Raw genomic sequence first — 98,271 nt, forward strand, 5'->3', positions numbered from 1 at the left:
TCAGGCTCCCCATTCGCTGAAATACACTCAGCATAAACGCAAAAACCCCACCCAACTCGGTGGGGTTTTTGCGTTTACGGTTCGCCTGTATAAGTGAGAGAGGTCGAAATGCGGCATCTGTTGTAAGCTTGACAAAGCACACGGCTTGCCTCACAATCGTCAGTTCTCTGCGGAGGGGTGCCCGAGTGGCTAAAGGGGGCAGACTGTAAATCTGTTGGCTTACGCCTACGTTGGTTCGAATCCAACCTCCTCCACCAGAACAAGTAGCAAGCGTCGGGAATCGTTAGACCCAAGCGGGTGTAGCTCAATGGTAGAGCAGAAGCCTTCCAAGCTTATGACGAGGGTTCGATTCCCTTCACCCGCTCCAGCATCAAGGTCCGCCCATGTGGCTCAGTGGTAGAGCACTCCCTTGGTAAGGGAGAGGTCAGCAGTTCGATCCTGCTCATGGGCACCAGTAACATCGTCCACACTGTTTGCGCGCGGCGCAAGGTACGGAAAAATTCCTGTTAGGAGTCGAAAATGGCAAAAGGTAAATTCGAACGGACCAAGCCGCACGTCAATGTAGGCACGATTGGTCACGTCGACCACGGCAAGACCACGCTGACGGCAGCGATCGCGACGGTGTTGTCGAAGAAGTTCGGCGGCGAAGCGAAGGCATATGACCAGATCGACGCGGCGCCGGAAGAAAAGGCACGTGGTATCACGATCAACACAGCGCACGTCGAGTACGAAACGCAGAACCGTCACTACGCGCACGTTGACTGCCCGGGTCACGCCGACTATGTGAAGAACATGATTACAGGTGCAGCGCAGATGGACGGCGCAATCCTGGTGTGTTCGGCCGCGGACGGCCCGATGCCGCAAACGCGTGAGCACATCCTGTTGGCCCGTCAGGTTGGCGTGCCGTACATCATCGTGTTCCTGAACAAGTGCGACATGGTTGACGACGCCGAGTTGCTGGAACTGGTGGAAATGGAAGTGCGCGAGCTTCTGTCGAAGTACGACTTCCCGGGCGACGACACGCCGATCATCAAGGGTTCGGCCAAGCTGGCGCTGGAAGGCGACACGGGCGAGCTGGGTGAAGTGGCGATTCTGAACCTGGCCAACGCGCTGGACACGTACATCCCGACGCCGGAGCGCGCAGTTGACGGTACGTTCCTGATGCCGGTGGAAGACGTGTTCTCGATCTCGGGTCGCGGCACGGTGGTGACGGGCCGTATCGAGCGTGGCGTGGTGAAGGTGGGCGAGGAAATCGAAATCATCGGTATCAAGCCGACGGTGAAGACGACGTGCACGGGCGTGGAAATGTTCCGCAAGCTGCTGGACCAAGGTCAGGCGGGCGACAACGTGGGTATTCTGTTGCGCGGCACGAAGCGTGAAGACGTGGAGCGTGGTCAAGTGCTGGCCAAGCCGGGTTCGATCACGCCGCACACGCACTTCACGGCTGAAGTGTATGTGTTGAGCAAGGACGAAGGCGGCCGTCATACGCCGTTCTTCAACAACTATCGCCCGCAGTTCTACTTCCGTACCACGGACGTGACGGGATCGATCGAGTTGCCGAAGGACAAGGAAATGGTGATGCCGGGCGACAACGTGTCGATCACGGTGAAGCTGATTGCACCGATCGCCATGGAAGAAGGCCTGCGCTTCGCTATCCGTGAAGGCGGTCGTACCGTCGGCGCCGGTGTCGTGGCCAAGGTTCTCGAGTAAGTCGAGCAACGCCAGAAATTGCTCGATAGTCTGTAGTTTTCGGGGTTAGCGAAATTGCTGACCCCAACTGGTTTAGGGGTATAGCTCAACTGGCAGAGCGTCGGTCTCCAAAACCGAAGGTTGGGGGTTCGATTCCCTCTGCCCCTGCCACAATCTTGCGTCTCCGGGCGCTGTTTAAGGTGTTATGGCGAATCCTTCCGTCGAAACTGTAAATACTTCCGGCGACAAGTTGATGTTGACCGCGGGCGTATTGTTGGTCTTGGCCGGGTTCGTAGGTTTCTTCTGGCTGAGTGGCCAGGAGTGGTACGTTCGCGGCGCCGCGCTTGCTGTCGGCTTGATCGCGGGTGTCGCGGTCGGTCTTCTCTCCGCACCGGGAAAAGGTTTTATCGCCTTTGCCAAAGATTCGTACAAAGAAGTCCGCAAGGTGGTGTGGCCGACGCGCAAGGAAGCCACGCAAACCACATTGGTGGTCTTTGCGTTTGTACTCGTCATGGCAATCTTCTTGTGGCTTAGCGATAAGTCGATCGAGTGGGTGATATTCTCGGTAATTCTGGGTTGGAGATGATATGAGCGAAGCACCGGCATCACCTAGCGGAAAACGTTGGTACGTCGTGCACGCCTACTCCGGCATGGAGAAAAGCGTGCAACGCGCGCTTCAAGAGCGCATCGACCGCGCCGGCATGCAGGATCAATTTGGTCAAATTCTCGTTCCGACCGAAGAAGTTGTAGAAGTGAAAGGTGGTCATAAATCTGTGACTGAGCGTCGTTTTTTTCCGGGCTATGTGCTCGTGGAAATGGAAATGACGGACGAAACCTGGCACTTGGTAAAAAATACGGCTAAAGTGACGGGTTTTGTCGGCGGGGCGCGTAATCGTCCGAGCCCGATCTCTCCGCGTGAAGTGGAAAAGATCATGTCGCAGATGCAAGAAGGCGTGGAAAAGCCGCGCCCGAAGACCCTGTTCGAAGTAGGCGAGATGGTGCGGGTCAAGGAAGGCCCGTTCACGGACTTCAACGGCAACGTCGAAGAAGTGAACTACGAAAAATCGCGGGTTCGTGTATCCGTAACGATTTTCGGACGTTCAACCCCCGTAGAGCTTGAGTTCGGTCAGGTAGAAAAGGTTTAACGAGTATTCGTAGTTCGCCGCGCTCGAAGTGTGAACTTCGTAGCGCGGTTCGCGCTTACAGTCCGCATATGACTGTTGAGGAGCGTCAGTAGCCATTTTGGCGAGCGCGCGTTATCACTCACCGAACGCTAACGCGTTCTGCAGAGGTTTTCAACATGGCAAAGAAAATCATCGGCTTTATCAAACTGCAGATTCCTGCAGGTAAAGCCAATCCGTCACCGCCGGTTGGTCCGGCACTGGGCCAGCGCGGCCTGAACATCATGGAGTTCTGCAAGGCGTTTAACGCGCAGACTCAAGCGATGGAGCCGGGTCTGCCCGTGCCGGTGGTTATTACGGCATTCGCGGACAAGAGCTTCACGTTCATCATGAAGACGCCGCCGGCTACCGTTCTGATCAAGAAGGCTGCGGCCATCCAGAAGGGTTCGCCGAAGCCGCACGTCGACAAGGTCGGCAATATCACGCGCGCGCAAGCTGAAGAAATCGCAAAGACCAAGATGCCTGACCTTACGGCAGCGGATCTGGATGCAGCGGTCCGTACGATCGCAGGCAGCGCCCGTTCAATGGGCATCACCGTGGAGGGCGTGTAAATGGCTAAGCTTTCTAAGCGCCTGCAAGCGCTCGCTACCAAGGTAGACCGGATGAAGCTGTACCCGATCGACGACGCTCTGTCGATCGTGAAGGAATGCGCAAGCGCCAAGTTCGATGAATCCATCGACGTGGCTGTGCAACTCGGCATCGACGCGAAAAAGTCGGATCAAGTGGTTCGCGGTTCGGTCGTGTTGCCTGCTGGTACCGGCAAGTCGGTTCGCGTTGCTGTGTTTGCGCAAGGCGAAAAGGCTGAGCAAGCTCGTGCAGCGGGTGCAGAAGTGGTGGGTATGGAAGACCTGGCTGAACAAGTCAAGGCTGGTAATCTGAATTTCGACGTTGTGATCGCTTCGCCGGACACGATGCGCGTTGTCGGTACGCTCGGCCAGATTCTCGGCCCACGCGGCCTGATGCCGAATCCGAAAGTCGGTACTGTGACCGCCGACGTTGCTCAAGCAGTGCGCAACGCAAAGGCTGGTCAAGTTCAGTTCCGCGTCGACAAAGGCGGGATCATCCACGCAACCATCGGCCGTGCATCGTTTGAGCCGGCGTCGTTGCGTCAGAATTTGTCGGCACTGGTGGAAGCCTTGCAAAAGGCCAAGCCGGCGACCAGCAAGGGCGTTTATCTGCGCAAGATCGCATTGTCGAGCACCATGGGTGTTGGTGTGCGTGTCGATCACGCAACGCTCTCGCAGTAAAGAATCATGCATGGGTTCACGCATTAAAGTGTGAACCCATGTTAAGGGCTTTGGGCGGTTGCAAGCTGCAGTTGAGCGCGCAACCGGTTGTCAAAGACCGTTGGCGGAAGCGCAGCAGTTGGGCGTGACCTTAATGCAAGCCAACGCAGATGGCGAACCCGTAACAGTTTTGGTGTGGTTGAAATCGGTTGTCGCGTGTTGTGAGATGCGCACTGGCTGATCGAAATACTCCTGACAGGTCGGACGCCGTTGTTGAACGCGATGCGCTAAGTTGGCGTGTCGAATCTGGAGGTTTAACCGTGCCACTGAACAAAGAAGACAAGCAGGCAGTTGTCGCTGAAGTCGCCGCGCAAGTCGCGAAGGCCCAGACGATGGTGCTCGCTGAGTATCGTGGAATTGCGGTTGGCGATCTGACCAAGCTGCGCGCAAAGGCTCGCGAGCAACAAGTGTATCTCCGCGTGTTGAAAAACACGTTGGCGCGCCGCGCCGTGGAAGGTACGCCGTTCGCTCCGCTGGCCGAGCAGATGACTGGTCCTCTGATCTACGGCATCTCTGAAGATGCAATTGCGGCTGCCAAGGTTGTAAACGACTTCGGCAAAACCAATGACAAGTTGATCATCAAGGCCGGTTCCTACGAAGGCAATGTGATGGACAAGGCGGCTGTGCAAGCACTCGCCAACATCCCGAGCCGCGAAGAACTGCTCTCCAAGTTGTTGTACGTCATGCAAGCTCCTGTTTCTGGCTTCGCGCGCGCCTTGGCCGCGCTTGCCGAGAAGAAGGGCGGCGGCGCAGAAGCTCCGGCTGAAGCGCAACCGGAAGTTGCTGCTTAACGTATCGCGCTTGGTTGCCTGGTTAGGCTTACAAGATCGCTGGCTGTATCCGAATTCAATTTAGGAGTATTTCAAATGGCAATCGCAAAAGATGACATCCTCGAAGCAGTAAGCTCGATGTCGGTTCTGGAATTGAACGAGCTGGTCAAGGCGTTCGAAGAAAAGTTTGGCGTGTCGGCTGCTGCTGTCGCTGTTGCTGGCCCCGCTGGTGCTGGCGCCGCTGCTGCTGAAGAGCAAACCGAGTTCACCGTGAACCTGGTTGAAGTGGGCGCGAACAAGGTATCGGTCATTAAGGCAGTTCGTGAACTGACGGGTCTCGGCCTGAAGGAAGCGAAGGACCTGGTTGACGGCGCACCGAAGGCTGTTAAGGAATCGGTACCGAAAGCTGCTGCTGAAGAAGCGAAGAAGAAGCTGGAAGAAGCAGGCGCGAAGGCTGAAATCAAGTAAGTTCGGCTGCGCTTTGCTAAGGCTGGCGGTCTATGACCGCCGGCCTTTTTCTGCTTTGTGGGGACTATGTTTTGAGTCGTTGGTTTCGGCAACAATGACCACATAGAAGCCAAAGAAAAATATCGGCTGGAGTGATTTTGCCGATTCTTTTCTTTGTCTTCTGAAGCGACTGCAGAAGGCAAGTTTGGTCGGGTAGCGGGAAACATAGGCATCCGCTGCCGTCAGCCAGCGGTTGGTAGCGGCCAACCACCAAGCTTCTAGGCTCGTTCGTCCCTCCCCGGACGTATGACGAGTCTCAGTCGGTGAACACCGGGTCGTGTCATCGAGGTATCCCGCCTCGGCAACGCCCGCCGTGATTCGGAGATCGTATGCAATATTCCTTCACCGAGAAGAAGCGTATTCGCAAGAGTTTCGCGAAACGCCCCATCGTTCACCAGGTTCCCTTTCTGCTGGCCACCCAGCTTGAATCATTCAGCACCTTTCTGCAAGAGACCACCAGCGCAACACAGCGTAAAGCGGAAGGGTTGCAAGCAGCGTTTTCGTCGGTGTTTCCGATCGTTTCGCACAACGGGTTCGCGCGTCTCGAGTTCGTAAGCTACATGCTCTCGCCGCCGGCATTCAACATCAAGGAATGTCAGCAGCGCGGTTTGACGTACTGCTCCGCCTTGCGCGCGAAGGTGCGCCTGGTGCTGCTCGACAAGGAATCGCCGAGCAAGCCGGTCGTCAAGGAAGTGAAGGAGCAGGAAGTCTACATGGGCGAAATGCCGCTCATGACGCCGACCGGTTCGTTCGTCATCAACGGCACGGAACGCGTGATCGTGTCCCAGTTGCATCGTTCGCCTGGCGTGTTTTTCGAGCACGACAAGGGCAAGACGCACAGCTCGGGCAAGCTGCTTTTCTCGGCTCGTATCATTCCTTACCGCGGTTCGTGGCTCGACTTCGAATTCGATCCGAAGGACGTGCTGTATTTCCGCGTCGACCGTCGCCGGAAAATGCCGGTGACAATCCTGCTGAAGGCCATCGGCCTGACGCCGGAACAGATCCTCGCGAACTTCTTCGTATTCGATAACTTCGCGCTGATGGCCGAAGGCGCGCAAATGGAATTCGTGCCGGAGCGTCTGCGCGGTGAAGTTGCGCGCTTCGACATCCAGGATCGCGAAGGCAACGTCATCGTCCAGAAGGACAAGCGGATCAACGCAAAGCACATTCGCGACCTCGAAGCCGCGAAGACGAAGTTCATCTCGGTTCCCGAAGACTATTTGCTTGGCCGCGTGCTGGCAAAGAACGTCGTGGACGGCGAGACGGGCGAAGTGATCGCGAACGCCAACGACGAAATCACCGAAACCGTGCTCGAAAAGCTGCGCGAGTCGAAGGTCAAGGACATACAGACGCTCTACACGAACGATCTGGATCAAGGTCCGTACATCTCGTCGACGCTGCGTATCGACGAAACGGCTGACCGCATGGCCGCGCGTATCGCGATTTACCGCATGATGCGTCCGGGCGAACCGCCGACGGAAGAAGCCGTCGAGGCGCTCTTCAACCGCCTGTTCTATAGCGAAGACGCGTACGACCTGTCGAAGGTGGGTCGTATGAAGTTCAATCGCCGGGTGGGCCGTGACGAAATCGTCGGTCCGATGACGCTGCAGGACGAGGACATCCTCGCGACCATCAAGATTCTGGTCGAGCTGCGTAACGGCAAGGGCGAAGTCGATGACATCGATCACTTGGGCAATCGCCGTGTGCGTTGCGTCGGTGAATTGGCTGAGAACCAGTTCCGCGCCGGCCTAGTGCGCGTGGAACGGGCTGTGAAGGAACGTCTGGGTCAGGCTGAAAGCGAAAACCTGATGCCGCACGACCTGATCAATTCGAAGCCGATTTCGTCTGCCATCCGCGAGTTCTTTGGTTCGTCGCAGTTGTCGCAGTTTATGGACCAGACGAATCCGCTGTCGGAAATCACGCACAAGCGCCGTGTTTCGGCTCTTGGACCGGGCGGTTTGACGCGTGAACGCGCAGGCTTTGAAGTCCGCGACGTGCACCCGACTCACTACGGCCGCGTGTGCCCGATTGAAACGCCGGAAGGTCCGAACATCGGGCTGATCAACTCGCTCGCGCTGTACGCGCACTTGAACGAGTACGGTTTCCTCGAGACGCCGTATCGGAAAGTGGTGGACGGCAAGGTAACCGATCAGATCGATTACCTGTCGGCAATCGAAGAGGGTCGTTACGTGATCGCTCAGGCGAACGCGTCGCTGGGCGAAGGCGGCACGCTGACCGACGAACTGGTTTCGTCGCGTGAAGCGGGCGAAACGCTGATGGTGACGCCTGACCGCATCCAGTACATGGACGTGGCGCCGTCGCAGATCGTGTCGGTGGCGGCTTCGCTGATTCCGTTCCTTGAACACGATGACGCGAACCGCGCATTGATGGGCTCGAACATGCAGCGTCAGGCAGTGCCTTGCCTGCGTCCGGAAAAGGCTGTGGTCGGTACGGGTATTGAACGTACCGTGGCGGTCGACTCGGGTACGACGGTTCAGGCGTTCCGCGGCGGTATCGTGGATTACGTCGATGCCGGCCGTATCGTGATTCGGGTGAACGACGACGAAGCGGTCGCCGGCGAAGTCGGTGTGGACATCTACAACCTGATCAAGTACACGCGTTCGAACCAGAACACGAACATCAACCAGCGTCCGATCGTGAAGGTCGGCGACAAGGTTGGCCGTGGCGACGTGGTGGCTGACGGTGCATCGACCGATCTGGGCGAGCTCGCGCTTGGCCAGAACATGCTCGTCGCGTTCATGCCATGGAACGGCTACAACTTCGAGGATTCGATCCTGATCTCGGAGAAGGTCGTGGCGGAAGACCGCTACACGTCGATCCACATTGAAGAACTGAATGTGGTCGCGCGCGACACGAAGCTCGGACCGGAAGAAATCACGCGCGACATCTCGAACCTGGCTGAAGTGCAACTCGGCCGTCTCGATGAGTCGGGCATTGTGTACATCGGCGCTGAAGTCGAAGCGGGCGACGTGCTGGTCGGCAAGGTCACGCCGAAGGGCGAAACCCAGTTGACGCCGGAAGAAAAGCTGCTGCGCGCAATTTTCGGCGAGAAGGCGTCGGACGTGAAGGATACGTCGCTGCGCGTGCCCTCGGGCATGAGCGGAACGGTGATCGACGTGCAGGTGTTCACGCGCGAAGGTATTACGCGTGACAAGCGTGCACAGCAGATCATCGATGACGAACTGAAGCGTTATCGCCTGGACTTGAACGATCAGCTGCGCATTGTGGAAGGCGACGCGTTCTCGCGTCTCGCCCGCATGCTCAACGGCAAGATCGCGAACGGCGGACCGAAGAAGCTGGCGAAGGGCACGGCGATCGATCTGCCGTATCTGGAAGATCTGGATCACTATCACTGGTTCGACATCCGTCTGGCCGACGAAGAAGCTGCTGCGCAACTGGAAGCCATCAAGGATTCCATCGAACAGAAGCGTCACCAGTTCGACCTGGCGTTCGAAGAAAAGCGCAAGAAGCTGACGCAAGGCGACGAACTGCCGCCGGGCGTGCTGAAGATGGTCAAGGTGTATCTGGCCGTCAAGCGTCGCCTGCAGCCGGGCGACAAGATGGCCGGCCGTCACGGCAACAAGGGTGTCGTGTCGAAGATCGTGCCGATCGAAGACATGCCGTACATGGCCGACGGCCGTCCGGCCGACGTCGTGCTGAATCCGCTGGGCGTGCCTTCACGGATGAACGTGGGTCAGATTCTCGAAGTGCATCTGGGCTGGGCCGCGAAGGGTCTGGGCTGGCGTATTGGCGAGATGCTGCAGCATCAGGCGAAGGTTGAAGAGCTCCGTGCATTCCTGACGAAGATCTACAACGAGTCGGGCCGTGCCGAAGAGCTGGAAAGCTTCAGCGACGACGAAATCGTCGAACTGGCGAAGAACCTGCGCGAAGGCGTTCCTTTTGCAACGCCGGTGTTCGACGGCGCGACGGAAGGCGAAATGGAACGTGCGCTGGATCTGGCGTTCCCGGACGACATCGCGAAACAGCTTGGCATGACGAAGTCGAAGAATCAGGTGCAGTTGAGCGACGGCCGCACGGGTGAACCGTTCGAACGGACGGTCACGGTGGGCTACATGCACTACCTGAAACTGCATCACCTGGTCGACGACAAGATGCACGCCCGTTCGACCGGACCGTACTCGCTCGTCACACAGCAGCCGCTGGGTGGTAAGGCGCAGTTCGGTGGCCAGCGTTTCGGTGAGATGGAAGTGTGGGCGCTCGAGGCATATGGCGCTTCGTACGTGCTGCAGGAAATGCTGACTGTCAAGTCGGATGACGTGGCCGGTCGTACCAAGGTGTATGAAAACCTGGTCAAGGGTGACCACGTGATCGACGCCGGCATGCCTGAGTCGTTCAATGTGTTGGTGAAGGAAATCCGGTCGCTCGGTATCGACATCGACCTGGACCGGAACTAATCGGACTACTGGAGAGACGCAATGAAAGCTCTGCTCGATCTATTCAAGCAAGTCCAACAACCTGAAGTTTTTGACGCGATCAAGATCGGTCTGGCCTCGCCGGACAAGATCCGTTCGTGGTCCTTCGGCGAAGTGAAGAAGCCTGAAACCATCAACTACCGGACATTCAAGCCGGAACGCGATGGCCTGTTCTGCGCCAAGATTTTTGGCCCGATCAAGGACTACGAGTGCCTGTGCGGCAAGTACAAGCGCCTGAAGCATCGCGGCGTGATCTGCGAGAAGTGCGGCGTTGAAGTCACGCTCGCCAAGGTGCGCCGCGAACGGATGGGCCACATTGAACTGGCCTCGCCGGTTGCGCACATCTGGTTTTTGAAGTCGTTGCCGTCGCGTCTGGGCATGGTGCTCGACATGACGCTGCGCGACATCGAACGCGTGCTGTATTTCGAAGCGTACGTGGTGATCGAACCGGGCATGACGCCGCTGAAAGCGCGGCAGATCATGACGGAAGAGGATTACTACAACAAGGTCGAGGAATACGGCGACGAATTCCGTGCCGAAATGGGCGCGGAAGGCGTGCGGGAATTGCTGCGCGCGATCAACATCGACGAACAGGTCGAGTTGTTGCGCACCGAACTCAAGAACACGGGTTCGGAAGCGAAGATCAAGAAGTACGCGAAGCGCCTGAAAGTGCTCGAGGCATTCCAGCGTTCGGGCATCAAGCCGGACTGGATGGTGCTGGAGGTGCTGCCGGTGCTGCCGCCGGAACTGCGTCCGCTCGTGCCGCTCGACGGCGGCCGTTTCGCGACGTCGGACCTGAACGACCTGTATCGCCGCGTGATCAACCGTAACAACCGGTTGAAGCGTCTGCTCGAACTGAAGGCGCCTGAAATCATCGTCCGCAACGAAAAGCGGATGCTGCAGGAAGCCGTCGATTCGCTGCTCGACAACGGTCGCCGCGGTAAAGCAATGACCGGCGCGAACAAGCGTCCGCTGAAGTCGCTCGCCGACATGATCAAGGGTAAGGGCGGTCGTTTCCGTCAGAACTTGCTCGGTAAGCGCGTTGACTATTCCGGCCGTTCGGTGATCGTGGTTGGCCCGACGCTCAAGCTGCATCAGTGCGGCCTGCCGAAGCTGATGGCGCTCGAACTGTTCAAGCCTTTCATCTTCAACAAGCTGGAAGTGATGGGCGTGGCGACGACCATCAAGGCCGCGAAGAAGGAAGTCGAGAATCAGACCGCCGTGGTGTGGGACATTCTGGAAGAAGTGATCCGCGAACATCCGGTCATGCTGAACCGCGCGCCTACGCTTCACCGTCTTGGCATTCAGGCGTTCGAGCCGGTGCTGATCGAAGGCAAGGCGATTCAACTGCATCCGCTCGTTTGCGCGGCGTTCAACGCCGACTTCGACGGTGACCAGATGGCCGTTCACGTGCCGCTGTCGCTCGAAGCGCAGATGGAAGCGCGCACGCTGATGCTGGCGTCGAACAACGTCCTGTTCCCGGCCAACGGCGATCCGTCGATCGTGCCGTCGCAGGATATTGTGCTGGGTCTTTACTACGCATCGCGTGAAGCGGTGAATGGCAAGGGCGAAGGCATGACGTTCACGGGCGTGTCGGAAGCGATTCGCGCGTACGAAAACAAGGAAGTCGAGCTTGCGTCGCGCGTGAATGTCCGGATCACGGAAATGATCCACAACCCGGATCAGAGCGAAGGCGCACCGAAGTTCGTGCCGAAGGTCACGCTGTACGCAACGACCATTGGCCGTTCGATTCTTTCGGAAATTCTGCCGCCGGGACTGCCGTTCTCGGTGCTGAACCGGCCGTTGAAGAAGAAGGAAATTTCGCGCCTGATCAACACGGCATTCCGCAAGTGCGGTCTGCGCGAAACGGTGATCTTTGCTGACCAATTGATGCAGATGGGTTTCCGTCTGGCAACGCGCGCCGGTATTTCGATTTGCGTCGACGACATGCTCGTGCCGCCGCAAAAGGAACAGATCGTCGGCGACGCAGCCAAGAAGGTGAAGGAATACGACCGTCAGTACATGTCGGGTCTCGTCACCTCGCAAGAGCGCTACAACAACGTGGTCGACATCTGGTCGGCAACGTCGGAATCGGTCGGCAAGGCGATGATGGAGCAGTTGGCTACGGAACCCGTGGTCGACCGCGACGGTAATCAGACGAAGCAGGAATCGTTCAACTCGATCTACATGATGGCCGACTCGGGCGCACGTGGATCGGCGGTTCAGATTCGTCAGTTGGCCGGTATGCGTGGCCTGATGGCGAAGCCGGACGGCTCGATTATCGAGACGCCTATCACGGCGAACTTCCGTGAAGGCCTGAACGTGTTGCAGTACTTCATCTCGACGCACGGTGCACGTAAAGGCCTGGCGGATACGGCGTTGAAGACGGCGAACTCGGGTTACCTGACGCGTCGTCTCGTTGACGTGACGCAGGATCTGGTCGTGGTCGAAGACGATTGCGGCACGACCAACGGCGTTGCCATGAAGGCGCTGGTTGAAGGCGGTGAAGTTGTCGAAGCTCTGCGTGACCGGATTCTGGGTCGCGTGGCGGTGGCTGACGTCGTCAACCCGGAAACGCAGGAAACGCTGTTTGAATCGGGTTCGCTGCTTGACGAAGATGCGGTCGATGAAATCGAACGCCTGGGTATCGACGAAGTGCGCGTGCGCACGCCGTTGACCTGCGAAACGCGTTACGGCCTGTGCGCTTCGTGCTATGGCCGCGACCTGGGCCGTGGTTCGCGCGTGAACGTCGGCGAAGCGGTTGGCGTGATCGCTGCGCAGTCGATCGGCGAGCCGGGCACGCAGTTGACCATGCGTACGTTCCACATCGGTGGTGCGGCGTCGCGTGCGGCGATTGCTTCGTCGGTGGAAGCCAAGTCGAACGGCACGGTGCGTTTCACGGCAACCATGCGTTACGTCACGAATGCGAAGGGCGAGCAGATCGTCATCTCGCGTTCGGGCGAGGCGATCATTGCCGACGACCTCGGTCGTGAGCGTGAACGTCACAAAATCCCGTACGGCGCAACGTTGCTGCAACTCGACGGTGTGCAGATCAAGGCTGGTGCACAACTGGCTCAATGGGATCCGCTGACGCGTCCGATCATCACCGAGTGGGGCGGTACGGTGAAGTTCGAAAACGTCGAGGAAGGCGTGACGGTCGCGAAGCAGATCGACGATGTGACGGGGCTTTCCACGCTCGTCGTGATCGACGTGAAGCGTCGTGGTTCGCAAGCGTCGAAGAGCGTTCGTCCGCAAGTGAAGCTGCTCGATGCGCAAGGCGAAGAAGTCAAGATCCCGAACACCGAGCATTCGGTGCAGATCGGCTTCCAGGTTGGCGCACTGATCACCGTGAAGGACGGTCAGCAAGTGCAGGTTGGTGAAGTGCTTGCACGTATCCCGGTTGAAGCGCAGAAGACGCGTGACATTACCGGCGGTCTGCCGCGCGTGGCCGAACTGTTCGAAGCGCGCTCGCCGAAGGACGCCGGCATTCTGGCGGAAGTCACGGGTACGACGTCGTTCGGTAAGGACACGAAGGGCAAGCAGCGTCTCGTCATTACCGACGTGGAAGGGGAACAGCATGAGTTCCTGATCACTAAGGAAAAGCAGGTGCTGGTGCACGATGGTCAGGTCGTCAACAAGGGCGAAATGATCGTTGACGGTCCGGCCGATCCGCACGACATCCTGCGTTTGCAGGGTATCGAGGCGCTGGCGCGTTACATCGTGGACGAAGTGCAGGACGTGTACCGTCTGCAAGGCGTGAAGATCAACGACAAGCACATTGAAGTAATCGTGCGTCAGATGTTGCGTCGTGTGCAGATCGTCGACAACGGCGATACGCGTTTCATCATGGGCGAACAGGTCGAGCGTTCGGACATGCTGGACGAGAACGACCGGATGGCTGCGGAAGGCAAGATCCCCGCGACCTATGAGAACGTGCTGCTGGGTATCACGAAGGCATCGCTCTCGACCGATTCGTTCATCTCGGCGGCTTCGTTCCAGGAAACGACGCGCGTGTTGACCGAAGCGGCAATCATGGGCAAGCGCGACGATTTGCGCGGTCTGAAGGAAAACGTGATCGTGGGCCGTCTGATTCCGGCCGGCACGGGTCTCGCGTTCCACAAGGCACGCAAGAGCCGCGAGTTGTCCGATCGTCAACGTTTCGACCAGATTGCAGCGGAAGAATCGTTCGATTTCGGCACGCCCGAAGCTGCGCCTGTCGCACCTGCAGAACAGCAACATCCGGCGGAATAAGTTTGGGGTCGGGCCTTTATGGCTCGGTCTTAAGCGACCTTCTGCTGTTACCAAAACCGCCCGGTTCATACCGGGCGGTTTTTTTTGCTCTGCCGATTGGCTAACGTCAGGCCGATGCCCGTTTAAGCACGCTCTACGTTGGTAAAATCAGAGCACTCACGCTTCCGACGCATTCCGTCTCCCCAATGTCCCGTTCGCTCGAAATTCTCAAGGAAGTATTTGGCTATCCGGCTTTTCGCGGGCAGCAGGGCGATATTGTCGAACATGTGGCGGCCGGCGGAGACTCGCTCGTGCTCATGCCAACCGGCGGAGGGAAGTCGTTGTGTTACCAGATTCCCGCCTTATTAAGACGTGAAGCGGGATTCGGTGCGGGGATTGTCGTTTCGCCACTGATTGCGTTGATGCAGGATCAGGTTGCGGCTCTTAGCGAAGTTGGCGTGCGCGCCGCTTGCCTGAATTCCACGCTGACTGGCGCCGAAGCCGCAGCCACTGAGCGTGCGCTTCGCAACGGCGAGATCGACTTGTTGTATGTCGCGCCCGAACGCTTGATGACGCCGCGCTTTCTCGACCTGATCGAAAACGTGCGCATTGGCCTGTTTGCTATCGACGAAGCGCATTGCGTGTCGCAGTGGGGTCACGATTTCCGGCCCGAATATATTCAGTTGTCGGTGCTGCATGAGCGGTTTCCGTCGGTGCCGCGAATTGCCCTGACAGCCACGGCAGACGCCATTACGCGCGATGAAATCGTTCACCGACTCGCTCTGGACGACGCCCGAATTTTCGTCTCGAGCTTCGACCGGCCGAACATCCGGTATCGGATCGTGGAGAAAGACAACGCGCGTGCGCAGTTGCTCGACTTCATCCGCGCCGAGCATACGAACCCTGACAAGACTACCGACGCCGGGGTGATCTATTGCCTGTCGCGGCGCAAGGTGGAAGAAACCGCGGACTGGCTGAAGAGCCAGGGTGTGCGCGCGTTGCCTTACCACGCGGGCATGGAGTACGAAACGCGCCAGCGGCATCAGGAAATGTTCAAGCGCGAAGAGGGCATCGTCATGTGCGCGACGATTGCTTTCGGCATGGGTATCGACAAGCCGGATGTGCGTTTTGTCGCGCATCTCGATCTGCCCAAGAGCGTGGAAGGCTATTACCAGGAAACGGGCCGTGCGGGCCGCGACGGCATGCCGGCGAACGCCTGGATGGCTTACGGCCTGGGCGACGTTGTCCAGCAGCGCAAGATGATCGACGAATCGGATGCGGACGACACCCATAAGCGTGTGCAGGGCGGCAAGCTCGACGCGCTGCTCGGGCTGTGCGAAGCGGCGTCCTGCCGGCGCGTGCGCCTGCTTGGCTACTTCGGCGAGGCCAGCCAGCCATGCGGTAATTGCGACACGTGCCTTGATCCGCCCGAATCGTGGGATGCAACGCGCGAGGCGCAGATGGCGCTGTCTTGTGTGTATCGCGCGTATAAGGCAAGCGGCTTTCATTTCGGTGCGGGACATTTGATCGATATCCTGCGCGGCAGCCGCTCCGAGAAACTGCTTCAGCGTGGTCACGAGAAGCTTTCTACTTTCGGTCTCGGCGCCGCGTTGTCGGAGCAGGAGTGGCGCGCGGTGTTTCGTCAACTGGTCGCGTTTGGCTACCTCGCGGTCGACCACGACGGCTTTGGTGCACTGATCCTCACCGAGGCGAGCAAGGCCGTGCTCAAGGGCGAGCAGAACGTGACGCTGCGCAAGTACGTCAAGCCGACCCGCACGCGTCAGTCGTCCAGCCGGACGGGCGAACGCGCCGATCCGACCACGGGCATGTCGCCGCGCGTCAAAGCCCGCTGGGAAAGGCTGCGGGCGTGGCGAGCGAGCATGGCGAAAAGCGACGGCGTGCCGGCTTATGTCATTTTCCACGATGCAACGCTGGCCGAAATCGCCCGCAACGAGCCGGATTCCATCGATGACCTGCGGCAGATTCCTGGAATTGGCGCGCGCAAGCTGGACCGTTTCGGCGACGAATTGCTGGAAGTAGTCGGCGCAGACTAGCTTTTTACGCGCCGAAGGCACGGTCGGGCATCCAAGATATTGACTGCATTGGGAATTTCAGATTATGATGCTAGGTTCTCGTTCTTGGATCTGCTAACAAGGTTTTCCTTGCAAGCACGAACATGAAGGGAAAGTTCGATGCGCAGGCCGTTTTGCTTTGCCCGAAACGGCGGCGTCGATTTTGATCAATTTAGGAATAGACAATGCCAACCATCAATCAATTGGTTCGCAAAGGCCGCGCTTCAGAAACAGTGAAGAGCAAGTCGCCGGCTTTGCAGGACTGCCCGCAGCGTCGCGGCGTGTGCACTCGCGTGTACACGACGACGCCGAAGAAGCCGAACTCGGCACTTCGTAAAGTTGCCAAGGTTCGTTTGACGAACGGCTTCGAAGTCATTTCGTACATCGGTGGTGAAGGCCACAACCTGCAGGAACACTCGGTCGTGCTAATTCGCGGCGGCCGTGTGAAAGACTTGCCGGGTGTACGCTATCACATGGTTCGCGGCTCGCTGGATACCCAGGGCGTCAAGGATCGCAAGCAAGCTCGCTCGAAGTACGGTGCGAAGCGCGCCAAGGCTGGCAAGTAAGTTTTTGCCGGTTGAGCTGTACAGGTTGCCCGTAAAAGGGCGTTCAAGCGGTGGTGCCGGAAGTGCCGGTGCTGTCGAGTAAGTGGTCACCCGGCCAAGCTGGTTAGTCAATAGATGGATCGGGTTAGTTGGTGACCGCGGGGCCAATATGGCTCCAACTGAAAAATCAAAGGAAGAAACATGCCGCGTCGTCGCGAAGTCCCCAAGCGGGACATTTTGCCGGATCCGAAATTCGGCAACGTAGATGTAGCCAAGTTCATGAACGTGATCATGCTGTCGGGCAAGAAGTCGGTTGCCGAGCGTATTGTTTATGGTGCTTTTGAACAGATCCAGACCAAGGGTGGCAAGGACCCGCTGGAAGTGTTCACGGGTGCGCTCAACAACGTGAAGCCGGTGGTGGAAGTGAAGAGCCGCCGCGTTGGTGGTGCGAACTATCAAGTTCCAGTGGAAGTGCGTCCGTCGCGTCGTATGGCATTGGCGATGCGTTGGTTGCGCGAAGCTGCGAAAAAGCGCAGCGAGAAGTCGATGGCCCTGCGTCTCGCAGGTGAGCTTTCGGAAGCCGCGGAAGGCCGCGGCGGCGCGATGAAGAAGCGCGACGAGGTTCACCGGATGGCAGAAGCCAACAAGGCGTTCTCGCACTTCCGCTTCTAAGGCTGCTTTTAGGCCTCCCGACCTGGGACGAACGGAAAACCTCCGGGCGGGTGCGCTTACCAAGCGCCTCGCCCGTTTGTGTTAGGGCGTGACTGGCATGGGCTGGTCGCGTCGACCCAATTAAGGATTCAAAGTGGCTCGCAAGACACCTATCGAGCGCTACCGTAATATCGGTATTAGCGCTCACATCGATGCCGGCAAGACGACGACGACCGAACGCATCCTATTTTACACGGGCGTGAACCACAAGATCGGTGAAGTTCACGACGGCGCAGCAACCATGGACTGGATGGAGCAGGAGCAGGAGCGCGGCATCACCATTACGTCGGCAGCAACGACGGCCTTCTGGAAAGGCATGGCCGGCGACCGCCCCGAGCACCGCATCAACATCATCGACACCCCCGGACACGTCGACTTCACGATTGAAGTTGAACGTTCCATGCGCGTGCTCGACGGTGCGTGCATGGTTTATTGCGCTGTGGGCGGCGTTCAGCCCCAGTCGGAAACCGTGTGGCGCCAGGCCAACAAGTACAAGGTTCCTCGTCTCGCGTTCATTAACAAGATGGACCGTACTGGTGCGAACTTCTTCAAGGTCTACGACCAGCTCAAGCTGCGTCTGAAGGCGAACCCGGTTCCGGTCGTCGTGCCTATTGGCGCGGAAGACACGTTCACGGGTGTTGTCGACCTGATCAAGATGAAGGCGATCATTTGGGACGAAGCGTCCCAGGGCACCAAGTTCTCGTACGAGGACATTCCGGCAGCGTTGCAGGCGACGTGTGAAGAATGGCGCGGAAAGATGGTTGAAGCCGCTGCTGAAGCCAACGAAGAGATGATGAACAAGTACCTCGAAACGGGCGAATTGTCCGAAGAGGAAATCGTGAAGGGTCTGCGTGACCGCACGATCGCTTGTGAAATCCAGCCTATGCTGTGCGGAACCGCGTTCAAGAACAAGGGCGTGCAGCGCATGCTGGACGCTGTGCTGGACTTCCTGCCGTCGCCTATCGATATTCCGCCGGTTCTGGGCGAGCTGGAAGATGGCGAACGCGCTGAACGCCGCGCCGCTGACGACGAAAAGTTCTCGGCACTCGCATTCAAGATCATGACCGACCCGTTCGTCGGCCAGTTGATCTTCTTCCGCGTTTATTCGGGTACGACCAAGTCGGGCGACACGTTGCTGAACGCGACCAAGGACAAGAAAGAGCGTCTCGGTCGTATTTTGCTGATGCACGCAAACCAGCGCGAAGAAATCAAGGAAGTGCACGCGGGGGATATCGCTGCTGCTGTTGGGCTGAAAGAAGCCACGACGGGCGACACGTTGTGCGATCCGCAACACCCGATCGTCCTGGAACGCATGATTTTCCCGGAACCGGTGATTTCGCAGGCCGTGGAACCGAAGACGAAGGTTGACCAGGAAAAGATGGGCCTCGCGCTCAACCGCCTAGCTCAGGAAGATCCGTCGTTCCGCGTTCAAACCGACGAAGAATCCGGCCAGACCATCATTTCGGGCATGGGCGAGCTTCACCTCGAAATTCTGGTCGACCGCATGAAGCGCGAATTTGGCGTTGAGGCAACGGTTGGCAAGCCGCAAGTTGCGTATCGCGAAACGATTCGCAGCAAGGCTGAGGACGTTGATGGCAAGTTCGTGAAGCAGTCGGGCGGTCGTGGTCAGTACGGACACGCTGTCATTACGCTCGAGCCGAATGAACAAGGCAAGGGCTACGAGTTCCTGGACGAGATCAAGGGCGGCGTGATTCCGCGCGAGTACATCCCGGCCGTGGACAAGGGTATTCAGGAAACGCTGAAGGCTGGCGTGCTGGCAGGCTTCCCGGTCGTCGACGTCAAGGTTCACCTGACGTTCGGTTCGTACCATGATGTCGACTCGAACGAAAATGCGTTCCGCATGGCCGGTTCGATGGCGTTCAAGGAAGCAATGCGCCGTGCAAGCCCGGTTATCCTCGAGCCGATGATGGCTGTGGAAGTGGAAACGCCGGAAGACTACATGGGCAACGTGATGGGCGATCTTTCGAGCCGTCGCGGTATTGTTCAGGGTATGGAAGATATGATTGGCGGCGGCAAGATCGTGCGCGCTGAAGTCCCCTTGTCGGAAATGTTCGGCTATTCGACGTCGCTGCGTTCAGCGACACAAGGTCGCGCAACGTACACGATGGAGTTCAAGCACTATTCGGAAGCTCCGCGTAACGTCTCCGAAGCGATCATCAACGCGAAATCCAAGTAATTCGGCAAGCTACAAGTCTTTAACCGATCAACATTTTTGAAAGAAGGCAATCATGGCAAAAGGTAAATTCGAACGGACCAAGCCGCACGTCAACGTAGGCACGATTGGTCACGTCGACCACGGCAAGACCACGCTGACGGCAGCGATCGCGACGGTGTTGTCGAAGAAGTTCGGCGGCGAAGCGAAGGCATATGACCAGATCGACGCGGCGCCGGAAGAAAAGGCACGTGGTATCACGATCAACACGGCGCACGTCGAGTACGAAACACAGAACCGCCACTACGCGCACGTTGACTGCCCGGGTCACGCCGACTATGTGAAGAACATGATTACGGGTGCAGCGCAGATGGACGGCGCAATCCTGGTGTGTTCGGCTGCGGACGGCCCGATGCCGCAAACGCGTGAGCACATCCTGTTGGCCCGTCAGGTTGGCGTGCCGTACATTATCGTGTTCCTGAACAAGTGCGACATGGTTGACGACGCCGAGTTGCTGGAACTGGTGGAAATGGAAGTGCGCGAGCTTCTGTCGAAGTACGACTTCCCGGGCGACGACACGCCGATCATCAAGGGTTCGGCCAAGCTGGCGCTGGAAGGCGACACGGGCGAGCTGGGTGAAGTGGCAATTCTGAACCTGGCCAACGCGCTGGACACGTACATCCCGACGCCGGAGCGTGCAGTTGACGGTACGTTCCTGATGCCGGTGGAAGACGTGTTCTCGATCTCGGGTCGCGGCACGGTGGTGACGGGCCGTATCGAGCGTGGCGTGGTGAAGGTGGGCGAAGAAATCGAAATCATCGGTATCAAGCCGACGGTGAAGACGACGTGCACGGGCGTGGAAATGTTCCGCAAGCTGCTGGATCAAGGTCAGGCGGGCGACAACGTGGGTATTCTGTTGCGCGGCACGAAGCGTGAAGACGTGGAGCGTGGTCAAGTGCTGGCCAAGCCGGGTTCGATCACGCCGCACACGCACTTCACGGCTGAAGTGTATGTGTTGAGCAAGGACGAAGGCGGCCGTCATACGCCGTTCTTCAACAACTATCGCCCGCAGTTCTACTTCCGTACCACGGACGTGACGGGTTCGATCGAGTTGCCGAAGGACAAGGAAATGGTGATGCCGGGCGACAACGTGTCGATTACGGTGAAGCTGATTGCACCGATCGCCATGGAAGAGGGCTTGCGCTTCGCCATCCGTGAAGGCGGTCGTACCGTCGGCGCCGGTGTCGTGGCCAAGGTTCTCGAGTAAAATCCTGAGCTTGTTTTAAAAGCTTGTAGTTTGTAGTCGTGCCCGGAGCCGGGCGCACGTGCCCAACGCGTACCCGGCTCCTTGCTCTTTTACCAAATCGACGGTGCAACACCGTCTCGCTCTTTCAAGGAATTGTCATGGCAAACCAGAAAATCCGCATTCGCCTGAAGGCTTTCGACTATCGTCTGATCGATCAATCGGCTGCCGAAATCGTCGATACCGCGAAGCGGACTGGCGCAATCGTACGTGGCCCGGTGCCGCTGCCGACCCGTATCCAACGTTTTGACATTTTGCGTTCGCCGCACGTCAACAAGGCGTCGCGCGATCAGCTTGAAATCCGTACCCACCAGCGCCTGATGGACATCGTCGACCCGACGGACAAGACCGTTGACGCGTTGATGAAGCTCGACTTGCCGGCTGGCGTCGACGTCGAAATCAAGTTGCAGTAAGTTTCACCCGTGCGGCTCTCACGAGGAGCCGCGCTAAGTCTTTGATTGCTTGCGGAAAACGAAAAGCCTTGTTATACTCCAAGGCTTTTCGCGCATTTGCGCAAAAAAGTCGGCTTTTCTCGAGATGAGTTCTCAGGAATTGGCCGGCATTTTGTAAATCAGCCCCGACCAATCGCAGTTGGGAATGGAGAAAACGATGAGCCTTGGACTCGTAGGTCGCAAGGTTGGCATGACCCGTATCTTTACGCCTGAAGGGGATTCGATTCCCGTCACCGTACTGGACGTGTCGGACAACCGAGTGACGCAGATCAAGTCTGTAGAAACGGATGGTTACATCGCCGTTCAAGTTGCATTCGGCACTCGCCGCGCATCGCGCGTGACGAAGCCGCTGGCAGGTCACCTTGCCAAAGCCGGCGTTCAAGCTGGTGAAGTTCTCAAAGAATTCCAGATCGATTCCACGAAGGCTGCCGAGTTGTCGAACGGTACCGTGATCGGTACGGACATCTTCGAAGTGGGCCAGAAAGTCGACGTGCAAGGCGTGTCGATCGGTAAGGGCTACGCCGGTACCATCAAACGTCACAACTTTGCTTCGGGTCGCGCATCGCACGGTAACTCGCGTTCGCACAACGTTCCTGGTTCGATCGGTATGGCGCAGGATCCGGGTCGTGTTTTCCCGGGTAAGCGCATGACGGGTCACATGGGCGACGAAACGGTTACGGTGCAGAATCTCGTGATCGCTCGCATTGACGCTGACCGCAATCTGTTGCTGGTTCGCGGCGCTGTTCCTGGCGCCAAGGGCGGTAAGGTCTTCGTGACGCCGGCAGTCAAGGCGCGCGCTGTGAAAGGAGCGAAATAATGGAACTTAAGCTCCTGAACGCCAATGGTCAGGAAGGCACGGGTGTGAACGCATCGGACGTCGTGTTCGGTCGCGATTACAACGAAGCGCTGATCCATCAGGTCGTCACGGCCTATCAAGCCAACGCACGTAGCGGTAACCGCGCGCAGAAGGATCGTGAGCAAGTCAAGCACACGACCAAGAAGCCGTGGCGCCAAAAGGGTACGGGCCGCGCTCGTGCCGGTATGTCGTCGAGCCCGTTGTGGCGCGGCGGTGGCCGTATCTTCCCGAATTCGCCGGAAGAAAACTTTTCGCACAAGGTCAACAAGAAGATGCATCGCGCAGGTCTCTGCTCGATCTTCTCGCAGCTCGCCCGCGAAGGCCGTATTTCGGTAGTTGACGAGCTCACGCTCGAAGCGCCGAAGACGAAGCTGCTGGCCGAAAAATTCAAGGCAATGGGTCTGGAATCGGTCCTGGTCATTACTGACACGGTCGACGAAAACCTGTACCTCGCGTCGCGCAATCTGGCCCACGTGGCCGTTGTCGAGCCGCGTTACGCCGACCCGCTCTCGTTGATCTACTTCAAGAAGATCCTGATTACGAAGGCTGCGGTCGCCCAGATCGAGGAGTTGCTGTCATGAGCGAGATTCGCAAGAACGATCATCGTTTGATGCAGGTCCTGCTCGCGCCGGTAGTCTCCGAAAAGGCGACGCTGGTGGCCGACAAGAACGAGCAAGTCGTGTTCGAAGTCGCGCCCGATGCCACGAAGCAGGAAGTGAAGGCCGCTGTCGAGCTGCTGTTCAAGGTGGAAGTCAATTCCGTCAACGTGCTGGTCACGAAGGGTAAAGCCAAGCGCTTTGGCCGCTTCATGGGCAAGCGCAAAGACGTGAAGAAGGCGTATGTCTGCCTGAAGCCCGGCCAGGAAATCAACTTTGAAGCGGAGGCCAAGTAATCATGGCAATCGTAAAAGTTAAGCCGACTTCGCCGGGTCGCCGCGCGATGGTCAAGGTGGTCAACAAGGATCTGTACAAGGGCAAGCCGCACGCAGCGCTGCTCGACTCGCAGTCCGTGACCGCCGGCCGGAACAACTCCGGTCGCATCACGACGCGTCACAAGGGTGGCGGTCATAAGCAGCACTACCGTATGGTCGATTTCCGTCGCAACAAGGACGGCATTCCGGCAAAGATCGAACGTCTTGAATACGATCCGAACCGTAGCGCGAACATTGCGCTGGTTCTGTACGCAGACGGCGAGCGCAAGTACATCATCGCTCCGAAGGGCGCGACGGTGGGTCAGTCGTTGATGTCGGGTTCGGAAGCGCCGATCCGCTCGGGTAATACCCTGCCGATCCGCAACATTCCGGTCGGTACGACGATTCACTGCATCGAAATGCTGCCGGGCAAGGGCGCGCAAATGGCGCGTTCGGCTGGCACGTCCGCAATGCTGCTGGCTCGCGAAGGCACGTACGCTCAGGTTCGCCTGCGTTCGGGTGAAATTCGCCGTGTGCACGTTGAGTGCCGCGCGACGATTGGTGAAGTTGGCAACGAAGAGCACAGCCTCCGTCAAATCGGTAAGGCCGGTGCTAACCGCTGGCGCGGTATCCGCCCGACGGTGCGTGGCGTTGCAATGAACCCGGTCGATCACCCGCACGGTGGTGGTGAAGGTAAGACGGCAGCAGGTCGCGATCCGGTCAGCCCGTGGGGAACCCCGGCCAAGGGTTATCGCACCCGCAGCAACAAGCGCACGACGACGATGATCGTTCAGCGCCGTCACAAGCGCTAAGGAGTAAGCAATGGCACGTTCTGTTAAAAAAGGTCCGTTCTGCGACGCTCATTTGCTGAAGAAGGTTGAGGCTGCCGCAGCTGCGCGTGACAAGAAACCGATCAAGACCTGGTCGCGTCGTTCGACGATCCTGCCGGACTTTATCGGTCTGACGATCGCCGTGCATAACGGCCGTCAACACGTCCCGGTTTATGTTTCGGAAAACATGGTCGGCCACAAACTTGGCGAGTTCGCATTGACCCGTACGTTCAAGGGTCATGCAGCCGACAAGAAGGCCAAGAAATAAGGGGCTATCAAGATGGAAGTAAAAGCTATTCATCGCGGTGCCCGCATCTCGGCGCAGAAAACGCGTCTTGTGGCTGACCAGATCCGTGGTTTGCCGGTCGACAAGGCGCTGAACGTTCTGACGTTCTCGCCGAAGAAGGCGGCGGGTATTGTCAAGAAGGTCGTGTTGTCTGCGATCGCGAATGCGGAACACAACGAAGGCGCCGACATCGACGAGCTCAAGGTAACGAGCATCATGGTCGACAAGGCCGCTTCCCTGAAGCGTTTTACCGCGCGTGCAAAAGGCCGCGGTAACCGCATCGAGAAGCAATCCTGTCACATCACTGTGACGGTCGGGAATTAAGGAGCCATACGATGGGACAAAAAATTCATCCGACAGGCTTCCGTCTGGCTGTCAGCCGAAATTGGGCGTCGCGTTGGTACGCGAACAACACCAATTTCGCGTCGATGCTGCAGGAAGACATCGGTGTTCGTGAGTACCTGAAGAAGAAGCTGAAAAACGCTTCGGTTGGTCGGGTGGTCATCGAGCGTCCGGCAAAGAACGCACGTATCACGATTTACAGCTCGCGTCCGGGCGTTGTGATCGGCAAGAAGGGCGAGGATATCGAACTGTTGAAGTCGGAGCTGCAACGCCGCATGGGCGTTCCGGTCCACGTCAACATCGAAGAAATCCGCAAGCCGGAAACCGATGCACAGTTGATCGCTGATTCGATCACGCAGCAACTCGAGCGCCGGATCATGTTCCGCCGCGCGATGAAGCGTGCGATGCAAAACGCCATGCGTCTGGGTGCCCAGGGCATCAAGATCATGAGCGCGGGCCGTCTCAACGGTATCGAAATCGCTCGTACGGAGTGGTATCGCGAAGGTCGCGTTCCGCTTCACACGCTGCGTGCCGATATTGACTACGCAACCTCGGAAGCGAAGACGACCTACGGCATCATCGGCGTGAAAGTGTGGGTCTACAAGGGCGACACGCTGGGCCGCAATGATGCTCCGGTGGTCGAAGAAGTAGCCGAAGACAAGCGTCCGCGCCGCAACGCACGTCCGGGTGGCGATCGCCGTCCGCGTCGTGACGGTGAAGGTGGTGGCCCGGCAAACGCAGGTGCGCGCCGTGGCGCTCCCCGTCGTGCTGGCGGTGCCGGCGGCGACGGGAAGACTGGAGAATAACGATGCTGCAACCGAAACGCAGAAAGTATCGCAAAGAGCAAAAGGGTCGTAACACCGGCAAGGCGACGCGCGGCAACGCAGTGTCGTTCGGTGAATATGGCCTGAAGGCTATCGGTCGCGGCCGTTTGACCGCGCGCCAAATCGAAGCGGCGCGTCGTGCAATGACGCGTCACATTAAACGTGGCGGCCGTATCTGGATCCGCATTTTCCCGGACAAGCCGATCTCGCAAAAGCCGGCTGAAGTACGGATGGGTAACGGTAAAGGTAACCCTGAGTACTACGTCGCAGAGATTCAACCGGGCAAGATGTTGTATGAAATGGACGGTGTTACTGAAGAGTTGGCACGTGAAGCGTTCCGTCTGGCTGCAGCGAAGCTGCCGCTGAAGACGTACTTCGTTTCGCGCCAGCTCGGCGCCTAAGGAGCAATGATGAAGGCTTCCGAACTTCACCAGAAAGACCAGGCCGCTCTCAATCAAGAGCTGACGGACCTGCTGAAGGCGCAATTCGGCCTGCGCATGCAACTCGCGACCCAGCAATTGACGAATAACAGTCAATTGAAGAAGGTTCGTCGCGACATCGCTCGTGTGCGGACCGTCCTGACTGAGAAGGCGAACCAGAAATGAACGATAGCGTAAAAACCTCGCTCAAGCGGACGCTGGTCGGCAAGGTCGTCAGCAACAAGATGGAAAAGACGGTCACCGTGCTGGTCGAGCATCGCGTAAAGCACCCGATCTACGGCAAGTACGTCGTACGGTCGAAGAAGTACCACGCTCACGACGACGCGAACACGTATAACGAAGGCGATCTCGTCGAGATCCAGGAAACCCGTCCTATTTCCAAGACGAAAGCCTGGGTTGTGTCGAAATTGCTGGAAGCTGCACGCGTTATTTAAGCGGTAAATTGCTACAAAGAAGTGTCGCAGTAACTTTCGCTTGCAAGACCGAAATTATGCGTTATAATCTCGGTCTTCCCTCTTTGTGGGAGCCCCATCGCGGGCGAAGTAGGTGGGGGAAGCCGGTGCGAACGCCAGTTCGTGCTGACAGATTCACCGGATTGCGATGGCGGGTTTCGTCTGCCCTCGCTGCCTGTTCTAACCCAAGCAGCCACCAGGCTGACGGGACCAAGACTGACCGGGTGCGCCATGGTGGCGTAGCTGGATTAAGTTGGGAAAGATAAACCATGATTCAGACCGAAACTCGGCTTGAAGTTGCCGACAACACGGGTGCACGTGAAGTGATGTGCATCAAGGTGCTCGGCGGCTCGAAGCGTCGTTACGCTAGCATTGGCGACATCATCAAGGTGACCGTCAAGGAAGCAACGCCGCGCGGACGCGTGAAGAAGGGCGAAATCTACAACGCCGTGGTCGTTCGTACGGCCAAGGGCGTGCGCCGCCAGGACGGCTCGCTGATCAAGTTCGACGGCAATGCCGCCGTACTTTTGAATGCCAAGCTCGAGCCTATCGGTACGCGTATTTTCGGACCGGTTACGCGTGAATTGCGTAGTGAACGATTTATGAAGATCGTTTCGCTCGCGCCGGAAGTGCTGTAAGGAGTCGCGATGAATAAGATTCGCAAAGGTGACGAAGTTATCGTTACCGCTGGCAAAGATAAAGGCAAGCGCGGCGTCGTGCTGTCCGTTGGTGAAGAGCGTGTGACGGTCGAGGGTATCAATCTCGTCAAGAAGCATGTCAAGCCGAACCCGATGAAGGGTACGACGGGCGGCGTGGAAGCCAAGACGATGCCGCTGCATATTTCGAACGTCGCATTGGTCGACGCGAATGGCAAGGCGTCACGTGTGGGCATCAAGGTCGAAGGCGACAAGAAGGTTCGCTTCTTGAAGTCGACCGGTGCCACGCTTAGCGTCTGACGCGGAGTAAAAAATGGCACGTCTGCAAGAATTTTATAAAGAGAAGGTTGTACCCGGCCTCGTTGAGAAGTTCGGCTACAAGTCCATCATGGAAGTGCCGCGCATCACCAAGATCACCCTGAACATGGGTCTTGGCGAAGCCGTCGCCGACAAGAAGATCATCGAAAACGCCGTTGGCGACCTGACGAAGATTGCTGGCCAGAAGCCGGTTATCACGAAGGCACGCAAGGCTATCGCTGGCTTCAAGATTCGTCAGGGCTACCCGATCGGCGCGATGGTTACGCTGCGCGGCCAGGCCATGTACGAATTTCTCGATCGTTTCGTGACGGTTGCGCTCCCCCGGGTTCGCGACTTCCGCGGTGTATCGGGTCGTGCGTTCGACGGTCGCGGCAACTACAACATCGGTGTGAAAGAGCAGATCATTTTCCCCGAGATCGACTACGACAAGATCGACGCGCTTCGTGGGCTGAACATCAGCATCACGACGACCGCGAAGACTGACGATGAAGCGAAGGCACTGCTCGCCAGCTTCAAGTTCCCGTTCAGAAACTGAGGTTACCGTGGCTAAACTGGCACTGATCGAACGTGAAAAGAAGCGTGCTCGCCTCGCTGCAAAGTACGCTCCCAAGCGTACGGCGCTCAAGGCAGTCATCGATGACGCGAGCAAGTCGGACGAAGAGCGTTACGCCGCTCGTCTCGAACTGCAACAACTGCCCCGCAACTCGAACCCCACTCGCAAGCGTAACCGCTGCGCGATCACGGGTCGTCCGCGTGGCACGTTCCGCAAATTCGGATTGGCACGCAGCAAGATTCGCGAAATCGCTTTCCGCGGCGAAATCCCTGGCCTGACCAAGGCGAGCTGGTAATAGGAGATACGTAAATGAGCATGAGTGATCCTATCGCCGATATGCTGACTCGCATCCGCAATGCGCAGATGGTTGAGAAAGTGTCGGTGACAATGCCCTCGTCGAAAGTCAAGGTTGCGATTGCGCAGGTTTTGAAGGACGAAGGTTATATCGACGATTTCGCAGTGAAGTCTGAAGGTGCGAAGTCGGAATTGAATATCGCGTTGAAGTACTACGCTGGCCGTCCGGTTATCGAGCGCATTGAACGCGTCTCGAAGCCTGGTCTGCGTGTGTATCGCGGTCGTAACGACATTCCGGTTGTGATGAACGGTCTTGGCGTTGCAATCGTGTCGACGCCCCAGGGTGTGATGACCGACCGCAAGGCGCGCCAGACCGGCGTCGGCGGCGAAGTCCTCTGCTACGTCGCTTAAGCCGAAAAGGAGAAGAAACATGTCTCGAGTAGGTAAAAGCCCGATTACGCTGCCGCAAGGCGCGGAAGTGGCCTTTAGCGGCGAAGTGATCACCGTCAAGGGCCCGCTGGGTACGATTACGCAAGCGGCCAACCCGCTTGTTACGGTAGCAAACGACAACGGCACGCTCAACTTCGCCCCGGCTGATGAAAGCCGTGAAGCGAATGCGATGTCGGGCACGATGCGCGCTCTTGTGGCGAACATGGTGAATGGCGTTACGAAGGGTTTCGAGCGCAAGCTGACGCTGGTTGGCGTTGGTTATCGCGCGCAGGCGCAGGGCGACAAGCTGAATCTGTCGCTGGGTTTCTCGCACCCCGTGGTGCACGCGATGCCGGAAGGCGTCAAAGTTGAAACCCCGACGCAAACCGAAATCGTGATCAAGGGGATCGACAAGCAGAAAGTTGGCCAGGTCGCTGCGGAAGTTCGTGGCTACCGTCCGCCGGAGCCTTATAAGGGCAAGGGCGTGCGCTACTTCGGCGAAGTCGTCATCCTCAAAGAAACGAAGAAGAAGTAAGGGTGCGCAATCATGGATAAGACTCAATCTCGCCTGCGCCGCGCTAAACAGACGCGCGTCAAGATCGCTGAGCTGCAGGTCGCACGTCTGGCTGTGCATCGCACGAACACGCATATCTATGCGCAAGTGTTCTCGCCGTGCGGCACCAAGGTGCTGGCAAGCGCGTCGACGCTCGAAGCTGAAGTGCGTGCCGAACTGGCCGACAAGACCGGTAAGGGCGGCAACGTCAACGCTGCGATCGCTGTCGGTAAGCGTATTGCTGAAAAAGCCAAGGCAGCCGGCGTCGAATCCGTCGCCTTCGACCGTTCAGGTTTCCGTTACCACGGCCGCGTGAAAGCGCTGGCTGATGCGGCACGCGAAGCCGGACTCAAGTTCTAAGGGAAGAATTCGTCATGGCAAAGATGCAAGCGAATGTGAAGGCTGAAGAACGCGACGACGGCCTCCGTGAAAAGATGATCGCGGTCAATCGCGTGACCAAGGTTGTGAAGGGCGGCCGGATTCTCGGTTTTGCCGCACTGACCGTGGTTGGCGATGGCGACGGCCGCATCGGCATGGGCAAGGGCAAAGCGAAAGAAGTTCCGGTTGCTGTTCAAAAGGCAATGGAACAAGCACGCCGCAACATGTTCAAGGTGCCGTTGAAGAACGGTACGCTGCAACACGAAGTGCACGGTAAGCATGGCGCATCCGCTGTTCTTTTGGCTCCGGCCAAGGACGGTACGGGTGTTATCGCCGGCGGCCCGATGCGCGCAGTGTTCGACGTGATGGGCGTTCAAAACGTTGTGGCGAAGAGCCACGGTTCGACGAATCCGTACAACCTCGTTCGTGCAACGCTCGACGGTCTGCGCAAGCAGTCCACGCCGGGCGACATCGCGGCGAAGCGCGGCAAGTCCGTCGAAGATATTTTGGGCTAAGCCAGGTGGTCACCATGTCTGAAAAAACTGTCAAGGTTCAGCTCGTGAAGAGCCTGATTGGGACCCGTGAAACGCATCGTGCAACGGTGCGTGGTCTGGGCCTGCGCCGACTCAACTCGGTCAGCGAACTGCAGGACACGCCGGCAGTGCGCGGGATGATCAACAAGGTTTCGTACCTTGTCAAAGTCCTCAGCTAAGCGGCTGACCAGGGATCAAGGAGTTGAATATGGATTTGAATAACCTCAAGCCGGCAGAAGGCGCGAAGCACGCAAAGCGTCGCGTTGGCCGCGGTATCGGTTCCGGCCTCGGCAAGACCGCGGGTCGCGGTCACAAGGGTCAGAAATCGCGTTCGGGCGGCTTTCATAAAGTCGGCTTCGAAGGCGGTCAGATGCCTTTGCAACGTCGTCTGCCGAAGCGCGGCTTTAGCTCGCTGACGCGTGAGTTCGTTGGTGAAGTGCGTCTGTCGGATCTCGAAAAGCTGCCGGTCGACGAAGTTGATTTGTTGGCGTTGAAGCAAGCTGGTCTGGTCGGCGTGCTCATTACGAGCGCAAAGATCATCAAGACGGGCGAACTGACGCGCAAGATCACGGTTAAGGGCCTCAGCGCTACAAAGGGTGCCCGTGCTGCGATCGAAGCCGCCGGCGGCTCGTTCGCCGAGTAACGTGCGCGTGTTGTCGTTGTTAGCGAAAGCATCGGAGAAGGTTCTTGGCTAATAGCCCGAGTCTCGCAAAATCCGGTCGAAGCGCTGCGAAGTTCGGCGATCTGCGTCGGCGTGCAATGTTCTTGCTGCTGGCGCTGATCGTCTACCGTATCGGTGCGCATATTCCGGTGCCGGGTATCGACCCGGATCAACTGGCGAAGCTTTTCCAGAGCCAGTCAGGCGGCATCCTGGGCATGTTCAACATGTTCTCGGGTGGTGCGCTGTCCAGGTTCACGATCTTCGCGCTTGGGATCATGCCGTACATCTCGGCGTCGATCATCATGCAGTTGCTGTCGATCGTTTCGCCGCAAATGGAAGCGCTGAAGAAAGAAGGGCAGGCAGGGCAACGGAAGATCACGCAGTACACGCGTTACTTCACGGTTGTTCTGGCAACGTTCCAGGCCTTCGGCATTGCGGTGGCGCTTGAAAATCAAGCCGGGCTCGTTATTGATCCTGGCATGGTGTTCCGGCTGACGACGGTAGTGACGTTGGTGACCGGCACGATGTTCCTGATGTGGCTGGGCGAGCAGATCACGGAACGCGGATTGGGCAACGGCATCTCGATCATCATTTTCGGTGGTATTGCGGCGGGTTTCCCGAACGCAATCGGTGGTCTCTTTGAACTGGTTCGTACCGGTTCCATGAGCATCATTTCGGCGATCATCATTGTCGTGCTGATTGCGGCGGTAACGTTTCTGGTGGTTTTCATCGAACGCGGCCAGCGCAAGATCCTGGTGAACTATGCCAAGCGTCAGGTCGGAAACAAGATTTACGGCGGTCAGTCTTCGCATTTGCCGCTGAAGTTGAACATGTCGGGTGTGATTCCGCCGATCTTCGCGTCGTCGATCATCCTCTTCCCGGCAACTATCCTGAACTGGTTCAGTTCGGGTACGCGGACCGGCTGGTTTGCGAACACGCTGCACAACGTTGCCGAGGCGCTCAAACCCGGTCAACCGGTGTACGTGTTGCTGTACGCGATGGCGATCGTTTTCTTCTGTTTCTTCTACACCGCACTGGTGTTCAACAGCAGAGAGACGGCCGACAACCTGAAGAAGAGTGGTGCCTTCGTACCGGGGATTCGTCCGGGTGACCAGACGGCACGGTATATCGACCGGATTCTCACGCGTTTGACGCTGGCCGGTGCGATCTACATCGTGTTTGTTTGCTTGCTGCCAGAGTTTCTGGTGTTGCGTTGGAACGTGCCGTTTTACTTCGGTGGAACGTCGCTGCTGATCATTGTCGTGGTCACGATGGATTTCATGGCGCAGGTTCAGTCCTACGTTATGTCGCAGCAGTATGAATCGCTGCTCAAGAAGGCGAACTTCAAGGGTAGCAACGTCCCGATGCGCTAGGCAGGACGGTGGCCAAAGGCGGCGGAAGGTGACTCTCCCGCTTGCTGGCCACCCTGGCGACAAGGTAACGGTTGAGTTGACCCCTTACGATCTGTCTCGTACACGGATCGTGTTACGGGCGAAGTGATTTGAAAAAAGGGTAATATCATGAAAGTGATGGCATCGGTTAAGCGCATTTGCCGCAATTGCAAGATCATCAAGCGCAAGGGCGTTGTGCGCGTGATTTGCAGCTCTGATCCGCGCCACAAACAGCGTCAAGGCTGAACGCCGCGCTTTTGCTTGCGCTTTTTGTTTGAGGAAAAACAATGGCTCGTATCGCAGGGGTTAACATCCCGAATCACCAGCATACTGAAATCGGCCTCACGGCAATTTTCGGTGTAGGCCGCACGCGCGCTCGCAACATTTGCGTGGCGTCTGGTGTGGAGTTTTCGAAGAAGGTCAAAGACCTCACTGACGCAGACCTCGAAAAGCTGCGAGAAGAAGTGGGTAAGTTCATCGTAGAAGGCGACCTGCGTCGCGAAGTGACGATGAATATCAAGCGCCTGATGGACTTGGGCTGCTACCGTGGCGTTCGCCATCGCAAGGGCTTGCCCATGCGTGGACAGCGCACGCGTACGAATGCCCGTACCCGCAAGGGTCCGCGTCGTGCAGCGCAATCGCTGAAGAAGTAAGCGGAATATAGTTACAGGAAAACGTAATGGCTAAGGCTTCGAACAACTCCGCGGCGCAACGCGTTCGCAAGAAGGTCAAGAAGAACGTCGCCGAGGGCGTGGTTCACGTTCACGCGTCGTTCAACAACACCATCATCACGATCACCGATCGCCAGGGCAATGCACTCGCCTGGGCAACGTCGGGTGGCCAGGGCTTCAAGGGTTCGCGTAAATCGACCCCGTTTGCAGCTCAGGTCGCAGCCGAGTCGGCTGGCCGCGTGGCAATGGAATACGGCGTGAAGAACCTCGAAGTGCGGATCAAGGGCCCTGGTCCTGGCCGTGAATCGGCGGTGCGTGCGCTGCATGGTCTTGGTATCAAGATCACCGCAATCTCCGACGTAACACCGGTCCCGCACAACGGTTGCCGTCCGCCGAAGCGTCGTCGTATCTAAGGCGTCGCGTAGCGCTTTGACCTGTTGACGCTCGCGCGTCGACAGGTTGCTTGCGTTATGAAATCAGCGTTAAGAATACTGACTAAGCCCACCGTTCGATCCACCGAGTTCGAACTAGCGCGAACGTACTTCGCGTGATCAATTATTAAGGATGCAAAGTGGCACGTTATACCGGTCCTAAAGCCAAGCTGTCCCGCCGTGAAGGTACTGATCTTTTCCTGAAGAGCGCACGCCGTTCGCTCGCCGACAAGTGCAAGCTCGACAGCAAGCCGGGTCAGCACGGTCGTACGTCGGGCGCTCGTACGTCCGACTACGGCACGCAATTGCGTGAAAAGCAAAAAGTGAAGCGTATTTATGGCGTGCTCGAACGCCAGTTCCGCCGTTACTTCGCTGAAGCTGATCGCCGCAAAGGTCCGACGGGCGAAAACCTGCTGCAATTGCTTGAGTCGCGTCTCGACAACGTGGTGTATCGCATGGGCTTCGGCTCCACGCGCGCTGAAGCGCGTCAGTTGGTCGGCCACAAGTCGATCACGGTGAACGGCGTAGTGAACAACATCCCGTCGATGCAAGTTAAGGCAGGCGACGTGGTTGCGGTTCGCGAACAGTCGCGCAAGCAAGTGCGGATTCTGGAAGCATTGAACCTGGCTGAGCAAGGCGGAATGCCGAGCTGGGTCACGGTCGATGCCAAGAAGTTCGAAGGCACGTTCAAGGGCATGCCGGATCGCGCTGATATTGCTGGCGATATCAACGAAAGCCTGATCGTCGAATTGTATTCGCGTTAATCGGATTAGCGGCCGGGGCACCCTGATTGCGGAAGGCAAGGGGTTGCCTCGGCTGTTTATTTTCGGGTTGTCACCGGTCAGCCTTATCGGCGTAACGAGCCGAGGGTATTGAAAAGGAAAACCTATGCAAACCAGTTTGTTGAAGCCCAAGATTATTGCAGTCGAATCGCTTGGCGACAGCCACGCGAAAGTGGTCATGGAGCCGTTCGAACGGGGCTATGGTCACACCTTGGGCAACGCGCTTCGGCGCGTGCTGCTGTCGTCGATGATTGGTTATGCGCCGACCGAAGTGACGATTGCAGGCGTCGTGCACGAATATTCTACGCTCGACGGCGTGCAAGAAGATGTGGTCAACCTGCTGCTGAATTTGAAGGGCGTCGTTTTCAAGCTGCATAACCGCGACGAAGTCACGGTTACGCTGCGCAAGGAAGGCGAAGGCGTTGTTACGGCTGGGGATATCGAACTCGCGCACGATTGCGAAGTCATCAATCCCGGTCACGTGATCGCGCATCTTTCGAAGGGCGGCAAGCTCGACGTTCAGATCAAGATTGAAAAGGGCCGCGGCTATGTGCCGGGCAACGTGCGTCGCTATGGTGAAGATTCGGCGAAGATCATTGGCCGTATCGTGCTGGACGCGTCGTTTTCGCCGGTTTTGCGCGTGAGTTATGCTGTTGAAAGCGCTCGCGTTGAACAGCGTACTGACCTCGACAAGCTCGTGATGAACATCGAAACCAACGGCGTGATTTCGCCTGAGGAGGCGATTCGTCAGTCAGCCCGTATCCTGGTCGATCAGCTGTCGGTATTCGCGGCACTGGAAGGCACGGAAGCAGCGGCGGAAGCACCGTCGCGCGCACCGCAGATCGATCCGATCCTGCTGCGTCCGGTCGATGATCTCGAACTTACGGTTCGTTCCGCGAACTGCCTGAAGGCCGAGAACATCTATTACATCGGCGATTTGATCCAGCGCACGGAAAACGAATTGCTGAAGACGCCTAATCTCGGCCGGAAGTCGCTGAACGAGATCAAGGAAGTCTTGGCGTCGCGTGGCCTGACGCTCGGTATGAAGCTCGAAAACTGGCCGCCGGCCGGTCTCGACAAGTAAGGATCAAGCTGCACGCTTGACTGGCAAAGATGCGGATTTTCCTTTAGAATCCGCATCTCGCTTTTTCTACGACCGGCCCGTGCGCTCAAGAGTTTTCTCAAGAGACGTAATAGAAGAGCTGGATCTAAACTCGATTAATCTGGAAATTCAAAATGCGCCATAAACATGGTTTGCGGAAACTGAACCGCACGAGCAGCCACCGTCTGGCTATGCTCCGTAATATGTCGAACTCGCTGATCGCGCACGAAGTCATCAAGACAACGCTGCCGAAAGCCAAAGAACTCCGTAAAGTTGTTGAGCCGCTGATCACGCTCGGCAAGAAGCCGTCGCTGGCAAATCGTCGTCTGGCCTTCAACCGCCTGCGCGATCGTGATTCCGTTGCGAAGCTGTTCGACGTGCTTGGCCCGCGTTACGAAACGCGTCCGGGCGGCTACCTCAGCATTCTGAAGTTCGGCTTCCGTCAAGGCGACAACGCGCCAATGGCGCTGGTCATGTTGATGGACCGTCCGGAACTCGCTGAAGCTGACGACGTGCAAGAAGCTGAATAAGCCTTGGAGCATGTGTCGGACTAAAAAGGCCAAGCTTTGCTTGGCCTTTTTTACGTCCAGCGACGGACCAAGCCACGCGACACTGATAGGCCGATTGGCCTAATGTCAGGCGTCGGCTCCGAATGCTACGATTGCGTCCATATCGATTGATTTGGAGTTTTTCGTGAATACGCCCGTCGTCCTTGTTCTCACGACGCTACCCGACAGTGACACCGCATCGGCGCTGGCGCAGCAGGTGATCGACGCACGGCTTGCAGCCTGCGTGACCGAGCTGGGCTTGGTCAAGTCGCGGTATTGGTGGAAGGGAAAAGTCGAGGCGGCTGACGAGCTTCAACTTCTGTTCAAGACGAGTCTTGGGCGAGGCGATGAACTAGCCCGCTTCATCGAGTCGAATCATCCTTACGAAACACCTGAAATTGTCTCGTGGCAGGCCGATGCGTCAGCGGCTTACGGACAGTGGATCATCGCGGAAACTCAACGTCCTCTTAATGTTTAAGTCCTTCGCTTTCTGGTCGCGCCGGCCGCTCGATGCAGTACTCATGTTGCTGTCGTGCTTCGTCCTGATGTTCGGTTCGATTTCGGTCACGCGCGCCGCCGACGATTTCCTCGATCCGGCCGTGGCGTTCAAATTCAGCGCGAGCGAGAAGCCCGGCGAAATTGATGTGCGGTATAAGGTCGCAGAAGGCTACTACATGTACCGGGAGCGTTTTGCGTTTGCTGTCAAAAGCGGTAGCGCGACGCTCGGCGAAGCCAAGTTGCCGGCTGGCAAGGTGCACTTCGATCAAACCTTCAACAAGGACGTGGAAACGTATCGCGGAGAACTGCTGATCCGGATTCCGGTGAAGCAGGCTTCGGGTCCGTTCGATCTTGCGGTGACGTCGCAAGGATGTGCCGATCAGGGCATCTGCTATCCGCCGGCGGAGCACGTTTATCACGTGACGGGCGCCGCATTGCAAGCGGCAAGTGCGACCGGCGCTACAGGCACGCAGGCCGCTGAGAATGCCGGCGATATCCCCTGGTACGACCGCGCGACCAACGCCGACTACGCACAATCGCTGCTGGAAAGCGGAGGTTTCTTCCCGATCGTCGGGTTGTACTTCGTTGCGGGCATCGTATTGAGTTTGCTGCCGTGCTCCTATCCGATGATTCCGATTCTCTCGGCCATCATCATTGGCGAAGGCGCGCGGGTTACACGGTCGCGCGGGTTCGGATTGTCGGCCGCGTACGTGTTCGGCATGGCCCTTGTGTATACGGCGCTCGGCGTGCTCGCCGCAATGATCGGGCAAAGCCTGGGCGCGTGGCTGCAAAACCCGTGGGTGCTCGGCGCCTTCGGCGTATTGCTCGCAGTCTTCGCGCTTACGCTGATCGCGGGTGTGGATATCGCATTGCCGGCGCGGTGGCAAAACAGCGTCAACAATGCGTCGCAGAAGCGCTCGGGCGGGAAGGTCGCTGCAGTGATCGTCATGGGCGCGCTGTCGGCGCTCGTGGTCGGTGCGTGCATGACCGCGCCACTGTTCGCCGTGCTGGCGTTCATTGCGCATACGGGCAACGCGCTGCTCGGCGGCGCTGCGCTCTTTTCGATGGGAGTCGGACTCGGCGTTCCGCTTCTGATCATCGGGCTCGGTGCCGGGACATTGCTGCCACGCGCGGGCAACTGGATGGACGGCGTCAAGGTTTCCTTCGGCGTAATCTTGCTCGCGGCAGCGTTGTGGATCGTCTGGCCGGTGCTGGGCGCGGTGGTGCAGATGGCGCTGGCTGCATTGTGGTTGCTTATGGCGGCAGCGGCGCTTGGGTTGTTTTCATCGGGCGCATTGAGTGGGTCAATCTGGCGCCGGCTCGGCCGGGGAATCGGCGCGCTGCTTGCGATCTGGGGCGCGGCGCTGCTCGTGGGCCTTGCCGCGGGGTCAACCGATCCGCTCCGGCCGCTTGCCGTTTTCACCGCACGTGCCGGCAGCGCGACGCCAGCCGCAACTCAGGCTTCAGCCCCCGGCGAGACCTTCGCGCCGGTCAGGTCATCGGCGCAACTGGATCTTGCACTCAAGGCTGCAGGCCGTCCGGCTATGCTCGATTTCTACGCCGACTGGTGCGTGTCGTGCAAGGAAATGGAGCACCTGACGTTCACCGATCCTCAAGTGCGTGCGCGTTTGGCGCAACTCAACCTGCTGCGCGCCGACGTAACTGCGAACAACGCCGACGATCAAGCTTTGCTGAAGCGTTTCAAGCTCTTCGGACCGCCGGGCATCATCTTCTTCGATGCCCAAGGTAACGAGGTCGCACGCGTCGTAGGCTATGAGTCGGCGGACAAGTTCTTGCGAAGCCTCGACAAGCTCGCTTCACCGACCACCTAGACTCTTCCGCTCGCTGAACGCAAAAAGGCGACGCATTTGCGTCGCCTTTTTGCGTTCAAACGTTCAAACCAAAATAGCCGCTACTTCGAAGCCCGCAGAATCCGGGCTGCATCCAGAGCGAAGTAGGTGAGCACGCCATCCGCGCCCGCACGCTTGAATGCGAGCAATGATTCCATCATGGTCTTGTCGTGATCGAGCCAGCCGTTTTGCGCGGCGGCCTTGATCATTGCGTACTCGCCGCTGACCTGGTACGCGTAGGTCGGAAACCGGAACTCTTCCTTCACGCGATACACAATGTCCAGATAAGGCATGCCCGGCTTGACCATCACCATGTCCGCGCCTTCTTCAATGTCCATGCGCACTTCGCGCAGGGCTTCGTCGGAGTTGGCCGGGTCCATCTGGTAGGTCATCTTGTTGCTCTTGCCGAGGTTCGTAGCGGAGCCGACGGCATCGCGGAACGGACCGTAGAACGCCGACGCGAACTTCGCCGCATACGCCATGATCCGCGTGTGCACGTGGCCATCGCTTTCGAGCATTTCGCGAATCGCGCCGATCCGGCCGTCCATCATGTCCGAAGGCGCGACGATATCCACGCCGGCTTCAGCCTGGGTACGCGCCTGTTCAACGAGGATCTCGCTGGTTTCGTCGTTGATGACGTAGCCCTGTTCATCCAGTACGCCGTCCTGCCCGTGGCTGGTGTAAGGGTCCAGCGCGACATCGGTCAGCACGCCCAATTCGGGGAAATGCTTTTTCAGCTCGCGCACGGCGCGCGGCACCAGGCCTTCAGGATTTGTCGCCTCACGGCCGTCCGGTGTTTTCAACGACGGTTCGATAGCCGGAAACAGCGAAATGACCGGCACGCCCAGTTCCATGCACTGCTCGGCGACTTTCATCAGCAGGTCGACGGAAGTTCGCTCGACGCCGGGCATGGACGGCACAGCCTGACGCAGATTCGTTCCCTCGACGATAAACACCGGATAGATCAGGTCGTTGGTCGACAAGAGGTTTTCACGCATCAGACGGCGCGAAAAGTCGTCCCGGCGCATGCGGCGCGGACGATGATGCGGATAGAAACTCATGAAGTTTGCTCGGGAATGTTGGAAACGCGAAGTTGTCGGGAAGCGGCGGGTAGATCATACGGCGCATAGGCTCGAAGCGCCTGACCCCAAGCCAGGCGGCTTCAGAACCATTTCGAGACAATGGTATATCATACCGGTCGAGCAAGGCGCCTGGCGCCGAACTCCCCGCTTCTCCTCCCTGAGCGGGCGCCTGTGGCGATTCGTAAAGGATTCGATCAGGCTGTTTGGCCCGCCGTCACGCGGCGGGCTTTTTTATGCCGGGAACATGTGCACCCGTTCCAGGCTCACTGTGAGGCTCACTGCGCCTCGTCTGCCGGATCGCTTTCTTCAATCGCCTTGGGAATCAGCCAGCTTTCGATCTTCTCGTGTGCTTCATCGAGGCCAACGCGCTTCAAGGCTGAAAAAAGCTGGACTGTCAGTTCTCCGCGATACCCCGCGGCCGTGTATTCATCGAAAGCTTTCTTGGTCGCGCGCAGCGTGTTGATGCTCTCCTGGCGCGTCAATTTGTCGCATTTCGTCAGCAATGCATGAATAGGCTTGCCGGTAGGCGCAAACCACTCGAGCATGATCTTGTCGAGCTCGGTGAGCGGCCGGCGCGAATCCATCATCAGGATCATGCCGACCAGTTGGGCCCGGCTCTGCAAATAGGTGGACAACAATGCCTGCCAATGGAGCTTGGCGTTGCCCGACACTTCGGCGTACCCATAGCCCGGCAAGTCCACCACGTGGGCCTTCGGCTGGTCTGCCGGGCCAATGGCGAAGTAATTGATATGCTGGGTGCGCCCCGGCGTCTTGCTCGCGAACGCGAGCCGTTTCTGGTTGCACAGCAGGTTGATGGCGGTCGACTTGCCGGCATTCGAGCGCCCCGCGAACGCAATCTCCGGCTGCGGCGTGGGAGGCAGATCGCGTAAGTGATTGACCGTCGTAAAGAAACGGGCCTGATGAAGCAGGAATGACGACATGGGAAGACCGAAAGTGAAATTCTGTAGAAACTCGAGCTGTAAGGAGCCACTGAATACTGGGCTTGCCCCGACTGGCGTCTTTGCGTTTAGGGAGTTATTGTACAATACGACGGTCGTATGAAGACCAGCCAGGGCACGCAAGACCCAAGCGGCATAAGGAGTGAGACAGGTTTGAAGGCAGATTTCGGGGCGCGCGGCGGGTGAATTTTTAGCCCATGCCGAACTCGTATCGCGTCCTCTGTCGGGTGTCTTGCAGTGCATCGGTAACCGTCGTTTTGCAGAACCTCACAATTCTCACAAGACGAATAACAGGGTACGCGAATGAACCGACTGTACAAGACTCTGATGGCCTTGGAATTAGCAGCAGCATTCGGAGCGGGGTTGGTAGGCTGGACACTCACGGCGCAGGCGGCAAACGCAGCGGAACCCGCAGCCGCCGCGGCGCCGGCCAAACCTGATGTCGCGCGGGGCCAGGCGATTGCCACCCAGGTCTGCGCGGCGTGTCACGGAGCAGATGGCAACAGCGCCGGTGGCGCATTTCCAAAGCTCGCTGGCCAGCACGCCGAGTACATCGTCAAGCAGTTGAAGGATTACAAGACGCAGCCGGGCGCGAAAGAGCCGGCGCGCAAGAATGCGATCATGGCCGGAATTGCAAGCGCATTGAACGATGAGGACGTGGTCAACGTGGCTGCGTATTTTGAGACACAGAAGGCGAAGCCCGGTTACGCGCGGGACAAGAACACGGTCCCGCTTGGAATGAAGATTTATCGTGGCGGTGTGACGGATCGAGGCGTTCCCGCTTGCGCCGCGTGTCATGGTGCGACGGGTATGGGCGTACCCGTGCAGTATCCGCGGTTGTCGGGACAGTGGGCCGATTACACGGCGGCGCAGCTTACCGCGTTCGCGCAAGGCACGCGCAACAATAGCGAGCCCATGCACACCATCGCGCTGCGCCTGAATGAAGCGGAAGTGAAGGCGGTCGCGGATTACATCGCAGGTTTGCATTGAAGCAGCAGTCTGCAGCGGGCACGAGTCTGCATTAAGATGCGCGCAGCGTCGTACGCGCGTCACCGCCAATCGGCGAGCCGTTTGGCATAGTGCGAACCCAGCATTAACATGCAACACGATGCCGGTCCGACGAGACCGGCGTGCAAATAAGAAAAAGGGTGGGACGCCGGTCGTGCGCCGGTGCGTCTCCACCCTTTTTTGCTGTTCAGCCGGAGTTTGAATGAGCGTCACCACGTCGGGATTGCAGTCGAAGTCGAGCCGTAGCAGCGTACGTCATGCCATCGAAACGATCAGTTCGATGCGCTTTGCCATCGCGTTGCTCGTGATTCTTGCGATAGCGAGCATTATCGGGACCGTGCTTACGCAAGAAGATCCCTACCCGAATTACGTCAATCAGTTCGGTCCGTTCTGGGCCGATATTTTCCGCGGCCTGAGCCTCTACAACGTGTACAGCGCGTGGTGGTTCATGCTGATCCTGATCTTCCTGGTGATATCGGTGTCGCTGTGCGTGATCCGCAACGGCCCGAAGATGATCGCGGACATGAAAAGCTGGAAGGATCGGGTGCGCGAAGGAAGCCTGCGCGCGTTCCATCACAAGGGCGAGTATCCGCCGGTGCCGGATTCGCGCGCCGAGACCGCCGCAAAGCTGCAACGGCTTTCCGGCAAGATGGGCTACAAGTTCAGGACGCTGGAGACGGAAAGCGGCGCCACGCTGATCGCGGCGAAGCGCGGCGCGTTGACCAAGCTCGGTTATATCTCGGCGCATCTGGCGATCGTGGTGATCTGTATTGGTGGTCTGCTCGACAGCAACCTGCCCATCAAGCTGCAGATGTGGCTCTTCAACAAGACGCCGATTGCGTCGAACGAAGTGATCAATGACATTCCGGTGTCTCATCGGTTGTCGGCGTCCAATCCTACGTTTCGTGGTTACGCCTGGGTGCCCGAAGGGCAGCACGTTGCGACCGCGATCCTGAATCAGCAGGACGGCTCGCTCATCCAAGACCTGCCGTTTTCGATCCAACTCGATAAATTCATCGTCGACTACTACTCGACGGGCATGCCGAAGCTGTTCGCGAGCGATATCGTGGTGATCGATCATGCGACCGGCAAGCGCATTCCGGCGCGCGTCGAAGTGAACAAGCCGTTCACCTACGACAACATTTCCATCTATCAATCGAGCTTTCAGGATGGCGGCTCGAAACTCTCCATGACCGCCTGGCCCATGTCCGGCGCCAGCACGAAAACGGTGCCGTTCGAAGGCGCGATTGGCGGCACGGCGCCAATGAGCCCGCAGATCATTGGCGGGAATGGCGAAAGCGTCGAGTTCACCGACTTTCGCGCGATCAACGTCGAAAACATTACTGATGGCAACGGCACCATCGACGCACGCGGCGTAGGCAAGACGCAAACGCTGCGCGATGCATTCGACGAACGGCTCGGCTCCGGCGCGAAGACCTCGCGGCCAACGGATTTGCGCAACGTGGGACCATCGGTGCAATACAAGGTGCGCGGCACGGACGGCCAGGCGCGCGAGTTCAACAACTACATGCTGCCCGTCGACGTTCAAGGCCAGCCGATGTTCCTCGCCGGCATGCGCCTGAGCCCGAACGATCCGTTCCGCTACCTGCGCATTCCCGCCGACGAACAAAGCTCGATCAAACAATGGATGAACCTGCGCGCCGCGCTGGAAACGCCGGCCATGCGGGCGGAAGCCGCGCGTCGTTTCGCGCAGCGCTCCGTGCCCGAAGCCAACGCGGATTTGCAGAAGCATCTGGAAGAAAGCGCGTTGCGCGTGCTGAATCTGTTCGCGGGCTCCGATGAAAGCGGCGCGGCGGCGCAGCCCGGCGCGACGGTCGGCGGATTCCAGGCGATCGCGGGTTTCATCGATAAATCGGTGCCCAAAGGCGAGCAGGAAAAGGCGGCGGGCTTATTGTTGCGCATGCTGGAAGGCGCGACATGGGACTTGTGGCAAATTTCGCGCGCGCAAAATGGCATGCCCGAAGCGCACGCGGATGCGAAAAACACGCAGTTCGTGCAGTCATCGATCAATGCGCTTTCCGACAGCTTTCTGTATGGCGCGCCTGTTTTCCTGCAACTGGATTCCTTCAAGCAGATCCAGGCGTCCGTGTTCCAGTTGACGCGCGCACCGGGTAAAAAAGTGGTGTATCTTGGCAGCCTCCTGCTCGTACTCGGCATTTTCTCGATGTTTTACGTACGGGAACGCCGTCTCTGGTTCTGGCTCAAAGACTCGACAACGGGCGGCACCAGCGTATTGATGGCAATGTCCACCGCGCGGCGGACACTCGATTTCGAGAAGGAATTCGCGCAAACGCGTGACGCAATAGGCGCGGCGCTTGGCGTCAAATCGCAGCCGGCGGCGGTATTGTCATCGCCGGAAACGCCTACGGACGTCAAGTCCAGCGGCCCGCACGATTCAACCCGGTAAGAACATGGACCTCACACAAGCCTCTTCGCAGTCAAAACAGGCGCAACAGCGCGCGGGCAAGGTGCCTGTCGATTCCGACCTGTTCGACGAACGGCCGTTTCTCAAGCGTCTCGGTCTGACCGATTGGCTATTCGCGCTCGCGATGGTCGCCGGCGCGGGTTTCGCGCTGTATCGGTACTACCCGTACATGAATTACTACGACAAGCTGGTGCTCTGCGCCGCCGTGCCCACGTTCGTGGTGCTCGGATGGCGCTGGAAACCGGTGCGGCTGCTGATTGCGTGCATTGCGTTGCTGTCGTTGTCGTCGTTGCAGCTTTATCACTCAGATCTCGCTCGCGCCGATACCAATTTCTTCCTCAAGTATTTCCTGTCCAGCCAGTCGGCCATCTTGTGGATGAGTGCGCTGCTCGTCATTGCCACCGTGTTCTACTGGATCGGACTGGTCACGCGCTCGGCGACCGGCGGCGCGATCGGCTCGAAGATGACCTGGGTCGCGATGCTGATGGGCTTTACCGGCCTGATGGTGCGCTGGTACGAGTCGTATCTGATCGGCTCGGACGTGGGCCATATTCCCATTTCGAACCTGTACGAAGTGTTCGTGCTGTTCTGTCTGATTACGTCGCTGTTCTATTTGTATTACGAAGAGCACTACAGCACGCGCGCCATGGGCGCGTTCGTGCTGCTCGTAATCAGCGCGGCCGTTGGTTTCCTGATGTGGTATTCGATTGCCCGCGACGCGCAGCAAATCCAGCCGCTCGTGCCCGCGCTGCAAAGCTGGTGGATGAAGATCCACGTGCCGGCCAATTTCATCGGATATGGCAGTTTTGCGCTCGCGGCAATGGTTGGCGTGGCGTATCTGGTCAAGGAACGTGGCATTCTGGCTGATCGCCTGCCGTCGCTGGAAGTGCTCGACGACGTCATGTACAAGTCGATTGCCGTCGGTTTCGCGTTTTTTACGATCGCGACCATCCTGGGCGCATTGTGGGCCGCTGAAGCCTGGGGCGGCTACTGGAGCTGGGATCCGAAGGAAACGTGGGCGCTGATCGTCTGGCTGAATTACGCCGCGTGGCTGCATATGCGGCTGATGAAGGGCTTGCGCGGCTCGGTTGCCGCCTGGTGGGCGCTCACGGGTCTGCTGGTCACCACTTTCGCTTTTCTCGGCGTGAATATGTTCCTTTCAGGGCTTCATAGCTACGGCAAGCTGTAACATTTGCCTTTAATTGCGCTTAAGCACCGTTTAAAAACCGCCATGCATACTTTGCTGGCGGTTTTTTTTTTGATCGAGCGGAATAGGTGAAACCGTTTTGGTGTTTGTCACGAATATAGCTAGTACGGCGGCCGCGCTCATGCTGGGCGTCATGCGTTTAGGAGCATCGAGATGTTGATCAAACACAAAGGCCGGCTTTTCGGCGACGAAATTCCCCGAAGCGAAATTACGCCGCGTGCGTTTTTCGAGAATCGTCGCCGCGTGCTGAAAGCTGCAGGTGCGCTCGCGGCCACTGGATTAGCCGGTCTCAGCGGCGAAGCGTTCGCGACAATGACATCGCCCGATGCAAAGGGCCAGAAGCTCACGGCAGCCACGAACACGAAGTTCGTCCCCATGGACAAGGTCACGCCGCTGAAGGACATCACAAGCTACAACAATTTCTACGAATTCGGCACGGACAAGGGCGATCCAGCGCAGAACGCGCATTCGCTGCGGCCGCGGCCGTGGAAGATTTCGGTGGAAGGCGAAGTCAAGAACGCGAAGGTGTATGACATCGATGAAATCCTGAAGCTCGCGCCGCTCGAAGAGCGTATCTACAGGCTGCGCTGCGTGGAAGGCTGGTCAATGGTGATCCCGTGGATCGGCATTCCGCTTGCCGAGATCGTCAGGCGCGCGCAGCCCACGGGCAACGCCAAGTACGTGCAATTCATCTCGCTCGCCGATCCGTCGCAAATGCCGGGCTTGTCCACGCCGATTCTCGACTGGCCGTACTCGGAAGGGTTGCGCATGGACGAAGCCATGAATCCGCTGACGTTGTTGACGGTCGGTTTATATGGCGAAGTCCTGCCAAATCAGAATGGCGCGCCGGTGCGGGTTGTCGTGCCATGGAAGTACGGTTTCAAGAGCGCAAAGTCGCTGGTGAAAATCCGCTTTGTCGAAAAGGAACCGAAGACGAGCTGGAACGAATACGCTCCTGCCGAGTACGGCTTTTACTCGAACGTGAATCCGAACGTAGATCACCCGCGATGGAGCCAGGCAACCGAGCGGCGCATTGGCGAAGACGGATTTTTCACGCCGAAGCGCAAGACGTTGATGTTCAACGGTTACGGCGACCAGGTTGCATCGCTTTATCAGGGCATGAATCTGAAGGCGAACTTTTAAGGAGCAACGGATGGCTTCGGCTTCCGATGTAAAGCGCCGGCCGGCCGCACGCGTGGCCGCGCCGGCCGCAAAAACGAACTGGATCGGGCCGGTGAAGATAGCCGTGTTCCTGGGCGGTTTATATCCGCTTGCGCGCATTGTCCTGCTTGGATTCACAGGCGGCCTGGGCGCGAATCCAATCGAGTTCATCACGCGCTCGACAGGTCTCTGGACGCTCGTTTTCCTGTGTATCACGCTCGCCGTGACGCCGGTTCGCCGGTTGACCGGACTCAACGCGCTGCTGCGCTTTCGGCGCATGCTCGGGTTGTTCGCGTTCTTCTACGTCGTGCTGCATTTCACGACCTACATCTGGTTCGACAAATGGTTCGATGTCTTCGCAATCCTGAAGGACATCGCCAAGCGGCCGTTCATCATGGTCGGCTTCGCGGCGTTCGTGCTGCTGATTCCGCTCGCGATCACGTCGCCGAAAGCCATGGTCAGGAAACTTGGCCGGCGCTGGCAGACGCTGCATAAGCTGATTTATCCGATCGCCGCGCTCGCCATCCTGCATTTCTGGTGGATGAAAGCGGGCAAGCACGACCTGATCTTGCCAAAGATCTACGGCGCTATTGTGGTGGTGTTGCTGGCGTGGCGCGTGGTTGTCTGGCTGCGGTCGATGATGGCGAAAGGCCGCGCTGCCTGACATGGCAGATGCACTGCCGATGCTTTGAGAAGCAAAAAGGGCGGCGCTTTGAATGGCACCGCCCTTTGTTTTTTGACTGGTTGGACCCCGGCGATTCAATCCGGAAAGATCGACTCGCCAGCAAACAAGTTCTTCACTTCTTCCCGTTCGCGCACGAGTCGCGCACGCTCGTGATCGACCATGACTTCGGCGGCTCGCGGGCGCGTGTTGTAGTTCGAACTCATCGTGAAACCATACGCGCCGGCCGAGAAAATCGCGAGCAGATCGCCTTGCTCGATTGCAAGCGAGCGATCTTTCCCTAACCAGTCGCCGCTTTCGCAAACGGGACCGACCACGTCGTAGACTGCCGCTTTCGCCCCGCTTTTTGCCACCGCTTCAATGCGATGAAAAGCCTGATACATCGCGGGACGGGCGAGGTCGTTCATGGCGGCATCGACGATTGCGAAGTTCTTCTCCGCGCCCGGCTTCAGATACTCCACGCGGGTGAGCAACAATCCCGCATTCCCGACCAGCGAGCGGCCCGGCTCGAAATACACTTCGCGATGACCATGTCCGCGCTGCTCGATGTGCCCGAGCACCGCGCGCACGAATTCGCCGATAGGCGGCGGCGTTTCGTCGTCGTACGTGATGCCGAGACCACCGCCGACATCGACATGATGAATCGTGGCGCCATCGGCTTCGATTTGCTCGACAAGCTCAAGCAACTTGTCTACGGCATCGAGATACGGGCTCACTTCCGTGATCTGCGAACCGATATGGCAGTCGATGCCGATCACATGCAGATTCGACATGGCGGCGGCCTGCGCGTAGGTCGCGCGGGCGTCGCTGAATGCGACACCGAACTTGTTCGACTTCAGGCCCGTGGAAATGTACGGATGCGTCTTGGCGTCGACGTCGGGATTCACTCGCAGCGAAACCGGCGCTTTTTTGCCGGCTGCCTTCGCGACTTCGTTGAGCGCGTGCAATTCGGGGATCGATTCGACGTTGAAGCACTTCACGCCGGCGTCGAGCGCCTCGCGCATCTCCGTCACCGACTTTCCTACACCTGAAAACACGGTGTTTTCCGCCTTGCCGCCTGCAGCCAGCACGCGCGCCAGTTCCCCCGACGATACGATGTCGAAGCCCGCGCCCAATCGAGCAAACACGTTCAACACGGCGAGATTGCTGTTCGCTTTCACCGCGACGTGAATGGTCGCGCGCCGGCCTTTGCAGGCATTGGCGTAAGCTTGATACGCGTCTGTCAACGCACTGCGCGAATAAACATACAGGGGTGTGCCGAACTGCTCGGCCAGCGATGCCGCCGAAACGCCTTCGACTTGGAGCACGCCGTCGGCGCGCGAGAACACGGATTGAGTCATGAGTTTTCTGGTCCGGCTGGCGTGCTTGACTGGTATATGCCGCCCAACGCGGCGAGGCGAGATTCAGTAGCCGGATGACGCGGCCTTGGGCGCGGCGGCTGACGCCGGTACTGGCGCGGACGGTTTCAGGTTCTCGTCAGGCGAAAGCGAAAGCGCCTGGCCGGAAGTGTCCGGGACGTCGCCGGTGTCGACAGACGACGCAGCAGCCGGTGCAACGGCACTGCTTGCGGGCAACGGTTGCATGCTGGCGGGACGTGGCGGAATGGGCGGAGTGGCGGGCAAATAAAGCGGTCCGCGCTGACCGCACGCGGCGAGCAGCGTTCCGGCTGAAATGGCCAAAGCCGCTACAATCGCGCTCATCCTGAAGACGACTTGCATCACTGTCCCTGAATAATTAATCGACGGAGTTTAGCATGACCGACAACGAATACCTGACGCTCGCCGAGGCTGCGCTGGCGGCCATCGAGCGGGATGTGGACGGCCTCGACGCCGACGTGGAATTCGAGCGCAGCGGCAATGTTTTGACACTGGAATTCGAAAATCGCACGAAGCTGATCGTCAATTTGCAGCCGCCGATGCAAGAGTTGTGGCTCGCGGCGAAATCAGGTGGTTTTCACTACAAATATGTGGATGGCGCGTGGCGCAACACGCGTGATGGCAGCGAGTTCTTCGAGGCGCTCAGCCAGTACGCAAGCGAACAGGCCGGTGAGCCGATCCGCTTTTCAGCCTGACGCTTTTCAGTCCGATTTTGAGCCTGAGCCAGGTCGCGACCGGAAGCTCAGGCCGGCGCATCTTCGCGCTTTCAATTACCGCCCTTGAACAGATTCATGATGTCCTGCTTTTCCTGCTCGCCGACCTGAGGCGCGGGCGCGGCAGCCACGCCGGGTGAAGTGCCGCTGGCGCTTTCCGGCGCAGCCTGGCTCACGCCGATAGTTGCGACAAACCCGTGTCCCGGCGTGAGATCATCGAAGTACAGTTCGCCGCCAAGCGACACCACATCGGGCGGCATGCTCGACTTGTATTCCGGCACGTCGCGCAATGCCCGGCTCATGTAGTCCATCCACACGGGCAGCGCGAGACCACCGCCTGTTTCCTTGTCGCCGAGACTGCGCGGCGAGTCGTAGCCAATCCACGCAATCGCCACCAGCGAATGCTGATACCCGGCGAACCATGCGTCGTGCGAGTCGTTGGTCGTCCCTGTCTTTCCGGCCAGATCCGTGCGCTTCAACTGGTTCGTGCGCGCGCCCGTGCCGCGTTGCGCCACACTTTGCAGAAGGCTGTTCATCACGTACGCGTTGCGCGGCGTAATGGCGAGCGGTGCGCTTTCGCCAGCGACCAGCGGTTGCGGGTGCGAGACGACCGCGCCGCGCGGGTCGGTGATATCGGCGATCAAATACGGATTCACGCGATACCCGCCATTCGCAAACACGGAATAACCCGTCGCCATTTGCAGCGGCGTGACCTGGCCGGCGCCGAGGGCCATCGGCAGATAGGCGGGCTGGCGCGCGGCGTCGAATCCGAACTTCGTCACATAGCCTTGCGCGTACTTTGTGCCGATGTTGTTCAGGATGCGGATGGACACCAGGTTTTTCGACTTCATCAGCGCGGTACGCATGGGCATTGGGCCGTCGAAACCGCCGCCGTAGTTCTTCGGTTCCCACGCCTGGCCGCCGGTTTCGCCGGCGCTGAAGTAAAGCGGCGCGTCGTTGATGATGGTCGCCGGCGACAAACCTTTTTCCAGCGACGCCGAATAAATGAACGGCTTGAAGCTCGAACCCGGCTGGCGCCACGCCTGCGTGACATGGTTGAACTTGTTCTTGTTGAAATCGAAGCCGCCGACCAGCGCGCGGATCGCACCGTCCTGCGGCACGATGGAAACAAACGCGCCTTCGACCTGCGGCAACTGCGTGATGACCCAATTGTCTTCGTCGTTTTTCATCAGGCGCACAATGGCGCCCGAGCGCAGGCGCTGGCTGGGTTGCGCCCGCGTGCTCAGTGCGCTCGCGACAAACCGAAGGTCATTGCCTTGAATCGTCGCCACATTGCCATCGATAAAACTTGCCTTTACCTGCTTCACATTTGCCGACGTGACGACAGCAGCAACAATCTCGCCGTTGTCCGGATGGTCGACAAGGGCGTCGTCAATGGCCTGTTCGCGATCGTCGGGATCGCTTGGCAAGTCGATATACCCTTCCGGCCCGCGATATCCATGCCGATGTTCATAATCCATCAGGCCTTTTCGCACGGCGCGATAGGCGGCGTCCTGATCGGCTGAGTCGATGGTTGTCACCACGTTGAGGCCAAGCGTATAAGCCTCTTCCCGATACTGCGCGTACATCATCTGGCGAACCATTTCAGCCACGTATTCGGCGTGCACGCTGAACTCGCGTCCCGCGCCCTTCACGACCAACGGTTGCCGTGCTGCGTCGTCGTACTGCTCGCGCGTGATGTAGTGCAACTCGTACATGCGCTCGAGAATGTATTGCTGGCGAACCTTCGCGCGCTTGGGATTGACGACCGGGTTGTACGCCGACGGCGCTTTAGGCAGGCCGGCGAGCATGGCGGCTTCGGCCAGCGTGATGTCCTTGATGTCCTTGCCGAAATAAACCCGGGCGGCGCTTGCGAAACCGTACGCGCGTTGTCCCAGGTAAATCTGGTTCATATAGACCTCGAGAATCTGGTCCTTGGTCAGCGCGCGCTCGATCTTGTATGCGAGCAGCATTTCATAAATCTTGCGGGTGTAGGTCTTTTCGCTAGACAGAAAGAAGTTGCGCGCCACTTGCATGGTGATCGTGCTGGCGCCCTGGGATGCGTGGCCGTTTGTCAACGCAACCGTGCCCGCGCGAAGGATGCCCGTCAGGTCGACGCCGCCATGGTCGTAGAACCGGGCGTCCTCGATGGCGAGCACCGCTTTTTTAAGATAGTCCGGTACGTCCTGGATGCGCACGACACTGCGCCGTTCTTCGCCAAATTCGCCGATCAGCACGTGATCTGCGGTGTACACCCGCAGCGGCACTTTCGGGCGGTAGTCGGTGAGCGCGTCGAGCGACGGCAGGTTCGGCTGCGCGACGACCAGCGCATAGCCCAGCACGAGTATGGCGCTGGCGATCAATCCGACAATGCAGATGACCAGCCCGAGCAGGAACCTGATCCAGAGCGGACGGCGCTTGGCGGGTTCGGACTGACGGGACGGCGGGGACGACGGAGACTGAGATTGCATGGCACCACCAAAAAACGGTCCCGCGATTATAGCCGCCCGACTTTGCGGCTTTCGCACGGCTTACTCGGGTGTTGCGCGGAGGTCTCGTAAGCGGTCATTTTTGTTGGAATAAGCGTTGACTGAATGACCCAGTCTAACGTTTGCGGCAGGTGTGTTGAGCTGGATTGATGCCGTTTTCGAACCCGCCGATACCTTTACGTTAGCCACTTGGCTGAGTGGTGACAACCCGTGCCGCTGCTCACAATTCTTCCATTGCCAGCGCCCGAACGGTTCGGCGCGCGGTCAGGAAAGAGAGGTAGAGCATGGGTACGGTTTTGACAGTAAACCGGCGGTTCGCGGCCGGAATCGATGTAAGCGAGCGGGCGGTGCGATTAGCCGTGGTCAGCAAGCGAATGCACGCGCATCGCCCGGTTTGTGTCGAACGGCTGGAAGAGGTCCTGTTGCCGAAGGGCGCGGTTGTCTGCGGTGATTTCATCGATCGCGCGGCGATTTCTGCAGCCTTGCGCGAAGCGTTTTCGCGGCTGCCGGCGCGTGGCGCGCTGCGCTCGCTGCGTTGTGCCATGGCCGTGCCGGCATCGGCCACGCTCACCACGCGCGTGCCACTGGAAAAGCTGTCGAGCGAGAGGCAGAAGCCTGGCCGCGATCCGCGAGGTTTGCTCGAACCGGCGGTGCTGGCCGAGGCTGAGCGCATTGCGGGTATCGAGCGCGGGGCGCTGTCTGTTGACTGGTCGATCCATGAGCGCAATGACGGGACCACCGAAGTGTCCATAGCGGCCACAGGCCGGCAATATGTGGAATCGCGCGTGGAGGCTGCCGCTGGCGCTGACATTGTGCTGAGCGCTATTGACGGCGAGCCGGTCGCCGCGTTGCGCGCGTTGTGTTATTCGGCCGCTATCGAGATCAATCGGGATGAGCGGTTCGTCGCATGCTGGATCGAGAGTTCGGGATTGCATGCGTGGATTGTCGGCGAGGACGGCGTGGAGAACGAGTTGCGTTATCCGTCGCCGGAATATTCGAGTGCAATCGAGGCGTTGACGGATCTCATTGGCAAAGGGCCGTGCGTGCACTGGATTTATATAGCTGGAGATATCGAGCTGCTGCATCGGGCGGGTGTGTCGGCACAAATGCTCACGATTGCCTTCGGTTGCCCGGTCATGCCGTTCGAATGCGCGCCGTTTTGCAACGGCGCGCAACGCGTGGATGAACGCCTCGCGCACTCGCCCTTGTTCGCCGTTGCGCTGGGACTTGCGCTGCGTGAGGTGACGTCATGAGCGCGGTCGGATTGCATGCTTTTAACCTGCTGCCGTATCGGCCAGGTGCGCGGCGTCGTGCGCGTAATCGCGCGTTGGCGCTGCTCGCCGGCGCGAGCGTTGCAGGATGTGCTGCGGCCGGTGCGCTGGCCGGGTGGGATGCGCTGGCGCGCGTTCGTATCGACGAACAGCGTGGCGCGCTCGACCGTGCTCTCGCCGGGTTGAACTCGTCCGTCGCCGAGCACGCCAGGCTTGTCGAGCAGCAGGCGTTGCGGCGGCGCGAGCAAAGCGCGGCGGCGCCGATTGCCGAGCCGCGCGCGCGATTCCTTGGTTTGCTGGATGCGCTGGCGCACGGGGCATCAGAGGGGAATATCGGTTTGCAGCGCGTATCACAACGCGCGAGTGAGGTGGAGCTTGCCGCAAGCGCACCGGATTCCCACGCGGCCGCGACATGGCTCAAGGCGCTTGAAAACGTTCCGGGCGTGCGGGCCGTCGAGATTGTTGAAATGCATCGGCGGGTATCTTTGCTGCGGCCTATGTCAGCAAAAAGCGTACGGGCGGTTTCGGTCGCGGCTCAAGATAAATCTGGTGGTTATGACTTTGTCGCTGTCGTTCGATGGGCTGAGGGGGCTGGCAATGCAAAAAGTGCGAAGCAGCTAAAAGTGGGCAAGCCCTCGGCCACTCCCGCCTGGAGCGCCACGCGATGAACCCTTCACACGCACTTAAACCCGCGAACCTTTTCGGGCTGCTAGCCGAGCCTCTCGATGTCTGGAGCAGTTATCGGATTGCAGTTACGGGCGTTGTTGTTGCCGCTCTCGCATTTGCTTCGGGTGCATGGCTATGGCGTTCGTCCGATTTGAGCGGCGTGCAAGCCAGCCGTTCGGCGCTCGACGACGCACGGCGGCGGCTGGAGCACGCACGCGCAGTGGCCGCGCAGTTGCCCGCAATGCGTGCACGGTTGGGCCATGAGGCGCCGCCGTCGCGCTGGACCGTTGCCGACGCGCTTCATGAGATCACCGCGCTCGCCGCTCAAAGCGGATTGCGTATCGGGACAATAGAACCATCGTTGCAAAAGGGCGAGGGAATCGAGACCGAGCGGCCGCTGCGGTTTCGCGCGGAAGGATCGTTCGGCGAGATCCGGCGCTTCATGGACGCACTCGAGGGATTGCCGCGCCTGGTCGCTCCTGCCGATGTGCAGATCAAGCGGGGAGCGGAGGCGGGCGTGAGCACGCTCGGCGTGAATACGCTCGGCATGGACGCAACGCTTCACGTCTTCGAGCGATTGCCGCCTGTCGCACGGCCGGAACCGTCGGGACGGGACGCATTCGCTATCGATCCGTTCGGCGTGAAAAACGGCGCGTCAACCGGCGATGCAAGCGCAATGCTTCTTGTCGGCACGTTGCTGAGTCAACGCCGTTCAATGGCGATGGTTGAAACCGCTACAGGAGTCGACGGATTTTCACCAGGTCAGATGGTAGGCAACGAGCGGCTTCGCGGCGTGCGCGCGCGTTCCATTGAGTTGCGTCGCGATGATGGCGTTGTGCGGACAGTTGGTTTTGTCGAGGATCGGCCATGAGTTCCCCTCGCTTACTGACGCGACCTGGTCCAGCGATACGCAGCCGGACCGCGGCGTGGAGCATCGCATCGTTCCTGTTGCTGCATGCCGTGGGCGCGGGCGCCGCCATTGCGCCCCTTCCGCCTTTGCCAGCGAACTTTCCGCCCTTGCCGGCAAACCTTCCGCTGACACTTCCTACCGATCAATTCGCGGAAGATACCTCAGAGGAGGCTTTGCCTCAGGCGACGGCCGAATCATCCGAAGACGATAACGCGTGGCTTGCACCGGCCAAAACGCCCCAGCCCGCCGCAACCACGGATGCGCTCCCGCCGCTCGAAGGGCCGCCCACGCCGTTGCCGCCTGTCGAGCGCATGAGCCGCAGTGAGCCGGGCCGTCCGGGCGTGGCCGGCGACGACGGCAAGCCAATCTCGCTAAACCTGAAAAACGCGGACCTCGGCGCGGTGCTTCAGACGTTCGCGAAGTTCTCAGGCGTGAACATCGTGGCGAGCGACAAGATTCGCGGACAGGTGTCTATCAACCTTGTCGATGTGCCGTGGCGGCGCGCGTTCGATACGCTTCTCGACGTCCACGGCCTTGCCATGGAGCGCCACGGAGACGTGATCTGGGTCGCCCCGCTGGCAGAACTGGCGGCGCGCGAACGCCTGCGCTACGAAGCACATGCGCGCGCCGCCGATCTCGAGCCGCTCGGCAGCCGCACGTTCGTCCTGCGCTACCCGCGCGCCGACGACGTCAGGAAGCTTCTCACCGGCTCGGGCAGCCAGCGGGTGTTATCGAAGCGGGGTTCCGTCATGGCCGACGCCCGCACGAACCTGTTGTTCGTCACCGACCTGGAAGCGCGGGTGGCGCAGATTGCCGAGCTGATCGCGCGGATCGACCAGCCGACGCCGCAAGTGATGATCGAGGCGCGGATCGTGGAAGGCGACACCGGTTTTTCGCGCAATCTCGGCGTAAAACTTTCGATGACACCCACGGGCGACGGCACCGCGCGCGGCCTGGTCGCGGGGACGGACGGCGCGGTGTTCGATTTGTCCGCCCGGCCTGTCGGCGGTTTCGATGCAGCCACAGCCGGCCTTACGCTGTTCGCCGCTCAGGCCACGCGGCTGCTGAACGTCGAACTGAGCGCGCTCGAAACGGAGGGCCGCGGCCAGATTATCTCCAGCCCGCGGGTAGTCACGGCGGATCGCGTGAAGGCAATTGTCGAGCAAGGCACGGAATTGCCGTACCAGGCGAAGGTCGGCAACGGCGTTTCGGGCGTCCAGTTCCGCCGCGCGGCGCTGAAACTGGAGGTCGAGCCTCAGATCACGCCGCATGGACACGTGATCCTGGACCTGGATGTATCGAAGGATAGCGTTGGCGAGCAGACCGCCGCCGGCCCCGCGATCAACACGAAACATGTGCAGACCCGCGTGGAGGTGGAGGACGGCGGCACGGTGGCAATTGGCGGAATATATTCCAGCGACGAGCGCGACGATGTCACCCGCGTGCCGCTGCTCGGTAAAATCCCTGTATTGGGCTGGCTTTTTCGTCATACGGCGCGCCGTAATTCGCGCAGCGAACTGGTCATTTTCATCACTCCGCATATTGTCCCGGCGCGCTTGTGAAGGCTGCTGGCAAGCCACTGGCAGCGCTTGGGCAAGGCTCCCCGACTCGACAAAGCGGGCCTTTTGCCCTTAAGCTCCCGCACGAACGGGACCAGGATCGGGACCGGAATCAATGCAAAGGTAAGCGAGTTGGAAGCCGGGCAAGCGAACGCGAACGTATTTTTCGTCGGACTCATGGGAGCAGGCAAAACCACCGTGGGGCGGGCGGTCGCGCGCCGTTTGCAGCGTTCTTTCATCGATTCCGATCACGAAATCGAGGCGCGCACGGGCGCCCGCATTCCCGTGATCTGGGAAGTCGAGGGCGAGGAAGGGTTCCGGCAGCGGGAAGCGGATGTGATCGACGAGTTATCGCGGCGCGAGAATATCGTGCTCGCGACGGGCGGCGGCGCGATTCTCCGGCCAGAAAATCGAAATCATCTGAAGACTCGCGGACTGGTGATCTACTTGCGCGCGACGCCGCACGAGCTCTGGCAGCGCACGCGCCGCGACAAGAACCGGCCCCTGCTGCAGACGGACGACCCGCGCAGCAAGCTGGAAGCGCTCTACAAGGCGCGCGATCCGCTGTATCAGGAATGCGCGCATTTCATCGTGGAAACGGGGCGGCCGACGGTGAATAACCTCGTCAACATGGTGTTGATGCAACTGGAGATGGCCGGCATCGCCAAGCCGGCTACGTCATAATGTCGGCCATGATTACCGTCAACGTTGAACTGGGCGATCGCGCCTATCCCATCCATATCGGCGCAGGACTGATTGGCCGTACGGAACTCTATGCACCGCATATTGCGGGGTCATCGGTTGCCATCGTCACCAATACGACCGTCGATCCGCTTTATGGCGACGCGCTGCGCGCCGCGCTCGCGCCACTTGGCAAGAAAGTCACGACAGTTGTTTTGCCCGACGGCGAAGCGCACAAGAATCTCGATACGCTCAACCAGATCTTCACCGCGCTGCTGACCGAGCGCGCCGACCGCAAGACCACGCTGATTGCGCTGGGCGGCGGGGTGATAGGCGACATGACCGGGTTTGCCGCCGCCAGCTATATGCGCGGCGTGCCGTTTATCCAGGTGCCGACCACCTTGCTTTCGCAGGTTGATTCTTCGGTGGGCGGCAAGACCGGCATCAACCATCCGCTTGGCAAGAACATGATCGGCGCGTTTTATCAGCCGCAAGCGGTGATTGCGGATATCGGCGTGTTGCGGACGTTGCCGCTGCGTGAGCTGGCGGCGGGCATCGCGGAAGTGATCAAGACGGGCGCGATTGCCGACAGCGAGTTCTTCGACTGGATCGAGGCGAACACGCCCGCGCTGAACGACTGCGATGCAACCGCGCTGGCCCACGCGGTCAAGCGCTCGTGTGAGGTGAAGGCGTCGGTGGTTGCCGCCGACGAACGCGAAGGCGGCCTGCGCGCCATTCTCAACTTCGGACACACGTTCGGCCACGCCATTGAAGCGGGGCTTGGATATGGCGAATGGCTGCATGGCGAGGCTGTTGGTACGGGCATGGTGATGGCCGCGGACCTCTCTGTGAGGCTCGGCAGGCTGGACGAGAAATCGCGAGCGCGCCTGACTCGCGTGATTGCGGACGCCAGACTGCCGGTCAAAGCGCCCGCGCTGGGCGAGGATCGCTATATCGACTTGATGAAGGTCGACAAAAAGGCCGAAGCGGGCGAGATCAAGTTCATCCTGCTCAAGCGCTTCGGCGAAACCGAGATCACCGGCGCTCCGGACGAGGCCGTGCGCGCGACGCTCGCGGCCAGCATCTGAACGGCTACGCCGAACAAGTCTCACAAAGAAACCAAAGCATAAAAAGAGAGCAAAGCGAACGACAGGGCAAGAGGCCGGGCCGGTCAATGGCTGCCGCTACGTGAAAGCGCAGCCATTGCCGCGCATTACATGAAGATGATTCGGAGCAGCCGGTGAGCGACAAGACATTTCAGGTTTCCAGCATCACGCCGACGTCATTCGCACTCGAGGCGCATCTCGCGCCATATGCCGCGCATTCCGCTGAGTCTCGCGGCCGGCGGTTCGAAGAAAAAGCGCCCGTTGCACGCACCGAATTCCAGCGTGACCGCGATCGCATCGTTCACTCGACGGCATTTCGCCGGCTCGAATACAAGACGCAGGTTTTCGTGAACCACGAAGGCGACCTGTTCCGCACGCGGCTGACGCACAGCCTGGAGGTCGCGCAGATCGCGCGTTCCGTCGCTCGCAATCTGCGCGTGAACGAGGATCTGGTGGAAGCGATTTCGCTCGCGCACGATCTCGGCCATACGCCGTTCGGCCATGCCGGACAGGACGCGTTGAACGAATGCATGAGCGAGCATGGCGGCTTTGAGCACAATCTGCAAAGCCTCGTGGTCGTGGACGAACTCGAAGAACACTATGGCGCATTCGATGGCCTGAATCTCTGCTTCGAAACACGCGAAGGCATTCTCAAGCATTGTTCGCGTGAAAACGCGCTGAAACTCGGCGATCTGGGCGAACGCTTTCTGAACCGCAAACAGCCGTCGATAGAAGCGCAGATTGCGAACGTCGCCGACGAAATTGCCTACAACAATCACGATGTCGACGACGGCCTGCGTTCGGGCCTGATCACGCTCGACCAGCTTTCCGACGTCGCCCTCTGGCAAACGCATTACGAAGCCGCGCGCGGGGAATATCCCGAGATTGAAGGTCGCAGGCTGATTCACGAGACTATTCGCCGGATCATCAACGCGCTGATCGTGGATCTGATCGAGTCGACAAGCGCGAACCTGGCGCGGGTCAATCCCCAGTCTATCGACGATGTCCGCAACGCCTCCGCGCTGGTCGCGCACGGCCCGGCTGTCGCGGCGCAGGCCACTGAACTCAAGCGTTTCCTCTACAAGAACCTGTACCGCCATTACCGCGTGATGCGCATGGCCAACAAGGCGCGGCGCGTGGTGAGCGGCCTGTTCAAGGCGTTCATTGACGACCCGCGTCTGCTGCCGCCGGACTATCAGGCGCGCGCTCCGGTTGCGGAAGAGTCGGCGAACGATACCGACAGCGCCGCCGCAGCCGGGAACACCACGCAGGCGCGGCTGATCGCGCATTACATTGCTGGCATGACGGATCGTTACGCGTTGAAGGAATACGGACGTCTATTCGTCATCGACGACAACTAAAATCGCGCGTTCCGGGGTTTTCGCCCCGCTTGCACGCAACCACGCACACTTCACCCGGGTTCAAGGAGACGTTACTCATGAGTAGTCGCAAGCTGCTGGTCAGCTCCATTTCCCTCGCCGCCGCGCTTGCATTTGGCGCAAGCCACGCGCAGGCCGCAACCGAAATCCAGTTCTGGCACGCAATGGAATCGGCGCTAGGCGAGCGCGTGAACGACATCGCGAACGACTTCAACGCATCGCAAAGCGACTACAAGATCGTGCCGGTCTTCAAGGGCAGCTACGACCAGACGCTGGCGGCCGGGATTGCGGCGTATCGCAGCGGCAACGCGCCGGCCATCCTGCAAGTCTATGAAGTCGGCACTGCCACGATGATCCAGGCCAAGAAGGCCGTGATTCCCGTCTCGGACGTCTTCAAGCAAGCCGGTGTTCCGCTCGACGAAAAGGCTTTCGTGCCGACCATTTCGAGCTATTACAGCGACGCCAAGACGGGCCATCTGATTTCGATGCCGTTCAACAGCTCCACGCCCGTGCTGTACTACAACAAGGACGCGTTCAAGAAGGCCGGTATTGATCCGACGCATCCGCCGAAGACCTGGGGCGAACTCGAAGCCGATTCGAAGAAACTGAAAGCGGCCGGCCTCTGCGGCTACTCGTCGGGCTGGCAAAGCTGGATTCAGCTCGAGAACTACAGCGCCTGGCATGGCGCGCCGTTTGCATCGAAGAACAATGGTTTCGATGGCACCGACGCCGTGCTCGAATTCAACAAGCCCCTGCAAGTCGCGCACATCCAGTTCCTGCAGAACATGGCGAAGGACGGCACGTTCACTTACGTGGGCCGCAAGGACGAAGCGGTATCGAAGTTCTATAGCGGCGATTGCGGCATTGTGACCAACTCGTCGGGGTCGCTTGCCAACATCAAGAAGTACGCGAAGTTCAGTTTCGGCACGGGCATGATGCCGTACGACGAAAGCGTGAAGGGCGCACCGCAGAACGCGATCATCGGCGGCGCGAGCCTGTGGGTCTTGTCGGGCAAGGACGCCGCAACGTACAAGGGCGTCGCCAAGTTCCTCGCCTATCTGACTTCGCCGGCGGTCGCGGCGAAATGGCATCAGGACACGGGTTATCTGCCGGTCACCACCGCTGCATACGAACTCACGCAAAAGCAGGGCTTCTATGAAAAGAATCCCGGCGCCGATACCGCCATCAAGCAGATGCTGAACAAGCCGCCGTTACCGTTCACGAAGGGCTTGCGTCTTGGCAACATGCCGCAAATCCGTACGATCGTCGACGAAGAGCTCGAACAGGTCTGGGCGCAAAAGAAGACGCCGAAGGACGCGCTGGATTCGTCCGTGTCGCGTGGCAATGATCTGCTGCGCCGATTCGAAAAGGCGGGAAGCTAAGAGCGCCATGGAAAAACGATCGCGGTTCAATACGAGCCTGCTGCCGTACCTGCTGGTCGCGCCGCAACTCGCGATCACCGCGCTCTTTTTCCTGTGGCCGGCCGGTGAAGCGCTGTGGCAGGCCACGCAGACGCAGGACGCGTTCGGGACATCGAGCGAGTTTGTGGGGTTGGCGAATTTCAAGCAGATCTTCACTGATCCGCTGTATCTCTCTTCGTTCAACACAACACTCATCTTTTGCACGCTCGTCACCGTGTCCGGGCTGGTGATTTCGCTGCTGCTTGCCGCATGCGCCGACCGCGTGACGCGCGGCGCGAGGACGTATCAGACGCTGTTGATCTGGCCGTACGCCGTCGCGCCCGCGATTGCCGCCGTGCTGTGGTCGTTCTTGTTCAATCCGAGTATCGGTCTGGTGACTTACGCGCTCGCGAAGTACGGCATTTTCTGGAACCACGCGCTGAACGGTTCCCAGGCCATGTTCCTTGTCGTGCTGGCGTCCGTGTGGAAACAGGTGAGCTACAACTTCCTGTTTTTCTACGCCGGGCTGCAGGCCATTCCGCGCTCGCTGATCGAAGCGGCGGCCATCGACGGCGCCGGTCCCGTGCGGCGTTTTTTCGGGATCGCATTGCCTTTGCTGTCGCCGACCAGCTTCTTCCTGCTGACCGTGAACGTGGTCTACGCCTTCTTCGATACCTTCCCGGTCATCGACGCCGCAACCGGCGGCGGCCCCGCGCAATCCACGAAGACGCTGATCTACAAGATTTTCGCCGAAGGTTTCCAGGGGCTCGACATTGGCAGTTCCGGCGCGCAGTCGGTCGTGCTGATGGTGATCGTGGTGGCGCTGACCATCGTGCAATTCCGCTTTATTGAACGCCGGGTGCAGTACTCATGATCGAGAACCGTCGCGGTTTCGACCTCTTTTGCCACGCGGTGCTGATCGTGGGCGTGGTGCTGGTCGTGTTTCCGGTGTATATCGCGTTCTGCGCCGCAACCATGAGCGAAGCGGAAGTCTTCAACGTGCCGCTCTCGCTCGTGCCGAGCACGCATCTGTTCGAGAACGTCGCGCACATCTGGACGCACGGGAGCGGCAGTGCGGCCAGCCCGTTCGGCCGCATGCTGATGAATAGCCTGATCATGGCGCTCGTGATTTCCTTCGGAAAAATCGCCATCTCCATGCTGTCCGCGTATGCCATCGTGTTCTTCCGCTTTCCGTTCCGGAACCTCGCGTTCTGGCTCATCTTCATCACGCTGATGCTGCCCGTGGAAGTGCGGATTTTTCCGACGGTGCAAGTCGTTTCATCGATGCACATGAGCAATACCTACGCGGGTTTGACGCTGCCGCTGATTGCTTCAGCGACGGCGACGTTCCTTTTCCGCCAGTTTTTCATGACGCTGCCCGACGAACTCATGGAGGCGGCGCGTATCGACGGCGCCGGCGCGTTGCGTTTTCTTTGGGACGTGGTGCTGCCGCTCTCCAAGACGAACATTGCCGCGTTGTTCGTGATCACGTTCATCTACGGCTGGAACCAGTATTTGTGGCCCATCCTGATCAGCAGCGACCAGTCGATGCAAACAGCGGTCGTCGGCATCAAGAGCATGATTGCGTCGGGCGACACGGCCACCGAGTGGCATCTTGTGATGACCGCAACCTTGCTCGCCATGTTGCCGCCGCTCGCCGTCGTGCTGACCATGCAGCGCTGGTTCGTGCGTGGTCTTGTCGATTCAGAAAAATGAGGGGGACTCAATCCATGAATTCCGAAGTCGGGCGCACTGAAACGAAGGCGGGCCGATGGCCGCACTAAGCCTTCAAGGCGTCAGGAAAACCTACGACGGCAAGCAGTTCGTTCTGCATGGCATTGACGTGGAAGTTGCAGACGGCGAATTCGTCGTGATGGTCGGTCCGTCGGGCTGTGGGAAGTCCACGTTGCTGAGGATGGTTGCGGGACTCGAAAGCGTGTCCGAAGGGACGATTTCCATCGGCGAGAAAGTGGTGAACAAGCTCGAGCCGAAGGATCGCGACATTGCGATGGTGTTCCAGAACTACGCGCTGTATCCGCATATGAGCGTCGCGCAGAACATGGCGTACGCGTTGAAGATCGGCGGCGTGAGCCGGGCGGATATCGACCGGCGCGTGCAGAACGCGGCGAAGATCCTGGAACTCGAGCCGCTGCTGCAAAGAAAACCGCGCGAATTGTCGGGCGGTCAACGCCAGCGGGTCGCAATGGGCCGCGCGATTGTGCGTGAGCCGGCTGTGTTTCTCTTCGACGAACCGCTCTCCAATCTCGACGCCAAACTGCGCGTGCAAATGCGGCTGGAAATCCAGCGGTTGCACGCGCGGCTCGCAACCACGAGCCTGTATGTCACGCACGATCAGATCGAAGCCATGACGCTGGCGCAGCGCGTGATAGTGATGAATCGTGGCTATGCCGAGCAGATCGGGCCGCCAACAGAAGTCTACGAGCGTCCGGCGACGGTTTTCGTGGCGAGCTTTATAGGTTCGCCGGCCATGAATCTGATCGACGGACGCGTGTCGGATGACGGTTCCACCTTCGATGTCGCCGGTAACGGTCCGCGTTTGCCGATCGCGGGCATGCGCACGTTGACGCAGGATCTGAAGGGCCGCGAGTGGACACTGGGCATTCGACCGGAACATATGCTGCCGGACCAGACGGGCGCGCACGCGACGCTGACTGTGGATTCCTGCGAACTCCTCGGCGCGGACAATCTCGCGCACGGACGCTGGGGCGCGTACGACGTCGCGGTGCGTCTGCCGCATGAGCATCGACCGGCGCGCGGCGAAGCGCTGGAAGTGGCGCTGCCCGCGCAGCGTCTCCATATCTTCGATCCGCAGACCGGCCGGCGCGTTAATTAGAAAGGGACGTGAACCATGAAAACCTGGCCTTATCCGCGTATCGTCGCGCATCGCGGCGGCGGCAAGATCGCGCCGGAAAACACGCTGGATGCAATCGATACCGGCGCACGGCTCGGCCTGAAAATGATCGAATTCGATGCGAAATTATCGGCTGATGACGTCGTATTTTTGCTACACGACGATCTGGTCGACCGGACATCGGATGGTCGGGGACCAGCGAAAGCCATGCGTTACGACGAAATCGAGAAGCTCGACGCCGGTACGTGGTTTGATCCGCGTTTCAAGGGCGCCCGCATGCCGACGCTCGTGCAGGTCGCCGAGCGGTGTTTTTCGCATGGCCTTGCCGCGAATATCGAGATCAAACCGTGTGAAGGGCGCGACGTGGAGACCGGCGTGCTGGTCGCGCGGGAGGCGGCGCGATTATGGGCCGATGCCGGGCCCGCGCCGTTGCTGTCGTCGTTCTCTTACGCGGCGCTCGAGGCCGCGGCCCAGACCGCGCCTGATTTGCCACGCGGCATGCTCTACGAGGTCATTCCGTCCGACTGGCGGGCGCAGACGGCTGCGTTGTCTTGCGTATCGCTGCATGCGGATCACACGACGCTCAGCGAAGATCTGGTTCGCGAGATCAAGGACTCGGGCTTGCGAATTCTCGCGTACACGGTGAACGATCCGGCCCGCGCCCGCGAACTCGCCCAGTGGGGCGTGGATGCGATCTGCACAGATCGTATCGATGTAATCGGTGCTGGATTTCTCGACTGACTCCGTACGCGGCTCTGCCCATAAAAAAAGCGCGCCGGAATAACTCCGGTGCGCTTTTTCGCGATACACGCAAGCAGACGGTCTTAACGTGCGCGAGCCAGCAACACGCCTGCTACCAGCGCCAGGCCGCCAACCAGGGCAATGGTCTGCCACGGCTTTTCATGAATGTAGGTGTCGGCATCGGCCAGCGCGGCATTGGCGCGGGCGCGTACTGCATCTTGCGTGTCGTTCAGCCGGGCACGCGCCGAGTCCACGGTTTTGCCCAACTGGGCGCGCAACGCGGCGACATCCGCCGACGTGCCTTCTGACAATGTTTCTTCGATTTCTGAAATCAGCGTGCGAAGTTCGCCGCCAATATCCTGCGCCGCGTCGCTGCTGTGGCGGGAAATCCGGCGCGCACGCCGGCTGGTGGAGTTCCATGAATCTCCGATGGCGTCTCGCGTATTGGGAAATGCGTTCATAGGATCGCTCCGTCGATGGATGAGTCGTGGATGGCCGCGAATGTACTTATTAAGTTCGCGGAAACGCTGAAAGTGAGCAAGTTGGATGCCGGTTCGGCAACCATCCACGACATTGCATGCTCGCGCCTTGCTGCGCAAGGCGTTTGATCAATCGAAAAGATGTTGGGCAAGTAGAAACTGCGCCGTAGCTGACCCGTGCGGCGCGATCTGGCGTCATTTTTACAAGCCGATGAAAACAAAAGCGCCGCCGCGGTTTTTCCGCGACGGCGCTCGATTCTTGCTGCGCTCTGTAAAGGCGGTTCAGATCGCGTAGATCGGAACCGGGACTAAAACCGATACCCCACGTTCAGATACGTCACGATCGGGTTCAGCTTGAGCTTGGCTTCGGACTTCACGGTGAGAGGTCCGACTGGCGTTTGCGCCTGTGTGGTCAGCTTGGCCGTTGCATGAAGCGGCACGAACGAGAGTGAAAAGCCCGCGAACCAGTGGTCCGTGAACGCATAGGTGAGACCGGCATTAAACACAGGAGCCCAGGAACGATCGGTGGATACGTCGGTCGGACCATGCAGCACGTTGGTCTCAAAGGCGGTATTGGTGATCTTGGCGTCGCTGAACCACACGCGTGTCACGCCAATGCCCACATAAGGGCGCAACTTGGCCTGTGGTTGCATGAAGTAATACTTCAGAAGAAATGTTGGACTCCATTGCTTGGCTGTTCCAAGCGTGCCGTACTGTGAGAATCCCCTGTCACCCTTGAGGTCGAACTTGGGCGGAATGCCAAATACGAATTCACCGGAAATATGATCGGTGATGAAGTAGCCCGCGGTTAAACCTGCAGTATCGCTGTTCGAGAGGTTAGCGCCCGTATTGGGCACTTCGATGCCAACCGGCGAGCCGCCTACGCTTGTTTCCTTAAGCAGGCCGCTGCTGGAGATCGGCGCGAAGTGAAGCCAGCCGGTTGTGAAGTAGAACGTATTTGCCGATTGCGCGTGCGCTGCGCCCGTGATGCAGGTAAATGCTGCAACCCCCGTGACGACCCGTTTTATTGTCATTGAGTGCTCCTCCGAGAAAGCACGTTAATTATGAACAGAACATTTGAAACAAACCATGTTTCGCCGCAAAGCGTTTTCCCTAGAAGATTGCCGGCTCCAATTTTGTTAGTGCGGGACTGAAAACTGTCTCGGACACCTGATTTCTTGCCGTCGATGCACATTGGCGGCATCTCAACGAAAATTTCCAAGGTGGCCCAGAATGTCGTTTGAACGGATCACTGGCACACCCTGAACCCGATCAACGCCCGACCAACGGAAAATCCAGAATGGCACGGCTTGCCCGACTCTACGTTCCCGAACAGCCGCAGCATGTGATCTTGCGCGGTCTCGATCAGCAGCCCGCTTTTATCGACGCTCCGGACTACGAGCTTTTTATCGAATGTCTGCGGACCGCTTCGCGCGACCACCATCTAGCCATACACGCCTACGCCCTGATGCCGGGCGCCGTGCATCTGCTCGTGACGCCCCGCGACGAAGCCAGCTTGCCAAAGGCCATGCAGGCGGTCGGCAGGCGCTACGTCGCGCACTTCAATCGCCGATACGCCCGGCGCGGCACATTATGGGAAGGCCGCTACCGCGCAACGGTGATCGAAGGTGAAACCTATTTCCTGCTCGCGAGCCGCGTTGTCGAGATGGCGCCGGTCCAGGCGGGCCTCGTGGCCACGCCACAAGACTACAAATGGTCGAGCTACCGGCATCACATTGGCCTGACGCTCGACAGCCTGATTACCGACCACGCGCTCTACTGGAAGCTCGGCAACACACCGTTCGAACGTCAGCGCGCGTACACGGAGTTGTGCGAGCAGCCACTCGATGAACGGGAAGCGAACCGTCTGCTCCAGGCAACCCTCAAAGGATGGGTGCTCGGCAGCGACGCTTACCGGGAGTGGGCCGCCCGCGCCGCCAACCGCCGCGTCTCGCCTTTGCCGCGCGGCCGGCCTCGCAAGGTTCGCGAAACACCACAGACGCAATAACGGACTTCTGTGCAAGAACTGAAGAATGAACGAACGGCATGACGCCAAAAATCGCATGCCGTTTTATTTTTATCGCCATTGATATGGAACCAATTAAATGATGCGTTCATGCACCAACTCGATAATAGGTGTCAGATCGAAGCGTTTTCATTGCCAACCGCTTGATTGATCGCGTATATTTCGCTTTCCGGCAGTTCGTGATGCACTGCATCCAATTGCACGACCGGCTTGAAGCCGCGCACAAAAACATGTTCAACAGCCGCCCGCGGCCCCCACAGAACACGGTGACCCATGAACGATCAATTGCCGACGACTCTCGGTTCAGCTCCCGCCGCTCAGGGCATGTATGACCCCGAGAACGAACATGACTCGTGTGGCGTGGGCTTCGTTGCGCACATCAAGGGCAAGAAGCGCCACGAAATCATCCAGCAGGGCCTGAAGATCCTCGAAAACCTCGACCATCGCGGCGCGGTCGGCGCCGACAAGCTCATGGGCGACGGCGCGGGCATCCTGATTCAGATTCCCGATGGGTTTTATCGTGAGGAGATGGCCAAGCAAGGCGTGACGCTGCCGCCGGAAGGCGAGTACGGCGTGGGCATGATCTTCCTGCCGAAGGAACACGCGTCGCGGCTCGCGTGCGAACAGGAACTGGAGCGCACGGTGAAGGCCGAAGGTCAGGTCGTGCTCGGCTGGCGCGATGTTCCCGTCGACGCGAGCATGCCAATTTCGCCGACCGTGAAGGCGAGCGAGCCGCTCATCCGGCAAATCTTCATTGGGCGCGGCAAGGATATTGTTGTGACGGACGCGCTGGAGCGCAAGCTATACGTGATCCGCAAGACGGCGAGCCACCGCATCCAGGCGCTCAAGCTGAAGCACGGCAAGGAATACTTCGTGCCGTCCATGTCGGCGCGGACGGTCGTTTATAAAGGCCTGCTGCTGGCCGGCCAGGTCGGCGTGTATTACCGCGACCTGCAGGACGAACGCACGGTGTCGGCGCTTGCGCTCGTGCACCAGCGCTTCTCCACCAACACGTTCCCCGCGTGGGAACTCGCGCACCCGTATCGCATGATCGCGCACAACGGTGAAATCAACACCGTGAAGGGCAACGTGAACTGGCTGAACGCGCGCACCGGCGCAATCGCCAGCTACGTGCTGGGTGACGACCTGCCGAAACTCTGGCCGCTGATCTATCCGGGCCAGTCGGACACCGCATCGTTCGATAACTGCCTCGAATTGCTCGTGATGGCGGGTTATCCGCTCGTCCACGCCATGATGATGATGATTCCCGAAGCCTGGGAACAGCACACCTTGATGGACGACAACCGCCGCGCCTTCTACGAATATCACGCAGCCATGATGGAGCCGTGGGACGGTCCCGCCGCGATCGCGTTCACGGACGGCCGCCAGATCGGCGCCACGCTCGACCGTAACGGCCTGCGCCCGGCGCGCTATGTCATTACGGACGACGACCTCGTGATCCTCGCATCGGAGGCAGGCGTTTTGCCCGTGCCGGAATCGAAGATCGTGAAGAAGTGGCGTCTGCAGCCGGGCAAGATGTTCCTGATCGACATGGAACAAGGCCGGATCATCGACGACAAGGAACTCAAGGACAACCTCGCGAACGGCAAGCCGTACAAGAGCTGGATCGACGCGGTTCGCATCAAGCTCGACGAGATCGAGCCGAAGGCGGAAGAAGTCGATACACAACGCCGCGAAGCGGCCGCCTTGCTGGATCGCCAGCAGGCGTTCGGCTATACCCAGGAAGACGTCAAGTTCCTGATGGCGCCCATGGCGCAGCTTGGCGAGGAAGCCGTTGGCTCAATGGGCAACGACTCGCCGCTGGCCGTCATGTCCAACAAGAACAAGACGCTGTATCACTACTTCAAGCAGCTTTTCGCGCAAGTCACGAACCCGCCGATCGATCCGATCCGCGAGAACATGGTGATGTCGCTGGTGTCGTTTGTCGGCCCGAAGCCGAACCTGCTCGATACCACCAACATCAACCCGACGATGCGTCTCGAAGTCTCGCAGCCCGTGCTCGACTTCAAGGATATCGCGAAAATTCGCGCCATCGATAAATACACTGGCGGCAAGTTCAGTTCGTACGAGCTGAGCATCTGCTATCCGGTCGTGTGGGGCAATGAAGGCGTGGAAGCGCGCCTTGCGTCGCTCTGCGCGGAAGCCGTGGACGCGGTGAAGTCCGGCTACAACATGTTGATCGTGTCCGATCGCAAGATGGATCGCGACAACCTGGCCATTCCCGCGCTGCTCGCCACGTCCGCCATTCATACGCATCTTGTGCAGCACGGTTTGCGCACGAGCACGGGTCTGGTTGTGGAAACGGGATCGGCGCGCGAGACGCATCACTTTGCGTTGCTCGCCGCGTATGGCGCGGAAGCCGTGCATCCGTACCTTGCGCTCGAAACGCTCGCACAAATGGCCGAAGGCCTGAAGGGCGATCTTTCCGCCGACAAAGCCATCTACAACTACACGAAGGCCGTGGGCAAGGGCTTGTACAAGGTCATGTCGAAGATGGGCATTTCCACGTACATGTCGTACACCGGCGCACAGATTTTCGAAGCGGTCGGCTTGTCGAGCGATCTGGTGGAGAAGTACTTCAAGGGCACGGCGTCGAAGGTGGGCGGTATCGGCATTTTCGAGGTGGCCGAGGAAGCGATCCGTTTGCATCGTGAGGCGTTTGGCGAGAATCCGATCCTCGCGACCATGTTGGATGCTGGCGGTGAATATGCGTATCGCGTACGCGGCGAAGAGCACATGTGGACGCCGGATGCGATCGCCAAGCTGCAGCATTCCGCGCGCAGCAACTCGTACCAGACGTACAAGGAATACGCACATCTGATCAACGACCAGACCAAGCGTCACATGACGTTCCGTGGTTTGTTCGAGTTCAAGGTCGATCCCACGAAAGCCATTCCGCTCGACGAAGTGGAACCGGCGAAAGAAATCGTCAAGCGTTTTGCGACGGGCGCCATGTCGCTCGGCTCCATCAGCACCGAAGCGCACGCAACGCTTGCCGTGGCGATGAACCGGATTGGCGGGAAGTCGAACACGGGCGAAGGCGGTGAGGACGCGAACCGGTATCGCAATGAACTGCGTGGCATTCCGATCAAGAACGGCGACACCATGCGCTCGGTTATCGGCGACGAAGTCGTGACCGATATCCCGTTGAAGGACGGCGATTCGCTGCGCTCGCGCATCAAGCAGGTTGCGTCCGGACGGTTTGGCGTGACGGCCGAGTATCTTTCCTCGGCGGATCAGATCCAGATCAAAATGGCCCAAGGCGCGAAGCCGGGCGAAGGCGGGCAACTGCCGGGTCACAAGGTGAGCGATTACATCGGCAAGTTGCGCTATTCGGTGCCAGGCGTGGGCCTGATTTCGCCGCCGCCGCACCACGATATTTATTCCATCGAAGACCTGGCGCAGCTTATTCACGATCTGAAGAACGTGAACTCGTCGTCGAGCGTGTCGGTGAAACTCGTGTCGGAAGTGGGCGTTGGGACCGTTGCCGCTGGCGTTGCCAAGGCAAAGGCGGATCACGTCGTGATTGCCGGCCACGATGGCGGCACGGGCGCTTCGCCGTTGTCGTCGTTGAAGCATGCCGGCACGCCGTGGGAACTCGGCCTTGCCGAAACGCAGCAGACGCTCGTGCTCAACCGTCTTCGCGGCCGTATCCGCGTGCAGGCCGACGGTCAGATGAAGACGGGCCGCGACGTGGTAATCGGAGCGCTGCTCGGCGCCGATGAATTCGGTTTTGCGACCGCGCCGCTCGTGGTGCAGGGCTGCATCATGATGCGCAAGTGTCACCTGAACACGTGCCCGGTCGGCGTTGCGACGCAAGATCCGGTGCTGCGCGCCAAGTTCACGGGACAGCCGGAACACGTCGTCAACTTCTTCTTCTTTATCGCGGAAGAAGTGCGGGAAATCATGGCGCAACTCGGCATCCGCAAGTTCGACGACCTGATCGGCCACGCCGAATTGCTCGATACGAAAAAGGGCGTGGAGCACTGGAAGGCAAAGGGTCTGGACTTCTCGAAGGTGTTCTATCAAGTGCCGAACGACGGCAGTATTGCGACGAAGCACGTCGAGACGCAGGATCATGGTCTTGAGAAAGCGCTGGATCACGTGCTGATCGAGAAGTCGAAGGCGGCGATCGAGAAGGGCGAGCACGTCTCGTTCATTCAGCCGGTGCGCAACGTGAACCGCACGGTCGGCGCCATGTTGTCGGGGCTGGTTGCGCGCAAGCACGGCCATGACGGTCTCGCCGATGACGCCATCCATATCCAGTTGAAGGGCACGGCTGGTCAGAGTTTCGGCGCGTTCCTGGCGAAGGGCATTACGCTGGATCTCGTCGGCGACGGCAACGACTACGTCGGCAAGGGTCTTTCGGGCGGACGCATCATCATTCGCCCAACGAACGATTTCCGCGGCAAGTCGGAAGAGAACATCATCTGCGGCAACACGGTCTTGTACGGCGCGATTGAAGGTGAAGCCTATTTCCGCGGCGTCGCGGGCGAGCGTTTCGCCGTGCGTAACTCGGGCGCAACGGCAGTCGTGGAAGGCACGGGCGATCACGGTTGCGAATACATGACCGGCGGCACGGTGGTCGTGCTCGGCGAAACCGGGCGCAACTTCGCGGCGGGCATGTCCGGCGGCGTGGCGTTTGTCTACGATCCGGATGGCGCGTTCGGCAGCAAGTGCAACAAGGCAATGGTCGCGCTCGATCCGGTATTGCAGCAAGCCGAACAGGAACGCACGGTCGATCGCGCCTTGTGGCATACGGGCCAGACCGATGAAGCCTTGCTCAAGGGGCTGATCGAGCGGCATTTCCAGACCACCGGTTCGCCGCGTGCGAAGGCGTTGCTCGAGAACTGGGATGCATCGCGCCGTCAGTTCGTGAAGGTCTTCCCGACGGAATACAAGCGGGCGCTCGGCGAGTTGGGCGCGAAAAAAGCGAAAGACGCGATCGCGGCCTGAGCCTTCTTAATCCTTAGTACGGCCCTTCGGCGGCAGACGCCGAAGGGTGGATCAACCCCAAATACAGAGAAAAGAGAACCACATGGGCAAGGCAACCGGTTTTCTCGAGTTCGAGCGCCAGCACGAGACCTACGAAGCGCCGCTCGCTCGCGTCAAGCACTACAAGGAATTCGTTCACGCGCTGTCGGACGAGAACGCGAAGATCCAGGGGGCGCGCTGCATGGACTGCGGCATTCCGTTCTGCAATAACGGCTGTCCGGTGAACAACATCATTCCGGACTTCAACGATCTGGTGTTCCGCCAGGACTGGAAGTCGGCCATTGAAGTGCTGCATTCCACGAACAATTTCCCCGAGTTTACGGGCCGCATTTGTCCCGCGCCGTGCGAGACGGCTTGCACGCTGGGTATCAATGACGATCCGGTCGGCATCAAGTCGATCGAACACGCGATCATCGATAAAGCCTGGACCGAAGGCTGGGTCGCGCCGCTGCCGCCGAAGCACAAGACCGGCAAGAAGGTTGCCGTGGTTGGATCAGGTCCCGCCGGATTGGCCGCTGCGCAGCAACTCGCGCGCGCAGGTCATGACGTGACCGTGTTCGAGAAGAACGATCGTATCGGCGGATTGCTGCGTTATGGCATCCCGGATTTCAAGCTGGAAAAGTGGCTCATCGACCGCCGCATGCGGCAGATGGAAGCCGAAGGCGTGGCGTTCCGGACCAATGTATTTATTGGGAAGGATCCGCTGCCGGGACACATCGCGAATTCGGCGCGGGAAACCATCACGCCGGAAGAGTTGCGCGAACAGTTCGATGCTGTCGTGATTGCCGGCGGTTCGGAAACACCGCGTGATTTGCCGGTGCCTGGGCGCGAAATGCAGGGCATCCATTACGCAATGGAATTCCTGCCGCTGCAGAACAAGGTCAACGCCGGCGATACGGTTGTCGATCAACTGATTGCCAAGGGCAAGCATGTGGTCGTGATTGGCGGCGGCGATACGGGTTCGGATTGCGTGGGGACGTCGAACCGGCACGGCGCAAAAAGCGTGACGCAGTTCGAGCTGCTGTCGCAGCCGCCTGAAGTCGAGAACAAGCCGCTGGTGTGGCCGTATTGGCCGATCAAGTTACGGACGTCTTCGTCGCACGAAGAGGGCTGCGAGCGCGACTGGTCGGTGGCGACCAAGCGCTTTGAAGGCAAGAACGGCAAGGTCGAGAAGCTGATTGCCGTGCGCGTGGAATGGAAGGACGGGAAGATGCAGGAAGTGGCGGGATCGGAGTTCGAAATGAAGGCCGACCTGGTGCTGCTGGCAATGGGCTTTACGCAGCCGGCATCGCCGGTTCTCGAGGCTTTTGGCGTCGACAAGGACGCACGCGGAAACGTGAAGGCTTCGACCGAAGGCGAGAAGGCATACTTCACGTCCGTGCCGAAGGTCTTCACCGCTGGCGACATGCGTCGCGGTCAGTCGCTGGTCGTGTGGGCGATTCGTGAAGGCCGGCAGTGCGCGCGGTCGGTGGATGCGTTTTTGATGGGGTCTAGTGAATTGCCGCGATAGGGTTTAGCGTGGTCGTTCGTTGAGAAACCGGGCTCGAGGGTGAGCCCGGTTTTTTGTTGGATGTGGCAAAAGGTCGTTTCCATTTCCATGATCCGCTATTACGACTTCTCCGATATCCCTGTCCCGGGCAACCGCGCATGCTAATGCCCTAACTTTTCGGGGCACAACATGAACAAAAACACTCGGTTGTCCAGCGGCGCACTCCTATTTGCAGCGTGCGTTTCGCTTACTGCATCGGCATCGGCCGATACCGCCAACCACGGCTGGACCTACACCGGCGAACACGGCCCGGCGCACTGGGGCGCCATGAGCGAAGCTTTCCACGCGTGCGAAAGCGGTCGCGCTGAATCGCCGATCAATATCGAAGGCGCGAAAAAAGCGCCCGCCGACATGCCTCGCCTGAAGATCAACTACGCGCCGCTTCCCATCGATATCGTCAACACGGGTCATGCCGTTCAGTTCAACGCAACGCCGGGCACGGACAGTATTTCGCTTGGCGATCAGGCCTATCAACTCGTGCAGTTCCACTTTCATTCGCCGGGCGAAGAGCGTTTCGCGGGCAAGGAAAACGTGATGGACGCCCACCTCGTGCACAGCTCAGCGGGCGGCAAGCTCCTTGTACTGGCCGTGCAGTTCAAGCTCGGCGACCACCCGAACCCTGTCATTCAGGCCATGCTCGATCGAGTTCCAGCCGAAAAAGGCGCGGAGATGAAAGTCAGCGCGGTGACGGTCAATCCGCTCGACTTGCTTCCCAAGAATACCGGCTATTACACGTACAGCGGATCGCTCACAACGCCGCCGTGCACGGAAGGTGTGACATGGATCGAGTTCAAGGAACCGGTCAGCATCACGAAACAACAACTTGACGCGATGCACCATTTTTATCGCGGTAATCAGCGTCCTGTGCAGGCGTTGAACGGGCGCGAGATTTTTGAAGTGGATTGAGAAACGAGCAGCGTCCAGAAACGCGAAAAGCGGGTCAAAGAACCCGCTTTTCCTGGCGCTTTAATCACGCGCGCTTCAATCACGCGCGAAACGGCTTTTACGCCGCAATGCTCTCCGCCGCAGCGCGCTCGATCTCGATCCGGCTTTCATGGAACCCGGACACCGACTCGCGGTGTGCCACGCTGACAATCGCGGCGTTCGGCAACGCGCCGATGATCGCCGTGTAGATCAACATCTCGTTTTCGGCATCGAGGGCGCTGGTGGCTTCGTCGAGGAACATGAAGTCCGGTTTATGCAGCAACACGCGCGCCGCAGCCAGCCGTTGCTGTTCGCCCGGCGACATCATCTTTGCCCAGTGCCCGGACTCGTCCAGCCGCGTGCCATAAGCCGCCAGATTGCAGACGCGCAGTGCTTCCCGGCAGGCTTCATCGGAGAAAATGGATGCTTCCGATGGGTAGCTCAGCGCCGCTTTCAACGTGCCGATCGGCAAGTAGCTTTGCTGCGGGATGAACATCAGTTTTGCATCGACGGGCGCGTCGATCGTGCCATCGCCGAAGGGCCACAAGCCGGCCAGCGCGCGCATCAACGTGCTCTTGCCTGAACCCGACGGCCCTTGCACGAGCCAGCGCGAACCGGGCTTCACGGTGACATCGGCGACGCTTGCGAGCGGCTTGCCATCGGGCAGCGCCAGCTTCAATCCCTTCGTCACGAGTGCGTCCGTGCTCGCGTAATGCAGGTTGATCCCACCGTGCGCGGTAGCGGGCGAAATGGCTTCCTTGATGTGCGTGGAGCGCATCACGCGCTTGAATTCGCGCAGCCGGTTCACGGTCGCGCGCCATTCGACCAACGTCGAATAACTATTGATGAACCACGAAAACGAGTCGCTGACCGTGCCGAACGCGGAACTGATCTGCATGAGCACGCCGAGCGAATACGCGCCGGCGAAGTAGCGCGGCGCGGCGACCATGATCGGGAAGATGTTCGCGACCTGGCTATAGAACGCCAGCACGAACGTCAGCCGCTTGGTGTATTTCATGATCTGCCAGTAGTTTTGGCGGATCGTTTGAAAGATGCCCTTGGCGGTCGTGGTCTCGGTCGCGACGCCATCGTAGAACGCAATCTGTTCCGCGTTTTCGCGAATGCGGATCAGGCCGAAGCGGAAGTTGGCCTCCACTTTCTGGGCCTGATAATTGATCGATACCAGCGGATGGCCGAACCGTTGCATCAGGAGCGATCCGAGCACGGCATACCCCGCGGCGGCCCACACCATATAGCCCGGAATCGTGATCGGCGTGCCAAGGACGGAGAAGCTCAACGCGCCCGCGAGCGACCACAGAATGGTGATGAATGTGGCAAGCGTGACAAGGGTAGACAACAGATCCAGCGATAACGCCAGCGTCGTCGTGGCGAACGACTGAAGGTCGTCGCTGATCCGCTGGTCGGGGTTATCGGCGAGACGATCGCGTTCTATGCGGTAGAAGGCGTTATCGCCAAGCCATTGCTCAAGGTAGCGGTGCGTGAGCCACTGACGCCAGCGGAAGCCGAGCATCTGCCGCAAATACCTGCCGTACACCGCGAGCAGGATGTACGCGAATGCGAGACCCGTGAAGATCATCAGCAGATGCGGAAAGTCGTGGACGTTCTTGGTCTGCAGCGCGTTGTAGAAGTCCGCGTTCCATTTGTTCAGGCGGACATTGATGTACACGACCGTCATGTTGATCGCGATGATCGCAATCAGCAAAAGCCACGCTATGCCGCGTTCTTCCGATACCCAATAAGGCTTGATGAGACTCCACGCCGACACTTTGTCGGCGTTTTGTTCCGTGTTGCCGGGAGGTGTGATGGTCATGAGCTTCCTGAGGACGTGCCGGCTCGGCGGCAAATTTGTAACCTGGCGGGCGCCGCGGATCGTACGGGATCTTGAAGACGGCGCGCCGGAGCATTGTTTCGGGCGCGCCTTAACTGCGCCTTAATCCTTGCTGTATCCGCGCAAAACGAGATGCACCCGGCGTTCGCGGCATTGTGCCAGAGTGTGCGCAGCACGCGCGAAAGACGAGGATGCTGCGAACTGCTCGCATCCATATCCGGCTTTTTCCGGTTTGCGGCCCGTTTCGCTTTTATGTTTTAATGATTGGTGACGAAACAGGGGTGCTTCGGCGCGCGTTTTCCGATTTTGATGGACCGGAAAAATGCGCGGCGAGGCTGAGAGAGTCCCTTTGCACCCGATCCGGGTAATACCGGCGAGGGAAGTTTCCGGAAAACCCAATTGGATTTCCAGTCTCTTCCAGTATTGGCAGGCCGCGATCCGCGTAAGTGCGTATCGGCGCCGCAATCTCGCCGTGGTTTCGTCCCTGAACATGTTGTGTGCGCCGCGCGTGCAATCAGGGCTCGAAACCGGCATTCCTCCCGGTTTCGACTTCTTTTATGCGCAACGCGTGCTCGTAGGTCCTGCCGCGTGTGCTGAGGAGGCATCGTCATCGTGAATACTGTTGTGCGTTCCAATCCGCGTGTCCTGACGGGCCGGGACGACTTTGCTGTCGTCGGCGGCGGCCTGTGCGGACGGCTGGTCGCGTGGCTGCTGGCGGGCGCAGGGCATCGCGTGGCGTTGTACGAACGGGGCGATGCGGCCGGCACGCAGTCGGCGGCCTGGGTCGCGGCGGCGATGCTCGCGCCGCTTGCCGAAGCTGCCAGCGCCGAATTGCTGATTACTGAACTGGGAGCGGCGTCGCTGGAACGCTGGCCTCGATTGATCGCCCAGTTGCCCAAACCGGTGTTTTTTCAACGCAACGGCACGCTGGTCGTCTGGCACGCTGGCGATCGAGCCGAGGCGCCGTTGTTCGAGCGCAGGTTGCGGGCGAATGCGCCGTCCGCGCTGTTTCAGGACGGTTTTATCAAGCTGTCCGGGGAACAGGTCGCGTTGGCGGAACCGTCGCTTGGTACGCGCTTCCCGCAGGGCTGGCTGCTTCCCAATGAAGGCCAGCTCGATAACCGTCAGGTCCTGGCGGCGCTCGCAGCGGGACTGGCGGAGCGCAACGTCGATCTTCACTGGAATACAACAATTGATGCGATGCCGGATGCGCGCTTCGTGATCGATTGCCGCGGTCTCGGCGGCAAACCCGCGTGGCCGGCGCTACGCGGCATTCGCGGCGAAGTGGCGCGCGTGCATGCGCCGGGTATTGGCCTGACGCGGCCGGTGCGCTTGCTGCATCCGCGCTATCCGCTTTACATCGCGCCGAAGGAAAACGACGTGTACGTGATCGGTGCAACCGAAGTCGAAGGCGAAGACATGTCGCCCGTGACCGTGCGCTCCGCGCTGGAACTGCTGAGCGCGGCGTTCGCGGTGCATCCGGGTTTTGGCGAGGCGCGCATTCTCGAACTGAATTCACAATGCCGCCCGACATTGCCCGATCATCGGCCGGCAATTGTCTGGGATGGTGCACGAACCTTGCGGGTGAACGGGTTGTATCGGCACGGCTACATGATCGCGCCCGAAGTCGCCGATACCGCTAACACCCTCGCCCAAGCCCTGCTAGGCGGCGCGGTCACCGATTCCGACTCCTTCAATGACTGGCGTCACCACGCCCGCTGGTCCGCCTTGCTGCGCTGCGAACAAGCCGCGCCTGTGCTTTGAGATTCATCATGAACATCCACATCAATCAGCAACCGTTTTCCGTCCCCGATGCAGCCACCGTCACCGACGCGCTCGCCGCTTTCGGCGCGAAGCCGCCGTTCGCCGTGGCGCTGAACGGGCAATTCGTCGCGCGCGGCGAGCATGCGTCGAAAGCGCTCAATGCCGGCGACAAACTCGATATTGTCTCGCCGGTTGCCGGCGGCTGAGCGTTTCCATACAGGAATTGATCATGACCTTAACGATCACCACCGCCGATACCCTCACGCTCTACGGCACGCCGTTTCCGAGCCGCGTGTTGCTGGGGACGTCGCGCTATCCGTCGCTGCAATCGCTGTCGGATTCCATCGACGCCGCCCGGCCCGGCATGGTCACCGTCGCGTTGCGGCGCCAGTCGAACACGGGCGAAGCCGGTTTCTTCGACGTGCTCAAGCGCCACGGCGTTGCGTTGCTGCCGAACACGGCCGGCTGCCAAACCGTGGACGAAGTGCTGACCACGGCGCGAATGGCGCGCGAACTCTTCGATACCCCGTGGCTGAAGCTCGAACTCATTGGCGACGACTACACGCTGCAGCCCGACCCGATCGGCCTCGTGGAAGCCGCTGGAATTCTTGTTCGCGAAGGCTTCAAGGTGCTGCCGTACTGCACGGAAGACCTGGTGATCGGCCGCCGCCTGCTCGACGTCGGCTGCGAGGCGCTGATGCCGTGGGGCGCGCCGATTGGTACGGGTAAAGGCGTGACGAACCCATACGGATTGCGCACGCTGCGCGAGCGGTTGCCGGATGTGCCGCTTATCGTCGATGCCGGTCTGGGCGTGCCTTCCCACGCGTGTCAGGTCATGGAATGGGGTTTCGACGGCGTGTTGCTGAACACGGCCGTCTCGCAGGCCACGTTTCCGCCACAGATGGCCCGCGCGTTTGCGCTGGGTGTGGAAGCGGGGCGGATGGCTTATCTGGCTGGGCCAATGGCCGAGCGCGATAGCGCGCAGGCGAGCACGCCGGTTGTCGGCATGCCGTTCTGGCACCAGGATGGGAGCGCGGCATGAGCATGTTGACGCAGGACAGGGAAATCTTCTGGCCACCCGCCGATGAACTGCTCGAAGCTTCGGAGCGAATTCGGCGGCGTTTGGGTGACTGGCCGGCGGCATCGAAGCAATGGCGGATCTGTTTGAGCGCGCCGGATCGACCGCTGAAAGGGGATTTGATACTGGGCGGCGGGTCCAACAAGCCGGAAGCAGAAGGCGTGGGATTGCTCGACGCCAAAGCCGGCCGTGCAACCTTGCAACTCGACGGCGTGGAGTACGCGCTGGAAGGCGAGTGGTCGGACGATTGGCCCGCGGCTCTGGCCGCATTCCTGGATTGCGGTTTCGAGCCGCACGATGCGCTCGTTCTGGCGCTCGCCTGGCGTCCGTCGAATCTGGACGAACTCGATGCATGGCCGGTCGACTTCTACACATTCCCGAAGGTCGCAAATTTGCTGCCGCCGCCTTCAATGGCGTTTGCTCATTGCCCGGACCGGCTGGGTTTGTACGCCGTGTTGCCAAGCGCGGATTGGGTCGAACGGGTGCTGGACCAGGGCGTGAAAACGGTGCAGTTGCGCCGTAAATCGGCGGATCCGGGCGACTTGAAGCAGGAAATCGCACGTTCGGTAGCAGCCGGCGCGAAGCATCAAGCCCAGCTTTTTATCAACGATCATTGGCGCGAGGCGATTGCGGCTGGCGCTTATGGCGTGCATCTCGGGCAGGAAGACGTCGAAACGGCCGACCTGAACGCCATTGCGCAAGCGGGTTTGCAGCTTGGCCTGTCAACGCACGGTTACTACGAAATGCTCAAGGCGCTGCACTTCAAACCGAGCTATCTTGCGCTCGGCGCGGTTTTTCCGACCACGACGAAGGTCATGCCGACTGCGCCGCAAGGTTTGTCGCGTCTGGCACGCTATGTGCGTTTGCTCGACGGGATTGTTCCGCTGGTTGCAATCGGCGGCGTGAATGGTGCCGTGCTGCAGCAGGTGTTGTCGACCGGTGTGGGAAGCGCAGCAGTCGTGCGCGCCATTACAGAGGCACCAGACCTGGCTTTCGCCGTTTCTGCGTTGCAACAGGAATTCGCGCGATAATGCAGCCGAATCGGAAAAAACTTCATATGTTTTATCAGTCGAAAGGGACCGTCACGTCGCTTTAAGCGCACAGGCCCTATAATTCGGCCTCTTGCGTAAAAGGATTGTCAGCCCCTGTGTCAGCTTCTCCCGAGACTTTGCTAGAGCTTCGCGACGTCGATTTCGGCTACGGCGAGCGGCTCATCCTGTCGAACCTGAACATGCGCTTCAAGCGCGGTCAGGTCGTGGCCGTCATGGGCGGCTCCGGCTGCGGCAAGACCACCGTGCTGCGGCTGATCGGCGGCCTCGTGAAGGCGCAGAAAGGCCAGGTGCTTTTCGGCGGCAAGGACGTCGGCGCGCAGACGCGCGACGGCCTCTACGAACTTCGCCGCAAAATGGGCATGCTGTTCCAGTTCGGCGCGCTTTTCACCGACCAGACCGTTTTCGACAACGTCGCGTTCCCGCTGCGCGAACACACCGATCTCCCCGAGGAACTCCTGCGCGACCTCGTGCTGATGAAGCTCAACGCGGTCGGGCTGCGTGGCGCGCGGGACTTGTCGCCATCGGAGATATCGGGCGGCATGGCGCGCCGCGTGGCGCTTGCACGTGCAATCGCGCTCGATCCCGAACTGATGATGTACGACGAGCCGTTCGCCGGGCTGGATCCCATTTCACTCGGCATCACGGCCAACCTGATCCGCACGCTCAATAGCGCGCTGGGCGCCACGTCCATTCTGGTCACGCACGACGTGCCGGAATCGTTCGCCATTGCCGATTACGTGTATTTCATCGCGAACGGCGGGATTCTGGCCGAAGGCACGCCGGCGGAGTTGCGGGCATCGCAGGAACCGTCGGTGCGTCAGTTCATCGACGGCGCGCCAGATGGTCCCTTCAAATTTCACTATCCAAGCACGACGCCGCTGGCGGCGGACTTTGGTATCGGAGCAAAGGCATGATCAGCGCCATCGGACGCTCGGTGCTCGGCAGCTTCGGCACGATCGGATATGCGACGCGCATGTTCCTGCGTCTTGTCGTCGAATTCTTCCCGTTGCTGCGCCGCCCGCGCCTTGTCACGAAACAGATTCACTTCGTCGGCAATTATTCGCTGCTGATCATTGGCGTGTCGGGTTTGTTCGTCGGCTTCGTGCTCGGCTTGCAGGGTTATCTCACACTCAACCGATACGGCTCCGAGCAAGCACTCGGCCTCCTGGTCGCGCTTTCGCTGGTGCGGGAACTCGGGCCGGTGGTGACGGCCTTGCTGTTCGCGGGCCGCGCGGGTACGTCGCTGACGGCTGAAATTGGCCTCATGAAAGCGGGCGAGCAACTCACCGCCATGGAAATGATGGCCGTCGATCCGCTCAAGGTGGTCGTGGCGCCCCGCTTCTGGGCCGGGATTATCGCCATGCCGGTGCTGGCCGCGATTTTCAGCGCGGTGGGCATTTTCGGCGGCTATGTGGTCGGCGTGCTGATGATCGGCGTGGATCCGGGCGCTTTCTGGTCGCAAATGCAGGGTGGCGTGGACGTCTGGAGCGACGTGGGCAATGGCGTGATCAAGAGCATTGTGTTCGGCTTCGCGGTCACGTTCATCGCGCTGTTCCAGGGTTATGAAGCCCAGCCCACGCCGGAAGGGGTCTCGCGCGCGACCACGAAAACGGTGGTGTACGGCTCGCTGGCGGTGCTCGGACTGGACTTTTTGCTGACCGCGCTGATGTTCAACTGATCGTTCGGCCTGCGGCCTGGTTTGTCAGGTTGCAGACGTTGTGCAGGGCACAGACCCTCACGCAAAAACTGCTACAAGATTCTTTGGGAAGACGATGAAAAAGACTGCTGCTCTCGACTTTTGGGTCGGCCTCTTCGTGGTGCTGGGTTTCATAGCGCTGTTATTTCTTGCACTGAAGGCCGGCAATATGAACGCCATGTCTTTTCAGCCGACCTATCCGGTCAAGCTGAAATTCGACAACATCGGCGGATTGAAGCCGCGCGCGCCGGTGAAAAGCGCGGGCGTGACGGTGGGCCGCGTTGCGAACATTGGCTTTGACCAGAATACGTATCAGGCGCAAGTCACGATCGATATCGACAAGCAATATCAGTTTCCGAAGGATTCGTCGGCGAAGATCCTGACGTCGGGCTTGCTTGGCGAACAGTACATTGGCCTGGAGCCGGGCGGCGACGACCAGATGCTCAAAAGCGGCGACACCATTTCCATGACGCAATCGGCCGTGGTCCTGGAGAACCTGATCGGCCAGTTCCTGTACAACAAGGCGGCGGATTCGGGTGCATCCAAGCCGGCATCGTCTGCTGCCCCGGCCGCGCCGGCGTTCCCGGGTGCGGCAAGCGCAATGGGCGCGAGCGCTGCAGGTCAATGATCCGGACATATTGATTCAGCAAGATTCACGCAGTCGGAGGCTGGCATATTTCGCAGTACAGGGCAGCCTCCGGGTCAGCGACAATAAGGAGAAGAACAATGCAGGCAATGCGCGTAAAAAACGCGGCCGTGATACTCGCGGTGGCAGTGCTTGCCGGATGCGCGACGGTGACCACGCCGACCAAGGGCGACCCGTTCGAGAGCTACAACCGGACGATGTTCACGATCAACGACAAGATCGACCAGATCGCGCTCAAGCCGATTGCGAAGGGTTATGTGTTCATCACGCCGCAGCCGGTGCGCGACGGCGTCACGAACTTCTTCGGCAATATCGGCGATATCTACACGGCCGCGAACAATCTCGTGCAGTTGAAGATTGCCGATGGCGTGTCGGACATCATGCGCGTGGTGATGAACTCGATCTTCGGCGTGGCCGGGATTTTCGACATCGCGAGCGTCGCCGGGCTTCCGAAGCACACCGAGGATTTCGGCTTGACGCTCGGCCATTACGGCGTGCCGGCGGGTCCCTATGTGGTGTTGCCATTGCTCGGGCCGAGCACGGTGCGTGACACGGCGGGTACGGTGGTCGACTATTTTGGCAATGTGACGAGTTACGTGGATCCGACCTGGTTCCGCACGACGCTTTTCGGTGTAGAACTGGTCAACACGCGGGCGAATTTGCTGGGTGCGAGCGACGTGCTGGCGGACGCCGCGCTCGACAAATACTCGTTCGTTCGTAACGCGTACCTGCAACGCCGGCAGTATCTGCTTGGCAATCAGGACAACAACGCGGTGCCGGATTACGGCGATAACGGCGCGGAGCCGCTGCCCAAGTACGACGATGTGAACGCGCCGGCAGCAGGCCCGGGCGCTGCTTCTGGTGTATTGGCGTCGCCGCCGGCGGGATCGGCATCGGCGCCGCAAGCGGCTTCGGCCGCGGCGCCGGCGAGCGCGCCAGGCGCAACGGGTGTTCCCGCGGATCGCATGGTGCCGCCGCGGATTCCGTCGTTCCCGTCGTTCAAGCTGCGCTGAGGTTGTGCGAGGCGGTGCGTGGCGCGGGTTGCATCGTGGAAAAAGCGCGATATGCCAAGCGCCAGTAATATATAGAAAGTGTTTTGACGGCTGGTAACAGCGTGGCGATGAACTCATGGAGCGCGCCACGCTCAAACCCAGGCCACTTTTTTTGCAGAGTCCTTAATGAAAAAATTATTCTTGCTTCCCCTGTTTGCTGTGTTGGTGGCCTTTTGCACCGGCGCGTTCGCTCAATCCGCCGACATGTCGACGCCAGATGGTCTGGTAAAGACGGTGACAACGCAGGTTCTCGACCAGATCAAGGCGGACAAGCAGATCCAGTCGGGCAATATCACGCGCATCACGGAACTGGTGAACGAAAAGATCCTGCCGTACACGGACTTCACGCGCACCACGCGTCTGGTGATGGGCCGCAACTGGAATACGGCTACGCCGGAGCAGCAAAAGCAGATCGTCGAGCAATTCAAGATGCTGCTGATTCGCACATACTCGGGCGCGTTGGCGCAGGTTCGTGACCAGCAGGTCCAGTACAAGCCGTTCCGCGCGGATCCGAGCGATACCGACGTCGTGGTGCGCTCGGTCGTGGTGAACAACGGTTCGCCGATCCAGCTCGACTATCGTCTGTACAAGACGCCGCAGGGTTGGAAGGTCTACGACATCAACGTGCTCGGCGCGTGGCTGATCCAGGCTTACCAGCAGCAATTCAACGAGCAGATCCAGCAACATGGCGTCTCCGGCCTGCTGCAGTTCCTGACCACGCGTAACCAGCAACTGGCAAACGGCAAGGCATCGTGAGTCGCTTCGAAACCGCCGCGACCCTCACGCACGACAGCGCCAGGAGTGCGCTGGAGGCGGGTTTGTCGCGCATAGCAGCGGGCGCGACCGAAGTGGATTGCGCGCCGCTCAAGCAGTTCGATTCCTCGGCGCTTGCTGTTTTGATCGCATGGCAGCGTGCCGCCGCCGCGCGCGGTACGGCGCTCGACGTGATAAATCTCCCTTCCGGGCTTGCCAGTCTCGCGCAAGCCTACGGCGTCAATACGCTTCTCACCTTCCGACATTGACCCTGTCTGGCTGAACTACTGGCGCGTTTCGATGCTGTTTCAATACAGACGAGACGCACCGGACAGGGTTGTCATGGACGCGCTTGCGGCAGCCCTCGGCCGCAGATGGCCTATAATCAACCGTTTTTTCGGCCCATCTTCCGCCTTTCATCGTAATAAAGGCGGGTTCCGGTTCCGATCCGCACACCTAAAAGGCGCAGCCCCCAACACGCGCGCGCACTGTCAATGTCAGCCATAGAAATCCGCAACGTCAAAAAGCGCTACAAAGAGCTGCAAGCACTCAAGGGCGTGAATCTGGTGGTCGAGGAGGGCGAGTTTTTCGGTCTGCTCGGCCCGAACGGCGCAGGTAAAACCACTCTCATCAGCATTCTCGCGGGCTTGGCGCGCGCCGATAGCGGCACGATTTCCGTGCGCGGGCACGACGTGGTCACGGATTTCCGCGATGCCCGCCGCTCGCTCGGCGTCGTGCCGCAGGAACTCGTTTTCGATCCGTTTTTCACCGTTCGCGAATCGCTGCGCATCCAGTCCGGCTACTTCGGCTTGCGCAAGAACGACGACTGGATCGATGAAATCATGGCGAATCTCGATCTCACCGAGAAAGCCGATGTCAACACGCGCGCACTTTCGGGCGGCATGAAACGCCGCGTGCTGGTGGCGCAGGCGCTGGTGCACAAGCCGCCGGTGATCGTGCTCGACGAGCCGACTGCGGGTGTGGATGTCGAATTGCGGCAGACGCTGTGGAAGTTCATCTCGCGCCTGAATCGCGAAGGTCACACCATTGTGCTGACCACGCACTATCTGGAAGAAGCCGAAGCGCTGTGCGATCGGCTCGCCATGTTGCGGCGCGGCGAAGTAGTTGCACTCGAACGAACCAGCACGCTCTTGCAGCGCTTCGCCGGCATGCAGCTTTCGCTGCGGTTCTCCCAAGGTTTTCTTCCCGTCGAGTTGCGCGCGCTGGAAATCGACCCGCGCGCGACCTCCGGCACGAATCATCTGCTGCGCCTGTCAAGCTATGACGACGTCGAGCCGATCCTCGCGAAATGTCGCGCGGCGGGTTGCACGTTCGATGAAATCGATGTCCGCAAAGCGGATCTGGAGGATGTGTTCGTGCAGGTGATGAACGGACCGGAAGTGGTCGAGGGCTTGTCATGAGCGGCTTTCGCACTCTGTTTTATAAAGAGATTCTGCGTTTCTACAAGGTCGCCTTCCAGACCGTGCTCGCGCCGGTGATCACGGCCTTGCTCTATTTGATGATCTTCGGTCACGCGCTGACCAGTCACGTCGAGGTATATCCGGGCGTGGCCTATACGAGTTTCCTGGTGCCCGGCCTCGTCATGATGAGCGTGCTGCAGAATGCCTTCGCGAATAGCTCTTCGTCGCTGATCCAGTCGAAGATCACCGGCAACCTTGTGTTCGTCCTGCTGCCTCCGCTTTCGCACTGGGAAATGTTCTTCGCGTACGTGCTGGCATCCGTGGTACGCGGACTGGCGGTCGGTTTTGGCGTATTCATCGTGACCGTATGGTTTATTCCGATGAGCTTCAGCGCGCCGCTCTATATCCTTGCCTTCGCCATGCTCGGATCGGCAATCCTGGGAACACTCGGATTGATCGCCGGTGTCTGGGCGGATAAATTCGACCAGCTCGCCGCGTTCCAGAATTTCCTGATCATGCCGCTGACGTTCCTGTCGGGCGTGTTCTACTCCACGCATACGCTGCCGCCCATCTGGCGCGAAGTGTCGCGGCTCAATCCGTTTTTCTACATGATCGATGGATTTCGCTACGGTTTCTTTGGCATGTCCGACGTCAGTCCGCTTGCGAGCCTGGGTATTGTCGGCGGGTTTTTCATCGTGCTGGCTGTCATCGCCATGCGCCTGCTGGCAAGCGGCTACAAGTTGCGCCACTAGGCGCGGATTAACCGATTTCGCTCAATTTCCAGGAGAAATCCATGTTGCCGACTCCCGAGCAAGTGAAAGACTACATTGCTGGCGGCCTCGCTTGCCAGCACGTTGAAGTAGAAGGCGACGGCCAGCATTTCTTTGCGACCATCGTGAGCGATGCGTTCGAAGGCAAGCGGCCCATTGCGCGTCATCAACTCGTGTACGCGGCGCTTGGCGACCGCATGCGCGCGGAAATCCACGCGCTGAGCATGAAGACGCTGACGCCCGCCGAGTGGAAACCGGCCTGAGCGTTCCTTTGTTTCTCGTGCATTCGATGCATCACCCGTCAACCGATAAGCTGGAAATTTAGTGCGATTCACTCAAGACAACCGCGACGCCGACAACGGCGCCGCTGCAGGAAGCTCAGTAGAAGGAACGCCAGGCATGGACAAACTCGTGATTGTCGGGGGCGCAAAGCTCTCGGGCGAAATCGTTGTATCGGGTGCGAAGAACGCGGCGTTGCCGATTCTCTGCGCCAGCTTGCTGACGGCCGACGACGTGCATCTGGAAAACGTGCCCAATCTGCAGGACGTGCGCACGATGCTCAAATTGCTCAACCAGATGGGCTTGCGCTCGGAGTCGGCGGACGGACGTGTCACGCTGAATGCATCGAAGGTGGACAACCTCGTGGCGCCGTACGAAATGGTCAAGACCATGCGTGCATCCATTCTTGTGCTCGGGCCGCTGGTCGCGCGCTTCGGCGAAGCGAAGGTGTCGTTGCCGGGCGGCTGCGCAATCGGCGCGCGTCCAGTCGATCAGCACATCAAGGGCCTTCAGGCGATGGGCGCCGAGATCACGATCGAGCATGGTTTCATCGAGGCGCGGGCGAAGCGGTTGAAAGGCGCGCGCATTGTCACCGACATGATTACCGTCACCGGCACGGAAAACCTGCTGATGGCGGCGGTGCTGGCGGACGGCGAAACGGTTATCGAGAACGCGGCGCGCGAGCCGGAAGTGAGCGACCTTGCGAACCTGCTCGTCGCAATGGGCGCAAGGATCGAGGGTATCGGGTCGGATCGGCTGGTGATTCAGGGCGTGGACACGTTGCACGGCGCGCGGCATTCGGTCGTGCCGGATCGTATTGAAGCGGGCACGTTTCTTTGCGCCGTTGCGGCAACCGGTGGCGACGTCACGTTGCGCAACGTGAATCCGTCGTTGCTCGAAGCGGTGATCGAAAAGCTGCACGAAGCGGGTGTGTCGGTTGAAGAAGGCGAGAACTGGATTCGCGTGCGCATGAACAAGCGGCCGAATGCGGTGAGCTTCCGCACATCGGAGTATCCGGCGTTCCCGACCGACATGCAGGCGCAATTCATGGCGCTCAACACCCTGGCCAGCGGCACGTCGCAAGCGGTCGAAACCATCTTCGAAAACCGGTTCATGCACGTGCAGGAACTGAATCGCCTGGGCGCGAGCATTACCATCGACGGAAACACGGCGCTCGTTACCGGCGTGCAGAAACTGTCGGGCGCGAAAGTCATGGCGACGGATTTGCGGGCGTCGGCGAGTCTGGTGATCGCGGCCATGTGTGCGGAAGGCGAGACGCTCATCGACCGGATTTATCACCTCGATCGCGGCTACGACCGCATGGAGAGCAAGCTGACGACCGTCGGCGCGAACGTGCGGCGCATCAAGGGCGGCGGGGTGGAGCAATGAGTTCACTGCAGACTTCCGCGTCGGTGCAGCCGGGCGCGATCTTGACGCTGGCTTTGTCGAAGGGACGCATCTTCGAGGAAACGCTGCCGCTGCTCGCTTCGGCTGGCGTTGAAGTGACCGAGGACCCCGAGACGTCGCGCAAGCTGATCTTGCCGACCACGAATCCGAATCTGCGCGTGATCATCGTGCGTGCAACCGATGTCCCTACTTACGTGGAATATGGCGCTGCGGATTTCGGCGTGGCGGGCAAGGACGTGTTGATCGAGCATGGCGGCGGCGGGTTGTATCAGCCGGTCGACCTGAACATTGCGCGCTGCCGGATGTCCGTCGCGGTGAAGAACGGTTTCGACTACGAATCCGCCGTGCGACAAGGCGCGCGGCTGCGTGTGGCGACAAAATATGTTGAAGTGGCGCGAGAGCATTTCGCGGCGAAGGGCGTCCACGTTGATTTGATCAAGCTGTACGGATCCATGGAACTCGCGCCGCTGGTTGGTCTGGCCGACGCTATCGTCGATCTGGTTAGTTCGGGTAATACATTGCGCGCGAACGATCTTGTCGAAGTCGAGGAAATCATGGAAATATCGTCGCGTCTGGTCGTCAACCAGGCCGCGCTGAAGCTGAAGCGCGCCGCGTTGAAACCTTACCTCGATGCGTTCGAACGCGCGTCGGCGAGCGCCTGAGGCTTTATAAGCCAAGGCAAACCAACGGATACCAGCATCATGTCTATCAAGATTCGCAAACTCGATTCCAGCGCCAACGGTTTTCACACGGCGCTGCACGCGGTGCTCGCGTTCGAGGCGAGCGAGGACGAAGCCATCGAGCGCTCTGTCGCGCAAATTCTCGCCGATGTCAAAAAACGTGGCGACGAAGCGGTCCTCGACTACACGAACAGGTTCGACCGGCTGAAGGCGGAAAGCGTGGCATCGCTGGAATTGCCGCAATCCGAGCTGGAAGCGGCACTGGAAGGGCTTGAGCCAAAACGCCGCGCCGCGCTGGAAGCGGCGGCGGCGCGCGTGCGCGGTTATCACGAGAAGCAAAAAATCGAATGCGGCAGTCATAGCTGGCAATACACGGAGGCAGACGGCACCGTGCTCGGCCAGAAAGTCACGCCGCTCGACCGCGCCGGAATCTACGTGCCGGGCGGCAAGGCGGCGTATCCGTCGTCGGTGTTGATGAACGCAATTCCCGCGCGCGTTGCCGGCGTGAAGGAAATCGTGATGGTCGTGCCCACGCCCGATGGCGTAAAAAATCCGCTCGTGCTCGCCGCCGCGTTGCTTGGCGGCGTGGATCGCGTGTTCACCATCGGCGGCGCGCAAGCGGTTGGCGCGCTTGCGTACGGCACGCAATCCATTCCCGCCGTCGATAAGATCTGCGGCCCCGGCAACGCGTATGTGGCGTCGGCGAAACGGCGGGTGTTCGGCACGGTTGGCATCGACATGATTGCGGGACCGTCGGAAATCCTGATTATCTGCGACGGAACCACGGACCCGCGCTGGGTCGCGATGGACCTTTTCTCGCAAGCCGAGCACGACGAACTCGCGCAATCCATCCTGCTGTGCCCGGACGCGGCGTTCATTCAGCGCGTGGAAGACGCGATCAATGAGTTGCTGCCCACGCTGCCGCGTCGCGACGTGATTCAGCGCTCGCTGGAAGATCGCGGCGCGCTGATCAAGGTCGCCGACATGAACGAGGCGTGCGCGATCGCCAATGACATTGCGCCGGAGCACCTCGAGATTTCCGCGCTCGATCCGCATCAATGGGCGGCGCTGATCCGTCACGCGGGCGCGATGTTCCTCGGCCGTTACACGAGCGAAAGTCTCGGCGATTATTGCGCGGGACCGAATCACGTGCTGCCGACATCGCGTACGGCGCGGTTTTCGTCGCCACTTGGCGTGTACGATTTCCTGAAGCGTTCGAGCGTGATTGAAGTCAGCGCGGAAGGTGCGCAGACGCTCGGGGAAATTGCAGCGGAACTGGCTTACGGCGAAGGCTTGCAGGCACATGCCCGCAGCGCTGAGTACCGGATGAAAAACACGGCGCAGTAACCACACATACAAATAGGAGGCGGCTCGAAAGCCGCCCGGAAGTTCGAAGACCATGACACGACCACAAGACATTCTCCGCCCCGACGTCCTTGCCATGACGTGCTATCCCGTGCCGGATTCCACCGGTCTGGTGAAGCTCGACGCAATGGAAAATCCGTACAGGCTGCCGGCGCCGCTCGCGGCTGAACTCGGCAACCGGCTCGCCGATGTCGCATTGAATCGCTATCCGGAGCCGCGTCCGGCGGCGTTGATCGAAAAGATCAAGCGCGTGATGCAGGTTCCCGCTGCGTGCGAAGTGCTGCTCGGCAACGGTTCGGACGAACTCATCAGCATGATGTCGACGGCGTGCGCGAAGCCGGGCGCCAAGGTCATCGCGCCGGTTCCCGGCTTTGTGATGTACGCGATCTCGGCGAAATTCGCGGGGCTGGAATTCGTTGGCGTGCCGCTGAACGCCGATTTCACCCTCGACGCAGACACGCTGATCGCCGCCATCGAAATGCACGATCCGGCGCTGGTGTATCTCGCGTATCCGAACAATCCCACGGGCACGCTCTACGACAGCGCCGACATGGAACGCGTGATCGCGGCGGCGTCGAAAAGCCTGGTCGTAATCGATGAAGCCTATCAGCCATTCGCGCAGCAAAGCTGGCTGCCGCGGGCCTCCGATTTCGACAACGTGGTGGTCATGCGCACGATGTCGAAACTCGGCCTTGCCGGAATCCGCCTGGGTTATCTCGCGGGAAAGGCGTCGTGGATCACGGAATTCGACAAGGTGCGCCCGCCCTACAACGTCAACGTGCTGACGCAGGCTACGGCGGATTTCATGCTCGATCACCTCGACGTGCTGGATGCCCAGGCTGCCGAACTTCGCGCCGAACGCACACGTCTGGAACAGGCCGTCGCGGCGCTTCCCGGCGCGACCGTTTATCCCAGCGCCGGCAACTTTCTGCTGGTTCGTGTTCCAGATGCAGCAACCGTCTTCGAAACCCTGCTGACATCGCGGGTTTTGATCAAAAACGTGAGTAAAATGCATCCGTTACTGGCAAATTGCGTGCGTTTGACGGTTGGATCGGCAGATGAGAATGCGCAAATGATCGCCGCTCTGAAACTCGCGCTGCACTGAAATAATTCTCTTAAAAGTTTCGAAGGAAATACCATGCGCATTGCGGAAGTCGTTCGCAACACCAGCGAAACGCAGATCCGTGTGAAGCTCGACTTGGATGGCACCGGCCGCCAAACGCTCGCCACCGGCGTGCCGTTTCTCGACCACATGCTTGACCAGATCGCGCGTCACGGCTTGATCGACCTCGACGTCGAAGCGCATGGCGACCTTCATATCGACGACCATCACACGGTCGAAGACACGGGCATCACGTTGGGCCAGGCGGTGGCGAAGGCCATTGGCGACCGCAAGGGCATCCGCCGATACGGCCATTCGTACGTGCCGCTCGACGAAGCGTTGTCGCGCGTGGTCATCGACTTTTCGGGCCGTCCGGGCCTGGAATTCCACGTGCCGTTCACGCGTGCGCGCATTGGTACGTTCGACGTCGATCTCACCATCGAATTTTTTCGCGGCTTCGTGAATCACGCGGGCGTGACGCTTCACATCGATAATTTGCGCGGCATCAATGCGCATCATCAGGTGGAAACCGTGTTCAAGGCGTTCGGGCGTGCGCTGCGCATGGCCGTGGAACTGGACGAACGCGCGGCGGGACAGATTCCATCGACCAAGGGCAGTCTATAAAGCCGGATAAACGCCACGGCTCGCTTCCGCGGAAGCCCGGCGGCCCTCGATGAACCTACTCAAATCGTTTATATCGCTGCTCGCGCTGATCAATCCGGTCGGCGCGATTCCGTTTTTTCTGAGCCTGACGACCGAAATGTCGCGTTCGGAAAAAGCGGGCACGATCCGGGTCGCGTCCATTTCGGTGTTTTGCGTGATCGCCGTGACGGCGTTGCTCGGCCAGCAGATTATTGCGTTCTTCGGCATTTCGGTCGGTTCGCTTGAAGTGGGCGGCGGAATCATCATGTTGCTGATGGCCATCAACATGCTGAACGCGCAGACGGGCAACGCGCGCTCGACGCCGGAAGAACGGCACGAAGCGGAGATCAAGAACAGCATTGCGGTCGTGCCGCTCGCCATTCCGCTTTTGACCGGACCGGGTTCCATCAGTACGGTAATCATCTATTCTGCAAGCGTGGCGCACTGGTACGACCGCATTGGTCTCGTCATGATCGGCGGCGTGCTGGCCGTGCTGTGTTATGGCGCGATGAGCCTGGCCGAACCCATCGCCACCTGGGTTGGCCGTACGGGTATCAATATTGGTACGCGGCTGATGGGGTTGATGTTGTCGGCACTGGCGGTTGAATTTATCGTCAATGGATTGAAGGCGTTGATTCCCTCCCTGAAATAGCGTTGTTTTAATGACTTCGATGAAAACTTCGATAGCAATCGTGGACTACGGCATGGGCAACCTGCGCTCCGTGTATCAGGCGCTGCGGCACGCCGCGCCGGAAGCGGACGTGGCGATCGTCGAGCAGCCCGAAGCCATTCGCGCCGCTGACCGGATCGTATTGCCGGGGCAGGGCGCAATGCGCGACTGCATGGCGCATTTCAGCGCATCGGGCCTGCAGGACGCCGTAATGGAAGCCGCGCGCAACAAGCCCATGCTGGGCGTGTGCGTGGGCGAGCAGATGCTGTTCGACTGGAGCGAGGAAGGCGGCGCGGGCGGCACGAATGGTCTTGGCCTCGTGCCGGGCAAAGTCGTGCGGTTCGCCCTCGAAGGGAAGTTGCAGGACGACGGTTCGCGTTTCAAAGTACCGCAAATGGGCTGGAACCGCGTGCGCCAGACGCAGCCGCATCCGATCTGGGAAGGCGTGCCCGACGAATCGTTCTTCTATTTCGTGCACAGTTATTACGGTGTCCCGGACAATCCGGCGCACACATCGGGCGAAACCCTGTACGGCGCGCCGTTCACATCGGCGATTGCTCGCGATAATCTGTTCGCTACGCAATTCCATCCGGAGAAGAGCGCCGACGCCGGTTTGCGGCTGTATCGGAACTTCGTTCACTGGAATCCGTGAGCGTGTTTTTTGACGTTTTGCCTTATGCCGTTTGCAGCCGTGGCGCTCGCATTACTTGTACTACACTAGCGAAACGATAAGCGAAAAGAGGCGCTTGGCGCCGCTCGCAATCGTTCGATCAACCCTTTCCTTTAACGCTATTTCTTATGTTGCTCATTCCGGCCATCGATCTAAAAGACGGTCAGTGCGTACGCCTCAAACAAGGCGATATGGACCAGGCGACCATTTTTTCCGAAGATCCGGCGGCAATGGCCCGGCTCTGGCTCGAGCGGGGCGCGCGGCGGCTGCATCTCGTCGACCTGAACGGCGCATTTGCCGGCAAACCAAAAAACGAGGACGCCATCCGGGCGATCATCAAGGAAGTCGGCAGCGACATTCCGGTGCAGCTTGGCGGCGGTATCCGCGATCTGAATACCATCGAGCGCTATCTGGACGACGGTCTGGAGTACGTGATCATTGGCACGGCGGCGGTGAAAAATCCGGGCTTTCTCCAGGATGCGTGCACCGCTTTTGCGGGTCATATCATCGTGGGACTGGACGCCAAGGACGGCAAGGTGGCAACGGACGGCTGGAGCAAGCTGACCGGCCATGAAGTCATCGACCTTGGGCGCAAGTTCGAAGACTACGGCTGCGAATCGATTATCTACACGGACATTGGCCGCGACGGCATGTTGCAGGGCATCAACATTGAAGCAACGGTACGCCTCGCGCAAGCCGTCAAGATTCCTGTGATTGCGAGCGGCGGGTTGTCAAACATTGCTGACATCGACTCCCTGTGCGAAGTCGAAGACGAAGGCATTGAGGGCGTGATTTGTGGGCGCGCGATTTATTCCGGCGATCTGGATTTTGCCGCTGCACAAGCCCGTGCCGACAAGCTGCGGGAAGCGGACGACGCTTGAAATAGCGTGCCTAACGGCGCTGGTTCAGGGTTTCCGTATATCTTGGGCGGCCGCTGAATGCGCAATTGCGCCGACACAGCATCTTTCTCTCGCTGGCGGTTTCTCGTTTGAAGCCGCTGCGCTTTCGTCATTTACCCGCAGCAAAACGGCATTCGCAAGACTATGGCTCTCGCTAAACGCATCATCCCTTGTCTCGACGTCACTGCCGGCCGCGTGGTCAAGGGCGTCAATTTCCTCGAATTGCGCGACGCGGGCGACCCCGTTGAAATCGCCCGCCGATACGACGATCAAGGCGCCGACGAACTCACATTCCTTGACATCACCGCGACCTCCGATCAGCGCGACCTGATCCTGCCGATCATCGAACAGGTGGCGTCGCAGGTCTTTATTCCGCTGACCGTGGGCGGTGGCGTGCGTGCGGTGGAAGATGTCCGGCGCTTGCTGAACGCGGGCGCCGACAAGATCAGCATGAACTCGTCGGCGGTATCGAACCCGCAACTCGTGCGCGACGCGTCGGACAAACACGGGTCGCAATGCATTGTGGTCGCCATCGATGCAAAACGCGTCAGCGCCGACAGCGAGACGCCTCGGTGGGAAGTGTTCACGCACGGCGGCCGCAAGAATACCGGGCTCGACGTCATTGAATGGGCGCGCAAGATGGCCGAACTCGGCGCGGGAGAAATCCTGCTGACCAGCATGGATCGGGACGGGACCAAGAGCGGGTTCGATCTTGCGCTGACACGCGCGGTATCGGACGCGATTTCGATTCCTGTCATTGCTTCGGGCGGCGTAGGGTCGCTTGCACACCTCGCCGACGGCATCACACAAGGTCATGCGGATGCGGTGCTTGCCGCCAGCATCTTCCACTATGGCGAACACACGGTTGGCGAAGCAAAACGCTTCATGGCGGACCAGGGTATATCGGTGAGGATTTAAGCGGTGACTGTACAAACTGAAGCGGCGGGCTGGCTGGACAAGGTCAAGTGGGACGACAACGGCCTTGTGCCGGTAATCGCGCAGGAATCTGCCACCGGCGACGTGCTGATGTTCGCGTGGATGAACCGCGAAGCGTTGGCGAAGACCATCGAATTGAAACGCGCTGTGTACTACTCACGCTCACGCAAGCGCCTCTGGTTCAAGGGCGAAGAGTCGGGACACGTCCAGCACGTGCACGAAGTCCGGCTCGATTGCGACGAAGACGTCGTCTTGCTGAAGGTCGAGCAAGTGTCGGGCATTGCCTGCCATACCGGCCGTCACTCGTGCTTTTTCCAGAAATTCGAGGGATCGGTGGAAACGGGCGATTGGGTCGCCGTAGAACCCGTCCTGATGGACCCCGAACATATCTACAAGTAATGACCGAGCCTACGATTTCCACGCAAGACACGCTGCTGCGCCTCGCGGCAATTATCGACAGCCGCAAGGGCGGGGACCCGGAACAATCCTATGTTTCCCGACTCTTTCATAAAGGTGACGACGCCGTTCTGAAAAAAATCGGCGAAGAAGCCACCGAAGTCGTGTTGGCCGCCAAGGATGCGCGCCACGGTGGCGCGCCCAAGGCGCTTGTCGGCGAAGTGGCCGACTTGTGGTTCCATTGTCTTGTGATGCTGTCTCATTTCGATCTCGGTCCGGCGGAAGTCATCGCGGAACTCGAACGGCGCGAAGGTACGTCGGGGATCGAAGAGAAAGCGTTGCGCAAGTCCCGCGATCGCGAGCAGGACGAAAACGGCCGCTGAAAGCGGGCGCCGCTTTGCATCGACGGGCATCAGGAGGATGAAATGAATCAGCCGTACGAACCTTACCCACCGCCCGTCTACGAGAACCCGGCCGATTCCGAGCGGCTGCGCAGCCTGCGCACGTTGACGCACGTGCTGTACGCGCTCTACGCGGCCTATTGGCTGACGGGCGGATTGACGGTGCTGATCGCGATCATCATCAATTATCTGAAACGTGACGACGTCGCCGGCACGCCGTACGAGGCGCATTTCCAATGGCAGATCCGTACTTTTTGGTGGGCGCTGCTCGGCCATGTGATTGGCGTTGCGCTGATCTGGGTGCTGATAGGGTTTCCTATCCTGGCCGTGGTCGGAATCTGGACGTTATATCGGGTTATAAAAGGCTGGCTGTTTTTGTACGAAAACAAGTCATTGCAACCACGCGCCTGGGTCTGAAACCCAACCCTCAACGCGCATCGATAACCGGGATCACCCGCAAAACACATGAGCCAAGAGAACTGTATTTTCTGCAAGATCGCTGCGGGAGAAATTCCGAGCAAGAAAGTCCACGAAGACGATGAATTCGTTGCTTTTCACGATATCAATCCGGCTGCTCCCGTTCATGTGCTCGTGATTCCGCGTACACATATTGAGACGCTCTCGAGTTGTACCGAAGCCGACGCGCCGCTGCTTGGTAGAATGCTGAGCCTGACGGCGCGGCTCGCCAAGGAATTGGGCGTTGCATACACCGGTGGCGATACGGGATTCCGCACGGTCATCAATACGGGGCCGGGCGGCGGGCAAGAGGTTTATCACATTCATGCCCATATCCTCGCCGGGGAACGGCCATGGCGCAGGATGGGTTAGCTTGGCGGCGTGGAAATGGACCACTTTCGGGCAATAAAGCGCCGATTGCGATGTAATGAAATCGAAAGCGTCTTTTCATCGCAATATTGCGCGCGCAAAATGTCGGTTTAATCAGCGGAGCGTCAGCGCTCCGGCTCGGACCGCAGGGTCCACATTCTTCGCCGCGGGCACATGCGGCGAGGTCAAGGAGAGTTTTCAGTCATGGGTTCGTTAAGCATTTGGCATTGGTTGATCGTGTTGTTGATCGTCGCACTGGTTTTCGGCACCAAGAAGCTGCGTAATATTGGCGGCGATCTGGGCGGCGCGGTGAAGGGTTTCAAGGAAGGCATGAAGGAAGGCGAAACGCCGGCCGAACAACGCGAACTGCCGCGCAACGGCGCGGTCGACGTGGAAGCGAAGGACAAGACGCGTTCGAGCGACTACCGGTAAGCGAGCGGGTCCGGTAGGCGTAGCGCCGGCCATATTCATTCGTCACCTTCAGGATCTTCGATTCCATGCTTGACCTCGGTCTGACCAAAATGGCGCTGATCGGCGTCGTCGCGCTTGTGGTGCTCGGGCCGGAACGCTTGCCCGGCGTGGCACGGACGGCCGGCGCACTGTTCGGGCGCGCGCAGCGGTATATCAACGACGTCAAGGCCGAAGTCTCGCGTGAGATGGAACTCGACGAATTGAAGAAGATGCGCACGGAGTTCGAGACGGCGGCATCGAACGTCGAGAACACCATTCACGACAATTTGCGCCAGCACGAAGCCGAACTCAACGATGCCTGGAAGCGCGGCACGTCGGTGTCCGACAGCGTCGCGGGCGGCGGCGACCCGAACCTGACGCATGTTTCCGGCGATACCTGGCGCTCTTCCTCGGACAGCAGTGCCTCGTCAGGCAAACGCAAGAACTGGCGCGTCAAGCAGAGTGCCATTCCGAACTGGTATAAGCGTACGTCGGTGCGCAAGACGCGCGTCCAGTCAGGCGCGGCGCGCGTGGCGCGGCACACGCCCGAAACGCTGCGCCGTCCGACGCGGTTTTTCTGACGATGTTGCCGCTTCCAAATCGCGAACACCAATTTCCCTTCCATCGATGAATCCCAGCAGAGGGCCGGCGTGAGCGACCCGCAACAGATTAAAGACGAGCCTGTCGAAGAGACGTTTATCTCGCACCTGGTCGAACTGCGTGACCGCATCATCCGCGCAGGCGCTTCGGTCATTGTCGTGTTTATCGGGCTGGTTTATTGGGCGCCCGACATTTTCAGGCTGCTTGCCCGGCCGCTCATGCAGAACTTGCCGAAGGACGGCAAGATGATCGTCACGGACGTCACCGGCTCTTTCTTCGTGCCGATGAAAGTGACCATGATGGTCGCGCTCGTGATCGCGCTGCCCATTGTGCTGTATCAGATCTGGGCGTTCATTGCGCCCGGGCTTTATCAGCACGAGAAGAAGCTGGTCGTGCCGCTGGTCGGCAGCAGCTACTTCCTGTTCTTGTGCGGTATGGCGTTCGCGTATTTCGTCGTATTCCCGACCATTTTTCGCGTGATGGCGCATTACAACGCGCCGCTCGGCGCGGAAATGACGACGGATATCGATAATTACCTGAGCTTCGTGCTCACCATGTTTCTTGCATTCGGCGTGACCTTCGAGGTGCCGATCATCGTGGTGATCCTGGCGCGCATGGGGTTCGTGACGATTGCGAAGCTCAAGCAGATCCGGCCGTATGTGATTGTCGGCGCGTTTGTGATTTCGGCTGTCGTAACGCCGCCAGATGTGTTTTCGCAGTTGATTCTGGCCGTGCCGCTGATCATTCTTTACGAGGTCGGGATCATCGCGGCGCGCATTATAGTGGGCAAGGACAAGATCAAAGTGCAGGAAGCGGAAGCGACCGAAGACGCGAAAAGGGATGTGGAGTAAGACTTTCGCTGCCCGGTATTGCCCGCAAAAAGGCCGTTCCAACTTACGTTGGAACGGCCTTTTTATTGAAAAAGCTGACGCCTATTCGTCGCCCTGATCCCCACCCTGGTCGCCGCCTTCGTCATCAGGTGATTGCGGCGACTTCGGCTGCATTGGCCGCTTGCCAATCACTACGTTCACGTCCAGTTCTTTGCTTTTTCGCATCAAGTGAACCTTCACCGATGTCCCCGGCTTGATCTGCGCGACCACATTCAGCAAACGCGTGGTGTCCGTAATGGCGTCGTCGTTGATGTTCATCAGGATGTCGCCAGGCTTGATGCCGGCTTTATCGGCGGGGCCGCCTTGCAGCACGCC

The 98,271-nt window shown here is 59.5% G+C and carries 105 protein-coding genes, 4 tRNA genes, 1 pseudogene and 1 riboswitch; of the genes and pseudogenes, 100 read left to right on the plus strand and 10 right to left on the minus strand.

The annotated features are described in order from the left end of the window. Window positions 1–171 precede the first annotated feature (171 nt). The 11 genes from AWB64_RS25225 to rplL all read left to right on the plus strand — a co-directional run bounded on the left by AWB64_RS25225 (window position 172) and on the right by rplL (window position 5,394). Window positions 172–257 (plus strand) — tRNA-Tyr (locus AWB64_RS25225). A gap of 36 nt (window positions 258–293) precedes the next feature. After that, window positions 294–367: transfer RNA gene (locus AWB64_RS25230), tRNA-Gly, on the plus strand. Between the two features lie 12 nt (window positions 368–379). Beyond that, window positions 380–454 (plus strand) — tRNA-Thr (locus tag AWB64_RS25235). A gap of 65 nt (window positions 455–519) precedes the next feature. Further along, a complete protein-coding gene (gene tuf, locus AWB64_RS25240; RefSeq protein ID WP_060858177.1) occupies window positions 520–1,710 on the plus strand; it encodes an elongation factor Tu in 1,191 nt (396 codons plus the stop codon). A gap of 74 nt (window positions 1,711–1,784) precedes the next feature. After that, a tRNA-Trp gene (locus tag AWB64_RS25245) sits at window positions 1,785–1,860 on the plus strand. Window positions 1,861–1,894: 34 nt separating this feature from the next. After that, window positions 1,895–2,275: a preprotein translocase subunit SecE gene (secE, locus tag AWB64_RS25250; RefSeq protein WP_056355385.1), complete on the plus strand. Its 381-nt coding sequence runs from the start codon at window positions 1,895–1,897 to the stop codon at window positions 2,273–2,275. A gap of 1 nt (window position 2,276) precedes the next feature. Continuing rightward, window positions 2,277–2,834 carry a transcription termination/antitermination protein NusG gene (gene nusG / locus AWB64_RS25255; protein ID WP_047845328.1) on the plus strand — a complete coding sequence of 186 codons (558 nt, stop codon included), beginning with the start codon at window positions 2,277–2,279 and terminating at the stop codon, window positions 2,832–2,834. 155 nt (window positions 2,835–2,989) lie between these two features. Beyond that, the gene (gene rplK, locus AWB64_RS25260) at window positions 2,990–3,421 is read left to right on the plus strand and encodes a 50S ribosomal protein L11 (RefSeq protein ID WP_056355388.1); all 432 of its coding nucleotides are present in this window, start codon (window positions 2,990–2,992) and stop codon (window positions 3,419–3,421) included. Continuing rightward, window positions 3,422–4,117 carry a 50S ribosomal protein L1 gene (rplA, locus tag AWB64_RS25265; RefSeq protein ID WP_060858178.1) on the plus strand — a complete coding sequence of 232 codons (696 nt, stop codon included), beginning with the start codon at window positions 3,422–3,424 and terminating at the stop codon, window positions 4,115–4,117. Window positions 4,118–4,416: 299 nt separating this feature from the next. Further along, window positions 4,417–4,947, plus strand: coding sequence for a 50S ribosomal protein L10 (rplJ, locus tag AWB64_RS25270; protein WP_060858179.1), 531 nt, complete (start codon window positions 4,417–4,419; stop codon window positions 4,945–4,947). Between the two features lie 75 nt (window positions 4,948–5,022). Beyond that, a complete protein-coding gene (rplL, locus tag AWB64_RS25275) occupies window positions 5,023–5,394 on the plus strand; it encodes a 50S ribosomal protein L7/L12 (RefSeq protein WP_060858180.1) in 372 nt (123 codons plus the stop codon). A 30-nt stretch (window positions 5,395–5,424) separates the two neighbouring features. Here rplL and AWB64_RS31700 read toward each other — a convergent pair whose 3' ends face one another. Next, window positions 5,425–5,640, minus strand: a complete 216-nt coding sequence (locus tag AWB64_RS31700; protein WP_157766698.1) for a hypothetical protein — start codon at window positions 5,638–5,640, stop codon at window positions 5,425–5,427. A gap of 122 nt (window positions 5,641–5,762) precedes the next feature. On the opposite strand from AWB64_RS31700, the gene rpoB reads away from it, so the two are divergent. The 38 genes and pseudogenes from rpoB (at window position 5,763) to dsbD (ending at window position 37,943) form a co-directional block, all read left to right on the plus strand. Further along, window positions 5,763–9,869, plus strand: a complete 4,107-nt coding sequence (gene rpoB, locus AWB64_RS25280; RefSeq protein ID WP_060858181.1) for a DNA-directed RNA polymerase subunit beta — start codon at window positions 5,763–5,765, stop codon at window positions 9,867–9,869. 21 nt (window positions 9,870–9,890) lie between these two features. Beyond that, on the plus strand, window positions 9,891–14,138 hold the full coding sequence (gene rpoC, locus AWB64_RS25285; protein WP_060858182.1) for a DNA-directed RNA polymerase subunit beta': 4,248 nt from the start codon (window positions 9,891–9,893) through the stop codon (window positions 14,136–14,138). Between the two features lie 185 nt (window positions 14,139–14,323). Continuing rightward, window positions 14,324–16,171 (plus strand): DNA helicase RecQ, encoded by a 1,848-nt coding sequence (gene recQ / locus AWB64_RS25290; protein WP_060858183.1) that lies wholly within the window; start codon window positions 14,324–14,326, stop codon window positions 16,169–16,171. Window positions 16,172–16,374: 203 nt separating this feature from the next. Continuing rightward, a complete protein-coding gene (gene rpsL, locus AWB64_RS25295; protein ID WP_035935550.1) occupies window positions 16,375–16,755 on the plus strand; it encodes a 30S ribosomal protein S12 in 381 nt (126 codons plus the stop codon). A gap of 180 nt (window positions 16,756–16,935) precedes the next feature. Next, entirely contained in the window at window positions 16,936–17,406 is a 471-nt protein-coding gene (gene rpsG, locus AWB64_RS25300) for a 30S ribosomal protein S7 (protein ID WP_031361587.1), read from the plus strand. Between the two features lie 133 nt (window positions 17,407–17,539). Next, window positions 17,540–19,642 (plus strand): elongation factor G, encoded by a 2,103-nt coding sequence (fusA, locus tag AWB64_RS25305; protein ID WP_060858184.1) that lies wholly within the window; start codon window positions 17,540–17,542, stop codon window positions 19,640–19,642. Window positions 19,643–19,694: 52 nt separating this feature from the next. Beyond that, complete coding sequence (tuf, locus tag AWB64_RS25310) at window positions 19,695–20,885, plus strand: elongation factor Tu (RefSeq protein ID WP_060858177.1); 1,191 nt, start codon at window positions 19,695–19,697, stop codon at window positions 20,883–20,885. A 137-nt stretch (window positions 20,886–21,022) separates the two neighbouring features. Further along, window positions 21,023–21,334 carry a 30S ribosomal protein S10 gene (gene rpsJ, locus AWB64_RS25315; protein ID WP_056355405.1) on the plus strand — a complete coding sequence of 104 codons (312 nt, stop codon included), beginning with the start codon at window positions 21,023–21,025 and terminating at the stop codon, window positions 21,332–21,334. A 196-nt stretch (window positions 21,335–21,530) separates the two neighbouring features. After that, complete coding sequence (gene rplC, locus AWB64_RS25320) at window positions 21,531–22,190, plus strand: 50S ribosomal protein L3 (protein ID WP_060858185.1); 660 nt, start codon at window positions 21,531–21,533, stop codon at window positions 22,188–22,190. Further along, window positions 22,190–22,810 carry a 50S ribosomal protein L4 gene (rplD, locus tag AWB64_RS25325; RefSeq protein ID WP_056355407.1) on the plus strand — a complete coding sequence of 207 codons (621 nt, stop codon included), beginning with the start codon at window positions 22,190–22,192 and terminating at the stop codon, window positions 22,808–22,810. The genes rplC and rplD overlap by 1 nt, the downstream gene beginning before the upstream one ends. After that, window positions 22,807–23,121 (plus strand): 50S ribosomal protein L23, encoded by a 315-nt coding sequence (rplW, locus tag AWB64_RS25330; protein WP_060858186.1) that lies wholly within the window; start codon window positions 22,807–22,809, stop codon window positions 23,119–23,121. Before rplD ends, rplW begins: the two co-directional genes overlap by 4 nt. 2 nt (window positions 23,122–23,123) lie before the next feature. Beyond that, complete coding sequence (rplB, locus tag AWB64_RS25335) at window positions 23,124–23,951, plus strand: 50S ribosomal protein L2 (RefSeq protein ID WP_060858187.1); 828 nt, start codon at window positions 23,124–23,126, stop codon at window positions 23,949–23,951. 10 nt (window positions 23,952–23,961) lie between these two features. Continuing rightward, on the plus strand, window positions 23,962–24,237 hold the full coding sequence (gene rpsS / locus AWB64_RS25340) for a 30S ribosomal protein S19 (protein ID WP_031361579.1): 276 nt from the start codon (window positions 23,962–23,964) through the stop codon (window positions 24,235–24,237). A gap of 12 nt (window positions 24,238–24,249) precedes the next feature. After that, entirely contained in the window at window positions 24,250–24,579 is a 330-nt protein-coding gene (gene rplV / locus AWB64_RS25345; protein ID WP_031361578.1) for a 50S ribosomal protein L22, read from the plus strand. An 11-nt stretch (window positions 24,580–24,590) separates the two neighbouring features. Next, entirely contained in the window at window positions 24,591–25,403 is an 813-nt protein-coding gene (gene rpsC / locus AWB64_RS25350) for a 30S ribosomal protein S3 (protein ID WP_047845338.1), read from the plus strand. A 2-nt stretch (window positions 25,404–25,405) separates the two neighbouring features. After that, window positions 25,406–25,822, plus strand: a complete 417-nt coding sequence (gene rplP, locus AWB64_RS25355; RefSeq protein WP_031361576.1) for a 50S ribosomal protein L16 — start codon at window positions 25,406–25,408, stop codon at window positions 25,820–25,822. 9 nt (window positions 25,823–25,831) lie between these two features. Beyond that, the gene (gene rpmC / locus AWB64_RS25360; RefSeq protein WP_047845339.1) at window positions 25,832–26,026 is read left to right on the plus strand and encodes a 50S ribosomal protein L29; all 195 of its coding nucleotides are present in this window, start codon (window positions 25,832–25,834) and stop codon (window positions 26,024–26,026) included. Then, window positions 26,023–26,295: a 30S ribosomal protein S17 gene (rpsQ, locus tag AWB64_RS25365; protein ID WP_056355415.1), complete on the plus strand. Its 273-nt coding sequence runs from the start codon at window positions 26,023–26,025 to the stop codon at window positions 26,293–26,295. Before rpmC ends, rpsQ begins: the two co-directional genes overlap by 4 nt. A gap of 287 nt (window positions 26,296–26,582) precedes the next feature. After that, window positions 26,583–26,951, plus strand: a complete 369-nt coding sequence (rplN, locus tag AWB64_RS25370; protein ID WP_006052212.1) for a 50S ribosomal protein L14 — start codon at window positions 26,583–26,585, stop codon at window positions 26,949–26,951. A 9-nt stretch (window positions 26,952–26,960) separates the two neighbouring features. Continuing rightward, window positions 26,961–27,269, plus strand: coding sequence for a 50S ribosomal protein L24 (gene rplX / locus AWB64_RS25375; protein ID WP_056355419.1), 309 nt, complete (start codon window positions 26,961–26,963; stop codon window positions 27,267–27,269). 13 nt (window positions 27,270–27,282) lie between these two features. Continuing rightward, entirely contained in the window at window positions 27,283–27,822 is a 540-nt protein-coding gene (rplE, locus tag AWB64_RS25380) for a 50S ribosomal protein L5 (RefSeq protein ID WP_035933066.1), read from the plus strand. Window positions 27,823–27,829: 7 nt separating this feature from the next. Further along, complete coding sequence (rpsN, locus tag AWB64_RS25385; protein ID WP_031361570.1) at window positions 27,830–28,135, plus strand: 30S ribosomal protein S14; 306 nt, start codon at window positions 27,830–27,832, stop codon at window positions 28,133–28,135. A gap of 14 nt (window positions 28,136–28,149) precedes the next feature. Beyond that, window positions 28,150–28,545, plus strand: coding sequence for a 30S ribosomal protein S8 (gene rpsH, locus AWB64_RS25390; RefSeq protein WP_031361569.1), 396 nt, complete (start codon window positions 28,150–28,152; stop codon window positions 28,543–28,545). A gap of 19 nt (window positions 28,546–28,564) precedes the next feature. Next, window positions 28,565–29,098 carry a 50S ribosomal protein L6 gene (gene rplF / locus AWB64_RS25395; RefSeq protein ID WP_056355422.1) on the plus strand — a complete coding sequence of 178 codons (534 nt, stop codon included), beginning with the start codon at window positions 28,565–28,567 and terminating at the stop codon, window positions 29,096–29,098. A gap of 12 nt (window positions 29,099–29,110) precedes the next feature. Next, window positions 29,111–29,476, plus strand: coding sequence for a 50S ribosomal protein L18 (gene rplR / locus AWB64_RS25400; RefSeq protein WP_047845342.1), 366 nt, complete (start codon window positions 29,111–29,113; stop codon window positions 29,474–29,476). Window positions 29,477–29,490: 14 nt separating this feature from the next. Beyond that, window positions 29,491–30,009: a 30S ribosomal protein S5 gene (gene rpsE, locus AWB64_RS25405; protein ID WP_031361566.1), complete on the plus strand. Its 519-nt coding sequence runs from the start codon at window positions 29,491–29,493 to the stop codon at window positions 30,007–30,009. A gap of 14 nt (window positions 30,010–30,023) precedes the next feature. After that, window positions 30,024–30,206, plus strand: a complete 183-nt coding sequence (gene rpmD, locus AWB64_RS25410; protein WP_056355429.1) for a 50S ribosomal protein L30 — start codon at window positions 30,024–30,026, stop codon at window positions 30,204–30,206. Window positions 30,207–30,235: 29 nt separating this feature from the next. Next, window positions 30,236–30,670 (plus strand): 50S ribosomal protein L15, encoded by a 435-nt coding sequence (gene rplO / locus AWB64_RS25415; RefSeq protein WP_060858188.1) that lies wholly within the window; start codon window positions 30,236–30,238, stop codon window positions 30,668–30,670. Window positions 30,671–30,714: 44 nt separating this feature from the next. Next, window positions 30,715–32,061: a preprotein translocase subunit SecY gene (gene secY / locus AWB64_RS25420; protein WP_056355435.1), complete on the plus strand. Its 1,347-nt coding sequence runs from the start codon at window positions 30,715–30,717 to the stop codon at window positions 32,059–32,061. Window positions 32,062–32,113: 52 nt separating this feature from the next. Then, window positions 32,114–32,188 (plus strand): annotated as a pseudogene (gene infA / locus AWB64_RS32070) (translation initiation factor IF-1); the annotation flags it as partial. A gap of 20 nt (window positions 32,189–32,208) precedes the next feature. Further along, window positions 32,209–32,325 (plus strand): 50S ribosomal protein L36, encoded by a 117-nt coding sequence (gene rpmJ, locus AWB64_RS25425; protein WP_004199844.1) that lies wholly within the window; start codon window positions 32,209–32,211, stop codon window positions 32,323–32,325. A 41-nt stretch (window positions 32,326–32,366) separates the two neighbouring features. After that, window positions 32,367–32,732: a 30S ribosomal protein S13 gene (gene rpsM / locus AWB64_RS25430; protein WP_047845347.1), complete on the plus strand. Its 366-nt coding sequence runs from the start codon at window positions 32,367–32,369 to the stop codon at window positions 32,730–32,732. A 26-nt stretch (window positions 32,733–32,758) separates the two neighbouring features. Next, on the plus strand, window positions 32,759–33,163 hold the full coding sequence (gene rpsK, locus AWB64_RS25435) for a 30S ribosomal protein S11 (protein WP_006052224.1): 405 nt from the start codon (window positions 32,759–32,761) through the stop codon (window positions 33,161–33,163). Between the two features lie 158 nt (window positions 33,164–33,321). Further along, complete coding sequence (gene rpsD, locus AWB64_RS25440) at window positions 33,322–33,945, plus strand: 30S ribosomal protein S4 (RefSeq protein ID WP_060858189.1); 624 nt, start codon at window positions 33,322–33,324, stop codon at window positions 33,943–33,945. A 124-nt stretch (window positions 33,946–34,069) separates the two neighbouring features. Beyond that, window positions 34,070–35,047, plus strand: a complete 978-nt coding sequence (locus AWB64_RS25445) for a DNA-directed RNA polymerase subunit alpha (protein WP_047845349.1) — start codon at window positions 34,070–34,072, stop codon at window positions 35,045–35,047. 152 nt (window positions 35,048–35,199) lie between these two features. Further along, window positions 35,200–35,595 (plus strand): 50S ribosomal protein L17, encoded by a 396-nt coding sequence (gene rplQ, locus AWB64_RS25450; RefSeq protein ID WP_060858190.1) that lies wholly within the window; start codon window positions 35,200–35,202, stop codon window positions 35,593–35,595. A gap of 163 nt (window positions 35,596–35,758) precedes the next feature. Beyond that, window positions 35,759–36,091, plus strand: coding sequence for a divalent-cation tolerance protein CutA (gene cutA, locus AWB64_RS25455; RefSeq protein WP_060858246.1), 333 nt, complete (start codon window positions 35,759–35,761; stop codon window positions 36,089–36,091). After that, a complete protein-coding gene (dsbD, locus tag AWB64_RS25460) occupies window positions 36,084–37,943 on the plus strand; it encodes a protein-disulfide reductase DsbD (RefSeq protein ID WP_082850631.1) in 1,860 nt (619 codons plus the stop codon). The genes cutA and dsbD overlap by 8 nt, the downstream gene beginning before the upstream one ends. Before the next feature lie 80 nt (window positions 37,944–38,023). Here dsbD and hemB read toward each other — a convergent pair whose 3' ends face one another. Then, on the minus strand, window positions 38,024–39,022 hold the full coding sequence (gene hemB / locus AWB64_RS25465; protein ID WP_060858191.1) for a porphobilinogen synthase: 999 nt from the start codon (window positions 39,020–39,022) through the stop codon (window positions 38,024–38,026). 296 nt (window positions 39,023–39,318) lie between these two features. Further along, window positions 39,319–39,984: a ribosome biogenesis GTP-binding protein YihA/YsxC gene (gene yihA, locus AWB64_RS25470; protein WP_060858192.1), complete on the minus strand. Its 666-nt coding sequence runs from the start codon at window positions 39,982–39,984 to the stop codon at window positions 39,319–39,321. Between the two features lie 321 nt (window positions 39,985–40,305). Here yihA and AWB64_RS25475 point away from each other — a divergent pair, with 321 nt between their 5' ends. The 5 genes from AWB64_RS25475 to msrQ all read left to right on the plus strand — a co-directional run bounded on the left by AWB64_RS25475 (window position 40,306) and on the right by msrQ (window position 46,488). After that, entirely contained in the window at window positions 40,306–40,992 is a 687-nt protein-coding gene (locus AWB64_RS25475) for a c-type cytochrome (protein WP_060858193.1), read from the plus strand. Between the two features lie 220 nt (window positions 40,993–41,212). Further along, window positions 41,213–43,438, plus strand: a complete 2,226-nt coding sequence (locus tag AWB64_RS25480; protein WP_060858194.1) for a cytochrome c biogenesis protein ResB — start codon at window positions 41,213–41,215, stop codon at window positions 43,436–43,438. A 4-nt stretch (window positions 43,439–43,442) separates the two neighbouring features. Further along, complete coding sequence (gene ccsB, locus AWB64_RS25485; protein ID WP_060858195.1) at window positions 43,443–44,645, plus strand: c-type cytochrome biogenesis protein CcsB; 1,203 nt, start codon at window positions 43,443–43,445, stop codon at window positions 44,643–44,645. Between the two features lie 171 nt (window positions 44,646–44,816). Then, window positions 44,817–45,806, plus strand: a complete 990-nt coding sequence (gene msrP / locus AWB64_RS25490) for a protein-methionine-sulfoxide reductase catalytic subunit MsrP (RefSeq protein ID WP_060858196.1) — start codon at window positions 44,817–44,819, stop codon at window positions 45,804–45,806. Between the two features lie 10 nt (window positions 45,807–45,816). Next, the gene (gene msrQ / locus AWB64_RS25495) at window positions 45,817–46,488 is read left to right on the plus strand and encodes a protein-methionine-sulfoxide reductase heme-binding subunit MsrQ (RefSeq protein WP_060858197.1); all 672 of its coding nucleotides are present in this window, start codon (window positions 45,817–45,819) and stop codon (window positions 46,486–46,488) included. Between the two features lie 95 nt (window positions 46,489–46,583). On the opposite strand, the gene lysA is transcribed toward msrQ, so the two are convergent. Beyond that, window positions 46,584–47,846, minus strand: a complete 1,263-nt coding sequence (lysA, locus tag AWB64_RS25500) for a diaminopimelate decarboxylase (RefSeq protein WP_060858198.1) — start codon at window positions 47,844–47,846, stop codon at window positions 46,584–46,586. Between the two features lie 63 nt (window positions 47,847–47,909). Beyond that, on the minus strand, window positions 47,910–48,224 hold the full coding sequence (gene lptM / locus AWB64_RS25505; protein WP_060858199.1) for an LPS translocon maturation chaperone LptM: 315 nt from the start codon (window positions 48,222–48,224) through the stop codon (window positions 47,910–47,912). Window positions 48,225–48,259: 35 nt separating this feature from the next. On the opposite strand from lptM, the gene cyaY reads away from it, so the two are divergent. Then, window positions 48,260–48,577 (plus strand): iron donor protein CyaY, encoded by a 318-nt coding sequence (gene cyaY / locus AWB64_RS25510; protein WP_060858200.1) that lies wholly within the window; start codon window positions 48,260–48,262, stop codon window positions 48,575–48,577. 71 nt (window positions 48,578–48,648) lie between these two features. On the opposite strand, the gene AWB64_RS25515 is transcribed toward cyaY, so the two are convergent. Next, complete coding sequence (locus AWB64_RS25515) at window positions 48,649–51,066, minus strand: penicillin-binding protein 1A (protein WP_060858201.1); 2,418 nt, start codon at window positions 51,064–51,066, stop codon at window positions 48,649–48,651. 302 nt (window positions 51,067–51,368) lie between these two features. On the opposite strand from AWB64_RS25515, the gene pilM reads away from it, so the two are divergent. The 12 genes from pilM (at window position 51,369) to ugpQ (ending at window position 63,669) form a co-directional block, all read left to right on the plus strand. Beyond that, a complete protein-coding gene (gene pilM, locus AWB64_RS25520) occupies window positions 51,369–52,337 on the plus strand; it encodes a type IV pilus biogenesis protein PilM (protein ID WP_060858202.1) in 969 nt (322 codons plus the stop codon). Beyond that, on the plus strand, window positions 52,334–53,023 hold the full coding sequence (locus AWB64_RS25525; protein WP_060858203.1) for a PilN family protein: 690 nt from the start codon (window positions 52,334–52,336) through the stop codon (window positions 53,021–53,023). Before pilM ends, AWB64_RS25525 begins: the two co-directional genes overlap by 4 nt. Beyond that, the gene (locus tag AWB64_RS25530; RefSeq protein ID WP_060858204.1) at window positions 53,020–53,892 is read left to right on the plus strand and encodes a type IV pilus inner membrane component PilO; all 873 of its coding nucleotides are present in this window, start codon (window positions 53,020–53,022) and stop codon (window positions 53,890–53,892) included. The genes AWB64_RS25525 and AWB64_RS25530 overlap by 4 nt, the downstream gene beginning before the upstream one ends. Beyond that, the gene (locus tag AWB64_RS25535; RefSeq protein ID WP_060858205.1) at window positions 53,889–55,493 is read left to right on the plus strand and encodes a type IV pilus secretin PilQ; all 1,605 of its coding nucleotides are present in this window, start codon (window positions 53,889–53,891) and stop codon (window positions 55,491–55,493) included. Before AWB64_RS25530 ends, AWB64_RS25535 begins: the two co-directional genes overlap by 4 nt. A 174-nt stretch (window positions 55,494–55,667) precedes the next feature. Then, on the plus strand, window positions 55,668–56,174 hold the full coding sequence (locus AWB64_RS25540) for a shikimate kinase (RefSeq protein WP_374728649.1): 507 nt from the start codon (window positions 55,668–55,670) through the stop codon (window positions 56,172–56,174). A gap of 8 nt (window positions 56,175–56,182) precedes the next feature. Then, the gene (gene aroB, locus AWB64_RS25545) at window positions 56,183–57,259 is read left to right on the plus strand and encodes a 3-dehydroquinate synthase (protein ID WP_208603317.1); all 1,077 of its coding nucleotides are present in this window, start codon (window positions 56,183–56,185) and stop codon (window positions 57,257–57,259) included. Between the two features lie 152 nt (window positions 57,260–57,411). Next, window positions 57,412–58,638 carry a deoxyguanosinetriphosphate triphosphohydrolase gene (locus AWB64_RS25550; RefSeq protein WP_060858208.1) on the plus strand — a complete coding sequence of 409 codons (1,227 nt, stop codon included), beginning with the start codon at window positions 57,412–57,414 and terminating at the stop codon, window positions 58,636–58,638. A 77-nt stretch (window positions 58,639–58,715) separates the two neighbouring features. Next, complete coding sequence (ugpB, locus tag AWB64_RS25555) at window positions 58,716–60,038, plus strand: sn-glycerol-3-phosphate ABC transporter substrate-binding protein UgpB (RefSeq protein WP_060858209.1); 1,323 nt, start codon at window positions 58,716–58,718, stop codon at window positions 60,036–60,038. A 7-nt stretch (window positions 60,039–60,045) separates the two neighbouring features. Then, entirely contained in the window at window positions 60,046–60,930 is an 885-nt protein-coding gene (gene ugpA, locus AWB64_RS25560) for a sn-glycerol-3-phosphate ABC transporter permease UgpA (RefSeq protein ID WP_060858210.1), read from the plus strand. Then, a complete protein-coding gene (ugpE, locus tag AWB64_RS25565) occupies window positions 60,927–61,772 on the plus strand; it encodes a sn-glycerol-3-phosphate ABC transporter permease UgpE (RefSeq protein WP_060858211.1) in 846 nt (281 codons plus the stop codon). The genes ugpA and ugpE overlap by 4 nt, the downstream gene beginning before the upstream one ends. A 55-nt stretch (window positions 61,773–61,827) precedes the next feature. Then, window positions 61,828–62,910 carry a sn-glycerol-3-phosphate import ATP-binding protein UgpC gene (locus tag AWB64_RS25570; RefSeq protein WP_060858212.1) on the plus strand — a complete coding sequence of 361 codons (1,083 nt, stop codon included), beginning with the start codon at window positions 61,828–61,830 and terminating at the stop codon, window positions 62,908–62,910. Window positions 62,911–62,925: 15 nt separating this feature from the next. Further along, on the plus strand, window positions 62,926–63,669 hold the full coding sequence (gene ugpQ / locus AWB64_RS25575) for a glycerophosphodiester phosphodiesterase (protein ID WP_060858213.1): 744 nt from the start codon (window positions 62,926–62,928) through the stop codon (window positions 63,667–63,669). A gap of 83 nt (window positions 63,670–63,752) precedes the next feature. Here ugpQ and AWB64_RS25580 read toward each other — a convergent pair whose 3' ends face one another. Both AWB64_RS25580 and AWB64_RS25585 read right to left on the minus strand, forming a co-directional pair. After that, window positions 63,753–64,130 (minus strand): ElaB/YgaM/YqjD family protein, encoded by a 378-nt coding sequence (locus AWB64_RS25580; protein ID WP_060858214.1) that lies wholly within the window; start codon window positions 64,128–64,130, stop codon window positions 63,753–63,755. Between the two features lie 326 nt (window positions 64,131–64,456). After that, a complete protein-coding gene (locus AWB64_RS25585) occupies window positions 64,457–65,182 on the minus strand; it encodes an OmpW/AlkL family protein (RefSeq protein WP_060858215.1) in 726 nt (241 codons plus the stop codon). Between the two features lie 266 nt (window positions 65,183–65,448). Here AWB64_RS25585 and AWB64_RS25590 point away from each other — a divergent pair, with 266 nt between their 5' ends. The 4 genes from AWB64_RS25590 to AWB64_RS25605 all read left to right on the plus strand — a co-directional run bounded on the left by AWB64_RS25590 (window position 65,449) and on the right by AWB64_RS25605 (window position 73,645). Continuing rightward, window positions 65,449–66,156: a transposase gene (locus AWB64_RS25590; protein ID WP_060858216.1), complete on the plus strand. Its 708-nt coding sequence runs from the start codon at window positions 65,449–65,451 to the stop codon at window positions 66,154–66,156. A gap of 291 nt (window positions 66,157–66,447) precedes the next feature. Further along, entirely contained in the window at window positions 66,448–71,151 is a 4,704-nt protein-coding gene (locus tag AWB64_RS25595; protein WP_060858217.1) for a glutamate synthase-related protein, read from the plus strand. Window positions 71,152–71,233: 82 nt separating this feature from the next. Next, window positions 71,234–72,700, plus strand: a complete 1,467-nt coding sequence (locus AWB64_RS25600) for a glutamate synthase subunit beta (protein ID WP_060858218.1) — start codon at window positions 71,234–71,236, stop codon at window positions 72,698–72,700. Between the two features lie 168 nt (window positions 72,701–72,868). Then, on the plus strand, window positions 72,869–73,645 hold the full coding sequence (locus AWB64_RS25605) for a carbonic anhydrase (RefSeq protein WP_060858219.1): 777 nt from the start codon (window positions 72,869–72,871) through the stop codon (window positions 73,643–73,645). Between the two features lie 97 nt (window positions 73,646–73,742). Here AWB64_RS25605 and AWB64_RS25610 read toward each other — a convergent pair whose 3' ends face one another. Then, window positions 73,743–75,494: an ABC transporter ATP-binding protein/permease gene (locus AWB64_RS25610; protein ID WP_060858220.1), complete on the minus strand. Its 1,752-nt coding sequence runs from the start codon at window positions 75,492–75,494 to the stop codon at window positions 73,743–73,745. A gap of 285 nt (window positions 75,495–75,779) precedes the next feature. Then, window positions 75,780–75,911, plus strand: a riboswitch (TPP riboswitch). Between the two features lie 213 nt (window positions 75,912–76,124). Between AWB64_RS25610 and AWB64_RS25615 the strand changes: the two genes are divergently transcribed. The 29 genes from AWB64_RS25615 to tatC all read left to right on the plus strand — a co-directional run bounded on the left by AWB64_RS25615 (window position 76,125) and on the right by tatC (window position 97,917). Further along, window positions 76,125–77,276 carry an FAD-dependent oxidoreductase gene (locus tag AWB64_RS25615; protein ID WP_244164204.1) on the plus strand — a complete coding sequence of 384 codons (1,152 nt, stop codon included), beginning with the start codon at window positions 76,125–76,127 and terminating at the stop codon, window positions 77,274–77,276. 8 nt (window positions 77,277–77,284) lie between these two features. Then, on the plus strand, window positions 77,285–77,482 hold the full coding sequence (gene thiS / locus AWB64_RS25620) for a sulfur carrier protein ThiS (protein WP_060858221.1): 198 nt from the start codon (window positions 77,285–77,287) through the stop codon (window positions 77,480–77,482). A 23-nt stretch (window positions 77,483–77,505) separates the two neighbouring features. Next, the gene (locus AWB64_RS25625; protein WP_060858222.1) at window positions 77,506–78,318 is read left to right on the plus strand and encodes a thiazole synthase; all 813 of its coding nucleotides are present in this window, start codon (window positions 77,506–77,508) and stop codon (window positions 78,316–78,318) included. Next, complete coding sequence (gene thiE, locus AWB64_RS31110) at window positions 78,315–79,385, plus strand: thiamine phosphate synthase (protein WP_075643348.1); 1,071 nt, start codon at window positions 78,315–78,317, stop codon at window positions 79,383–79,385. Before AWB64_RS25625 ends, thiE begins: the two co-directional genes overlap by 4 nt. Before the next feature lie 116 nt (window positions 79,386–79,501). Beyond that, window positions 79,502–80,320 (plus strand): ABC transporter ATP-binding protein, encoded by an 819-nt coding sequence (locus AWB64_RS25635; protein WP_060858223.1) that lies wholly within the window; start codon window positions 79,502–79,504, stop codon window positions 80,318–80,320. Beyond that, a complete protein-coding gene (gene mlaE / locus AWB64_RS25640) occupies window positions 80,317–81,084 on the plus strand; it encodes a lipid asymmetry maintenance ABC transporter permease subunit MlaE (RefSeq protein ID WP_060858224.1) in 768 nt (255 codons plus the stop codon). The genes AWB64_RS25635 and mlaE overlap by 4 nt, the downstream gene beginning before the upstream one ends. A gap of 94 nt (window positions 81,085–81,178) precedes the next feature. Next, on the plus strand, window positions 81,179–81,730 hold the full coding sequence (gene mlaD, locus AWB64_RS25645; protein ID WP_060858225.1) for an outer membrane lipid asymmetry maintenance protein MlaD: 552 nt from the start codon (window positions 81,179–81,181) through the stop codon (window positions 81,728–81,730). A gap of 98 nt (window positions 81,731–81,828) precedes the next feature. Next, the gene (locus AWB64_RS25650; RefSeq protein WP_060858226.1) at window positions 81,829–82,761 is read left to right on the plus strand and encodes an MlaA family lipoprotein; all 933 of its coding nucleotides are present in this window, start codon (window positions 81,829–81,831) and stop codon (window positions 82,759–82,761) included. Between the two features lie 165 nt (window positions 82,762–82,926). Continuing rightward, window positions 82,927–83,556 carry an MlaC/ttg2D family ABC transporter substrate-binding protein gene (locus AWB64_RS25655; RefSeq protein ID WP_060858227.1) on the plus strand — a complete coding sequence of 210 codons (630 nt, stop codon included), beginning with the start codon at window positions 82,927–82,929 and terminating at the stop codon, window positions 83,554–83,556. Continuing rightward, on the plus strand, window positions 83,553–83,822 hold the full coding sequence (locus AWB64_RS25660) for an STAS domain-containing protein (RefSeq protein ID WP_060858228.1): 270 nt from the start codon (window positions 83,553–83,555) through the stop codon (window positions 83,820–83,822). The genes AWB64_RS25655 and AWB64_RS25660 overlap by 4 nt, the downstream gene beginning before the upstream one ends. 225 nt (window positions 83,823–84,047) lie before the next feature. Beyond that, window positions 84,048–84,974: an ABC transporter ATP-binding protein gene (locus AWB64_RS25665; RefSeq protein WP_060858229.1), complete on the plus strand. Its 927-nt coding sequence runs from the start codon at window positions 84,048–84,050 to the stop codon at window positions 84,972–84,974. Beyond that, window positions 84,971–85,726 (plus strand): ABC transporter permease, encoded by a 756-nt coding sequence (locus AWB64_RS25670; RefSeq protein WP_060858230.1) that lies wholly within the window; start codon window positions 84,971–84,973, stop codon window positions 85,724–85,726. The genes AWB64_RS25665 and AWB64_RS25670 overlap by 4 nt, the downstream gene beginning before the upstream one ends. A gap of 41 nt (window positions 85,727–85,767) precedes the next feature. Continuing rightward, window positions 85,768–86,007 (plus strand): BolA family protein, encoded by a 240-nt coding sequence (locus AWB64_RS25675; RefSeq protein ID WP_060858231.1) that lies wholly within the window; start codon window positions 85,768–85,770, stop codon window positions 86,005–86,007. Window positions 86,008–86,143: 136 nt separating this feature from the next. Beyond that, window positions 86,144–87,412, plus strand: a complete 1,269-nt coding sequence (murA, locus tag AWB64_RS25680; RefSeq protein ID WP_060858232.1) for a UDP-N-acetylglucosamine 1-carboxyvinyltransferase — start codon at window positions 86,144–86,146, stop codon at window positions 87,410–87,412. Continuing rightward, window positions 87,409–88,092 carry an ATP phosphoribosyltransferase gene (gene hisG, locus AWB64_RS25685; protein WP_060858233.1) on the plus strand — a complete coding sequence of 228 codons (684 nt, stop codon included), beginning with the start codon at window positions 87,409–87,411 and terminating at the stop codon, window positions 88,090–88,092. The genes murA and hisG overlap by 4 nt, the downstream gene beginning before the upstream one ends. 39 nt (window positions 88,093–88,131) lie before the next feature. Next, window positions 88,132–89,457 (plus strand): histidinol dehydrogenase, encoded by a 1,326-nt coding sequence (hisD, locus tag AWB64_RS25690; RefSeq protein WP_060858234.1) that lies wholly within the window; start codon window positions 88,132–88,134, stop codon window positions 89,455–89,457. A 52-nt stretch (window positions 89,458–89,509) separates the two neighbouring features. Further along, window positions 89,510–90,580 (plus strand): histidinol-phosphate transaminase, encoded by a 1,071-nt coding sequence (hisC, locus tag AWB64_RS25695; RefSeq protein ID WP_060858235.1) that lies wholly within the window; start codon window positions 89,510–89,512, stop codon window positions 90,578–90,580. 33 nt (window positions 90,581–90,613) lie between these two features. Beyond that, a complete protein-coding gene (gene hisB, locus AWB64_RS25700) occupies window positions 90,614–91,201 on the plus strand; it encodes an imidazoleglycerol-phosphate dehydratase HisB (protein ID WP_060858236.1) in 588 nt (195 codons plus the stop codon). Between the two features lie 49 nt (window positions 91,202–91,250). Next, a complete protein-coding gene (locus AWB64_RS25705; RefSeq protein ID WP_060858237.1) occupies window positions 91,251–91,871 on the plus strand; it encodes a MarC family protein in 621 nt (206 codons plus the stop codon). Between the two features lie 19 nt (window positions 91,872–91,890). Next, window positions 91,891–92,541: an imidazole glycerol phosphate synthase subunit HisH gene (gene hisH, locus AWB64_RS25710; RefSeq protein WP_060858250.1), complete on the plus strand. Its 651-nt coding sequence runs from the start codon at window positions 91,891–91,893 to the stop codon at window positions 92,539–92,541. A gap of 146 nt (window positions 92,542–92,687) precedes the next feature. After that, complete coding sequence (gene hisA, locus AWB64_RS25715; protein ID WP_060858238.1) at window positions 92,688–93,440, plus strand: 1-(5-phosphoribosyl)-5-[(5-phosphoribosylamino)methylideneamino]imidazole-4-carboxamide isomerase; 753 nt, start codon at window positions 92,688–92,690, stop codon at window positions 93,438–93,440. Between the two features lie 162 nt (window positions 93,441–93,602). Further along, the gene (gene hisF / locus AWB64_RS25720; protein ID WP_060858239.1) at window positions 93,603–94,376 is read left to right on the plus strand and encodes an imidazole glycerol phosphate synthase subunit HisF; all 774 of its coding nucleotides are present in this window, start codon (window positions 93,603–93,605) and stop codon (window positions 94,374–94,376) included. Between the two features lie 3 nt (window positions 94,377–94,379). Further along, the gene (gene hisI, locus AWB64_RS25725; RefSeq protein WP_060858240.1) at window positions 94,380–94,793 is read left to right on the plus strand and encodes a phosphoribosyl-AMP cyclohydrolase; all 414 of its coding nucleotides are present in this window, start codon (window positions 94,380–94,382) and stop codon (window positions 94,791–94,793) included. Continuing rightward, a complete protein-coding gene (locus AWB64_RS25730; RefSeq protein WP_060858241.1) occupies window positions 94,793–95,173 on the plus strand; it encodes a phosphoribosyl-ATP diphosphatase in 381 nt (126 codons plus the stop codon). The genes hisI and AWB64_RS25730 overlap by 1 nt, the downstream gene beginning before the upstream one ends. A gap of 42 nt (window positions 95,174–95,215) precedes the next feature. Further along, the gene (locus AWB64_RS25735) at window positions 95,216–95,608 is read left to right on the plus strand and encodes a DUF4870 family protein (RefSeq protein WP_060858242.1); all 393 of its coding nucleotides are present in this window, start codon (window positions 95,216–95,218) and stop codon (window positions 95,606–95,608) included. Between the two features lie 48 nt (window positions 95,609–95,656). Beyond that, entirely contained in the window at window positions 95,657–96,019 is a 363-nt protein-coding gene (locus AWB64_RS25740; RefSeq protein ID WP_060858243.1) for a histidine triad nucleotide-binding protein, read from the plus strand. 201 nt (window positions 96,020–96,220) lie between these two features. Then, on the plus strand, window positions 96,221–96,448 hold the full coding sequence (tatA, locus tag AWB64_RS25745) for a Sec-independent protein translocase subunit TatA (RefSeq protein WP_056355605.1): 228 nt from the start codon (window positions 96,221–96,223) through the stop codon (window positions 96,446–96,448). A 65-nt stretch (window positions 96,449–96,513) separates the two neighbouring features. Then, entirely contained in the window at window positions 96,514–97,047 is a 534-nt protein-coding gene (tatB, locus tag AWB64_RS25750; protein WP_060858244.1) for a Sec-independent protein translocase protein TatB, read from the plus strand. Window positions 97,048–97,116: 69 nt separating this feature from the next. Next, on the plus strand, window positions 97,117–97,917 hold the full coding sequence (gene tatC / locus AWB64_RS25755; RefSeq protein ID WP_060858245.1) for a twin-arginine translocase subunit TatC: 801 nt from the start codon (window positions 97,117–97,119) through the stop codon (window positions 97,915–97,917). 81 nt (window positions 97,918–97,998) lie between these two features. Here the strand turns inward: tatC and AWB64_RS25760 are convergent. Next, a partial coding sequence (locus tag AWB64_RS25760) for a PDZ domain-containing protein (protein ID WP_157766700.1) occupies window positions 97,999–98,271 on the minus strand: 273 nt, incomplete at its 5' end.

It is taken from the genome of Caballeronia sordidicola (assembly GCF_001544455.2).
Taxonomy (GTDB): domain Bacteria; phylum Pseudomonadota; class Gammaproteobacteria; order Burkholderiales; family Burkholderiaceae; genus Caballeronia; species Caballeronia sordidicola.

Excerpts from the sequence above, each read along its gene's own strand:
- AWB64_RS25480 (WP_060858194.1), top strand. The coding sequence starts at position 41,213 with ATGAGCGTCACCACGTCGGGATTGCAGTCGAAGTCGAGCCGTAGCAGC.
- rplR (WP_047845342.1), top strand. The coding sequence starts at position 29,111 with ATGGATAAGACTCAATCTCGCCTGCGCCGCGCTAAACAGACGCGCGTC.
- tuf (WP_060858177.1), top strand. The coding sequence starts at position 19,695 with ATGGCAAAAGGTAAATTCGAACGGACCAAGCCGCACGTCAACGTAGGC.
- AWB64_RS25580 (WP_060858214.1), bottom strand. The coding sequence starts at position 64,130 with ATGAACGCATTTCCCAATACGCGAGACGCCATCGGAGATTCATGGAAC.
- tatB (WP_060858244.1), top strand. The coding sequence starts at position 96,514 with ATGCTTGACCTCGGTCTGACCAAAATGGCGCTGATCGGCGTCGTCGCG.
- rpsS (WP_031361579.1), top strand. The coding sequence starts at position 23,962 with ATGGCACGTTCTGTTAAAAAAGGTCCGTTCTGCGACGCTCATTTGCTG.
- AWB64_RS25705 (WP_060858237.1), top strand. The coding sequence starts at position 91,251 with ATGAACCTACTCAAATCGTTTATATCGCTGCTCGCGCTGATCAATCCG.
- AWB64_RS25525 (WP_060858203.1), top strand. The coding sequence starts at position 52,334 with ATGAGCGCGGTCGGATTGCATGCTTTTAACCTGCTGCCGTATCGGCCA.
- rplC (WP_060858185.1), top strand. The coding sequence starts at position 21,531 with ATGAGCCTTGGACTCGTAGGTCGCAAGGTTGGCATGACCCGTATCTTT.
- yihA (WP_060858192.1), bottom strand. The coding sequence starts at position 39,984 with ATGTCGTCATTCCTGCTTCATCAGGCCCGTTTCTTTACGACGGTCAAT.
- hisD (WP_060858234.1), top strand. The coding sequence starts at position 88,132 with ATGTCTATCAAGATTCGCAAACTCGATTCCAGCGCCAACGGTTTTCAC.
- msrQ (WP_060858197.1), top strand. The coding sequence starts at position 45,817 with ATGGCTTCGGCTTCCGATGTAAAGCGCCGGCCGGCCGCACGCGTGGCC.
- AWB64_RS25585 (WP_060858215.1), bottom strand. The coding sequence starts at position 65,182 with ATGACAATAAAACGGGTCGTCACGGGGGTTGCAGCATTTACCTGCATC.
- hisC (WP_060858235.1), top strand. The coding sequence starts at position 89,510 with ATGACACGACCACAAGACATTCTCCGCCCCGACGTCCTTGCCATGACG.
- ugpQ (WP_060858213.1), top strand. The coding sequence starts at position 62,926 with ATGAAAACCTGGCCTTATCCGCGTATCGTCGCGCATCGCGGCGGCGGC.
- AWB64_RS25605 (WP_060858219.1), top strand. The coding sequence starts at position 72,869 with ATGAACAAAAACACTCGGTTGTCCAGCGGCGCACTCCTATTTGCAGCG.
- lysA (WP_060858198.1), bottom strand. The coding sequence starts at position 47,846 with ATGACTCAATCCGTGTTCTCGCGCGCCGACGGCGTGCTCCAAGTCGAA.
- ugpB (WP_060858209.1), top strand. The coding sequence starts at position 58,716 with ATGAGTAGTCGCAAGCTGCTGGTCAGCTCCATTTCCCTCGCCGCCGCG.
- rplK (WP_056355388.1), top strand. The coding sequence starts at position 2,990 with ATGGCAAAGAAAATCATCGGCTTTATCAAACTGCAGATTCCTGCAGGT.
- rplP (WP_031361576.1), top strand. The coding sequence starts at position 25,406 with ATGCTGCAACCGAAACGCAGAAAGTATCGCAAAGAGCAAAAGGGTCGT.
- thiE (WP_075643348.1), top strand. The coding sequence starts at position 78,315 with ATGAGCATGTTGACGCAGGACAGGGAAATCTTCTGGCCACCCGCCGAT.
- AWB64_RS25740 (WP_060858243.1), top strand. The coding sequence starts at position 95,657 with ATGAGCCAAGAGAACTGTATTTTCTGCAAGATCGCTGCGGGAGAAATT.
- lptM (WP_060858199.1), bottom strand. The coding sequence starts at position 48,224 with ATGCAAGTCGTCTTCAGGATGAGCGCGATTGTAGCGGCTTTGGCCATT.
- ccsB (WP_060858195.1), top strand. The coding sequence starts at position 43,443 with ATGGACCTCACACAAGCCTCTTCGCAGTCAAAACAGGCGCAACAGCGC.
- AWB64_RS25595 (WP_060858217.1), top strand. The coding sequence starts at position 66,448 with ATGAACGATCAATTGCCGACGACTCTCGGTTCAGCTCCCGCCGCTCAG.
- hisF (WP_060858239.1), top strand. The coding sequence starts at position 93,603 with ATGGCTCTCGCTAAACGCATCATCCCTTGTCTCGACGTCACTGCCGGC.
- aroB (WP_208603317.1), top strand. The coding sequence starts at position 56,183 with ATGATTACCGTCAACGTTGAACTGGGCGATCGCGCCTATCCCATCCAT.
- msrP (WP_060858196.1), top strand. The coding sequence starts at position 44,817 with ATGTTGATCAAACACAAAGGCCGGCTTTTCGGCGACGAAATTCCCCGA.
- rpsM (WP_047845347.1), top strand. The coding sequence starts at position 32,367 with ATGGCTCGTATCGCAGGGGTTAACATCCCGAATCACCAGCATACTGAA.
- AWB64_RS25530 (WP_060858204.1), top strand. The coding sequence starts at position 53,020 with ATGAACCCTTCACACGCACTTAAACCCGCGAACCTTTTCGGGCTGCTA.
- rpsL (WP_035935550.1), top strand. The coding sequence starts at position 16,375 with ATGCCAACCATCAATCAATTGGTTCGCAAAGGCCGCGCTTCAGAAACA.
- AWB64_RS25650 (WP_060858226.1), top strand. The coding sequence starts at position 81,829 with ATGCAGGCAATGCGCGTAAAAAACGCGGCCGTGATACTCGCGGTGGCA.
- AWB64_RS25610 (WP_060858220.1), bottom strand. The coding sequence starts at position 75,494 with ATGACCATCACACCTCCCGGCAACACGGAACAAAACGCCGACAAAGTG.
- secE (WP_056355385.1), top strand. The coding sequence starts at position 1,895 with ATGGCGAATCCTTCCGTCGAAACTGTAAATACTTCCGGCGACAAGTTG.
- ugpA (WP_060858210.1), top strand. The coding sequence starts at position 60,046 with ATGGAAAAACGATCGCGGTTCAATACGAGCCTGCTGCCGTACCTGCTG.
- nusG (WP_047845328.1), top strand. The coding sequence starts at position 2,277 with ATGAGCGAAGCACCGGCATCACCTAGCGGAAAACGTTGGTACGTCGTG.
- tatA (WP_056355605.1), top strand. The coding sequence starts at position 96,221 with ATGGGTTCGTTAAGCATTTGGCATTGGTTGATCGTGTTGTTGATCGTC.
- rplL (WP_060858180.1), top strand. The coding sequence starts at position 5,023 with ATGGCAATCGCAAAAGATGACATCCTCGAAGCAGTAAGCTCGATGTCG.
- AWB64_RS25735 (WP_060858242.1), top strand. The coding sequence starts at position 95,216 with ATGAATCAGCCGTACGAACCTTACCCACCGCCCGTCTACGAGAACCCG.
- mlaE (WP_060858224.1), top strand. The coding sequence starts at position 80,317 with ATGATCAGCGCCATCGGACGCTCGGTGCTCGGCAGCTTCGGCACGATC.
- rplF (WP_056355422.1), top strand. The coding sequence starts at position 28,565 with ATGTCTCGAGTAGGTAAAAGCCCGATTACGCTGCCGCAAGGCGCGGAA.
- AWB64_RS25625 (WP_060858222.1), top strand. The coding sequence starts at position 77,506 with ATGACCTTAACGATCACCACCGCCGATACCCTCACGCTCTACGGCACG.
- rplW (WP_060858186.1), top strand. The coding sequence starts at position 22,807 with ATGAGCGAGATTCGCAAGAACGATCATCGTTTGATGCAGGTCCTGCTC.
- rpsG (WP_031361587.1), top strand. The coding sequence starts at position 16,936 with ATGCCGCGTCGTCGCGAAGTCCCCAAGCGGGACATTTTGCCGGATCCG.
- AWB64_RS25570 (WP_060858212.1), top strand. The coding sequence starts at position 61,828 with ATGGCCGCACTAAGCCTTCAAGGCGTCAGGAAAACCTACGACGGCAAG.
- AWB64_RS25730 (WP_060858241.1), top strand. The coding sequence starts at position 94,793 with ATGACCGAGCCTACGATTTCCACGCAAGACACGCTGCTGCGCCTCGCG.
- AWB64_RS25600 (WP_060858218.1), top strand. The coding sequence starts at position 71,234 with ATGGGCAAGGCAACCGGTTTTCTCGAGTTCGAGCGCCAGCACGAGACC.
- cyaY (WP_060858200.1), top strand. The coding sequence starts at position 48,260 with ATGACCGACAACGAATACCTGACGCTCGCCGAGGCTGCGCTGGCGGCC.
- rpsQ (WP_056355415.1), top strand. The coding sequence starts at position 26,023 with ATGAACGATAGCGTAAAAACCTCGCTCAAGCGGACGCTGGTCGGCAAG.
- ugpE (WP_060858211.1), top strand. The coding sequence starts at position 60,927 with ATGATCGAGAACCGTCGCGGTTTCGACCTCTTTTGCCACGCGGTGCTG.
- rpsH (WP_031361569.1), top strand. The coding sequence starts at position 28,150 with ATGAGCATGAGTGATCCTATCGCCGATATGCTGACTCGCATCCGCAAT.
- rpsC (WP_047845338.1), top strand. The coding sequence starts at position 24,591 with ATGGGACAAAAAATTCATCCGACAGGCTTCCGTCTGGCTGTCAGCCGA.
- rpsK (WP_006052224.1), top strand. The coding sequence starts at position 32,759 with ATGGCTAAGGCTTCGAACAACTCCGCGGCGCAACGCGTTCGCAAGAAG.
- tuf (WP_060858177.1), top strand. The coding sequence starts at position 520 with ATGGCAAAAGGTAAATTCGAACGGACCAAGCCGCACGTCAATGTAGGC.
- AWB64_RS25445 (WP_047845349.1), top strand. The coding sequence starts at position 34,070 with ATGCAAACCAGTTTGTTGAAGCCCAAGATTATTGCAGTCGAATCGCTT.
- mlaD (WP_060858225.1), top strand. The coding sequence starts at position 81,179 with ATGAAAAAGACTGCTGCTCTCGACTTTTGGGTCGGCCTCTTCGTGGTG.
- hemB (WP_060858191.1), bottom strand. The coding sequence starts at position 39,022 with ATGAGTTTCTATCCGCATCATCGTCCGCGCCGCATGCGCCGGGACGAC.
- rplV (WP_031361578.1), top strand. The coding sequence starts at position 24,250 with ATGGAAGTAAAAGCTATTCATCGCGGTGCCCGCATCTCGGCGCAGAAA.
- hisG (WP_060858233.1), top strand. The coding sequence starts at position 87,409 with ATGAGTTCACTGCAGACTTCCGCGTCGGTGCAGCCGGGCGCGATCTTG.
- AWB64_RS25515 (WP_060858201.1), bottom strand. The coding sequence starts at position 51,066 with ATGCAATCTCAGTCTCCGTCGTCCCCGCCGTCCCGTCAGTCCGAACCC.
- rplD (WP_056355407.1), top strand. The coding sequence starts at position 22,190 with ATGGAACTTAAGCTCCTGAACGCCAATGGTCAGGAAGGCACGGGTGTG.
- hisH (WP_060858250.1), top strand. The coding sequence starts at position 91,891 with ATGAAAACTTCGATAGCAATCGTGGACTACGGCATGGGCAACCTGCGC.
- dsbD (WP_082850631.1), top strand. The coding sequence starts at position 36,084 with ATGTTTAAGTCCTTCGCTTTCTGGTCGCGCCGGCCGCTCGATGCAGTA.
- hisB (WP_060858236.1), top strand. The coding sequence starts at position 90,614 with ATGCGCATTGCGGAAGTCGTTCGCAACACCAGCGAAACGCAGATCCGT.
- rplE (WP_035933066.1), top strand. The coding sequence starts at position 27,283 with ATGGCACGTCTGCAAGAATTTTATAAAGAGAAGGTTGTACCCGGCCTC.
- AWB64_RS25655 (WP_060858227.1), top strand. The coding sequence starts at position 82,927 with ATGAAAAAATTATTCTTGCTTCCCCTGTTTGCTGTGTTGGTGGCCTTT.
- rpmJ (WP_004199844.1), top strand. The coding sequence starts at position 32,209 with ATGAAAGTGATGGCATCGGTTAAGCGCATTTGCCGCAATTGCAAGATC.
- recQ (WP_060858183.1), top strand. The coding sequence starts at position 14,324 with ATGTCCCGTTCGCTCGAAATTCTCAAGGAAGTATTTGGCTATCCGGCT.
- rplN (WP_006052212.1), top strand. The coding sequence starts at position 26,583 with ATGATTCAGACCGAAACTCGGCTTGAAGTTGCCGACAACACGGGTGCA.
- rplQ (WP_060858190.1), top strand. The coding sequence starts at position 35,200 with ATGCGCCATAAACATGGTTTGCGGAAACTGAACCGCACGAGCAGCCAC.
- hisA (WP_060858238.1), top strand. The coding sequence starts at position 92,688 with ATGTTGCTCATTCCGGCCATCGATCTAAAAGACGGTCAGTGCGTACGC.
- rpoC (WP_060858182.1), top strand. The coding sequence starts at position 9,891 with ATGAAAGCTCTGCTCGATCTATTCAAGCAAGTCCAACAACCTGAAGTT.
- rpmD (WP_056355429.1), top strand. The coding sequence starts at position 30,024 with ATGTCTGAAAAAACTGTCAAGGTTCAGCTCGTGAAGAGCCTGATTGGG.
- rpmC (WP_047845339.1), top strand. The coding sequence starts at position 25,832 with ATGAAGGCTTCCGAACTTCACCAGAAAGACCAGGCCGCTCTCAATCAA.
- rplA (WP_060858178.1), top strand. The coding sequence starts at position 3,422 with ATGGCTAAGCTTTCTAAGCGCCTGCAAGCGCTCGCTACCAAGGTAGAC.
- AWB64_RS25535 (WP_060858205.1), top strand. The coding sequence starts at position 53,889 with ATGAGTTCCCCTCGCTTACTGACGCGACCTGGTCCAGCGATACGCAGC.
- rpsE (WP_031361566.1), top strand. The coding sequence starts at position 29,491 with ATGGCAAAGATGCAAGCGAATGTGAAGGCTGAAGAACGCGACGACGGC.
- pilM (WP_060858202.1), top strand. The coding sequence starts at position 51,369 with ATGGGTACGGTTTTGACAGTAAACCGGCGGTTCGCGGCCGGAATCGAT.
- thiS (WP_060858221.1), top strand. The coding sequence starts at position 77,285 with ATGAACATCCACATCAATCAGCAACCGTTTTCCGTCCCCGATGCAGCC.
- rplB (WP_060858187.1), top strand. The coding sequence starts at position 23,124 with ATGGCAATCGTAAAAGTTAAGCCGACTTCGCCGGGTCGCCGCGCGATG.
- rplX (WP_056355419.1), top strand. The coding sequence starts at position 26,961 with ATGAATAAGATTCGCAAAGGTGACGAAGTTATCGTTACCGCTGGCAAA.
- rpoB (WP_060858181.1), top strand. The coding sequence starts at position 5,763 with ATGCAATATTCCTTCACCGAGAAGAAGCGTATTCGCAAGAGTTTCGCG.
- AWB64_RS25665 (WP_060858229.1), top strand. The coding sequence starts at position 84,048 with ATGTCAGCCATAGAAATCCGCAACGTCAAAAAGCGCTACAAAGAGCTG.
- rplO (WP_060858188.1), top strand. The coding sequence starts at position 30,236 with ATGGATTTGAATAACCTCAAGCCGGCAGAAGGCGCGAAGCACGCAAAG.
- AWB64_RS25675 (WP_060858231.1), top strand. The coding sequence starts at position 85,768 with ATGTTGCCGACTCCCGAGCAAGTGAAAGACTACATTGCTGGCGGCCTC.
- AWB64_RS25670 (WP_060858230.1), top strand. The coding sequence starts at position 84,971 with ATGAGCGGCTTTCGCACTCTGTTTTATAAAGAGATTCTGCGTTTCTAC.
- AWB64_RS25540 (WP_374728649.1), top strand. The coding sequence starts at position 55,668 with ATGGGAGCAGGCAAAACCACCGTGGGGCGGGCGGTCGCGCGCCGTTTG.
- murA (WP_060858232.1), top strand. The coding sequence starts at position 86,144 with ATGGACAAACTCGTGATTGTCGGGGGCGCAAAGCTCTCGGGCGAAATC.
- AWB64_RS25475 (WP_060858193.1), top strand. The coding sequence starts at position 40,306 with ATGAACCGACTGTACAAGACTCTGATGGCCTTGGAATTAGCAGCAGCA.
- AWB64_RS25590 (WP_060858216.1), top strand. The coding sequence starts at position 65,449 with ATGGCACGGCTTGCCCGACTCTACGTTCCCGAACAGCCGCAGCATGTG.
- rpsJ (WP_056355405.1), top strand. The coding sequence starts at position 21,023 with ATGGCAAACCAGAAAATCCGCATTCGCCTGAAGGCTTTCGACTATCGT.